Consider the following 115343-nt stretch of genomic DNA (forward strand, 5'->3'; position numbering starts at 1 on the left):
CGGTCAACCAGAAAAGATCAGACATGTTCACCGCTCGGTTTTCAGCCGTGAATCATGCCGCTCGCTGAAAATCAATGGGTCCTGACCCTAGTAAGAAAGGAGTGCCGATAGAAGAAGTCGCGCGGATTATGGATGAGGTCATAACGAACAACTACTATGTCTCGGGAGTCGATTACCTTGGGGAGCCGACTGGAAGCACCTTGCTCGACCTGATTTATGATCTGACAGGCGCTGATCATCACGACGTAGCTACCGCACTCCAGAACGCAATAATCGACAATGAAACTTGGTGGCCCAGTGATGGCGGCGACCCCTTCTTCTCAGAAGAAAATGGTTATGACCGCATTACAGAAGTATTTGACGAACAACGTTCGCAAATGTGGGATAACTTTCGCCGTCAAATAGTTAGTAAACAGCGTTTCTTCAATGACAGTGCTCAGAAGATGTTGTCGGCAATATTTGATGGGTTGCAGCTCCTCAGAGATGATCGAAACGAGCCCGCCATCCGTACTCTTGAGCCCGGGAAGTTGACGATCTTTCGAGCCCGACGTGCCAATACTCTGAGATCACAGGAAGCCATTTCGTCCAACGTTGCTCAAGAACTCGGGCCCCCGCCTCCTAGTCTACGAATGCCCGGAAGGATGAACCCATCCGGGATACCTTCTTTCTATGGAGCTTTCGATTTGGAGACCGCATTAGCGGAGTTGAGGCCAGCGGTCGGAGAGACAGTTATGGCAGCACAGTTTGATTTGGTGAGACCAGTGGTCGTGCTGGATACAACAAAGTTTGAACGCCCACCAAAAGCACTCAACATTTTTGCGAAAACTTACAACAAGCGCCTTAGCCTTTGGGGTTTCATGGCTGAGTTTATGAATGAAATTTCTCAACCATGTCTGCCAGGCGACGAGCACTTAGATTACATTCCGACACAGGTGGTGGCTGAGTATTTGGTTCACCTGCATCGCTTCAAACACAACGAACAAGAGAGAACGGTAGAGGGAATTATCTTCCGCTCAGCGCAAAACAGTGAAGGAAAAAATATTGTCCTGTTTGGTGATGCGACCAAAGTCAAAGCGGACCAGTCGACCCCGACCGGACGCGCCCGCCGTAAAAACCGACGACCTCATACACTTGAGGTAGTCGAGAATAGCCTAACAACCCAGATCATTGACAGTGTGCAGGTAAGCACTTCTAGTGTTTATACTGGAGTGGGTGAAGTTGAAGAGTTTTAATTGTCGATGGTGTTGCGTCACCACGCTGTCGTCCAGCGCAAGAGACAACCTCGGCAAGCAAGTAGTCCCAAAACCTATCAACCCTCACAACACGCCCTGAAATTCGCTGAGGTTCCAAGTGGGTTTTCCGATTGGCTAGCGATTGTTAGCTCCGGCTACTATTGATCGCCTCTCTCGGCATCAATTCTGGTGAGATTTCTGGGTACACTTTCAATCTCGCACTAGCAAAGAACAAGGCGCCGGTGACCAAAATTCCGGCGCCTTTTTTCCTGCAAAACCGAAGAGTTACGAATTGTGGGCGCTAATGACCTTGTGTATGGGCGCTAAAATCGTCGAAATGGGTTCGTGTTGCCTTGCGGTTCAACATCAAATGTAGCGCTCCATTTGACATCACCTACCCACATCCGAAAAACACTTTTGTTTCAATGCAGTCTTATCACGTAGATGCAATATACTGACCAAAAACTTCACAATGAATGATCTTAACTGCTGTGATCAGCAAATGCATCCCCAGCATCCACGAAAAGCAAATTTTCACCCGTTTGATTCTGGCTGTCTCAGGGATCTGACCCGATATGACGAAATGAGTGCGTTGTTAACAATCAAGCCAGCTACCGTTCGCCGAAATACTCCTGAAAGTGAGCAGTGCGGACATACTGTTGAAAAACTAGAAAATCTTACGGCTGCGTTTTTGACTCAGAATCCGTTACAGAGACAAAAATGAAACTTAGCGCCCAGCAGAGCGTTTGAGAGCCTTAGACATTGCCAACGCCGTTCTTAGGCTCAGCCAGCGCTCTTGCCGCTACTATTTTGTTCTCAGTATGCCAACGAGTCTGAAGCCTATTTTGACGTCCTGAACTTAGCCTCGCAATCTATATTTTCTATTATATATCAACAAGTTAATTGTTTATGATATTTTTTGTTGCATTGTGAAGGGAACCCATGAACACTGTTTATGGCGCTGTTTGGTGCCGGATAATTTCAAATTTTTGAACACATCGCTTTGAGTTTGAGTATCTGAATATCGTGGATGGAAGACGACTTTAGCACAGAGAATTTAGCAGCTGAAACTGCTAAGAGTTGGAGATTGACGCGGCGACGGTTTCTGCAAGCCAGTGCAGCCGTGCCGATAACGGCCGCCGCTGTGGATGCGCGCAATGCAAGCCAGAAAATCCAGGACGGACATGAACGCGATCTTGCCTTTCAGTTCCTCGAAGGGCAGCGCAAAGTTCGGGTTATCGTGCTGTTTGACACCCCCGGCGATCAATCCCAAACACTAACGGCGACAGACGAGCCAATCCAATGGACGATTGACGCGCGCCGGTTCGGACCTCAAGCCTATTTCACCCTCAGGGAACTGACCGAAAGCGGCAGTCGAAAAAGATACGAGTTGCGCATCAGGAACGGCCAATTCGGCGCGTTGCAGCAGGCCAACCTTGTCTGGGATCTTGAGCAACGCAAAGACCCGGAGTCGGGAAAGCTGCGGTTTTCCATCGTAGCTGAAACAGATTTCTTTCGCCGCTCGAACGAAAGGTTGGGGTTCTTCCTTGAAGACTATGGCAATCCTTTCAAAGTTAGAAGAACCCAAGGTCTTTTTGCCCGTCTATTCGAAAGAAGAAGTCCCAGACCCAGACCTGGTCGGTTCCGTGATTTCGCGCGGGGACAATCCCGCCTGCACCAGATCGTAAATGCCAATGTCGTGCCACAGACCTTTGCGGGCATGTTCAACGGCCTGATCAAGTACAACAACCGATCGGGTTCGATACGAGAGATCGACATATCCATTGGGACGGATCTTTTTTGGGACTTAGAAAACAGGAACTTCCCAAAACAAGATCAGGTCTACATCGCGTCCATTCGCCTTGCACTCAAGTCCCTGCGCTTTGGTTGGATGTCTTTAGACACTGCTAGGTCGGGCGATGCCAAAGACGCAGACGACCCCACAAAATACCAGTTGTTTGCGCGGGCGGTAAGGGACGACAATACCCGTTTTGGCCTGTTTGGCGGTACAGGGCCAACGATCTCGTTCGAGCAGACCGGCGGCCCCAAAGGCAAAAAGGATGACAGTCCCGGGGTGTTCCTTTTGCGTCGAGACGATACGCGGGCGGATGGGGAATCGCGCGCCGAAGCTGCATTGCCGGGATATTTTAATTTCGACATCGCGGACAAAGACGAGCCCGAGACTATGGCTGGCCCTTTCCACGATATCGTCGGGCGCATCCTATTGCGTGCCGATCGCTCGGCCACAAGGAACACCGTTGATTTCAGCCTGAGTTTTGACGGCGATTTCGCAACCACCAAGGCGCGCAGAATCGAAACGCCCATCGGCCCTCTTGTCGTGCGCGGCCCCACATTGTCGCCAGAAGCCGAGGCAGAAACACCCGAAGCCCGCCGTCAGCGTATCTTTCTCGACCCATTTGCGGCGCGATGGGATCAGGGGGTGTCGCTTATCTGGTCCGAAGCCCAGAGTTCGAAGCGCGAGCTGGATTGGGCCGAGATTAATGTTCTGCTGCTGGAACATGCCGCCGCGCTTTCAGACAGCCATTTCTCGCGGCTCACCTTTGACCCCACAGACCTGCGCATTCTCTGGGCGCCGACAGAGGCCACTGATGACAGTGCCAGTCTGGTCAGCCTGCTGCGTCTTGGACCGCGCAGCAGCATTCCCGGCAGCCGGATAGACCTGAGCCGGGCAACGTTAAGGGCGGCACGCACCAATGATCTGCTGTCACTGCAATTCCGTTTCTCTGGATTGTGGCTGGCTTATGGCGCGACCGGAGCGCCGGAGCTTGTGAAAGACAGCCCCGCCTGCTCGCTGCCTTTAGCCAACGGAAAAACCGGGGACGATCCACGCCCCGTCATAGCAGTGGATTTTCCGGGTCAACATCTGTTTGAAGAAGCACTGTTCATTCCCAAATCAGAACCCTTGCCCGACGCCAAGCTTGAAGAAGAACGCGGGGTTGTCAGCAAGGCCAACGGTAAGCTGAATACTCAGGCAGATGACCCGCCTGCGGTTTTGCAAGAGACCGAGACCGAGTTCATCCTGAAAATCAACGACGCGGCACAAGTTGACGAAGTCCTGCGCAGACTGCCGACAACTGCGATGCGCAAAACGTTTCGCGAGGCTTTGCAGATCAGAAAAAGTGCCGCTGATGCAAAATTTCAAACGTTTCAGCAAGCATACCGGGCGGCCGCCGAAAATCATGGCAAACGCGTTTCGCTCCCCCCGGATCAAAAAATATACATCGGCAATTTCGGACTTGACGTGGATGCCCGGGCGTTGGCGCGACAAGTCCAGAATGAGCAACGCAGACAGAAGGCAGCTGAGTTTTATTCTAATCTAATTGCGCGCCTAAAAACCACTTACGACGAAATACTCAAAGACGCGCGCTCAGGCGGAAACACCTCTCCGGAAGCAATCGCGCTGACGGATATCGACACATCGATATCTTCGGCGCTGGTGATGGAAGGATTGCTTGAACAATCCATACCGGCCTACCAATTACTGCGCGAATTCTATCGCGACGTGATGATCGGAACACATCTTGAGGACGGTCTTGCGCAAAACCCGGATGCAGAGTTCTGGCCCAAAGACACAAAGGCCGAAGAAACCGAGGCCATCTTTGCGATACTCGGCGAGGCCAGCCCGACCTTGCCCGGATGGGCATCCGCCGCCGGGCTGAAGCTGGATCACCTAGTTCAACGGCGCGATGCCGTGAAAGAGGCCTTTACCGAGGCCATTCTGAAACAAGATGAACAAGACCAGATCAACCGCCAAACCCGCAACGGGCTGGTCGAGGGGCGATTGGCCAACCCGTCGCGTCTGGCGTTTCGGGTTGCCTGTGCGGATTGGACCGAGGTTTTGCGTGCAAGCAAAACGCATCTTGATCAACCAGACGATGCGCAGGCGCGATTGCCGCGCAAAACACTGCCTTTTACCTTGCAAGGCCTGACGAATTTCGCCGATTTCGAACTGGCCGTCACCCGGCGCGCTCAGCGCATTTATTCTGCCGACGAGGCAGGACGCCGGGATCGGCTCAGCCGACGCACGCTTAATGTCAGCCCGGGTGCCATGTTGGATCATCTCGGCTTTCATGACGGACCGTTCGTCAACTCTTCGACGCGGCTGGCCGACATCCAAAGTGCATTGCGCGCGCCCCCCGGCCCGTTTGAAACTGCAATCGAGATACCCGCACGCCTCATTCTGTCGCCACATCAGGATGCCGTGGTCATCGGCCGGAACACAGGCGACGTTCCTGACAGCGTTTTTGCGCAGGATGAGCGTAAGCAACCCGATGTGTCCGCTTTGTGGAGCGCCGATTTCCTGATCGAAGCCGAGGACCCGGGGGTGCGCGCCGTGCATTCCCCCGATTTGCGCAGCGATTTTCTGTGGGGCCATGCCTATAGCAACAAGGCACTTCCCGGAGCGCAGCGCATCCCTGCCACTCCACCACCTCGGGGGCCAACGGCCCCTTGGCATCATGGACAGGGCGCGCAACCCATCGGACGCGCCGATCTAACGCTGGTTGGCCCTGGGGATCACAGCATAGCGGACCTCAATGACACCGAAGACCCTTTGCGGCGATGGAACCTTGTCATCCACCCGCAGAAAAAACAGACCTTCGGCGATCGGCTTGCCCAGATATGCAAGGCCTTTGCGGATCAGAAAAAGGCAGGTGACCCGGAAAAACCAGAGCAATTCCGGGGCCCGACTGATGCGTTCATTCGCCACGAGTTGGTTTTGCTGACCTCGGGCTGGGGCTTGCCGGTTCTGGGACGTCGCGCGCCGACGGGTAACTTGATGCAGGGCTCATCTCAGGTCGAGCCCGAGCCGCGCCACCGACTGTTCGACCTTCAGCGGGGAAGCGCCCTCTATCAACCGCGTGCATTGGAAGTGACCGAGCTTTCTCTGAGCAGCCTAGGAGGTTCGCTGCGCCATGACAGCAGCTTTGAGCCGCCCGCTGCCGCGCTGAGCCAATATGAAGGTCAGTCCGGCCTGTTTGATGCGCTGTCGATCGAGCGTTGGCAACAATGGACTGTTCTGTCGCGCGATGTGTTCTGTGAGGTCACGTTCAAGGGCTTTCTTTTCCCCTTGGGCCACCGCGCAGCACTTGTCCAAGTCACGGAACGCGAATTCCTCAGGGCACCGGATGGCACGGTGCGCGCCTATCTGCGCCAAAGGATGTTCATTCGCCTGGGCAAACCCGAGAAACGTTTCCCCGCAATCGCCCAACCGTTTGAGGGGCGTTTGTTTCCGGTCGAACGGCTGCGAATCCTGACCACACAAACGCCCGATATTGTCGATCCGGCGACACTTGTTTCGACGTCCCCGCCGGACGGGGACGGCCCCGTCCCCACCGATTCGTATGGCCGCCTGAATTTGCCGAAGAAAAGCGCACTGGCCTTCTGGCCACGCACGGCCCCCCTGTCAGAGGCGAATATTCGCTTTGAAATCGAAATCGACGGGGCAAAGACCGATATTCCTTTGATCTTCGTCGACAATATCGCCGCCAATGATCCGGCGAGTCTGGCCAGAATTGTCGCGACCTATAACGCCATGCCGTCCCCGGATGACACAGCGGCTGAAATTACTGAGGACAACAGCATTGACCCTGTCGTCCATGTGCGCACGATGCAGTTCCGGGGTGAAAAACGTCGCTATGCGCCCGAATTAAAGGCCGGTTCCACCAGCCTTGAAACCGACCACTGGACCCTTGCGGCAGGAGGACGCCGAAGCGGGGCAGCGCAGATCGCCACAAGCTCGGGCCTGACCGGCAAACCCATCAAAGCTTTTGTGCCGACTCTTGCCGGGTTTTCAAGTGACCCGATCCTGCAAGGTGCTGATCAGCCCCCATTCTTCCCTCAGGTAGATGTGGCGCGTCTACGGTTGCGTCAGGCTGAGCGGTTGGTCGGCCGAACCTACGGCCCGGTCAGGGCGCGGTTCGATTTCGCTTACCTTCAGAAAGGCTTTCCCGAACGCCCGCCTGGTGAGGTGATCGAAAGCAATGCCGGGGAAATTTTTCTGACGCTGGTAGAGCCTGATCAGAAACTGCAATCCATGGGCAAAAAGGGTGACCAATCCGGCGGGGTGTTCCGCCCATCCGGGCGGATGGTCGCTGTTTCACGCGCCAAAGGGGTGGTCAGCAATACCGGTCGATTGGCCGTGCCGATCACTGGTGGCTTTGCCGAAGTAGCCGAAGTGTTCAACCACGGCCCCATGCCCCCTCCGCCACCCGCACAAACCGGCGCAGCTGCCGCACCGCAACCGGCTGAGCAGAAGGCAAAAGCCCAAGAGGCTCTGCGGCGCGCGCGGGAAATCTATGCCAACCTTTTTGATTCCAAAGCCAAGATTTTGGGATTGGTCAGCCTCAAGGATTTGATGTCCTTCCTGGATGATCTGGAAAACCCAAATACGGGCATGCCGGAACTCGACGAGCAAATCCGGTATGGCGCCGGGCAGATGCAGGGCGCGCTGGATGAGCTGAAACAGCAGGCGACTGACGCAGGCGAAGAGGTCGAGAACCAGATCAACGAAACCGTCGACAATCTGACCGGCGAAGTTCGTCAGCAAGCGTCTGATGCAGCCGATCTGGTCCAGGTACAGGTTGTCAAACCGTTGTCTGTTGCGGTCAGAGACATCCGCAAAGGCTGGGACGCGCTAGAGGCGCAATTAGCCGAAGAACAGCGCATCGTTGCACCGGCTCAGATCCGCGCCATCACTATCCGCGAGATTTTCCCAGAGCTCGACAGCAGCTTGAAAGCGCTTGATTTCGCGTTGACCGACAGTGCCAACCAAAGCGATCAGATCGCATTTGCGCTGTCTTTGGGCGCAGTTTACGAGGCCGGGCGGCGTTTCATCGACGCGCTGCAACGATCGTTGTCGAACCCGGCAGCCCGGATCGAGGACGCGTTCCGCAGTCGGTTTGATGCCCTTCGTGAGGTTTTCGACGGGGTAGCCCAGGGCCTTCCGGGTATCGTCCGTGCACTGGCGGCCGATGTTCTTGCGGCGAAGCGTAGAGAGCTGGCTGAAAAGCTTGCGCTTCGTCTTGTGCCGGTTTCAACCCCTACGGCCTTTCTGTTTCCTGCAGTACGGGTCCCGGATATCGACCTATTGGCGGAAATCGGGGTTAATGAAGCCCTGATAACCGAAGTGCGCGCTGCTTTGTCGTTGGAGCCGCAGAACGCCCGGGCACTGATCGGAAACTTCATCGACTTCGCGCTCGACCCCAAAAACTTTGCCCAGCTTCCGGCAGACGGCGAACCTGCTGCCCAATTGCTCCGGTTGTTCCTGCGTCAGGACACTTATAGGAACGTTTTGGGGTTTAGCATCTCACCAATTCTTCGACGACCACACGGGCAGCAGATCAGCAATCTGATCAATTCGCGTGAGGCCCGCCTTCGGGCAGCGGTCGAACAAGTGTCCGCCGCGCTTGAGAAAAAAGTCCTAGATCTTGAAGCCGATTTGCAAAATGCAACGGATGAAACTCGCGCTGCTATCGAAGCCGAGCTTGCCCGTGTCCGCCCCGAGGCCGAGGCGCGTGCCGCCGAACTGCGCGTGATCCTGCATACTTTGGTCGGGCAAGAGATCGATGCGCTGATTGAGACGATTTCCCGAGAATTCGCCGAAGAAATAGCGGTGATCACCGAAGTCGTCACGAAGACTGAGAAATTCGTACGCGCGGTTAAATCCGGAGCACCGCGACCGATCCTGGATGCTTCGCTTGAATTGGTCGCTGTATTTGCCGGACCGCTCGACTTTGAAACGGAAGATGTTTGCGTTGCCGCGAACCGGTTCGCAGAACCTCTGCGCCGCGCCCTGCTTTATTTCAACCCCGAAGAACTGATCCTGTCTGATCCAAAGGCAATCGGCGTGCCTGTTGTGTTGACCCGCGAAGACCTGCCTTTACCCACGTCATCTGGGGCGACCCAAGACGTCCCTGTGCGACGAGCGCCGAAGCTTGAGATGCTTACGGAGTCCACCTTGGGGACACGGCTGCACGATGCCCATCACGATATCCATGCTGCGTTGTTGAAAGGGGCTAGTGGCCTTGATGATGCTGTGACGGATCTATTGGCGGCGAAAGAAAAGGCACCCAAAGCCGCAGACCAGATTGATACGGTTGTCGCCAAGCTTCGCAGTCTTGTTGGCCCTGCCCTTCGGCAAGTGGCTCGCGTCAATGACGCCTTGGCGCGAAGCTATCGCGATCTGGTCAATGCCGATCGCGCGGCAGTCATCCTCAGGGCGCGTTTGAAATCTACCAGTGAAATTGACTTATGTGGTCCCAACATTGCAACGCAGCTTGATGCGGCGGCCCGCCTGCCACGGGATTTGCAAGCGTTCATCGACGTTTACGACACCCTGGTCAAAACTCTGGTCGAGGCGGTGGGCGACATCGGAAAGGCAACAGAAAACCTGTTGCGCAGCGATTTGTCTTACGTTGTGCTGACCGGACTTCTGGCTGATCAACTCGATAAAAAGACGGGCGTATTCCAAACCATCAAGGACGAGGCCGGCGAGGTTGCCAAGACCGCGCAAAGCTATGCCCGGCAACTTCAGCGGCTAGAATATAAAACAACCGTCTATCTAGCGGGCGTGCTACGCACTGTCGTCGCGCAGATTGAAAAACAGGTCGCAAGCGCGCGGGCCTTGGTCAAACACATCAATGAGCTGAGCGAAGACGACCTCGTCCGGGAATTTGTCGATGTTTCCGGCATTGAGCAGAACCTTGCCCAGATAGACAAGGCGCTCGTCTACCTTGGTGAATTGAATACCGAGCTAACCCGTATCGCCGCAATCAAAATCCCAGATTATGATGACCAACTGGCTGACGATGCGCAGCCGCAACCTGGCGGCCCGCGCCTGACCGAGTTGCAAAAGGCGATTGGCGACGGCCCACCAGCGCTGGATTTTGTGTCGCCAGAGGTTGCACCAAATGAACAGAACCAGACACTCGGACAGCTCAGGGAGCTACAATCGCAGATTGAGGCTCAACTGCGCGACATAACGGCCAAACTGCGCCAGCGTCTGCACCGCGCCGAAAGCGACGTTCTGAAACAGGTCGAAGGGCTGGCAAAGCAAATTCTGAACGCGCCGGTTCCATTTGGGGACAACACTGTGTCCCTGCCCCAATTCTACAAGAATGCGGTCGAAGAGCGGGATAACCTTATTGCCAAGACGCCAAAAATCCTGGCGGACTCGTTAAAGACCAACATCGTGTCAGACCCTCGAAAACATCACGCCAAATTGGAAATCCCGGCGGCCCTCCCCGCAGCTGATCCGCCGCTGGTGCCATATGAACCCGCGCCAGAGGGCGATTTGGCCACTCCCGCCAATGACGCGCTTGCCGGAGATCGTGCCTGGCTAGCTTATGTGTCTCAGGGCGCGCCGCTAAGCGATCCGGTCCAACGGCGTTACCTGATCGCATTCCTGAATGAATGGTCGCGTGAAGACTCGGCGCCGATCATCATTGGCAACCAGATCGTGTCGGTCATATCCGACATATTGCGCGGCGATATCATGCGGCTGATCGACCTCAACGCGATCCGCGATCAGATCGAAGACTACCTGCTGTCGCTGGTGCCCTCTGAAATCCAGATGCGGTATGGGTATGGCGTTGTTCTGGGGGATCCGGTCCGAAAGGCCACCGGCGGGATATTCGCGCCTGCCAGCGGTTCGCGGTTGGACGTTCGGACCGGGATCGTCATTCGACTGAACCAGTTCCAGCCAGAGATCGCTTTCTCATCGGTCGGTACGTTGGGGGCGTTTGATGTAAAGCTTGTGGGCGATGCTTTCGATGCCCTGACGCTGCGATTCAAGGGTGCGCGCTTCGAAACCAAGGGCGGATCCAAGCCGCGGTTCGATATCTCTTATGATGACTATATCATCGGGCCGCAATTGCAGTTCCTGCAACAGTTGCAGTCAATCCTATCACCCTCAGAGGGGTCCGGCGCTTTCATTCTACCGCGCTTTGGCCTGCCCGGGATCGAAGCCGGGTACAGTATGAACTTGGGCGTTTTCTCAATCGGCGCGGCGTCTTTCTTCAACATAGCGCTTCGCACATCGGCGATTTTGCCCTTTGGTGACGGCGACGCACGGTTCCGCGCGGCACTGTCCAGCCGCACCAATCCGTTCACGATATCCTATCTTCCATTTGGCGGCTCGGGCTTCTTTGCCATTGAGGCGAATGCCAACGGCATCTTGGGATTTGAGGCGTCGTTTGAATTCGGTGGTGCGGCGGCCTTTGGGTTTGGACCATTGACCGGGCAAGGGCGATTGATGTCGGGCGTCTATGTCCGCCAGACCACCTTGTCGCAAAATCGCAAGCTGACCGAGATCACTGGCACGTTCTACGTTGGGGGATCTGCCCGCATCTGGATATTCGGGTTTGGCGCGTCGCTTTATGTGCGTTTGGGCATGGTGAATGGCGACATGTCCGGCGAGGCCGTCTTTACCTATTCCTTCTCGATCGGGATCAAGGATTTCGACTTTTCCGTACAAGTGTGGAAACAAGAGGCCGAAGGGTTCAACGGTCAGTCCACGTCCATCGGGGCGCAGGGCAAAACGCGGTTTGCCCAATTGGGTGACAAGAGTACGGCGCGGATTCAGGACCGTAACGCAGCCCTGGTCCAGACAAAGACAAGTTCACCGGACACGAATTACAGAGCGTATCGCAACACCTATTTCAAAAAACCTCTGAAGGGCGAGGATTTCTTCTGATGGCCAAGCACAACGGTAAGGCCGACACGGCCAGTGACACCAAACGACAGCTGGTCGAAGAAGAGTTATACGTGCTGGCAGCGGGAATTTGGCCGGACTCAGCCACAGCGCGGCTTACATTACAGGTCGAGCCGAAACCAACAGGCCAGACCACGGATGACGAGCAAGCCATGACGTTGGAGAACTGGCCTGCCAGCATCGCAGCGCGGCTGAACGCGGGCATAACTCTCACCTTTCTGCCCCTGGAAGGCTCCAATCCGGACCAAGCGCCCAGACCTTCTCGGACCGTCAAAGACCCGATCGTACTGCGTGCCACCTCGCTGGGGCTTGCGGAAAAGGACGCCCGGGCGGCCGCTTCTTTGTGGAGGGCCATGCTGGGCGAGGCAGACAGTTATCCGGATTTCAAAAATCCGAAAGACGGGCAGGTTGAAGTCACCCGTGGTACATGGGTCGATCTCGTGAATTCCCTGAAACTGTCACAGGCAAATGTGGGTGCCGCCGGTGGGCCCGGCCTGCACAACGGTACCGGCGATGTCGATCCGCTGAATGATGACGGGGTCGGGGCCGAAGGGCAAATACGGCCAAGCCCTGCAAGCGATCAGTCCCGCATTGCCGGTATTCTGCCTGTCCCTCACAGCGATTTGGCTTTGGCGCTGGATCAGCAGCGGGCCGAGGAACTGTGCCTGTCTCTGGGCGAACTGCTTGGTCAATCCGGCCTGCACGACAAGGCCGAAGGCAATCGTCGCCAAAAGCTCAAACAGGACCCGATTTTTCCCAAGCTCAGCGCGTTGCTGGAAGCTGCCGAGCCTCCAAACCAAGAACAACTGACCGAGGTATTAGGTAAGGTCATTGATATCACGCCGCTATGGCCAGAGTTTGCGTCGGCCGAAAACACTCCCGAGCAAGCCCTGCGTCGCCTGCGGAAATGCCTGAAACAAGCCGAACGCGCCCGTCTTTCCAAGGCGTTAAGAAACAGCCGCGCAACAACCGCCAAAGCATATTGTTCCGAACAAAAGCGTTTGCAGGAAGGCAGTTGTGATATCAAAGATATCGACACACCGGCAAGGTTCTGCGGGGCCGAAGCCCACGACGAGGCAACACGGGAAAAAGTCATGGCTCAGGCCTGCGCGGCCCATCACTACGCCAGCTGGCCGCAGTATGTGGCCGATGGCGAAGACCCACCGGAACCTCCGAAGCCGGATCAGAAGCCCCTGACCGAAACAGCGATCGTTCAGCGCTATGCCGCGTTGAAATCCGATCCCGTGCTGTCGCGGGTCTTTGGGTTAAGCGTGGATTTGGAGCTTGCAACTGAGGATTTTCAAGATCTGAAAGACGGGTTTTACCTTGTGGCAGTATCACTTGGGACCAGCCCGCCCGTTACAGAAGGCCTGGGGGCCACCTGGACATTGCTTGAGGTCAAGGATCAGGGCGGCGCGGTCAAGTTCTGGCCTGCGACCGAACGGGCCGCATATGTTAGCCTAAGCGGCAAGTCTGACACCGGTTTTCCCCGACAGTCCCACGGGCTGATGACCCTGTCCGGCGCGCCCTGTAGTGCCGACGCCGAAGCCCCGCGATTTGACCTGACCAGCATCGAGCTGCGCACGGCAACCGAGGCCGAGATGCAGCGCCGGTTGTCGCGCCAGTCGAATATCGACACCGATGCCACGGTCGACGCCCAAAATCCCGAGAGCGATCCAACCCCCACGAACCCGCCCCCGGAAGCCGACAACCTGAGCCTTGGCGGCAAGTACCTGACCGGCGGTTTGACCTTGCTGATACGCTCGGCCGGAACGGATACGGCGGTTCGTCTGGCGCGGCGTGATGAGCGGTTGGTGAACGATCAGGATGTTGTTCTGGATGCCGATGACCTGACAACCGGAGTACGGCCATTTGTCGGTATCCCCGAGGGCAGCGGAACGCGCTGGTCGCAACTGACGGCCCGCAACATCGACTACGGGACGTCGGGTCTTCAGACGAATGAGATCAGGGCTTTGGTGGGCAAGCTGTTCCCCCGAAACAACAACAAACTGTTCGCCTGGAGGCGCGCGCTGGAAGCTGGGTTTCTGACAACACCGTCGCGCCTGTTGCCCACGGGCACGGAAGATCAGGAAGCCGTTGTCGAAGAAGCATTCACCACATGGGACGGAAGCCCCATGGGTGTGGACATAACATCCCAGAGCAACGCGTCTCGTGATGTGCAAGTGTTCGGGCGCACGCTGACGCTGCCGAAAAGCAGCCTTGACACTTTGCGATTTGGGGTTCCGTACCGCTTTGCGCTGGCGGCGGTGTATTCCGGCGGTGTTTCGCGTCAGGCGGCAGGCCTGCCCTCGGACACCGAGGGAGACCCGGCCTTCTACCCGGTGATCTCAAACCATGAAGAAAAAAAGGGCGCGCGTCCGTTCTTCCGCTTTCTGCGTCAGGAATCGATCGCAGCCCCGCAATTTGCGCTGCCTTTGGGACACGCGCTGCGCAGCGAGGGCGAGAAGCGCAGGACCGGAACCAAGGGCAGTGCAGATCCGCTGCCATATGTCCATGCGGGGCCGATGGGCTTCGACACCGGACCGCGCATGGTGGTCAGAAGCCTTGGCCCCAAGATCACCGAGGACGACAAGGACTATGGGTCGCGCATGACGGCCCGAGCCGCCCCCAATATTTGTCATCGGGTGGTTTTGGCACCAAATATGGTCTTTGACTGTGCGGAATGGCACGGCGCCTTCGACAGCAGCACAGAGAAGCGTCCGACTGGGGCTTACGACAATTTTGCTGGTGCGCGGGCCACGGTTGGTGACAGAAACGACCGCGAAAACTTGATTGTGGCCCGCACTCATCTGCTACGCGGTCTCGACAATCGCGGTTTTTTGGACAAACGAACCTACACGGACTGGCCAAATCCGGGGATGGCCTCAGACACCGCGACACTGGGGGATGCCCTGATCAAGCGCCCCAAGTGGCTGGGCAATAAAAGACCAACAAATTTGTCTAACGAAAATCGCCTGAATCGTTTCTACGAAGATCCCTTGGCCCGAAACCTTGCATTCGGCATCCGCCTGAAAGGCGAAAGCACCTATCTAGAAGGCGGGCCACTGATTTATGACGTTTCGGACACAAAGGTGAAGCTGTCTTCAGGCCACAAAGTGTATTCAAGGTTGCCCGTCGTCGTGACGTCTGTAATCGGCAACGGCCCGGCCCGGCCAGCGCCCAGTCGTATTCAGGATGTTGTAACTGTCGACAATAAGACCGCTTACAGATGGTTCGATGCCGACACGGAAGACGACGGATTTACCAGCTCTAACCGCTACATGCCTGCGTTCGAACTGCGGCTTGAATTGCGACCCGGTGAAGAGATCGAAATTGATATCTGGGCGCTTCCTTCCGAAGGCAGTCTGGCCCGAGACCATGCTTTGGTTCAGGCTTTTGGGATCAAGCTGTGCGCTTCGGGCAAGGCCACTGGACTGTCATCAGCGGACGCCATGTTGGCGGGGGCAAAATCCGTTCTTCCGCAACAGTTTTCGGACCGGCTTGAAACAGAGTTGGCGAAACAGGGCGCGGACAATCGACGGTATGTTGCACCCGGCGGCATCTTCGCCCCGACAAATGCCGCGTTAAAGGCTTTGGGCAATACAATCACGCATATGCTGAAGCTTGGCCCGCTGCCAGAATTCGCGGGCGTCACCACCCTTGAGGCGGTGCATGCCACCAATCGGATGCCGACCCGCCCCACCGCACTTAAGCCAGCCGTTCCGCAAGACCCGATGTTGTCCGAACTGCCGCCAGTTGACGAAAACACACCCGAGCCTCGGCCAGTTAGTGCGACCCGACCAGCAAGCGTCGAAGAGAATCCATTTGGGCCATTGGCCGTCAGCGCGCCGGGGTCAACGCATCTGGTGCTGGATGGCACAGTGCCGTTCGATACCAACACAAATGATGTGATCGAGATCGAGGCCCAGGTGACTTTGCCGGGCAGCTCAAACTTTGATGATCGCAATCGAGGGCGATCTTTGGCTCATCGCCGGAAGGGAACCTGGCCTCCGTTGCGGACGCTGGATGGTTCGACGCGCAAAGACAAAGACGATCAACTGCTTTATCGCAACGCCGAAGACCTGTTTGGCTTTGACGTAGGCCGCGACGGTACAGTCAGCTTCCAGCCTGCCAAGGTGACGCTTTTGCGGGTTGAGGGTCTGCCAAGGCGGCTTCCGGGTGGGCAACTTGATCTACGGTCGCTCTTTCTCAATACCCTTCCAGATGGGGCGCGTGTCGCCCATCGCCATGTATTCCCGGACGGCAAAGCCCGGCGTATGCATGTCCGCGTCAATGCCCTGTCGCGTACGATGGATGACCTGCGTACCTGTGCCCGGGTCGCACGCCCGGGTGACCCCTGGACAACCCCGAAAGAGGGGCGTCTCTATGGTACTGGTGAGCATGTCCCCGCGGAACCCGTGCCTGCCAGGCATCAGCTGAACCCATCTGATCCCGTTGAGATCATTCTGCCGGCGACCGTGCGCCCCGCCAAACCGGATGCCCGCGCACCGCAGCCGCTTCTGGAATTTGAATCCGGGCAATCCAAGGCCAACGAACCACCCTGGCTCTGGCACAACAGAACCGCCTCAATACGCATCCCATTGGGGCGCGAGTGGTTTTCCAGCGGCGAGGATGAAATGGTCGGGTTGGTACTCTGGCCACCCATTGGCGAAGAAGAAGAAACCCGGACTGGTGGCAAGGTCAGCATCCCAGGGCGGTATCCCGGCGATCCTGACCGCCGTTTGGACTTGGACAAGTTGGACGGTGACGTGTTGACATTCAGCGATGATGACCTCGGCCCTGGCGGGCGATTTATCTCGCGCCGTGGCAGCGATCCGGTCCGTGGTGGGTCCGAGACTGAGCCCGTTCTGCGACCTATCGCGATTGCTGATCTGTTCCGGGATCAAAAGGATGCACGTCGGGCGAAAATGGTCGAAAACGTGCTTATGCCGCTGGATGACGAAAGCAGCACAGTGGGCAACCAAAAACAAAGCAGTACCCCGCCGATGCGCGTGGCGCTCGCGCTTTATCAACCGCGCTTTGATGTGGAGCGAGAGGAATGGTTCATTGACGTCACGCTTAAGGCACCGCTGGCACCCGATGGCTTTGTCCGCCTTGGTCTTGTGCGGTACCAGCCCCATGCGGTGCCAGAACTGCGCTGCTCCCGACCGGTGGTTCAGTGGGCGCAACCGTTAAGCGCGCGCGCGCTGCGCGCCCGTCGTGATGCTCCAGGTCGAATTTTCATCGAGCTTGAAGGTCCGGCCCCGAAAGAACGCGCTCTGCCCAACAGCATTACCTGCGACAAAACCCCAGAGCTTGGCGTCGACCGCGCCGCGCTTTTTTGCCAACCCGCCATGCGGCTGACGCTTTTCCGGCAAAAAGAAGAGAACGGTCAGACAAGGCGCGTGATGCTCAGGCGTCGCACAAAAGAAGTGGTTCGCCTGACCGCCAATGCAGACGAAGACAACGAGAAGGATGTGCCAGCGCCGCAGGCTGACGCTATTCTGGTAACACCAGAGCGCTTGGCGGATTCCATGGCGCGTTGGCGGCATGTGCTGAACCTGTCGGATTACGAAGACAGCCCTAATGACGGCCAACTTCAGCTTTTGGTGGAAGAAATCGAACATTTCCGACCCGCGAGCTATGCAGATGAGCCTGTCGCCGCTGCGATAGACGCGGCCTGGCGCACCGAATTTCAGGAAGCTGGACCACGTTTCTCAGCACTGCTGGAGTTGAAAGCTTTTGAGTGATCAGCCCCAATTACATTTCACAACATCATAGTACTTGGAAGGATCAGAGACATGACATTCAAACTGCATCTCACAGTCGCTACGGCCCTCTCGCTGTTGTTGAGCCCGGCCGCTCAAGCGTTGGACCTCTATCAAGGGGCTAAACCACAGGCACAGTCCAACACCTGCCAAAGCTACGCCTCCGTTCTTGCGTTGGCTGCAGCTCAGGACCCGGCATTCCCAATCGAAACATTCGAAGAACTACGCACGCTAGAAGCCGACTTTCGCCAGATTCTTGAAAGCATGGACAATGCAAACCCTTACCTGCATTCCAATTGGCCCAAGGCAATGGAGCAACTGACCGGAGGCGTCTACACGTTCGAACTAAAATACGAACCCGATCTGTTGCAATGGATGGCGGATGTACGGCAGAATACGACGCTCAGCAACGATCTGGGCAACTTGATAGCAACGGCAACAGGTGGGGCGATCAACACTGTTTTGACCAGCGTCTCCTCTATGAACGGCTCGAATTATTCATCCGGTCATATCGTTACAGTTATGGGGCTGCATGGCACCGGGATAGACTCCAACACGCAACTCATCGCCTTTAATTCCGCTATCAAGGGACAAGGTGGGTCGGTAAACCAGTGCGCCGCAGGAAATCAACCAGGCGACATGCGTTACACAGCTGGAGTCGTCGAGACAGACAACTTCCTTCTGCGCAACTTCCCGAACGGGATGCTCGTTATGCAGCTAAAAAAGAAGTGAGTTCGACGCAAGTTTCCGGTCGTTGTAGTGGCATAGTATCCTTTGGATTGCGGTGGCCCGGTGAGCACCATCAGCGATCTACCTTCACTGGAGGTCAAGATACAATAATTCAGGCGGCTGGGGAAATCTAGAAGCGTAATAGTTGCGCACTTAAGCATGGATAACATCTGGGATACCAGGCTTCGTGCTTAACGTGTAAAACTTCAGACTTGATCTGACGGACACCTCAGCTTTCTGTGCTGAGAATGGCTGGGTGGCTGTCCGATGGCCCGGCGTTTTCTGCGCTTGCTTCTAATAGAAGAGCGAAATCAACACTACCATGATGACGTCATCGCGCTTTGTTGACCAAAAACACAATGCATCACCTTTTTTTACAGCAGCGGACCGTCATTTTAGCCACCAATGATCCGCCCTACGCCTTCTACGTCGGCACTATCTGCGCCTGTCCGCCCGCATCCGCAGAATACCAGACCTCGCTTCTCGCCTTTCGGCACATCAACACAGAGTGTGTGCCAACTAACCACGACCTCCGAACAATGAGGGCAAGTCGCTTTGAATGGGGACGAAGGAAGTGGATGACGGCGGTGCCGTGATGCAAGGAGTGCCTTTGCAAACTCATACTCTTCCTGATCCATTGCGGCCCAATCATCATCAGTCGCCACGACCTCGTAAAGCAAAATGACATTATAAGAGTCGAGGGTACGATCAGGTGTCGTACGAGCAGATATTTTTTCGAGCACGGGCCATTCTGAAAGGGTGTATTCTTTGTCTGATTGCATTTTGTATTAGCTCCAAACTTGAATTGATAAGGGCTTTGGCACGCTAGCGCTTGGCCTGTCTGCCTGCGAATAAAACGCAAACCAACCGGCCACGTGATCTGTTACGGCTCCGCGACCCTACCGAAACCCAAATAGGTTGCGGGCACCTTGTCAGTGAGCCAAACACCGTTGTCGGCGCGGAAAAACTCAAACCCATCCTTGAACATGCGCTGTGCTTCGACACGTAAAACAACCGGCTTGCCGTGTCGTTGCCCGACGCGTTCAGCTGTATCGGGATCAAGCGAAAGGTGGACCTGCTTACGGCGTCCGGGGTTCAACCCATCGGAAAATATCGCGTCCAAATTTGCGCTGGCCGTGCCATGGTACAGCTCGTCAGGTGGGCGTTGGGGTTCCAGGCCCAGATTCACATCAATTGAGTGCCCTTGAGCTGCCCTAATGCGCTGACCATCATCAGACAGGGTGAAGCGTTTCTTATCGTTGCTCTCAACAAGCTGAATGAGTTCGTCGCGGCTTAGCTTGCGGTTGGCTTTCTTCAGCTTCCGCAGCAGGTCTTCAACGCGAACCCAGCCATGCCTGTCGAGCTGAAGACCAATCTCTTCAGGTTTGTGCCGAAGCACCAAACTCAGGAATTTGCTTTCTCTGCTCATCTCAACACCTTCACAACTCCGGCCAGGCAATTTCATCATGCGAGAGCGGGAGGCGATTGGCCAGTTCTTCCACGCCGGAGGTCACCTCACTCCGCCTGAATATGCGTCCACCACACTCTTCCGGCATTTGGATAAACGGAACCCGCTCCCTTATGAGCTGGTCGCCGACTTTCCGGGTGCTGCTCCCCAAAAACTCCGCATAGTGCTTTGCAGGAATATAGCGCTCCAGAAACCGGTCTACAGAGCTATACGGCACCACCTGTACCGACTTGCGGGACACCGGATGACGCGCCCGAACCAGTTTGAGATGACCTGTGTCCACCAGATGGCGGAGGGCAGATGCGTTGACACCGAGGAACCCCGCCAGGGTCGATCGCAGATATCCTTCCGGTTTGATCAGGCGCAACGCCTCAGCGACTTCCGCCGGATCCAGAAGCACCGATAGATACCCATCTTGTTCGGCATCCCTGACCACAGTCTTCAGTTCGCCATTCTGGATCAGTCGCACCACATCGACTGCACCAGCAACAGCTTTGCGGCAGACGGACTGAATACCGACTAGCCCATCCGCTTTTGCCACCGGTGTGCGTGGCACAATACAGGCAAGGAACACATCGAGTTGCCCTTCATCGTAGTATGGTCTCCCGACAGGGGAGCCTGCGATGGGTCTGATGATCCCACCTGCAACCAGAGCACCAAACTGCGCCCTCGGCGCATTGATCTTTTTCTGAGCCGCCACCTGACATATTGCCCCGGCAAAACTTTTGACCAGTGGTGCCAATGCCTGTGCATCGAAGACAACACCTTTCGCTGGGTTCCCTGCTTGACCCTCCGGCTTTAGAAACCCGTTTGCACCAAGCAGTTCAATTGTCTGACGACGCCCCAGCACCAGATCCCGACGCAACGTTTCAACGCTGTGGACACGTCGGCTTGTGCAGGCTTTACCAAGCACCAGCTCGCCTTTTCCAATGGGATAAGTCTCGACGAAGAACCTCCTGACAAGATCCCGCAAGGGCTCGTATTGCTCCGCATGGGATTGCTCCAGCCAGTTGAACAGGCAGCCGTAGTTTCTGCGCGAAAGTGATATGGGGGAACCGGCCTCACGATGCAGTCGCCTCAGCAGGCGAAACAGCCCTTCCTCGCCTTCGGACAGGAGCTCAAAACCCCGCGCACCTGCACGACGCTTCTCATTATCGGATAAGTGCTTCAGCTTTGCATCGACACCAAACAGATCGACAACTCCGAAGATCTCGGCGCCAAGCGCAACCGCACCAAACCCGATATTGTCGAGCCATGTGCCCTGTTTTTCACCCGCTAACCGGCGGGTGAGATAGTCTTCCAGACCTGTTGGGACCTGCCATGCACCCAGCTCTCTCACCTGATCCGCCCCCAGATTGAGATCTCGGATACGCCCGGCAAAATCATGGGGTCCTCGGCTATGTGAATAACTGTCGTCTTCATACAGCCTGACCTGGTGGTGGTGGCATGTTCGGATCGAAGGCACATGCCAGGCACATCGTTGCGCAGCACCACCACCAGTGTCTGTCATGATGTCGTCCGCGACACACTCAGGACAGAGCCGCAGACGCCTGCGCGTGATCCAGCGTTTCTCGATAAGTTGCCCGGCCAGCCGGTACTGCCCGGTCGACACTTTGCGAACAACACCACGCATCAGTTGAGCAAGTTCCACTTTGCCGAGCTGGGCGAGGATCGAAAGGGCCCGTTCATCGCCGTCAGCGATGGCCTGAAGCGTAAAGCCTTGATCGGTGCAGAACTCCGAGGCAAAGGAAATACCATTCGCCCAGGCCAGGCGGGATGCGAAGGATGCCGGGGTCTCCCCCGACATCAATGGGATGAGGATCGGCAATACCTGCATTATGCAGCCCCCCTCTTGGTTGCGCCTGACGCTTCAAGCTCTGCGCCGCTGAGGAGCTGACCCGTCTTAATGGAGCGGAAATTCTCAGCAATGAATGGGTTCAATGCATCAACACAGCGCTTCTGTTTCCGATAGGCACCCGCGAAGTGACTTTGTTCAAGGGTTTGGTTCCCGTCGCGCAATGCTAGTTTGATAGCCGATATGATCAGCCCAATTTTCGACCCGAACTCGTAGCGGGCCGCATGCAGCAGTCGTCGCGCGAATGCCGATGTCTCAAGCGTTTTGCCGCGCGACAGTTTTGCCGCATCGAGATAGGCACCCAGCACGCCTATCACCTCATGCCCATGGGCGGCATAGCTCATGGGCGCAAAATGCACGGGCTCAAACCGCCGGCTGAGCTGTTCATCCCGGTTGATCAGATCCAGCAGTTCGCAGGTGCCACTGAGGATTAGGCTAACCGGCCACTCAGCGTATTCCAGGCACGATTTCCAGACCAGCATCACCTGATCAAACTCAGATTTCGACTTGGTCCTCAGGATATGCTGCGCTTCGTCAAAATGCAGAAAAAGCGTCTTATGGGAGCGCGCCTGATGCATCACCTGCCGCCAGATCGAATGCCCTGTCCGCGATCCCTTGCTCTCATATCCATATGCTTTGAGCGTATCGAGACCGACACCTTTTATCGTCGCTTCTGACGCCAGACGCACAGTCAACGCCTGTTGATATGGTTTTCCATAAGCCAAATGCGGATGCTTCTGCAGAAGATGTTCAATGCCAAAACTCTTGCCAGCACCTGCATTGCCAATGACAACAATGCCGCGCTGCGCTGTCACCCGGCCAGCAGCTGTATGCGCTTTGCGCCGAAAGAGAATATCATCAACCTGATCCCGAAGTTCCAGATAAGTGTCATGGGCGATAAAGCGGTGTTCAAGGTCAGCCACGATGTGGCTGACCTCCTCACGGGACATATGTGTCATTGCCCGTTCTCCATACGCCAGCGCGGACGTGAGATCGGCATGATCTTCTCCTCGTCATCTTCCCTAGGAGGGATCTCCGGCAGCTGCGGTGGCGCCAACTCAGCCTTAGCGATCACACCGTCAAGGAGACCTCGTTTTTTCCTGGAAACTGTGGGGGTGATGCCCGCCACGACATCCAGTCCAAGCCAGAGATGCTCCCGATTGAGCTCAACATCGGCTTTTGTCGGAGCAAGCGCTGAGAGCCCGAGCCGTTGAGAGGCAGCGCGATCCTCCTCCGAGAAGTCTGCGAATGCCTGATCAATGACATCCTGCGTCAGTTCTGCCTCCGCCTCAAAACGGCGGCGCAGATTGCTGCAGGCCTCGGTCCACAGATCCAGCGACAGACCATCAAACCCTTTTGCCAGGGGGCGGGCGACAACCCAGACACCATCGAGATTGACCTCAATAAGGCCAAGGTCCTGATGATCCACCCGGATTTCAACCTCGAGATCGGGACTGGCCAGGAAATGGTGCCGGACCATCTCACAGGTGTAGAAGATGCCCGCAAAGCGAACCCCACGCCCGGAAATGCTCCGGGTATATTTCCGACCGAAGGCGCCGAGGCGCTCAACCCGGCTCGGAGGGCGGGGCTTGCCAACGGTCGAGCACAATTCCCGCCAGCAGTTCAGCGGGGTCTGTCCACCGATGCCCCCGTGCGGCTTGTTGTTGTAAACATCGACAACAAAGCGAACCAGGATCCGGGTCAACTCGTCATCAGCAAGCGCAGCATAATCTTCAGGCACAAAATCACCTTTTTCGACGATGTTCGAATAGGTGCGTGCGCTCAAACACTCCATCAGCTCCACGCCGAAGGTCCTGAAGCAGCGCTCAATGTGCCCACGGAGCTTAGGCACACCTGCTGGCGGGAACATGACCGTTCCCCGAAGGTCCGTCACAGCACCTCTGAAGTCAAAGTTCGCAAAGGCCGCCCCTTGATCTGAGGCGACGGTTTCAAAACCAGTGCCCGGCCAGTCTGGAAGCGCGCAGCCGAAAAGACGGGCAAGATCACTCTTATCCCGGGTTGCCAGGTCCAGTGCCGCGATCGCATCTTCGGTATTCGGGGTCGCGCAAACCTTCACCGAGAGGATCAGTCGCGTTCGCACATCGATCACGACATAGATCCAGCGTCGCCCTTTGGGCAACACTTTGATCTGCTCCTCTGTCAGATGACCGAAGACGCCAGCCTCGGCAAAGAAGGTGATCAGATCGACCTTCCACTCATCGATTTCCAACCTCTCTCCGGGCCGCAGGACGTTCAGACCCTCACCGATGATTGCAAAGTGTCGGTTGGCCGCTTCCAGCCCCTGGCGCTGGCACATCACATGATAGGGCTCAAGACGACATATCTCCCTGTAGATTGTACTTTCTGCGGGAACGGCCAAAGGCGGCAGGCCACGATCGATCCGGTACGCATTCGCCAGCCGGAATGCTCGTTTTGTCTGGCGAATAACGCTCTTCTTCGACGGGCGCTTGAAGCTCGCATATCGATCCGCGCATTTGCGAAGCAGGGCAGCGCTCTCGGGACCAAATTTGACCTTCGTCCGTCCCGCCAGATAGCGCTTGTCTATGAGCGCTAGAACGCACCGACCACTGGCCTCATAAGCGCGGACCCAACGCAGCAAGGCGGAAGAGCCTGGCGAGTCAATTTCAGCTCGCGATCGTTTTTTGCCTCCGTATTTACGCCTCCCGGCAGAACTTTGGGTCTGTGGTATCTGCTTCGCAACTGCCACCGCTGCATTGGCTATCCAGATCTCGACATCCTCCCAATGTCGACCTATCTCTCCTCGGGCCTCTGCATCCAGGAAAAGATCGCACCAAGCTTGGCGAAAGAAGACCGTTGCGCGCAGTTTTGCCGGCAGATGGGTGACAATCTGATCCGCAAACCGCACGCGCTGACGGGCAGCCTCTTCACTGTGATAGCCATCACGAATGGTGATGTTACCGGTCTTCAGACCTTCATTGATCTCATCATAGGTAAGCTCGTCAAAGACAATTTCTCCTTCACTCCAGCGACTGAGAATAACCCCTAGGGGGCCTTGCTCTAGCAAGAGGCTTGGGACGCCGCCTTGCTGAATCTGCGAATAGGGCTCGAGACGAATGATATCAGTCATTGCACGCCTCCCTCGACCAGCATGTCGAGATCGATAACCCCGTCCTGTATCGGTCGCAGGACACCGGCGTAGATTGCCTTGAATATTTCCGGCCAGGCTCTGCCGCCAATAGCAGCTCTCGCAACCAACTCGCGGATCGTGACCGGCAGATCGATCTCAGGCGCAAGCTCTGCGATTATTGCAGCCGCCTCCGGGTCATCCTCACGCCGGTAGGCAAATAGGCGCCGTGCATTCAGCGCCTCCCACTGGTCGTAGTTTTCCTCTGTGATCAGCACCAGATAATCAGCAAAATCGTCTGGCATTGCCGCCGCCACATAACCTAGTTTCTCTTCAAGGTTCTGAGCTCTGGCGCGTTCTGCCGACTTAATCTCGGCGGCGATTCTGGTTCCGTCCTTTAGCGTGTAGACTTGGTCGATTACCTTCCGACGCCTGCGACCATCAGCATCGACGTAGTCAATGGCAGATGGCTGCTCAACCATGTCAGCCACGGGGTATAGAGCTGTTGTCGTGGTGAAGGTGTCAAACTCACGAAGGCTGTCGAACACGACTTTCTGACTTTCACCCCCATTGGGACGAAATGCGCCGGTCTCCACGAAAGTACGCTCACGCGAGCGCTCTGACATATTGCGTGATGCACGATTGGCCCGAGGGGCCAAGAAGAATTCTTTTTCCATGTGTTTTGATGCTGTGCGGGATCGCTCCCTGACCAATTGGGTCAAGGTGAACCGCACCACTCCTCTTGTCGAATGATGGAAGGCGGCCGAGCTCGACCAGTCGGGTCAAAAGACCCGGCCGCCAGACTTGACATTTGAGGGGAATCAAGAGACCTTCTGAGTGTCAGTTTCCAAATGACGTGAAGGCCCTCGAGAGTCCGCTCTCGGGGCTTTTCTATTTTCTAGATCATCGCTTCACCTCACCCTTCTTTCCAGAGTCGGCCGCCGGCCACAGGTCTTCGACACGAAATCCTGTGCGATCGGCTACGGCTGCTTCGATCTCCGCCGACCGCCTGCGCCCGACAAGCACGTTCGACACCGCCGAACGACTATACCCGATGCTCTCGGCGAGCTCGGTGATCGTGGTCTGAGCCATCCCGAGATGCAGTTTCACAATCTGCTGACGCATTTTGTTGGCATCCATGGCTCGTGGCCTCCCTACGGGACTGGCGTTTATGCTGATGCTGAAACGAACGTTCCAACGACCCCGAATCTACGGGCATCTCCGCCGGGTAATCAAGAGGCAATCCGACCCCAAACGCCCCGTAAACACATGATTTTCAAGGTTAGTTTTGATTATTAACTTACGTTAGGAGCGCACTGCGTGAATGTTCAATTCTGCTATTAACTTAAGTGGTGAAACAGACGCTTCCGGGAGAGGGAAATGCCTTGCGGCGGTTACGCCCTCGCCGCGTTGTAAGCTCAGACGACCACAACACAGGGCTACCGCGCTGAACTGTCTCTGCGACCACGAGAGGTGCCGAGAAAGAGGAGTGGTAGCACCTGATCTACATTTGGAAGCCGGTGTAGACATGTCGGCTCCAGGAAGGCGCGGCTTAATCTTTCAACCGGAAGAGGTCCGCGACATCAAGATTCAGAGCGTCGGCGATTTTGATGACGGTTTTGAGACCGGGATTTCTCTCCCCGCGCTCAATTCCACCAATATATGTCCGGTCCAGCTCCACTGCATGGGCAAAGCTCTCCTGCGAGTAGCCAATGTGGATGCTTTGGACTTGACGGAAGGCGGCGCCGCAGGCGCCAAACAGAAAAAGATTGTTAGCCTGTCAGGGCTGGTATTTTACGCACAAGGGATTGACGCCGGATCGCCGAGACCGCCGCAGGCTGGCTCGGTTCACAACAGCCCCATCCGTCCATGACGGAAGCGCCATGACATAGTATACTCAAAAAAAATTGATGAGATGAAATGAACATATTTGGAAAGAAAATCGGGCCAAAGACTCGCATTTACAGGATTTTCCCACGCAATAGGTTTTTTGAATTATATCAGGAAAATCAGAATGCGCTCGTGCTTCCGACAATGTGGGACGACCCGTTTGAGAATGTAATTCTCAGATCAGAAGTTCGGAGTTCGAACGGCGAACGTGGGACTTTCGGATTTCACGGGGATGTTTATGGACAGTGCTGGACACTTGAAACGGCATCGGATGCCATGTGGCAAATCTACTCGCGCAACAGCGATGCCGTACGTGTGCGAACAACTGTTGGCCGTCTGATCGAGAGTTTGAGTGCGTCACAAGGCGACTGGGCGCACGTATCCTGTTTCATCGGGCGCGTGGAGTACATGGGCGAGAAGCGGCTGTGGGAATTAGGAAGCACTGTGTTCAAGGACGGGATCACATCGGATTCCGTGGCACGATCCTTGCTTGCAAAACGCCGCGCATACAAGCATGAGAACGAAGTCAGACTAATCTACTTCGAACGAGGCGATACCAAGCACCCGAAAGGTGTGTTCAAGTATGCACTCGATCCGCGCAAGGTGATCGACCAGGTGATGGTCGATGGACGTGTGTCCTATGACGACTTCCAGCCGTTCAAGAAAGAGGTCATGGAACTGACCGGCCTATCGAACCGCCAGGTCAAGCGATCGCTTCTTTACAGCCAGCCCAAGAACTTCGTCGTTAAGCTCCCGAATGATGGCCCACCCTCATTTTGATCTGAGGGTGAGCCAAAGATCAGTCACTTTCGCGATGAATAACACCGTGCTCTTGGTGAGCGTCCAACAACATCTGGACATAGTCCCGCGTGCTGGTTGTCGCATGCCCCAAGCTTGGCCAAGCAAAGGGAAAGGTCATGCAGGTAGCATTCAGGTCCAGTTCCACGCCTAGCACATCGGCCACGGCGATTGCAGCTTCGGGGTCTTTGGATTCAGGCCATAAGTCTTCATCTAGAACAATACAGGCGTCACCGTCTTCATCGACATAAATCTCGGCGAGTTGAGCACCGATCCGCTCTGCGGGCGTCACGGCATCCTCAAGTAGCGCTGTGCGCAGAAACAATGAGATATTGTCTTCACCCAAGGTCAGTGTCGGTCTTGAATCCACCACTTTAACCTCGGGCTCAGGCCGCTGCTGTGTCGATGGACTCTTAACAGGCTTGGGTTCCACATCGGAGCCATCCAGCCACGCTGGCTCGGAAGAGATGTTGATGGGCGATGCGCCGCAACCAGGACAGTGCCAGAGATTTTCTGCGAGCCGTGCGCCTGTAATCTTACCGTCGCAATGTAGGCAATACCATTCGGAGGACTTCCCCCCGAATAACGGATGAACCACGACACCTTCGGCATCGGGTTTTGTAGAACGTCTCGGCCAGTCCGAAGAAATCCCCGCGCGAACCTTCGCCGCTTCTTCATCGGCAATTACTAATGCTGCGTCCAGAAAGGCGCCTTTGCGCACTGGGCTTGTGTCGGCATGCGGTTTTTCGATTTCGACGACTGGCTGGGAAAATTGCGCTTCGCCGACAAGAATGCGCCATCCGTCACCTTCCATGCGTAGGTCACCGAAGGATTCAAAGACCCGATAGGCGTGATCACCGATCTTACCTTCCCTAACCGGTTCATCAACCGGACGGGCGAAGCTCCTGTCGATGAAGCTTTCTTTTTCATCTGCGCCTGGATGAGATTGGAGGACAAACGCCTCGGCCTGCGCCATTTGTTCGTCGCTCGGCATCCAACCCTGTTTCGCCTTGCTTGCAAGTCCCGTCCAATGCGTAAAATTTAACGCGGTAGCAATCGCGTTGAGCGCTTCGTACTGGGGAATGCGGTTTGCCCGCGCATATCGTTTTGCGAGCGTCTTGAGTGTGATGATTTCGTTTTTCATTGTCATGATCCATTTCCAATTCGGGATCCGACTAGGTGTCCGCTACTAACCAGACCCCACAACTGGGCTGGAACTTTCATGTTTTAAGGAAAGTGCTGCGAAGCTTTGCGTGGCGGACACACCGGCATGCACTGAAGGCCGACATCAATCTGCTGGATGCGCCCGGTTTCGTCAAGCACTTGTGTCGAAGCATTATCAACTTATGACTGAAGAGACTTGTGAGTATTGTTCTGGAAAGGCTTACCAAAACCTGCGGATGCCTCAACTTCTGAGGTTCGTTGGCTCTATATTATGCGGTAGCTCAACAATGATCGCCAATATATTGTGAAAAATAGAGAATTTGGAGAATCAAAGAATACCGTGACCAAAGTAAAAAAGAATATTGATACTGTAAGAGCATCACGCGCAGGACACACCTTCCACGAGCGGTGGGCGGCTAGGCGAGCGCTTCAGTTGGTTTTTCCCAAAGACGATCTTTTTGCCATTGTCGTTGAAGGGCTTTCGCCGACCGAAAGCTTAAACCTGGGCTCAGAAGCAGAAGATATCGCCGACCTCATCTTGTACTATGGCGGTGGTGACAACTTTGAAACATGCTCCTCACAACAAATATTGCAGTTTAAATACAAAGAAGCAGCTGAGCCGGTCACTTCATCTTATCTGAAAAAAACAATCAAAAAGTTTTCCGCTACACTGCGAAGCTTTAAGGCAAAGGTGGATACGCAAGAAGTTGCTCAGAAGTTATCGTTCGGCTTTGTGACAAATGCTGAGTTTTCAGACGATCTCTGGCAAGCTATCCGCTGTCTGAAGACTGGAGAACCAACTTCGACTAAAGGCGCAAAGAGCCAGCTTCAATTTTTGGAAACCTGGTGCAAAGAAGAACAAACAGATGCGGAAGACATATTTCCGCTGATCGAGTTTCGAGCCGGGACGAATGACCTACCTACCCAAAATCGTTCCCTAAGACGGACTGTTAGCGACTGGTCCGCCAACTCGACCGGGCAAGCCGCAAAACGGCTTTTTGCACTTGTAGAATTGGTTCGGGAAAAATCTCAAATTGAGGGACAAGCAAACAACTCGATTAGGCGCGAAGATGTCCTGAATGCACTTGAATGCGACGAAGATCAACTGTTCCCAGCAGATACTAGATTTGCTGATGTGGGCGAAGTCGTTGCTCGTGATGCTCTAGGTGATGTGAAAGACAAAGTACTTAACTGTGACTTACCAGTCTTTCTGCACGCGGAAGGAGGCGTAGGAAAGACAGTCTTTATACAGAGTTTTGCAGCTTATCTAACGGGCGTACTCGAGGTAGTGGTATTCGACTGCTTCGGGGGCGGCGCTTATCGATCTGAGGCACAGGCCCGCCATCTACCACGCATCGGCCTACTACAAATTGTCAACGAACTGGCCAGTCGTGGACTATGTGATCCGTTGCTACCTACAGACAGTGATCAGTACGGCTTAATCGAACTTGCCAGAAAACGCCTTAGCCAAGCAGCCGAAACTATTAAAAGCCAGTCTTCTTTGCAGGGAATTCTGATAGTCCTAGATGCCGCCGACAACGCCCAGATGGAGGCTGACATTCGTGGTGAGGCATCTTTTCCCAAGCTGTTGCTAGCTTCACTGAGTTCAGAACCTATTGACGGCGTTAAACTAATGCTAACTGCGCGCCCGCATCGTATGGATAGTGTTGTCGGCAATAGTCGCGTCAAGCGCGTCGAGCTTGCGCCATTTTCAAAAATTGAAGCGAAGAGATTTCTTGAGTCAAGGCGTGAAGCAATCACTTCCGCCGAGTTTGCGATAGCGTTCTCAAGGTCGAGAGGAAATGCGCGTGTTCTTGAGTATCTTGTTGAGAGTTGGGATAAAAACGTTTCCGACAACGCGCCCGAAACGGAAATTTTAGTTGAAGAGCTGATCGCGCAAAAGTGCGACAAAATTTTCCGAGACCTACACACAGCAGGTTGGAACGACCTAGAGGTTTGTGAGTTCTTCGCGGCATTGTCGCTTCTGCCTCCACCGATCCCGCTTGATGAACTCGCAGCAGCCCTTGGTTGGTCTGTGTCCCAAGTCAACAGCGCCGCTTCTGACCTTGCGCCAATGCTCGAGTTGGTCAAACACGGTGCCATTTTTCGAGATGAACCGACAGAAACACACATCAAGGACCACTACGCAAGCGAGTACACAGCTCAACAGTCCATTGCTGAAAGGCTTCAAGGACGACAGAACGACTCAATCTATGCTGCGGAGTCATTGCCGCACTTCCTTGTGGTGATCGGTGACAGCGAAAGGGCCTACCAACTCTCGGGGTCAAATGTGTTTCCCGATTCTGTTGAGACGGAATATGGACGCCGAATTCTAAAACTGGCCCGCCTTTACGCAGCTTATTCACTTGCAACTAGAGACAACAATCTAGACCGGGTTTTGAAACTCACTGTGCAGCTTTCTCAGGTTGCCTCAGCGAATGCACGAGGCGACCAGTTTATTCGGCGATCTCCGTCTTTGGCTATGTTTCTAGGAGATACAGATGCATCTCGACGGCTATTCAATGATCGGGCTGGTTGGCGGGGTGCAAGAGATGCCCGATTGACCCTTGCCTACAGTTTTATAGAAGACTTTGACGAGGCACGTATCCATCAAAACCGGGCGATTGGGTGGATAAACTGGCATCTACACAACGACGATGAGACAACCCGGTTCCAAAGGACCGGATTTGACGCGTTTGATATTGCCGCTGTCATGTTTTTGAGTGTGCTCAGAAATGAGCTGTCTTCATTAAATAGGAATATTCAAATTTGGAACTTCAGGTTTGCTATTTCAGTAGTTGAGAAGCTGATTGCGCTATGTAGTCAGCATAAAAATGCATTGGGCAGCAACGCTTTGGCGGTGCTCGCCGATTTTGCCGCATCTAAACGATGCTTGTCACTTCCATTGCAAATTGGGTTGCTTAAGCAAGATTGCGGCCTCACGGTAGACGAACAAAGAGCTATTTCTCGTGCGGCCAGCGCCCTTGTACTTCGCTACAAGAAGAAACTACCAGAAGATCAATATGATCATGAAAAGGAACTCCAGGGCGCAATTTCAAGCGCTGCACTAACAGCCTTGATCGTCAATTCGAGGCAATCAGCAAAGCGCCTACTCAGTTTGCATCAACATAAAAGGCCATCAAGCTACGATTATGGAGAGCGACATGGTTTGAACAGGGTATGGATGCCTGTCCAATCCTCGTGTTTGGCGGCTTGGTCTTCCGGCAAACAATTGTCATTTCACAACTTTATGCCGGACGAATTAAAGATAGGGCGGAAGACTAGGTCAATTGGTTCGGATGCAGAATTGAGAGAATATCTTGATGGCCTTGTCACCACAAAGACCCACGAGAGAGGTCGAAAATTAAAACAGCCCGAAAAACGCAAAAAATTTTCAAGCCAAGAGCGAGACGAGATCGTAAAAGGTGTTTCGTATGTTTTGAAGTTGGTCAAACCAATTGAAAATTGCGTTCTCAGCAAAAAACCGATTTCCAACGATGTCTTGATGGAGTTTTTGGCTACTTGGAAGCCTACGTTGAGACCCAATGTGCACTGGAGAACTGAAACAGGTCGGGACAATGTCGCGCGCCACGTCGGCATCGGTCTTGCAAAGACCATTTTGCGCCATTGCGAATTCGTCAAAGAGAATGAAGCAAAAGAGCTAATTGAAATCATCGAATCCAATAGGTTTTCAGTGAGTGACAAGCTGAGTGTTCTGACACTTTTGGCACGGAAAACTAACTTATCCGACATCGTCGGAAGTTACGCTGCCAAGCTTGCAGGCGAAATTGTATCGGATGACAATATCGAACAACGGGGCGAGTCATATCGCGAGTTAGCCATCTCATTGCTTTCGTTGAGCGTTGATGAAGCAAAGTCTTACTATGCTCAAGGTCTGGCTCAACTCGATCAGATGGGCGGCGACGATCATGATCTGATTTACTCGGCTATGCGCTTTGCCGAAAAGCAGCACGGAGGTTTCGTCAAGCCTGAACTCTCACATCGGTTCATGGGGCTCTGCCAAACTATTTTCCAGCATGAACCTTCCAAGTTTGGATGGGCATTGTTTGGGAGAGCCGCTTCTACTTCTATTGGCTTTCCTGCGTTCTATAAATTGATGCGCTGGAATGATCAGGACGTTGTGGACTATTCGTACGGTTTGCCACAATTTGCCTGCTATCTTGCCAAAGCTGGTCAATTAGACCCGCGCCGAGCTGCAATAATGCTTGCAGTTTGCGAAGATCACGGCTGGCACGAATGGGAAGTCGGCCAAGGGCTTGATGACTTGCTTTCGGCAGCAGCCCCCGAAGATAAGAGAGCAATATTCACTGCAATAATAGAGAAATTGGAGCGCGAACACAGCTTCGGCGGTTGGGAAGGTCTTTGGAAAAGTCTTGTTGAATGCGTGGATGCTCACAAAGAGGTCAACGACGATGCATTGCGGGATCGCTTGGTAGATTTGCGTAATGCAGCGCGCAAAAGGCAAGACACCGAGAATGCACAAAGAAACAGTTCCTATCGATCGAGCTCTAACCGTGGCCTTCAAGAATCGGGCAAGAAAAAAGATGAAGCCGTTAGAGAAATCGCCATTTCTGAAATTTGTGCAGATTGCAATTTTGCTTCGCCTGCGTCTCTAGACGAGGCTTTTCAAAAAGTTCAATCCTTCGAAGGGTTTCCATACGACAACAAATACCGACTATTTCAAAAAATAGTCGAGACCTGCCCTTACGGCGAACGAAAAGGATTCCTCGAAGCCCTTTGCGAAACTACTGAACTCGAATTCGATAACACTCTCGACTTGATGATTGAATGCGTAGAGGCGTGGAGAAGTAGTTCGGCACACGTACAGAACGGTATCAGAAAGTTAATAGAGACCCTATTTGCCTTCAAAGGATCCGAGTTGTTTGATCTGCGATATACGGGCATCTCTAGGCAAATCCATCGCCTTTCGACGTTGTGTGGTGATTCAAAATTTGTTTTGCAAATAGTCTTGGAAACCGTAGCGAAAGAACGCCTCGAGCTTAGTGGTGACGAGTGGCTTCAGATTGCAACCAACTTGTCTAGCCACACCGAAGCAAAGACTGCACTAGCAGCCTTAGAAGAGTTGCTTTCAGGCTCCGCAGCCAATGTAGGAGATGAAATCGGTGAAGGCGCTTTTCGTCCTGCATTCGCAGGAAAAGATGATGAAATCGATGTAGCCGTTGATCTCATTTGGCACTTACTGGGTGATAGTGATGCCTATGTTCGCTGGAACGCTTCAAGAAGCATAAAGACCATGCTTGATGTAGGATTAGTTGAAGATATTGAGCGCTTGTTGGATCGCTTCGATGTCGACCAAAACGCATCGTTAGCCTCCAATGAGCACTATTTCGCATTTATGAATGCGCAACAATGGCTGCTAATGGGACTGTCACGCGCAGCACCTCATCACGCGGGTCTACTTAGACCGCTCAAGGCGCGTCTTTTGACGCTAGCGCAGCGAGACGATTTACATGTGATCAACAAGCTTCATCTTGCGCGTTGTATCCAACACGTCGAAGGCCTTGGCACCAAAAGTTCCGAGTTGTCAGACCTTTGGAAGGAAATCCAAGTGCCACCACACGGTTTCATTGAGCGTACCGATTGGCCCGAGCAAATTGACCGTAGGATTGAGTTTGGTTTTGACTACGATTTTATGGACCACAAAGTTTCCAAGGTGGCTCGGCTTTTTAATCTTTCGAACGGTGAAGCCAACGATGCAATCGCCACTGAGATCATCAAACGTTGGCCAAAAACTAAAAACATGTCCGAATTTCCTGGTCATGCTCGCTATCGAGGCGATGAGCGGTATGAAACTTATCGGGAGCACATTCAGAGACACGCACAACTCCACGCTGTAACCACTCTAGCCAGAATGAAACCCGTGATCCGACAGAGTTACGATTGGGAAGAGAGTGACCCTTGGAAAGAATTTCTGAAAAACCGAGACGTTTCATTCGAAGATGGTTCTTGGTTATCTGACCATAAAGATCGGGTTCCTAGCCAGGCATTGGAACGATTTTTAGGCGACCGCATCGGAGACCAAGAAACTCTGCAAGACAGGGAAACACTGTTCCACAAAATAGGTTTAGGTTGTGAAACTGAAAGTTCGTTTCTGCCGATCTACGGTCGTTGGACCTCTCCAGATGGAGTTTGTGTTAGCTTGTCTTCTGCGCTGGTCAAAACGAGAGGGGCCGTGGGTCAGTGTGCTAAGTTTTCCAAATCCGATTATCACGATCTTTGGCTGCCTATGTTCGGGTCAGATGGGTATTTTGATCGCCACAGGATGAATAAGCCATTCTCTCCGCTTATCTGCGATCCTGAATACTGGAGTATAGGCATAGATGATCATGATGAGTATGCTGCTCGGGGAGCAATAGCCCGCCCAAAGTTAGGGCGAAATCTCAACAAGTTTCTAGAATTGAAACCAGATGATGATAAGCGAGAATGGCATAGCCGAGAAGGCGCACTAGCAATCAAGAGCGAAGTCTGGGGTGAGTGGGTGCGGGACCCCGACAATCATCGCAGCAGGTATCAGAACGAAGGAAGCACCTTATGGGCGGAAAGCAATTGGCTTAACGAAGCATTGGCGTCCTGCAAATGCAGTATCGCGTTCAAAATTGATTTCACGAAGTACAAATCTAGCAAAAGCTACGATGAGTCTTCTGGTGTGAAAGCGATATTTATCGGATTAAAACGTAGCGGGCAGGACCCACGCTTTTGGTTTGCCAAAAAAGCTTCGCAAACCATGTACTAGGCGGCAAATCTGATTTGCTGTCTTCACCATTGAGGCCGTCCAGCACGAACCTGACCTTCTGTTCCGCAGAGTAAAGTTTGCGCGTCGCGCGACGAATGTCTTTTACGACTTTCTCGCCGTGGCTCTGCTTGGTTCCGGGTTTCTGTCTCATCTCTACTTCTTGGTAGCCACGATGTACCAGCGGCGCTATCGCCATTCATCAACTCCGCTAGACAGGAGAAAGGCCCCGGAAGAAATCCGAGGCCGTTTTCTCATATCACGGGCCTAAAATGACCTATTGAAACGTTTAGGTCATGTCACGTGAAACGCCACATCAAAGCACCCACCCCCAGCGTCAACCACATTTCGAATGCCCGCAGCTGCGGCAGGTCATGCAGCCCTCAATCATCACCATGTCATACTGGCCGCAGGACGGGCAGGCCCTGCCGCGGGGGGCGTCCATGTTGACCACCTGCGCCTGCGGGTCGGATTTCAGCCCCATCCCTTCGCCTTCGAGGAACCCGATCGCGATCATGTGCTGCTCGATCACGCCGCCGATTGCCGCCAGGATCGAGGGGATGTATTTGCCCTGCACCCAAGCCCCACCGCGCGGGTCGAAGACGGCCTTCAGTTCCTCGACCACGAAAGACACGTCACCACCGCGCCGGAACACGGCCGAGATCATCCTGGTCAGGGCCAGCGTCCAGGCGTAATGCTCCATGTTCTTCGAGTTGATGAAAACCTCGAACGGACGGCGGCGGCCACCGATGACGATGTCGTTGATGGTCAAATAGATCGCGTGCTCGCTGTCGGGCCATTTCAGCTTGTAGGTCGAACCCTCAAGCGATTGCGGCCGATCCAGCGGTTCGGACATGTAGATGACATCGCCGCCATCCACCTCGTGCGGGGCATCCGCGCTTTCACCCGGCACCTTGTCGTCGTTTTCCGAGACGGTCAGAACCGAGCCGGTCACGTCGTTCGGGCGATAGGTGGTGCAGCCCTTGCAGCCCTGATCCCAGGCCTGCATATACACGTCCTTGAAGGCGTCGAACGAGATGTCCTCGGGGCAGTTGATCGTCTTCGAGATCGAGCTGTCGATCCATTTCTGTGCCGCGGCCTGCATCTTGACGTGCTCGGCCGGGGTCAAGGTCTGGGCGTTCACGAAAAAGTCGGGCAGCTCGACATCGCCGAACTTGTCGCGCCACATCTGAACGGCATAGTCCACCACCTCTTCCTCGGTCCGCGAGCCATCCTTCTGCAAAACCTTGCGGGTGTAGGCATAGGCAAAAACAGGCTCGATCCCCGACGACACGTTCCCCGCGTACAGAGAGATCGTCCCAGTGGGCGCGATCGAGGTCAGCAGCGCGTTGCGGATACCGTGTTCACGGATGGCTTCGCGGACATCGTCATCCATCTGCTGCATCGTGCCGCTGGCCAGGTATTTCTCGGCATCGAACAGGGGGAACGCCCCTTTTTCCTTGGCCAAGTCGACCGACGCCAGATACGCGGCGCGGGCGATCGCGTGCAACCAGCGCTCGGTCTGACGCGCCGCCTCGTCGGACCCATAACGCAGGCCCAGCATCAACAGCGCATCCGCCAGTCCGGTCACGCCCAGCCCGATGCGGCGTTTGTCCTGCGCTTCAGCCTCTTGTTCGGCCAGTGGGAATTTTGACACATCAACGACATTGTCCATCATCCGGACAGCCGTGGCGACAAGTTCTTGCAGGGCCTTTTCATTCAAACGGGCTTTTGCCTCAAACGGTTCAACCACCAAACGCGCCAGATTGATCGAACCCAACAGGCAGGCGCCATAGGGCGGCAATGGCTGTTCGCCGCACGGGTTCGTGGCCGCGATGGTTTCAACATAGCTCAGGTTGTTGGCCTGGTTGATCCGGTCGATGAAGATCACGCCCGGTTCGGCATAGTCATAGGTGGCCTGCATGATCTTGTTCCACAGATCACGCGCCTGAACCGTGTGATAGACCTTGCCGTCAAAGATCAGATCCCATGAGGCATCGGCCTTGACCGCTTCCATGAACGGATCGGTCACCAGAACCGACATGTTGAACATGCGCAGGCGGGCCGGGTCGGATTTGGCGGTGATGAACTGTTCTATGTCCGGGTGGTCACAGCGCATGGTCGCCATCATAGCGCCCCGGCGCGAGCCCGCCGACATGATCGTGCGGCACATGGCGTCCCAGACGTCCATAAAGCTCAACGGCCCCGACGCATCCGCCGCGACGCCTTTCACGTCAGCGCCACGCGGGCGGATGGTCGAGAAATCATAGCCGATCCCCCCGCCCTGCTGCATGGTCAGCGCGGCCTCTTTCAGCATGTCGAAAATGCCGCCCATGCTGTCGGGCACCGTACCCATGACAAAACAGTTGAACAGGGTCACCTGACGCGCGGTGCCGGCACCTGCTGTGATCCGCCCGGCAGGCAGGTATTTGAAATCTTCCAGCGCCTCATAGAATTTCTCTTCCCAGTGCCCCGGGTCGTTTTCCACCCGCGCCAGATCACGGGCGATGCGCCGCCAACTGTCTTCAACCGTTTGATCGATGGGGGTGCCATCCGCCTGTTTAAAGCGGTACTTCATATCCCAGATCTGCTCGGCGATGGGGGCGGCAAAGCGGCTCATTGGTGATTCCCTGTGCTGAAAGAGGTATCCAGACTACCTCAAATCACATGCGCACCACAACACCTTGATGACATCTGGAACCAAGCTACAATATAAAGATGATCCTAGGGACGACTCTGTGGGAAAGCTGTGGATAATTACGTAAACCTCATAAAACTGTCCGTTGGTTCGGAAAGCGTCGACACGCTGATGGCCTGGCAGGACAGCTATCGCCAGCGGTTCGCAGATGGCCTGCCACGCCACGTCACCCGCATGTGGCCCAAGCGCGAAGCCGAAATTCTGAACGGCGGATCGATCTATTGGGTCATCAAGGGCGTAATCCAGTGTCGCCAACGGATCCTGCGGCTGGATGAAGTGATCGGAGACGATGGTATCCGCCGCTGTGCCATTGTGCTGGACCCCAAGCTGCACCGCACACAGAACGCCCTGAAACGCCCGTTTCAGGGATGGCGTTATCTCAAGCCTGAAGATACCCCTGCCGATTTGCCGAAAAACCGCGAGCAGGACGATGCCCTACCCGATGATCTGAACCGCGCCCTGGCGGAAATCGGGGTTCTATAAAGGCCGGCACCAGACCATCCGCAATGTGATGCTTTGAGGATGCCAACAAAATCGCATAGAATGTTTACTTGATTTTATTAAGTTAACGAGGGCAATCTATGATGATTGGACAATTTCGAACAATCGTATTGGCGGCTGTATTTGTAGCAGGTGGAACAAGCGTTCTCGCCGCCCCAAAGGATGGAACCTATAGCCTGACCGTGCCGTCCCAAAATCCGTTCCCGGTGTCGGTTACAATTACCGGCGGCAACATTGCAGGCATCACATCCTCAACGCTGCAAAATATCAACGGCGCCAGCGTTTCGGGGAACAGCAAAAAGCAATCCATCAGTTTCAACTTCGACAGCGCGAACTGCGGAGGCGGCAACACCGGCACCATGACATTCGACCTGAGAAAGAATGTCGTGTTCAAAAAATGGAAAGGGACGTGCAGGTCAAAACGTTTTGACATCAGCAAATCAGTGACCGCTGCCCCTGATTAAGTTTTGCTCACCCGGTCCATTACTTCCGCAAGCACCCGCTTGTCATCAGGCAAATAACTGGCCACCCGACTACGCCACAGCGTGGCCTGCGATTGCAGGATCAGACCGTCCGAGAGGATCTTCAGGTGGTTCGCGCGCAGGGTCTCTCCGGTCGAGGTGATGTCGGCAATTGCTTCAGCGGTTTCATTCATCACCGTGCCTTCAGTCGCGCCCTGACTGTCGACCAGCGTGTAATCGGCCACGCCCGCTTCTGTCAGGAATTCCCGAACCAGACGGTGGTACTTGGTGGCAATCCGCAGCCGGTGGCCATGGGTTTTGCGAAACGCGGCTGCTGCCGCGTCCAGATCATCAAGCGTATCGACATCGACCCAACATGCCGGGATTGCGACGATCAGATCAGCCTTGCCGAATCCAAGCTGCGAAACCTCTTCAACCTGCTGTTCCCAGCGCGGCAGTTTCTCGTGCACCAGATCGATCCCGGTGACGCCCAGATGAATCCGCCCCGCCGCCAGTTCACGCGGGATTTCCCCCGCCGACAGCAGGATCAGAGAGACCCCGTCGATCCCTTCGACCTTGCCCGCATATTCCCGGTCCGACCCGCTGCGTGACAAGGTGATGCCGCGTTTTTCGAACCACGAGAAGGTCTTTTCCATCAACCGGCCCTTCGAGGGCACACCCAGTTTCAGGCTCATACAGCACCCTCCTCGATCTCCAGCATCAGGTCGGGGCGCAACACGCCGCCGACAGCCGGGATTTCGTCTCCACGGCCCAATTGCCGTGTCAGCGCGTCATAGCGCCCGCCCGTGGCGATCGGAGGCAAATCAGGCCGACCTTCCGCGTAAAACCCAAAAACGAAACCATCGTAATATTCCATTGATGTCCGACCATAGGCGGCCTCGAAATCCAACCGCTCGACATCGACTCCACGTGCTTGCAGTGCAGCCACACGCGCCTCCAGCCGGTCCAGGGCGGGCGTGACCTGCGGCAGATCCACCGCCACGTCGCGCAGCTGTTCCAGCGCAAATGGCATGGTCTCGCGCACATTCAGCAACGTTTCCAGCCCGGCCAGCTCATTGTCGGAAATCGGCGGCGTATCACGGTCTTCGCGCAGGGCTTCAATGCGCGCTGCGATTTCGGCCTTGCGGCGCTTGCCGATCATAGGGGCATCAAAGGCCATCGGATCGGCAGCGTCCAGCAGCGCGGTTCGCCCTTCCGAGGGCGCCTTGCGACCTGCAAACCGATCCAGCAAGATACGGAATCGGCGCGGTCTCCACAGGTGCCGCATAAGAGCGGCCTTGCGGCGCTCGGTCGTACGCAGCCCTTCGACCGCGGCGGTGAGGATACCGATATCCCCGGTTGCCGCACGCAAGGGCAGCCCGCGCAGTTGCAGCGCCATCAGCGAAAACACTTCGGCATCGGCACCAGCGGGATCTTCGCGGTCAAACACCTCATACCCCACCTGAATATACTCGTTCGAGCGGTCCGGGTCGTGTTCCTGACGGCGGAACACCTCACCGGAATAGGTATAGCGTGCAGGCTCGGCCCCGTCTCGCATGTGCATCTGAACAACAGGCAGGGTGAAGTCCGGGCGCAGCATCTGCTCGCCCCGCAGCGCGTCCGAGGTGACGTAGGCACGGGCGCGGATATCCTCGCCATAAAGGTCCAGCAACACTTCAGCGGGTTGCAACAGAGGCGTATCCACCACCTGCGCGCCCGCAGCCTCGAACCGAACACGCATCATCGCGGCACGGGCCTGTATCTGGGAACGGTTGGGCATGGGTCAGTCCTGACTGTCCAGAATTTCACGCACTTTCGCGACCAGATCAGCGCGCGATACTTCGAACTGGCTGGGGCGTTCTTTCCATTCCTCCAGCGTGGCGCTTTCGGCGATTTTGGTTCCAAGGATCAGGTCCTTGATCTGCACGATGCCTTTTGCCTTTTCGTCCCCGCCTTCGATCACCGCAACCGGAGAGTTGCGCTTGTCCGCGTATTTCAACTGATTGCCGAAATTCTTGGGATTGCCCAGATAGACCTCGGCCCGGATGCCCGCGTTGCGCAGCTCGGCCACCATCGCCTGATAATCGGCCATCCTGTCGCGATCCATGACGGTGACGACCACAGGGCCTTTGGCCTGGGCGCTGATCCGACCCTTTTCGCGCAGGGCCGCCAGCAGGCGGTCAACACCGATGGAAACGCCGGTCGCGGGCACTTCCTGTCCGGTGAAACGCTTCACCAGATCGTCATAGCGCCCGCCGCCCGATACGGACCCGAACTGCCGCTTGCGGCCTTTCTCGTCAAAGATCTCAAAGGTCAGTTCGGCCTCATAGACCGGCCCGGTATAATAACCCAGACCGCGCACGACCGAGGGATCGATCTGGATGCGATCAGCGCCATAGCCGCCCGCGGCCAGCAACTCGCCGATCTGTTCCAATTCCGAAATGCCTTCGGCGCCGATTTTGCTGTCACCCACGGCCGCTCGCAGGTTGGCCAGCGTTCCAGCGGCATCATCGGCTTTGGAGGTCAGGAAGGCGATCACCGGCTCGGCCTGATCGTCGGACAGGCCCACACCGTCGATGAACGCGCCCGAGGCATCCAGCCGGCCCTTGGTCAGCAACTCGCGCACGCCCTGCCCGCCAACTTTGTCGAATTTGTCGATGGTGCGCAGAACGTCGTCGCGCGCTGCCGCGTCTTCACCCAAACCCATCGCTTCGAGCACGCCGTTCAAAACCTTGCGGTTGTTGACCCGGACCAGATAATCGCCGCGTGGAATGCCCACGGTTTCCAGCGTATCCGACAGCATGGCGCAGATTTCGGCGTCCGCAGCCATGCTGGCCGTCCCCACCGTATCCGCATCACACTGATAGAATTGGCGATACCGCCCTGGCCCCGGCTTTTCGTTGCGCCAGACCGGACCCATCGCATAGCGGCGATAGGGCGTGGGCAAATCGTTGCGGTGCTGGGCATAGACCCGGGCCAAAGGTGCTGTCAGATCATAGCGCAGCGCCATCCAATCGCCGTTGCCGCCCTCGTCAAACTCCTGCCACGCAAAGACGCCCTCGTTCGGGCGGTCCACGTCGGGCAGGAACTTGCCCAGCGCCTCGACGGTCTCGACCGCACTGCTTTCAAGTGCGTCGAACCCGTAACGATGATACACGCCCGCAATCGTCCGCAGCATCTCGGTGCGCTGCGTGACTTCCTCGCCGAAATAGTCACGGAACCCTTTCGGCGTGACGGCCTTGGGGCGGGGCTGTTTCTTGGGCTTGGCCATGTGGGGCGTCCTTGGGAGTGTCCTTGTTCCGCGCGCGGTCTATCCCATGGTCCGCATCGGGGCAAGGCGCGCTTTCTCTGGCCTTGGGCCGACTGTGTCGCTATGACCAGCGCAAGACAGGAGTTCCCCATGCAGCATCTGGAAGAAGAGATCGCCCATCTGACCCGTACCGTGGACGAGCTGAACACGGTCGTCACCAGACAACAGTCGGAAATCGACCGGCTGACCCAACGGGTTGAAATGCTGTTGCAGCGCGAAGCAGAACGGGCGCAGGAAGGATCAGGCGGCGTTGTCTTTGGTGACGAACGCCCGCCGCATTATTGAGTGGCCGGGAGGCCGTTTCTTCCGTTTTGTACAGGCGCTTGGGGCGTGGTAGTCCGTTTTGTACGAAACGTCTCAGGGCCGAACCGTCACACTCGGACAGAAACCGCGTTGGGTAACGGCGCCGGGTATGGGTCAGTTGTCAGTAGTGCGGACAAACCCGCCGCCCGGCCCAATGGCGTCAATTGGCGCTTCCGGCGCTTAATTGCTATTTCCATGGACATCCATGAACGGCAGCTTTCTGCATTAAAACCTTCCGAACAGTCTGCTTGGGACAACCAAATAGACCCTGCGGTTCACGTGAAGACCGAACTTATGCTGCTCCAACCGTGCCAAAGCACAGATGCAGAAACAGCCGCGGTTATCATTGCGGGGATTCCGTCTTTCCAGGAGTCAAATATCAGGTGACAGAAGATGGCTCCGACGGATGTTGCCAAAAGTGCTGCTGCTCCGAGCGGACCCAGCCAGGACTGTTGGAACCAGATTGTGACGGCTCCGAACAATTCAATGAGACCCACCAAGAACATGGCCTGCCGATTGAGGCCATAGCTTTCGAACATTGCGAGCTGTGTTTCGAAGATCTTCCTTTGCCAACCCGAAAGTTTGATTGAGCTCGCGAGCAGGAAGAACGCTGACAGGAGCGCAATGACTATCGTTAAGGTCATTCTTCTGGTTCCGTGTAAGAGCGCTTGAAAGCCTGTGGGGACTGACCAGTCCACCTCCGGAACGCCCGTGAGAATGCAGTCGGGTCGGAAAACCCGAGTTGCTGAGCGGTGTCAGTGACCGAGCAGGATTTCACACCCAACAGTTCAATCGCTTTCTCTCGTTTCATGCGTGCAATGACCTTGGATGTTGTCTCGCCACGTTCCGACAGACGCGCATTCAGGGTATTTGGATGCAAACCGACCGTGCGCGCGGCCTCTACCGCTGTAAACGCCGGATCAGCCAGTCGAGACCGGACGATGTCTTCGAACCCGGCCAAAAAATCGAGCGGGGCCGCAAGTTCCATGACTGATGGGTGATACTCGGGGTTGTTCTCCATCATGTCCTCTGAGAGGCGATGGTTCAGCCAGATGGATGGGAAGCGTATCGAAAACCCTCGATCGTCGCAGGGAATGCCAGTGACCCCGTAAAACTGTTTGGGCAAAACGTTAGGGTTGGCCAGTTGCAGTACGATCTCACGCGGATCCCAACGGAAATCGATCACTCGGTGCAGCAAAGAAATCCAGATCCCGATCATGAAGCCATCGGCTTGGGCAGGTGACACTGACGAGCGAAAATGCCGTCGGGCCGCAAAGTAAGCATATTCGTCTTCTACGACTAAGGACTGAGTGACTGCATTTGACTCCTTCGAAACAATCTGGGTGAAACGTGTGAACAAGTCACCCAGCGTATAGGCCTTTGCAAGCTCCTGCCCTTTTGGAAGGAAGCGCTTGAGATCAACAGACTGGCCAACCCGAGTGCAAAAATCTGCTCCTTCGGCTTCAGATGCGGCATTGAAGGCTGCATATACGGTTTCATGTGACAGAAATTGCTCAGGTGCGATCATAGTTGCCGCGTCAAAACTCAGATGTGCGAAGACATCATCAGCATCCTGCCCCCGCGCGCGTAACGCCGCGACGACCGGCGCCAGTACTGTTGCCCGCACCAATGGCAGATCAGAGTCTTTTGGTGTTTTGCGATTCCCGAACATATTTGCTCCCTCTACTGGGACTCGTGCCTGCGCCACGGCGTGCTTTCCAGAAAAAAGTTCAATAACCTGACCAAATTCTAACCGAAAAATCTCTAACCTTAGGATACGGTCAAGCATTTTCCAAATGAAGGTGTCATATTCATAAAATGAAATGAACTAGTCGACATCGATCACGCAACTAGGGATTTGACATGGCAAGATATTGCAAAAGAGTTTTCGCTGCCTTGACATTTGTAACGCTGACGCTGTCCACCTCGACTGCATTTGCTCAGCAGGAAGCGCCATCAGTCACCTTGTTCAAAAACGTGAAAGTTTTTGATGGGAACACCGATGGTCTTCTGGACCTGGATGTTCTTGTTGTCGGAAACAAGATCCACAAGGTCGCTGAAGACATTCCAGAGACCGGAACATGGGAAGTGCAAGCTGGTCCGAGTGGGCCATTGTATTCAGAAATTCATAGCGGCAGCAGTGGCTACACCTTCATCATCGAGGGCGAAGAAGGGACGCAGACAGTCGAACTGTCGCCCAACGTCATCGACGGCGGGGGACGCACCTTGATGCCGGGCATGATTGATAGCCATACGCATTTTAACCTTTCTATGGACGGCGGGCGTCCGGGCATGGAAATAGCCCGGTGGGACTATATGGCGGGGCATGCCTCGTCTGCTGCATTGGAGTGGTTCTACGATGGCTTCACGACAGTGCGTGATATGGGGGGCATGGCCGACGGATTGCGACGTGTCATCGACAACGGCCTAATGGAAGGACCTCGCATCTACAGCGCTGCCGGGATGATCAGCCAAAGCGCTGGTCACGGTGATCTCTTGTTTGAAAGCCAGACAAGTCCCCAGCAGAGTAGCACCTGGCGCAATGGCATATATCACATTGCAAACAGCCCTGATGAAGTTCGAGCAGCCGTTCGCAGGAACTTTAATGCGGGCGCCACCCATATGAAAATCATGATGGCCGGTGGTGTTGCCAGCAACAAAGGTCCCTTTGAGGCCTCTCAATACACCGACGCTGAAATTATCGCCGCAGTAGAAGAAGCTGCAACGCGTGGAACCTATGTTGCAGCGCACCTTTATCTTGATGAAGCCATTCGCCGTGCGCTCGATTTGGGTGTCATGTCGATTGAACATGGACAGTTCCTACAGGAAGACACGGCCATGTTGATGAAGGAAAAAGGTGCCTTCATTTCTCCTTACATTGCAGCCGTCATGAGCGAAGACATCCTGACCCATCCGGTCTATGGCAATCCTTCAACATTTGAGTACGCCAGAACACTTATGATGAAAGAGGGAACAAAAAACTTCGCTGAAGTCATCAAAAAGGTGAAGCCGAACATTGTGTTCTCAATCGACATCGTGAGTACCAATGGCATGGCCGCAAGACACCACCGGGACCATGAGAAATGGATATTCGCAGATACATTTGGCAACTATGAAACACTGAAAGCAATGACGTCCACTGGCGGCAAGCTTGCCGCCTTGACCGGTGGCAGTAACCCTTACCCCGCACCTCTTGGTGTCATCGAGGAAGGCGCATACGCCGACATTCTGCTTGTCGATGGAAATCCGCTTGAGGACATCACTGTTCTGGGCGGAAACCCTTCATGGTTTAACGCAGAACCGCGTCCGCGTGGCATCAAGACCATCAACCTCATCATGAAGGATGGCGTGATCTACAAGAACACTCTGCAATAATCCCTCGGGAGGCGGGGCTTCGGCCCTGCCTTCCATTGTTAAGAGAAAGAGTTGTGATGAAGATCAAAACAATGACTTCCCTGAGAGCAGTACTGGCCTTGTCGCTGACCTGCTCTGCCGCTCTTGCGCAGGACGACGCGCCGCCACGGACCCTGTTCACCAATGTTCATGTCTTTGACGGCATGAACGAGGCGCGGATCGAGAATGCCAGCGTTCTGGTCGAGGCCAACCTTATCAAGCAGGTCTCGGCAGAGACCATCGACGCGCCGGATGCTACGGTTATTGACGGTGGCGGGCGCACACTGATGCCAGGTATGTTGGATATGCACGTTCATATCTCGACCTTCGGGCCCGTGCAAACGCAATCGCGCGACGGGCTGCATCCCTACGCTCATGGTGCGTTGGCCGCAGATCGTGCCGAAGGGATGCTGATGAACGGATTTACCACAGTACGGGATCTGGGTGGTCCGTCAAATTTCATGCGTCTAATCATCGACGAGGGCGTCATGGTGGGGCCTCGCATCTATCCCACGGAAAACTGGATCACCACAACATCCGGTCATGGCGATTTCCGTGAATTGAATGACTCCCACCCGAATATCGCTGGCGGACGGCAACATTTCTACGAAGATTATGTTACGATTATCGCTGACGGGCGGGCGGAAACCCTGCGCGCGGCGCGTGAAGCATTCCGTCGCGGTGCGGTACAGCTCAAACTGTTCACCGGAGGCGGTGTAACAAGTTTGTTTGATCCACTTCATTCGGGCCCTCTTGATGAAGAGGTCCAAGCAGTCGTTGAGGTGGCGGAGCGCTGGGATACCTATGTCGCGTCTCATGCACACACCGCTGCTGCGCTTCAGCAGGCTATCGACAATGGCGTGATGTCGATTGAGCACGCACCCTATCTGACCGATGAGCAGGCCAAGACGATGATTGAAAACGGCATGTTTCTGTCCACTGCGTTTTCGCCAGTGTTTTCAATCTCAGTGGAACAAGCTGAAAAGGCTTATCCACCAGAAAGCTTTGCAAAGTGGAGCGTTATTCGGGACGCATCGGCAAACTTGCTGGAAGTCATGAAAAACAACCCTGACCTGAAAGTGGTTCTTGCATCAGATCATATTCCCCAATGGAATACTGGTCGCGAATATGATGATCGCGCGCTAGATGAGTTCGAGTTTTTCTCAGAAGCTATTGGCAACTTCCGGACACTAAAGTCGTTTACCTCGACAGCCGGAGAACTGAATGCTCTGACCGGCCAGATGAATCCATACCCAGAAGGCCCGTTGGGCGTCATTCAAGAAGGCGCCTATGCAGACCTATTGCTGGTCGATGGCAATCCTCTGGAAAACATCGAGATCATGAAGGATCCGGACACAAATCTAAAAATCATCATGAAGGACGGCGTGATCTACAAGAACACGCTGAACTGAGCGATGGGCGGGATGGTTCACCTCGTCCATCCCGCCCGTTTGTAAAAACCATTAGAGGAACCAAAAAACGGACATAGGAGAAAGAGACCCGTGGCAAGAAAGCTTTTGCAAGCCACACTGATCACAACCTTGCTTTGCGCGGCCGTAGTGAACGCACAGAGCAGTGGTCCGGGGGTTTTCAGTGCGGAAGGAGAAGGAGTGGTTGTGCCAGCCAAAAGCTGGGATGTGTCGGCAGCCGCCGAAAACCAGATCGACACTGTCCACTTTATTGAAGGTCAATTCGTCAAAGAAGGTGATCTACTGGTGACTTTCGACCAGGTCTTCAAGCAATGGGATGCCAAAATCGGTGAGTTGGCTCACCAGCAGGCCGTGGCTGAACTGGAGTTGGCCCAGGCTGACCTGTCCAGAAAGAAGCGGTTGGGCACCAATTCTGTGTCTGAAGTTGAGATTGCGCAAGCTGAAGCGCGCGTCAAAATCGCAGAAGCGACCGTTGAGACAAAGAGGCTCAATGCGGAAAAGGCCAAGGCAATCTCAGATCTCCAGCTCATCCACGCACCGTTCGACGGCCAGATGAGTGCGCCGCGGTTTCGCGATAATGCAAACGTCGTCGCCGACTCGCCCGAAATCGGAACCCTGTATCAACTGGATCCGATCCACGTTCGCGTGGAGGGAACGTACGAGAAGCATCAGGAACGCATCCTCGCGGGCGAAAGCCACGACAGTGTAATGGGCAGCCTGACTCTGGTGCTGGAACTGCCGGGAGGGAGTGAATTTCCACATCACGGACGCCTTATCTCAACGCCGTTTGAATTCGATCCGGAGACAGGGATTGGCTACAGCATCGCCGAATTCCCCAATCCTGAATTCCTATTGCGCCCCGGCATGAAGGTATTGGTCACGTCTTATGAAAACTCGAAATGATCCAAAGAAAGGGATATCAAATGAAAACTTGGACATCTCCGTTTCTGGCTTCAGCTGCATTGGCGGGACTTGCTACGGTTGCCGCTTCTGAAGCAGCAGACCACGGATCGCACTGGAATTTGATGTCTGACGCTTATGCTCGCGTCGGCGAGATTCTGAAATCTGAGGAAGGCACCACTGCCGTCGAGCGCTTGAACGAAGAATTGTCCGCGCTGAAAGAGGCGTGCGATAAGTTGGAAGTGAAAAGTCAGAACGCGCCATGTCACGAAGATGTACGGCGTCTTCTTTCCATTGCGACCTTCAACGCTGACCCCAATGATCCAAATCGAAACAAGACATTTCCAACGCATATTCCCGATTTTGTTAGTCCGGAGATGCGTGAGGTGATGGTTAACTGGACGCCCAATTGGCTCACCAGCAGTTGGGAAGGCTATCCAGACCCAACGGACTACGGTGCATGGCAGTCGTTGCACGATGAATTGATCGATCCAATGGAGGCCGCCGGCAAACAACTTTTAAAGACTTACAACTTGTCGACCGAGGAACGTGAGATAGGTGGTGTTAGAACGGTTATTATCAGTCCGAGCGAAAACCGCCATCCGGGAAAAATACTCATTCATGCACATGGTGGTGCCTTTTACGGAAACACTCCGGAAACAACGTTTGACCGGACAGCACCACTTGCCAATCATATGGGCATCGACATTGCCTCCGTCGATTACAAATTGATGCCAGCCCCCGACTGGGACATTTTGGACCAGCGGGATCAGGTGATCGCCGTTTTTGATGCACTGACCGGAGAGGGCGGTGGCTATAAACCAGAGAACGTCGGAATTTACGGTTGTTCCGCGGGCGGCGGATTGGTGGCGATGGCGACAAATGCCATGTCGCATCGCGGAGGAGCGCTGCCTGGTGCGGCCGTAATGCAAAGCCCGCAGACTGATTTCTCATTCAACAGCGATTCGACATGGACGCTGCGGTACGACGATCCACGCACTAACGTAGATCACTTGATCGACTCAGTCTGGCCGATGCTGGGAATTACTGAAGAGAAAGCACAAGATCCGCGCTACTCTACTGTGTACGACAATTTCGAGGGGCGAGATTTCCCTCCGACGATGGTACAGACTGGGTCTAAGGAAATTCAGATGAGCGACGGCATACGCATGTACGGAGTCCTGCGTAGTGCGGGCCACGAGGCAATTCTGGATGTTCACGACGCCATGCAACACTGCTTCCACGGTCATTCCGAGACACCGGAATCCGCTGAAGCCGTTCGCCGCGTCGCTGTGTTCCTAGAAGAGCATCTTGGTTCGGAATGAGAAAAATGGATCGCTGAAAGGAGGGGGCGAGTGGCTTGGAGAGACGCTTTGAAGCCGCTCGCCCCATATTGAAAAACGTAAGAAAATGGACGTTGTCAAGTCTCAGCGGATCGAGGCCCTTTTCCGCATTCGGGACCTATGATCCGAGCGCCGTGAACGGCCGATGTCCGCCCTTCGCGCTGATGCTGCACAAAATACGCATGCGCACAATGGGCTCATAGCTGCCATCCCGGCGATTGAAGGCAAAGCCCCCGCTTCTCGCTACGGATCCTCGACCGACTACACCCGGTCCAGCTCGATTCCCGAATTCATTCCAACCGGAACATCAGCTGCTGAAGCCACGGCCTCTCCACACCGGTTGCCTGATACATCGCGTGAAGAAAGTTGTGCGCTGACACCGGGTCGCTCATGAAGGGCGAAGAGCGGATTTCGCCCTTCTTCACCTCGTCGCGCGCCTCGTAGATCACCGTGTCTTCCTTGATCGTCGCCATGATCCTGACGGCGTCCAGCGTCTCGGGGTCGATGGCGGTGGGATCTTCGGAGAGGAGCACGAAATCGGCAAGCTTGCCCGCCTCGATCGACCCCTTGTCGTTTTCCTCGAAATGCTGCCAGGCGGGCCAGATCGTCAGCGCCTTGAGCGCGGTCGCGACGTCGACCCGGTGACGGGGGCCAAGAATGTCACCCGATCTCGTGCGCCGGGTCACGGTGGCATCCAGTATGCGCATGCTGTCAGGCAAGGCGACCGGCGCGTCGTGATGCGAGCCGAATATCATGCCCCGCTCGAGCAGCCAACCAGTGGGCGAAATGTTCTCGGCATTGACCGGGCCTACGGTGTGGTCGCGGTGCCAGTCGCCCCAATAGAAGGTGTGCATCGGGAAAAGGGACATGAACACGCCCAGCCGCTTGTAGGCGTCGACCTGGTCCTCGCGCAGGAACTGGCCGTGTATCAGTGCGGGGCGGTTGCCCGGATCGCCATACGTGTCCTGCGCAGCCTGAAGCGCAGCAATGAGCATGTCCGACGCGCCTTCGCCATTGGAATGGGTGATGATCTGGATGCCATTCTCGTAACACCAGTTCACGGCATCCTGCACCTGCTCGATTGTCACCGCCGAGTACCCCTTGTAGCCTGCGGGATAGTCGCCAACCGGGTCATAGTAGGGACGGTCGCGGAGCGCGGTAAAGCCTTGCGGCGAGCCGTCGATCGTCAACTTGCAACCGCCCACGCGAATACCGTTTTCATATTCTTTCGAAACATTGTCGCCAATATAATCCCTCGCTTCCAACACATCGGGATAGGCCACGACGTCAATCGGTATCCTGCCGTCGGCCGCCATGGCCTTCAGCGACTCGACGGCAAACCCCGAGGACCGGCCGTCCTGCCCCGTGGTGTAGCCAAAACGCGCCCAGAGTTTGGACCCGGCAACCGCGAATTCCGCGAAGGCGTCCGGACCGAGTTGCTTCAGGACGGGGACGAGCGTCCCGAAAAACGCGTATTCCTCAAGAACCCCGTTCGGCGCGCCATCGGCTTCCCGCCGAATCTTGCCACCGGCCGGGTCCTGCGTCGATGCATCGTAGCCGACAATCTCAAGCGTCTTCGAGTTCGCCACGCCGAGATGGCCGGACTGGTGGACAATCACGATGGGAAGCTCCTGAGAGATCGCGTCAAGGTCTTCGCGGGTCGGGTGGCGCTTCTCGGCTAGCTGGGCGTTGTCATAGCCGAAGCCGATGATCACTCCGGCCTTCTCGACCGCATCCCTGTTTGCATCGATCCAGTCGCGCAGCGCCTGTTGCAGGCTGGCAATGTCCGTGACCCCGCCGTCCGGCGGCGAAAGAAGGTTCGCCGACAAGGCTTGCAGGCCACCGAAAACCACGTGCCCGTGACTGTCGACAAAGCCCGGCAGCATCGCCCGGCCGTCAAGATCGAACAATTCCGTCGCGTCGCCCCGGTGCGCCATGATTTCCGCAAGCGCGCCGACGGCGAGGATACGCCCGTTCTTAACCGCGACGGCCTCGGCGGTCGGCTGAGCATCGTTGATCGTGAGGATCGGTCCGCCAGTATAGATCGTGTCGGCGGCCTCCTGCGCGGTCGCGGCGCTGGTTGACATGGCAAAACCCGCCAGCCAGACAAGATTCAGCAAACGTGGCATCAGGAATACCCTCTCAAATACATCGGAAGACAAACGACTGAATAATGGTCGTGTCTATCGTGGCTAAATCGTATTGCCCGACAGACACGCATTGCAAGATTTTTCGGCCAGCCAGAGGTGTCCGCAAGCCGCCATCCCGGCGACTGAAAGCGAAGCCCCGGCTTCCTGCTACAGTTCCTCGACCGACAGCACCCCGTCCAGCGACTTGATCGCGCCCTTGATCTGCGGGTTGATCGGAAAGTCCTGGCCCAGATCCATCTCGACATCGCCCGGCAACCCCGGCGCCATCAGGCAGAGCTGGATCGGCCCCTTCGAGGCCCCGCGCGCCGCCCCGGCGGCGTCCTCGAGCACCTTGGCGACCGTTGGTACGACCTGCGCTTCGTCAACAAAGATGCGCAACCCGGTTGCTCCGGCTTCGGCCACAAGGGAATCCGCAGGGCCAACCGAGCGGCCCAGCAGCTTGAGCTGATCGGCTTCCATCGTCGCCTCGGCGGTCAGAACCACCTGCGCGCCGGTTTCCAGAAACTCGCGGCACTTCTCCAACGTGTCCGAAAACAGCGTGACCTCATAGGCGCCGGTGGGATCAGACATTTGAACGAAAGCAAAGCGGTTGCCCTTGGCCGATTTCCGCTCCTGCCGCCCGGCGACAACCCCGGCCATCTTGGCGATGAACGGACCAGACCGGGCCTTTTCCGTCACCTCGTCCAGCGTCATCACCTGTTTGCGCTTCAGCGCGGGCATGTAATCGTCCAGCGGATGCCCCGAGAGATAGAAGCCGATGGCCTTGAATTCTTCGCTGAGGCGTTCGGCCGGCAGCCAGTCCGGCGTCGGCGACAGGCGCGGTTCGGGCAGGTCGTCGCCTGCCTCGCCGAACAGAGACACCTGATTGGAGTTTTTCTGTTCATGGATCGCCGCCGAATACTGCACCAGACGGTCAAGGCTTTCGAACACGCGGCGACGGTTCTTGTCGAGCTCATCAAAAGCGCCGGCACGCGCCAGCATTTCCAGCGGACGTTTGCCGACCTTCTTCAGGTCGACCCGGCGGGCGAAGTCAAAGAGGTTGACGAACGGTTTGTCTCCCCTGCCCTGCACCACCAGATTCATCGCCTCGACGCCCACGTTTTTCAGCGCGCCGAGCGCATAGACCAGTTGGCCATCCACCACGTCGAAGGTCGCTAGCGAGCGGTTCACGCAGGGCGGCACGTAGGGCAGGCCCAGCCCCTTGCGGACCTCTTCGAAATACACCGCCAGCTTGTCGGTCAGGTGGATATCGCAGTTCATGACCCCGGCCATGAACTCGACCGGGTGGTTCGCCTTGAGCCAGCCGGTCTGATAGCTGACCACCGCATAGGCCGCCGCGTGGGACTTGTTGAAGCCGTAGTTGGCGAATTTCTCCAAGAGGTCGAACACCTCGGAGGCCTTCTTGGCGTCCACGCCGTTCTTGGCCGCGCCGGCCTCGAATTTCGGGCGTTCGGCATCCATCGCCTCTTTGATCTTCTTGCCCATCGCGCGGCGCAGCAGGTCGGCGCCGCCAAGGCTGTATCCCGCCATGACCTGCGCGATCTGCATCACCTGCTCCTGGTAGACGATGATGCCCTGCGTTTCCTCGAGGATATGGTCGATCAGCGCGTGGACCGAGGTGATCTCGCGCTGGCCGTTCTTGACCTCGCAATAGGTGGGGATGTTCTCCATCGGGCCAGGACGGTAGAGCGCCACAAGCGCCACGATGTCCTCGATGCAGGTGGGTTTCATGCGCTTGAGCGCGTCCATCATGCCCGAGCTTTCCACCTGGAACACCGCCACGGTCTTGGCCGCGGAATAGAGCTTGTACGTCGCCTCATCATCCAGCGGGATGGCGTTGATCTGGTTTTCAGCCCCCTCGGCGGGCTCATAAAGTTCAGTGCCATCGGCGGCGATGTGCAATGGGCGCCCGGATTTGAAAATCAGGTCCATCGCGTTCTGGATAACGGTCAGGGTCTTCAGACCCAGAAAGTCGAACTTTACCAGCCCGGCCTGTTCCACCCATTTCATGTTGAACTGGGTCGCGGGCATGTCCGAACGCGGGTCCTGATAGATCGGCACCAGCGCATCCAGAGGACGGTCGCCGATCACCACGCCTGCCGCGTGGGTCGAAGCATTCCGCAACAGCCCCTCGACCTGCTGGCCATAGGTCAGCAGGCGGTCGACCACCTCTTCCTCGTGCGCGGCCTCGCGCAGGCGGGGTTCGTCTTTCAGCGCCTTTTCGATGGAAACAGGTTTCACCCCCTCAACCGGGATCATCTTGGACAGGCGGTCCACCTGCCCATATGGCATTTGAAGCACCCGCCCGATGTCGCGCACTGCGGCCTTGGACAAGAGCGCGCCGAAGGTGATGATCTGACCCACTTTGTCGCGGCCGTATTTCTGCTGCACGTAACGGATCACCTCTTCGCGGCGATCCATGCAGAAGTCGATGTCGAAGTCGGGCATCGAGACCCGTTCGGGGTTCAGGAAGCGTTCGAACAGCAGGCTGTAGCGCAGCGGGTCAAGGTCGGTGATCGTCAGCGCATAGGCCACCAGCGAGCCCGCGCCCGAGCCCCGCCCCGGCCCGACCGGAATGTCGTGATCCTTGGCCCATTGGATGAAATCCGCGACGATCAGAAAGTAGCCGGGGAAACCCATGCTTTCGATGATGCCCAGTTCGAAATCCAGACGTTCCTGGTATTCCTCGGGCGTCACCGCATGCGGGATCACGGCCAGACGTTTCTGCAAGCCCTCATTGGCGATGCGCCGCAGCTCGGCCACCTCGTCATCCGCGAATTTCGGCAGGATCGGGTCGCGTCGATAGGCCATGAACGCGCAGCGTCTGGCGATCTCGACGGTGTTTTCGATGGCCTCGGGCAAGTCGGCGAACAGGGTCGCCATCTCTTGTTGTGACTTGAAGTAGTGCTGCGCCGTCAGACGACGGCGGCCTTCCTGCTGGTCGACATAGGCCCCTTCCGATATGCAGATCAGCGCGTCATGCGCTTCGTACATGTCCGGCGTCGGGAAATAGACGTCATTCGTGGCGACCAGCGGCAGGTTCTTGGCATAGGCCATCTCGACATGGCCGCGTTCTGTCAGGCGTTCGGCCTCGGGTTGGCCATCTTCACCCGGATGGCGCTGAAGCTCGATATAAAACCGGTTGGGGAACATTGCCGCCAGCCGATCGACCAACGCTTCGGCCGCCGGGCGCTGACCCTGTTGCAGCAGCATCCCGACCGGGCCGTCAGGTCCACCGGACAGGCAGATCAACCCTTCAGATCGGTCGGCCAGTTCTTCCAAAGTGACCTGAGGCAGTTGCCCGCCCTTGTCCACATAGAGACACGTGCTGAGTTTCATCAGGTTTTCGTACCCGGTCTCGGACTGCGCCAGTAGCACCAGAGGCGCCGGCGTTTTTGGCTTCTCGCCCGGCTGGGCCTGGACATAGGTCAGATCGACCTGGCACCCCATGATCGGCTGTACCCCGGCGCCGCTTGCGGTGACCGCGAATTCCAGCGCCGAAAACATCGAATTGGTATCCGTCACGGCGACCGCCGGCATTTCCATCTTCTCGCACAGGCCCGGCAGCTTTTTCAGCCGCACGGCGCCTTCCAGAAGGGAATATTCAGTGTGAACGCGGAGGTGGATGAATCGTGGAGAACTGCTCATGACGCCCAAGCTACCCCAGCCGGCTGCGCGGCAAAAGACTGAACCGCGTTGCGTTTGCCGCAAAAAAAATCGCCATTGATTATTCGGCTTTTTCAGAAGGTGCTTCGGGATTGACTGGGCGTCGCAATCAAAAACCGCTTTATTTACAAGTGGCTGCCCATTAATCAGAAAAGGCGGTCTCAGGCCGTATACGTCTAATGGTGTATAACAGAGGCGGTTTTTCTTGCCAGACAAGCCGCGCTGTTTCTAACATCTCATGGCAAGCAATTCGCCCGCCACTCTTTCTACGTCGCATCGAAGGAGGGCCACAAGGGCGCAACCGGGTAAGGCGACGGGTTTCTCGAATGAACATCACGTTTCTTCTGAACGGAGAGACAGTGGAGTTGGCTGATATCGATCCGACAGCCACCCTGCTGGATTGGCTGCGCGAAGATCGCGGCCTGACCGGCACAAAGGAAGGCTGCAACGAAGGCGATTGCGGGGCTTGCACCGTGATGGTGACGGATGACGAAGGCGCCAAGGCACTGAACTCGTGCATTCTGTTTCTGCCGCAGCTGCACGGCAAAGCGGTGCGCACGGTTGAAGGCGCCAGCGGCCCGAATGGCGAAGCGCACCCGGTTCAGCAGGCAATGGTTGATCTGCACGGTTCGCAATGCGGCTTCTGCACACCCGGTTTCGTCATGTCGATGGTGGCCGGGCACACGAACGGTGCAACGGACCATGACACTTTGCTAGCAGGCAACCTGTGCCGCTGCACCGGCTATGCGCCGATCATTCGCGCAGCGAAAGCGGCCGAGGAACAGCCCGTTCCGGTTTGGGTCAAAGATAAACCACCTGCAACGATTGCCGCTGCGCGCATACTGCCAACCTCATCCGACGAGTTGGCCGCCGTATATGCCGAGAACCCGAATGCGACACTGGTCGCTGGTGCGACCGATGTGGGCCTTTGGGTTACCAAGCAACTGCGCGAACTGGACCCGGTGATCTTCCTCAACCGCTGTAATGATTTGAAGAAGATCACGCTCAGCGGTGAAGAAGTCCGCTTTGGCGCAATGGTCGACATGAATCGCATGAGCGCGGCGATGGCCGATCTGCATCCGTCCTATGCCGAGATGATCCGCCGCTATGCCAGCGTGCAAGTGCGCCATGCGGCCACCGTGGGCGGCAATATCGCAAACGGTTCGCCCATCGGGGACAACCCGCCCGCGCTGATCGCGCTGGGGGCGACGCTGCATCTGCGCAAGGGCGACGAGCGGCGGTCGATCCCGCTGGAAGAGTTCTTCATCGACTACGGCAAACAGGATCGGGTTCCGGGCGAGTTTGTGGAAGCCGTCAGCTTCCCCCGCCAGCCAGATCGCCTGAAGGCTTACAAGCTCAGCAAACGGTTCGATCAGGATATTTCGGCCGTCTGCGGCTGTTTCAACATAACCGTTTCGGAGGGCAGCGTCACACAGGCGCGCATCGCCTATGGTGGCATGGCTGCTATTCCGAAACGGGCAACCCATGTCGAGGCCGCTTTGGTCGGCAAACCGTGGACGCGCAAGACCGTTGACGCCGCGCTGCCATCGTTTGCCGACGACTTTTCGCCACTCACGGATATGCGCGCCTCGGCTCTGTATCGACTGGAAACCGCCAAGGCGATGCTGCAACGGTATTTCCTGGAAGATCAGGGCGAGATCACCAATGTGCTGGAGGTGTCAGCATGAGTGTGACGCAAGCCCTGCCCCACGACGCCGCCCCTTTGCACGTTTCGGGCGCGGCGCGGTACGTGGATGACATCCCGACACCCAAGGGCACGCTGCACCTGGCCTTTGGCCTGAGCCCGATCGCCAAGGGCAAGATCACCGCAATGGATCTGTCGGCTGTCAAAAACGCCGAGGGTGTCGTGATGGTTATGACGGCAGAGGACCTGCCTTTCGCCAACGATGTCTCGCCCTCGATCCACGATGAGCCGCTGCTGTCGGACGGCACGGTGCACTATATAGGCCAGCCCGTGTTCCTGGTTGTCGCCACCAGCCATCTGGCCGCCCGCAAAGCGGCGCGATTGGGCAAGGTCGACTATGCCGAGGAAACGCCGATCCTGACGATCGCGGACGCCTTGGCCGCCGACAGCCGGTTTGAAGACGGTCCACGCATCTATGCCAAGGGTGATGCGGATGCGGCCATTGCCAGTGCGCCGCATGTGATCGAAGGTTCGTTCGAATTGGGCGGGCAGGAGCATTTCTATCTGGAAGGTCAGGCCGCGCTGGCCGTTCCGAATGAAGGTGCGGATATGCTGGTGCATTCCTCGACCCAGCACCCGACCGAGATTCAGCACAAGGTGGCCGACGCACTGGGTGTTCCGATGCACGCCGTCCGGGTCGAGACCCGCCGCATGGGCGGAGGGTTTGGCGGCAAGGAAAGTCAGGGCAACGCTTTGGCAGTGGCCTGCGCCGTGGCCGCCCGCGCAACCGGCAAGGCCTGCAAGATGCGCTATGACCGTGACGATGACATGATCATCACCGGCAAGCGCCACGCTTTCCGCATTTCGTACAAGGCCGGGTTCGATGAGCATGGCCATATTCAGGGCGTCTCATTCCACCACTATGCGATCTGCGGCTGGGCGCAGGACCTGTCGTTGCCCGTGGCCGACCGGGCGATGCTGCACTCGGACAACGCCTACCTTTTGCCGAACGCCCGGATCGAAAGCCACCGCTTGAAGACCAACACCCAATCTGCCACCGCCTATCGCGGGTTCGGCGGCCCGCAAGGCATGGTCGGCATCGAACGGATCATGGACCATGCCGCGCATACGCTGGGTTTGGATCCCGTCGAACTGCGCCGCCGGAATTACTATGCACCCGCGCACGCCGTGGCCGAGAGCACACCGACAGAAAAACCACTGGGGCATCCCGATCCGCACGAAGACCTGACCAGCCGCGGCGCCGTTGAAATGGGTGACGCACCGGTGCGTCCTCTGCCTGCCGGCGGCAACACCACACCCTATGGGATGGAGGTCAGCGATTTCGAACTGCACGGCATGACCGAGGCGTTGCTGAAATCCAGCGACTATGCCGCGCGCAAGGCCGCTGTCGCGAAATGGAATGCCGAGAACAGTGTAATCAAAAAGGGCATCGCCTTTTCCCCGGTCAAGTTTGGTATCTCGTTCACGCTGACCCACCTCAATCAGGCGGGTGCGCTGGTGCATGTCTATCAGGACGGATCAGTCCACCTGAATCACGGTGGCACCGAGATGGGCCAGGGCCTGTTCCAGAAGGTCGCACAGGTCGCAGCGTCGCGCTTTGGCATACCGTTGGAGATGGTGAAAATCACCGCAACCGACACGGCGAAAGTACCGAACACGTCTGCGACGGCGGCATCTTCGGGAAGTGACCTGAACGGTATGGCGGTGAAGGCCGCATGCGACACGATCCGTGATCGGATGGCCGCCTATATTGCGGAACGTCATCAGGCCGATCCATCAACGGTCACGTTCTCGGATGGGCATGTCTCGGTCTCAGAAGAACGCTACACCTTCGCCGAAGCCGCCGCACTGGCCTATCAAGGGCGCGTCAGCCTGTCGGCGACCGGGTTCTACAAGACGCCCAAGATCGAGTGGGACCGGATCGCCGGGCGCGGTCGCCCTTTCTTTTACTTTGCCTACGGCGCTTCCGTTACCGAGGTGGCGGTGGACACTCTGACCGGTGAAAACCGAATTCTGCGAACGGATATCCTGCATGACGCGGGCGCGTCGCTGAATCCGGCTTTGGACATAGGTCAGGTTGAGGGCGGCTATGTACAGGGTGCAGGGTGGCTGACGACCGAAGAGCTGGTCTGGGATGACACGGGCAACCTGCGCACGCACGCGCCTTCGACCTACAAGATTCCGGCCTGCTCGGACCGGCCGGACATCTTCAACGTCAGGCTTTGGGATGGCGAAAACCGCGAGGACACCATCTATCGTTCGAAAGCTGTGGGCGAGCCGCCTTTCATGCTGGGGATCTCGGCCTGGCTGGCGCTGTCGAACGCGGTTGCCGCCTGCGGAGACAGATACCCGGCCCTGAACGCTCCGACCACGGCCGAAGAGGTTTGGCGCGGGGTCCAGAGGATGAAGGGAGGCACCTGATGGGATTTGACCTTAAGGCTTTGAGGGAGGCGGTCAAAACCCACGGGAAAGTGGTTCGGGTGGTCATCGCCGGGATCAAAGGGTCGTCCCCGCGCGAGGTGGGTGCTGCGATGCTGGTCTGGACGGACGGGCAAAGCGGAACCATCGGTGGTGGTACGCTGGAATACCAGGCCGCAGAGGCCGCACGATCGCAAACAGTCGCCACGCGCCTGACGCATCACACGCTGGGACCGGACATGGGCCAATGTTGCGGCGGAGCGGTCTCGTTGTTCAGCGAAGTCTATGATCTCAAGAAGGTTGAAACGCTGGATGATACGATCATTGCACGATCAGCATCCGGTGGTGCCGTGCCTCTTTCGGTCAAGCGAGTGCTGGCGGCAGCACGCAGTCAGGGTATTGCACCCGAAACACGCCTGATCGACGGCTGGATGATCGAACCGGTGCATAAACCGGCACGAAACCTGTGGATCTGGGGCGCAGGTCACGTCGGACGGGCGCTGGTGGATGTTCTGTCCCCCCTGCCCGATCTTGCGATCACTTGGGTCGATACCGGCCCCGAGCGCTTTCCGGACGTGATTCCTGCAGGCGTGACCGATCTGCCAGCGACGAAACCGGTCGAACTTGTGCGACATGCACCGCCCAATGCCGAGCACCTTGTGCTGACTTATTCACACAATCTGGATTTAGAGTTGTGCAACAGGCTGCTTTTGCACGATTTCCGCTTTGCGGGACTGATCGGCTCGGCTACCAAATGGGCGCGGTTCAGATCGCGGCTGGCGGCTCTTGGGCATCCGCCCGACCGGATAAGCCGGATTACCTGCCCGATTGGTGACCCGTCGCTGGGCAAACACCCGCAGATGATCGCCGTGGGCGTCGCAGCGCAACTGCTGCGCCCGGCCCGGCAGAATGAGTTGAAGAAGGACCTGAGCGCGTGACCACTCCATTGCTGAGCCTGCAAGGGTTGACCAAAGCCTATCCCGGTGTCGTGGCCAATGACCAGGTGTCCTTTGATATCGGTGAGGGCGAAGTTCACGCCTTGTTGGGGGAAAACGGGGCCGGGAAATCCACGTTGGTCAAGATGATCTATGGGCTGGTGAAACCTGACAGTGGCACCATGCTGTTACGCGGTCAGCCCTTTGCGCCGCCTGAACCCCGCGCCGCGCGGGCTGACGGAATTGCGATGGTGTTCCAGCATTTTTCGCTGTTTGACGCGCTGAACGTGGCCGAGAACATCGCCTTGGGGATGGAAAATCCGCCGGCCATGGGTGATCTGGCCTCGCGCATCCGCGAAGTGTCCGAAACCTATGGCCTGCCGCTGGATCCGTTCCGCACTGTCGGCGATCTGTCCGCCGGGGAACGCCAGCGTGTTGAAATTATCCGTTGCCTCCTGCAAGACCCGAAACTGCTGATCATGGACGAACCGACCTCGGTGTTGACCCCGCAGGAGGTCGAGATCCTGTTCGAGACGCTGAACAAGTTGCGGTCCGAGGGCACATCGATCCTGTATATCTCGCACAAGCTGGAAGAGATACGGACCCTGTGTGATCACGCCACGATCCTGCGTCTGGGCAAGAATGTGGGCGAGTGTGTCCCCTCTGAGACCTCGGCCCGCGACATGGCCGAGCTGATGGTGGGAACGGCCCTGCAAACCCCGGAACGTTCGGAGCGTGAATTTGGCGCAGTGACGCTGGATGTCAGCGGGCTGTCGGTGCCTTCTCCGTCAGAATTCGGCACCGCATTGCGTAACGTGCATTTGACCGTCCGCAAGGGCGAGGTTCTGGGCATTGGCGGCGTTGCGGGCAACGGGCAGGATGAATTGCTGGGCGTTCTGTCCGGCGAAATCCTGACATCTGCCGACGCGATCAAGTTCAACGGTCAGGCGATCGGCAAGCTGGGTCCGACTGCGCGACGCAAACTTGGCGTGTTGACCGCGCCCGAAGAGCGGCTGGGCCATGCCGCCGCCCCGAACATGAGCCTGACCGAAAACGCCCTGTTGACCGGGTCGGTTCGAGAGGGTCTGGAAAGCAACGGCTTTCTGAAATGGGCCGAGACCAAGAGCTTTGCGGAGAAGATCATCGAGATTTTTGACGTCCGGACACCCGGCCCGGACAACGCGGCGCGGTCCTTGTCCGGGGGGAACCTACAGAAATTCGTGATCGGACGCGAAGTGCTGCAAAACCCGGATGTGCTGGTGGTGAACCAGCCAACCTGGGGCGTGGATGCCGCAGCGGCGGCGGCCATCCGGCAAGCCATTCTCGACCTGGCGGCAAAGGGAACGGCGGTTGTCTGCATCTCTCAGGATCTGGATGAGTTGATGGAAATCTCGGACAGCTTTGCTGCGCTGAACGAGGGCCGCCTGAGTGCACCACGTCCGACAACCGGACTGACAGTAGACGAAATCGGGCTGATGATGGGCGGTGCCCACGGAATGGAGGTGGCGCATGTGTGATCTGTTGGGCCGCCTTCGGCGAGAGTATTTGAGAAAAGATGAAGAAGTCAGGGGAACGAGCTGATGATTGTGCTGGAGAAACGTCCTCAGCCTTCCAGGGTCTGGTCTTATGCGACGCCGTTGATTGCAGTTTTGGCGACGATGTTTTTTGGCGGAGTACTGTTCGCCATACTGGGCAAGAATCCGGTTGAAGCCATCGGCACCATCTTCTGGGAACCTCTTTTTGGTGAATTTGCCTTTTATTACCGCCCGCAGCTGCTGGTGAAAGGCGCTCCGCTGGTGCTTATCGCCATCGGTCTGTCGCTGGGCTTTCGTGCAGGCATCTGGAACATCGGGGCCGAGGGACAGTATATCATGGGCGCCATCTTCGGGGCGGGTGCCGGGCTGGCCTTTTACCCTTTGGACGCCTTCTATATCTTTCCGATCATGGTGATTGCCGGCGCCTTCGGCGGCTGGTTGTGGGCGATGATCCCCGCCTTCCTGAAGGTGCGTTTCGGCACCAACGAAATTCTCGTCTCGTTGATGCTGGTCTACGTGGCCGAGCAGATGCTGGCCTCGGTTTCTCTGGGTTTGCTGAAGAACCCCGAAGGGTTCGGCTTTCCGGGGTCCCGCAATCTGCAATCCTATGACAGTGCGCACAATGCAGAACTGATCGCTGGATCCGGCATGCACTGGGGTGTTGTGACCGCGTTGATCGCAGTGATCTTTGCCTATGTCCTGCTGAACCGGCACATGCTGGGCTTTCACATCCGCCTGACCGGCGAAGCACCGCGCGCCGCGAAATTTGCGGGTGTGAACCCGGCCCGGTTGATCCTGTTCTGTCTGGGTTTGTCCGGCGCGCTTGCAGGACTTGCAGGCATGTTCGAGGTTTCCGGCCCTTCAGGCGTGGTCAGCATCGATTTCAACGTGGGCTACGGTTTCACTGCTATCATCGTGGCCTTTTTGGGCCGTCTGCACCCTGTGGGCATTCTGCTGGCCGGTGGACTGATGGCGCTGACCTATATCGGTGGTGAAATCGCGCAGTCTCAGCTGGGCCTGCCTGCCGCTGCCATTCAGGTGTTCCAGGGCATGCTGCTGTTCTTCCTGCTGGCCTTCGACCTATTGACCAACTACCGCATCCGTGCGGCCCGTAACGAGGTGGCGTGACCCATGGACCTTGGTGAAATCAATCCCGTACTTCTGGTCGCTTCACTGATGGTGGCCGCGACCCCCTTGCTGCTTGCTGCGATCGGAGAGCTGGTCGTTGAGAAAGCAGGCGTTCTGAACCTCGGCGTCGAAGGCATGATGATTGTCGGTGCGATCAGTGGCTTCGCGATTTCGGTCGAGACGGGCTCGCCCTGGCTGGGCTTTGTTGCTGCTGCGATCGGCGGCGCTGTTCTATCGCTGCTGTTCGTCTTGCTCACGCAGTTTGCGCTGGCCAATCAGGTGGCCAGTGGTCTGGCACTGACCCTGTTTGGTCTGGGGTTCAGCGCGTTGATGGGGCAAAGCTATGTGGGGATCAAACCCCCCAGTATGGGCGACATCCATATTCCGCTGATCAGCGATATTCCGGTTGTCGGTCCGATCCTGTTTCAACATGACCCGATCCTGTACGTGGGCATCGCAATCACGGCAGCCGTCTGGGCGGTGCTTAAATACACCCGTCTTGGCCTGATCCTGCGGGCAGTCGGTGAAAACCACGATGCCGCGCATGCGCTGGGCTACAAGGTGATCAAGATCCGCATTCTGGCCATCATGTTTGGCGGCGCCTGCGCTGGTCTGGGCGGGGCCTATATCAGCCTGATCCGCGTGCCGCAGTGGACCGAGGGCATGACCGCCGGTGTCGGCTGGATCGCATTGGCCCTTGTTGTCTTTGCAAGCTGGAAGCCGTGGCGTGTCCTGCTGGGTGCCTATTTGTTCGGCGGCATTACCGTGTTGCAGCTTAATTTGCAGGCGGCAGGCGTTGCCATTCCCGTCGAGTATCTGGCAATGTCGCCCTATATCATCACGATCCTTGTGCTTGTGATCCTTTCGGCCGACAAGAGCAGCGCACCTGCCTCGCTGGGCCGGACCTTCCATGCCTCACACTAGGGGCCAACAGTACCAACTTGGGGAGTAACACATGAAATTCACTGCACTTCTGACGAGCGCCGCCATGGCGCTGGGTCTGGCCTCGGGGGCCATGGCCGAAGACAAGACCAAGGTCGGTTTCGTCTATGTCGGCCCGGTCGGCGATGGCGGCTGGACCTATGAACATGACAAGGGCCGGCAGGCCGTTGAAAAAGAGTTCGGCGACAAGGTTGAAACCGTATTCGTTGAATCCGTTCCCGAAGGCCCGGATGCCGAGCGTGTGATGACCCAGATGGCGCTGGAAGGCGCGGATCTGATCTTTACCACCTCGTTTGGCTACATGGACCCGACCATCAACGTGGCCAAGAAATTCCCGGACGTGAAGTTCGAGCACGCAACCGGCTATAAAACCGCCGACAACGTCTCGGTCTACTCGGCCCGTTTCTACGAAGGTCGCGCGGTTCAGGGCCACATCGCCGGTAAAATGACCAAGTCGAACATCATCGGCTATATCGGCTCCTACCCGATCCCCGAGGTGATCCGCGGCATCAACTCGGCCTATATCCACGCCAAGAAGGTGAACCCGGATGTCGAGTTCAAGATCGTCTGGGCCTACACATGGTTCGACCCGGCGAAAGAAGCTGACGCCGCCACTGTTTTGATCGAACAGGGCGCGGACGTAATCCTGCAACACACCGATTCGACAGCGCCGCAGGCAGCAGCGCAAGAAGCCGGCAATGTGATCACCTTCGGTCAGGCGTCGGACATGAGCGAGTACGCACCGCTTCCGCGTGTGTCATCGATCATCGACAACTGGGCCCCCTATTACATCGCGCGGACAAAAGCGGTAATGGACGGGACCTGGACGTCTTCCAACACCTGGGACGGTATCGGAGCAGGAATGGTTGAAATCGGTGAGATTTCGGACGCGGTTCCCGCAGATGTCAAGGAAGAGGCGCTGGCCCTGAAGGCGGCGCTTGCAGATGGCAGCTATCACGCGTTCACCGGTCCGCTGAAGAAGCAGGACGGCAGCGACTGGCTGGCTGAAGGCGAAACCGCTGACGACGGCACGCTGGCAGGCATGAACTTCTATGTCGAAGGGCTGGAAGGCGAAATTCCGCAGTAAGCTGTATCGTTAAGGAACGGAAAGGGCCCGCAATCCGTGTGCGGGCCCTTTTTTGTGCTGTGCGCACCTGAAGTGCCGAACAACGAATGAGTTTACCTCGTCAGCGCAATCGAGCTCAGATCCATCACGCCCTGCCCTGCCTTCGCCACCCCACCACGCTGAGACAGGCAAACAAGACTGCGGCGACGCAGACAATCGATGGCCCCGCCGGAGTATCGAACACATAAGCTGCCCGTAACCCCGCAACTGAGGAAATCGCGCCTATTGCTGCCGCTATCAACGCCATTGATTCGGGCGATCGGGCCAGATTTCGTGCCGCTCCCGCGGGAATGATCAGCATCGCCGCAATCAGCAATACCCCCACGACCTTGATCGCAACAGCCACGGTTACCGCCAGAGACAGAGTCAGAATCAACTGTTCCCGCCTCGGGTCGAACCCACTGGCATAGGCCAGTTCCTCATTCAATGTGGCCGTCAAAAGCTGAGCCCATCGCCAAGCGATCAGCGCCACGACAAGCGCCGCGCCGCCCCAGATCACAAGCAGATCCGAACGGGATACCGCAAGAATATCGCCGAACAGATATGCCATCAAATCAATGCGGACGCCGGACAAAAACGAAACGGCGACCAGACCGAAAGCCAAGGCGGAATGCGCCATAACCCCCAGCAGCGTGTCCATCGCATAGCCACGACCCGCCAACAAAGTGACCGTCAGCGCCATAATCAACGCAACAGCCAGCGCACCGGTGAAGATCGACATCTGAAAGGTCAGTGACAGGGCCACGCCCAGAATCGCGGCATGTGCGGTTGCATCACCGAAATACGCCATGCGGCGCCACACTACGAAACATCCAAGAGGTGCCGCCGCAAACGCAACGCCAATACCTGCAAGCGTTGCACGCATCATGAAATCGTCAAGCATCATTCCGCCGCTTCCTGAGGATCTGCATCATGGTCGTGGTGGTGATCATGCTCGTGCCGGTACAGGGCAAGCGCACCGCCTGTTCCCGTTCCGAACAAGGCCCGGTATTCGGGTGCCGAAGCGACCACCGCCGGCGATCCTTCACAGCACACATGGCCGTTCAGACAAATCACCCGGTCTGAGGCGCTCATGACCACGTGCAATTCGTGACTGATCATCAGGATTGCACATCCGGTTTCGCGGCGCACGGCCTCAATCTGCTGATAGAAACTCGCCGATCCGCGCTGGTCCAGCCCCTGGGTTGCCTCATCCAGCAGAAGGAGGTCAGGCTGGTTGATCAACGCCCGCGCCAGCAACACACGCTGAAACTGCCCGCCGGACAGTTGCGACATCTGACGTTTCAACAGATCCGGGACGCCCGCTTTTTCCAATGCCTCGACGCACTGACGGCCGGAGACACGGTCGGTCAGTCGCATGAATCTCTCGACCGAGATTGGCAACGTGGGATCCACGTGCAGTTTCTGCGGCACGTACCCGATCTTCAATCCGGGTTTCAGCGATACATGCCCGGCACTTGGCCTGGTCGCACCGATGATGGCGCGCAACAGGCTGGTTTTGCCCGACCCGTTCGGCCCGACGATGGTGACGATCTCGCCGGGTTCGACAGCCATGTCCACATGGCTGAGAACAGTGTTTGAACCATAGCGAACACTGAGATTCTCGACTGAGACGAGCGTCATTTTCAGGCCTTTTCGGTGCAGTCGGGGCAAAGTCCCTCGGCTTCTACAACCGTTCGCTCGATCTCGAAACCCGCTGCGCGCGCAGCGGCACCCAGAACACCTTTGGCCGGCGTGGACTGCGCCTCGGCAACAGCATCGCATTTTCTGCAAATCATGAATGCCGGCGAATGCGACGCGCCGGGATGAGAGCAGGCAACAAATGCATTCAGCCGCTCGATCTTGTGAACGAACCCGTTTTGAACAAGGAAATCAAGCGCCCGATAGGCGACCGGAGGTTGAGACCCGAACCCTTCCTCTCGCAGGCGGTCAAGAATTGCATAGGCACCAAGGGCCCGATGCTCTTGCAGCAGCATTTCCAAGACCTTGCGGCGAACCGGCGTCAGGCGCAGCCCCTCGCCCTTGCAGCGCGCCTCGGCGGATACCAACGCAGTTTTGACGCAACTCTGATGGTCATGTTCCTGAAACCCGACCGGGGCCGCCTCATCGACAGAGACAGGATTCGTATCGCTTGTCATGTTATTTCATATCATGTATTGCCACTCGTAACGTTATAAAATCACACAGAGGGTCTGATGTCCAGAAAGCTTCTTCCAGTTTCGATCACGGTTGCATTGATGGGAGGAACGGCCATCGCGGACGTTCCGAACGTCGCGGTTGATATCGCACCGATCCACTCGCTCGTTTCCCGGGTTATGGACGGCGTCGGAACACCGGCCCTGATCGTCGCACCCGGTGCCTCGCCTCATGAATACAACCTGCGCCCGTCCGAGGCGGCCGCATTGCAGGATGCCGATCTGGTGTTCTGGGTAGGAGAAGACCTGACACCTTGGATGGAAAGTGCCATCGAAACCCTTGCCGACAGTGCGACGGTCACGTCCCTTCTTAACGCGGATGGTACGGTTCTTCTGGAGTTCCGCGAAAGCGCTGTTTTCGAGGCACACGATCATGGCAGCGAAGACGAACATGATCATGATGATGAGCACATCGAAGACGACGGGCACGATCACGATGATCATGAACATGGTCACGACGACCATGCAAAGGATGATGACCACGAGCATGATCACGACGACCACGCCAAGGATGATGATCACGGTCACGAAGAACATGCAGATCACGAAAAGCACGATGAGCATCATGATCACGCGCATGGCGCGCACGACCCACATGCGTGGCTTTCACCGACGAATGCAGAAACCTGGCTGAACCTGATCGCCGCGCAGCTGTCGTCTGCCGACCCGGACAATGCTGGTGCATATTTTTCCAATGCCACAGCCGCGCGCGCTGAAATGGCCGCGCTGTCTGAACAAGTGGCCGAGACGCTTGGACCGGTTCGCGGAGGAAGCTTCGTCGTATTCCACGACGCCTACCAGTATTTCGAGGATGCATTTGACTTTCCGGCCGCAGGTGCGATTTCCATCGCCGACGCCGCGGACCCGAGCCCGGCTCGTATCGCCGAGATTCAAAGCCGTATCCGCGAAGAAGGTATCAAATGCGTTCTCGCCGAGCCGCAGTTCAACCCCGGCATCGTCAAAACCGTGCTGGACGGGACCGAGGCCAAAACGGGCGTAATCGATCCGCTGGGCTCTGATCTGGAACCCGGAGCCGATCTCTACCCGCAAGTCATTCTCAACATGGCGAGAACCTTGGCCGAGTGTCTCTAGCCCTGTTGCAAACCCGGCTTAGGTTGAGAAACTGGCCGGGTTCAACCTTTCAGGAGACGGGGCGGATCAACTCGGCGACCGAAAAAAACGGCAACCTCTTCATACTCTACGGCGGTGCCAAGGAAACCGGGCACTGCCGCCTCTCCGACCAAGCGTGTTGCAACCAAACAAACCTTCAGGAACACGTCGCAATCACCAACGTGCTTGTCGGATCGCCTCGGAAACTGATTGGTCTCGCGCCTTGAGAAGTTCTTTCAGGAAGGTGATTTCAAACCCAACCTTTTCAGGGCTGCCTCCGCGGCCCGCGTCCACCGTTCCCGTAGGGCAGCGTTGGTGCTGTGGCGCAGGCCAAGTGATCTCAGATGCTCAAATCGTTTCGGGTCATCCTTCCCGAAAGACACCGCTACGCGTGGCCACCAATAGTCCACTGCGTCTTGCATGTCTTGCGACTCTCCGTTTTCAACCAGCTTCACGGCGCCTTCCAACGCCAGTTCGCCGTGATGTGCCTCGATCGGTGCGATCTGCCGGAAAGCCTCGGCCAGTGGCTGGTAAGAGACGGTCGAGAACTCGGCCAGTTGCTCAGCCACGGCACGGCTCATCAGCAGGTTCATGACGACGGCATCAGTCCAACCGGAAATCGGATAATTGAACACCGCAAGCCGCATGTCATGTTCGCTGCGGGTTGCGCCGATATCCGCTTTTCGATCCAACCGGGCAGTCCACGGGTGATGCGTGGCATAACGATCCGTGTCGGCGCCGAACTCACCCATGATTTTCAGAACCCGGTCCGCATGGTCCGTCTTTTCCAGCACGATCTTCGCCGCCGCGATGCGTTCCTTTATGCCGGGGCCCTGGTTGATGACATCAGCAAAGCCTGCGGCACCTGCGAGTTCGCTGTCCACAAACGTAGCCATCAGTTTCATCAGCTCGGCGCGGTAACGCGGGGGTACGTTGGTCGGATTGGTCAGCACTCCGCCTGCGGCCAGATAGCTGTCAAGTGTCATGGCGTCGGTCATTGATCCTCTCCCTTTACTGGTCGTAGTCCACGACCACGCGGTCGGTCACCGGGTAAGCCTGACAACTCAGCACGTAACCTTTTTCGACCTCGTAATCTTCCAGCGCGTGGTTGGCGAGCATCTCGACTTCGCCCTCAAGAACACGGCAGCGGCAGGTTGAACAGACCCCGGCCTTGCAGGCGTAAGGTGCGTCCATGGCATTTTCCAGGGCGGCATCCAGAATGGACTGATCCTTCGGCAAGGTGACGGTCTGCGTCGCGCCGTCCAGTGTGATCGAAGCACTGGTCTGGTTTGCCTGCGTGCCTGCGTCGGCCGCGTCTGCCCTGCGTCTGGCCCGACCCGGCTGGGCGCTGGCGAAGAGTTCGAACTTGATCTGGCTGTCCTCAAGACCGTGTTCCCGCAGAGCGGCGGCAATACCCAGCATCATCGGCTCTGGTCCGCAGATGAATGCGGTGTCTGCATTCTTGACATCGATCCAGTGCTTGAACAGCTCGCGGCATTTTTCCTGCGTCACCAGACCGGTGAACAGATCAATCTCCTGCGCGTCGGTTTCCAGAATGTGGATGACGTTCAGCCGGCCCATATAGAGGTTTTTCAGATCCTCCAGTTCCTCGCGGAACATGATCGTGTTGATGCCCTTGTTGGCATAGATCAGCGTAAATCGGGATTTGGGTTCGCGTGCCAACGTGGTTTTGAGGATCGACAAAACAGGCGTGATCCCCGATCCGCCGGCGAAGCCAACGTATTGTTTTTCCGCATCCGCATCGATGGGCACGTGAAAATTGCCCATGGGCGGCATTGCCTGCACGACGTCACCTATGTTGAGCTCTTCATTTGCCCAGCTTGAGAACGCGCCACCCTCGACGCGTTTTATGCCAACCTGAAGAACACCGTCATCCTTGCCGGCACAGATGGAGTAGGAGCGGCGCAGTTCTTCACCGTCGAATTCGCGCCGGAACGTCAGGTACTGGCCGGCGGCGAAGTCGAACTGTTCCGCTGCGCCGTTAACAGGTTCAAGCGTAACGACAACCGCATCGCGGATGGTTTTGTGGATGTCGGTGACTTTCAAGTCGTGAAAACGTGCCATCCGGTGCTCCTCCTCAGATGCACTTGAAATAGTCAAAGGGTTCCAGACAGTCCGCGCAGCGCCAATGGGCCTTGCACGGGGTCGAGCCGAACTGGCTGACCTTTTCGACTGCTTTACTGCCGCAATGGGGGCAGCGATCCGGGCCGCCCGCGGGTTGCGGCGGCGCAATTCCATAATCTTCCAGCTTGGCGCGGCCTTTTTCGCTGAGCCAATCGGTGGTCCAGGCGGGTGAAATGCTGGTTTCTATGCGCAGATCCCCGATGCCGTGATCGCGCAAGGCGGTTTCGATATCCATACTGATGATGGATGTCGCCGGGCAACCGGAATACGTTGGCGTGACGGTTACGACCAGCGTATCAGCGTCCCAGCGCACATCGCGCACAATGCCCAAATCCACGACGGAAATCACCGGGATTTCGGGATCGGGCACGGCATCCAGCCAGCTCCATATCTGGTCAGTCGAGACCCGCATCCGCTTTTACCACTTTGCTCCGGGATAGGCGCGTTGCAGCCATTGCATCTGCGTCAGCAGATGGCCCAGATGTTCGGTATGCATGCGCCCGTTGCGGCCGCCTTTATGGGCAAAACGGCTTTCCGGAATGGTCAGCGTCGCCTGATTGAGGACCCGCTCAACCAGAGCGTCGTATTCCTCTCGCAAATCCGCCGGGTTCGGCGCGATCCCTGCGGCGACCATCTGGGCGTCCACCTCGTCGCTGGCAAACATCTCGCCCACATAGGGCCACAGGTAATCCAGTGCGTCCTGCATCCGTGCATGACTTTCCTCGGTTCCGTCGCCAAGCCCGACAACCGTGTCGCCCGAACGTTCCAGATGGTAGGTCACTTCCTTGCTGGCCTTGGCGGCGATTGCCGCGACCCGCTCGTCCGAGGAAGCCATCAGCCGCCCCAGCATGATCGAGTGCCACGCATCGAACAGGAATTGACGCATCAGCGTACGGCCGAAATCGCCGTTCGGCACCTCGACCAGCAACACGTTGCGGAAATCCCAGGCGTCGCGCAGGAAGGCCAGATCGTCGGCGCTTTTGCCACCATCGGCCTCTCCGGCAAGGCCCAGCCACATCTGGGTCTGACCAATCAGGTCCAGCGCGGTGTTGGCCAGCGCTATGTCTTCTTCCAGAACCGGCGCATGGCCGCACCACTCACTGACACGATGGCCGAGGATCAGGGTGTTGTCCCCAATCCGCAGCAGGAATTGCAGAAATGCCTCGTCCCGGGTCATCACATTGCCCCCACTTCATCGGGAATGTCGAAGAAAGTCGGGTGGCGGTACACTTTGCTTTGGCTTGGTTCGTACAGCGGGCCTTTGTCGCTGGGCGACGAAGCCGAGATGTTGTTGGCTTCGACCACCCAGATCGAGACGCCTTCGTTACGGCGGGTGTAAACATCGCGCGCGTTCTTGATTGCCATTTCCGCGTCAGGGGCATGTAGCGAACCGACATGTCGGTGGCTCATCCCATGCTGACCGCGGATGAAGATTTCCCACAGGGGCCATTCGGTATTCATCGGGTATCCTCCTCAGGGTAAGCTTATTCAGCAGCCAGATTGCCGGCCTGTTTCTTGCGGGCGTGGGCCAACAGCCCGTCACGGACCCACTTGCCGTCGTCCCATGCCTTGTTGCGCGCGGCCAGCCGATCCACGTTGCACGGGCCGTTGCCCTTGATCACGTCAAAGAATTCCGACCAGTCGGGTTCCGTAAAGTCGTAATGCCCCCGCTCTTCGTTCCACTTCAGATCCGGATCAGGGATTGTTAGACCCAGATATTCAGCCTGCGGCACGGTCTGGTCGACGAATTTCTGGCGCAGCTCGTCATTGGTGTTGATCTTGATCTTCCACGCCATCGACTGGGCCGAATGCACCGAGTCCTTGTCGGACGGACCGAACATCATCAGTGACGGGTACCAGAAGCGGTTCATCGCATCCTGCGCCATCTTGCGTTGCTCGGGCGTACCTTCGGCCATCTTGCGAATGGCATCGTAACCCTGACGCTGGTGAAAGCTCTCTTCCTTGCAGATGCGGATCATAGCTCGCGAATACGGCCCGTAGGACGTTCTTTGCAGCGGCACCTGGTTCATGATCGCCGCCCCGTCAACCAGCCACCCGACGGCACCGATATCGGCCCAGTTCAAGGTCGGGTAATTGAAAATCGACGAATATTTCATGCGGCCATCCAGCAGCATCTCGGTCAGTTCATCGCGGCTGACACCCAACGTTTCGGCGGCACAATACAGGTAAAGACCGTGCCCGGCCTCGTCCTGCACCTTGGCGAGAAGGATCGCCTTCCGCTCCAGCGTCGGCGCGCGCGTGATCCAGTTGCCTTCCGGCAATTGGCCCACAATCTCGGAATGAGCGTGCTGTCCAATCTGACGGATCAGCGTCTTGCGATACCCGTGCGGCATCCAGTCCTTTGGCTCGATCTTGATGTCCGCGTCGATCCGCGCCTGGAATTCAGCAAGCTTGTCCGGATCTTCATTCGACGCTTCGGATTCTACCATCTGAGCATACATGTCCCGTCTCCTCCGTTACACGCGTTCAAGTATAAGGGCCGCACCCTGCCCGACACCCACACACATGGTGCACAGGGCATAGCGCCCGCCGGTACGTTTCAATTGATAGGCCGCGGTCAGCACAAGACGCGCACCGCTCATGCCAAGGGGATGGCCCAGCGCTATTGCGCCACCGTTGGGGTTCACGTGGGGCGCGTCGTCGGGAAGACCCAGCTCGCGCAAGGTGGCAAGGCCCTGTGACGCAAACGCCTCGTTCAGTTCGATCACGTCCATCTGATCCACGCTCAGTCCTGCGCGGGCCAACACCTTGCGGCTGGCCGGCACCGGGCCGATGCCCATCACACGTGGTGCAACACCCGCAACCGACATGCCAACCACACGGGCCATCGGGGTCAGGCCGTTCTTGGCTGCTGCGGCCTCATTCGCCATCAGGATCGCCGCCGCGCCATCATTCACACCGGACGCATTTCCCGCCGTCACGGTTTTGTCGGGCCCGTTCACACCTTTCAGACCCGCGAGTTTTTCTGCCGTAGTTCCCGGGCGCGGGTGCTCGTCCGTATCAACGACAATCGGATCACCCTTGCGCTGGGGAACCGAAACCGGGGTGATTTCGTCCTTGAACACCCCAGCCGCATGCGCGGCGGCCCAGCGGGACTGGCTGCGCGCGGCAAAGGCATCCTGGTCTTCCCGGCTGATACCATAATCTTCGGCGACATTGTCGGCCGTTTGCGGCATGGAATCGACGCCGTATGCCTGCTTCATCTTCGGGTTCACGAAACGCCATCCGATCGTGGTATCGTACACCGCGTTGCTGCGGGTGAACGCCGAACTTGCCTTGGGCATCACGAACGGCGCACGGGACATGCTCTCCACGCCACCCGCAATGGCCAAATCATAGTCGCCCGCCTTGATGCCGCGCGCCGCCATTCCCACGGCATCCATGCCACTGGCACACAGACGGTTCACCGTCGTTCCCGGCACTTCAATCGGCAAACCCGCCAACAGCGCCGCCATACGCGCAACGTTTCGGTTGCTCTCGCCCGCCTGATTGGCATCGCCATAGATCACGTCGTCAACACTGGCCCAGTCGACCTGAGGGTTGCGCGCCTTCAATGCCGCCAACGGCAAAGCAGCCAGATCATCTGTGCGGACCGTCGAAAGCGCTCCTCCGTAGCGCCCGATCGGAGTGCGCGTCGCGTCACAAATGAAAGCGTCCATCTTAGAGTACTCCTGTTCCCATGGAACAATATCTACCGTCTGGTCGGTTAATAAATCTTCCCCTGATTCGATGCAAGTCTTATGTTACTCAATCTTCTTATGTGCCGTACATCTTGTAACATTAAATGTGACTACTGACCAAAGAGGTTTTCTTGACTGCAAAAAAGACGACGCAGCCCTTCTTAACAATGGCAGGACATCCGGCAGCTCACCCGAACTTTGCCCCGCTGTGGGTCAGTCCATCAGCTCGGCTTCCAAGCTCGATAGCGAGGGGCGCGGTAGCCTGTCCAACAAGTGCGAGACAGCTTCTCTGCATGCGGCGCCTTTCCAGTCGTCCGGCAGGAAAACCGGTGGCAGGCTTGGGTGGCGCAGAACGATACGTCGCCAGGCATGCACCACCAGTACGCGCAGAACCGCCGACCGCATCGGGTCGCCCGCCCCCTCTGCGGGCAAAAGCCGCTCAACAACCTGAATGGCATCCCAGAATTGATCATAGGCGGTTTTCAATGGCTCCGGCCCGCACAGGTCGCGAAGCCAGTTCGGGACGGACATCGTGTCGCTCTCGAAACCCAGAAGCTCTTCAAGATCATCCGGCATCGGCCCGGGCGCCATGGCCGTGGACGCATTCAGCGAGAAGTAATCCCCCGTCAGCATCAGGTCCGACAATTCCTTTCGGGAACTTTCCGAGTTGCTGGCGATGAGGACATGCCAGATATCCGGCATGTTCGGGTCGCGGGAATAGATACGCGGTGCGGCTGCAACGCTTTGACGGCGGCCAAAGCTGGTCAGCCTGTGCACACTGTTCCGACCAACCCGCGTGCTTTCAATCCAGCCTTCCTTGCGCAACCGATGCAGGGCAACACGCGTGGCCTCGGCCCTGATCCCCGCCAGACGCGTAAGCGCCGTGATGAGTGATCCACTGATCTGATCTGATCCATCCTGCGCCAGATCGCCGAAAATCGTGACCAGAACAGACCACACACGCTGGGTGCTTGTCGTGGTCAGCCGGCTGACACAGGTTTCAAACCAATCTGGAGCGGTATCTTTCATTTGGGCAGTATAATCAGGCCCGAGGGAATTGCCATCCGGCCCCGCGCGCCCGGTTTCGTACAGGGCCAGGATTTCGGCAACGGGATCGGTTCAGTCAAGCGTTATCGGGCAAGATAAATGATCGGCCGAGGCAGCGCCAGCTGCGCGCGGCCCGCGTTGCGTGCCGCTCTATTTGAAATGCATGTCACGTTTGCGGTTGCGAGTCCGTTTCGTGGCCTCGTCCGAGCCATCATGATAGGTTCCGAACCACTTGTCCCAGGGCATTTCTGCGTTGCCGTAATTGCATTCGTAATACCGGTGATGCAACTGGTGGAAAAACGCCCCGATCAACAACGCCTGACGGTCTCGCGCCCAGATGGCCTCGTACCCGGAATGAGACGAGGCGGCGCCCAACATCAGCCAATACCCCAGAAAGATCATGTGCACCGGGTTGCTGGGCAGTACCAGCACGATCAGGATGGCACTGAGATACCCCAAGGCCTCGACCGGATGCATCGACATGCCCGACCATGGGCCGGTGTTGACGTTGCGGTGATGTACGGCGTGAACATGTCTGTAGATGAAAGGCTGGTGCAGAAACAGATGCACGACGTAGAAATGAAAGCTCTGCCAGATCGCCAGGATCGGAAACAGCAGCACGAACCAGACCGGATGCGCCGTGAAGCTGAGCGTGGCGATATAATTGTTGGCGTACATCCAGCGCAGAAAACACTCCAGCATCGACAGGAACGTCGCGCCAAAGACCATCGAATGGTAGATGTTGTCCCAGGTCTGATAGCCGAACTTATACAAAGCATTCTTGCGCTTCATGTAAGGCCGCGGGTCGTATTTCAGCAGCTTTCCCTGCCCGTCAACCCCGTAGAACCACATGTGCAGACCACCGGCGACGATCAACAGCAGCACCCAGTTCCGAATGAACACCCATGACATCCAGCCCGGGGCAAACGAAGCCTGCCCGGCATCTACGGGTTGTACCAAGAAGGCCACAAGGAAGGCCAAGGCCAGAAAGATCGAGCGGTCCGAGAACTGAAGCCAGTTCTGCCAAACCCATTTCGCCAGGACGCCGATTTTCGGCGGCCAGTTCCAGTACGGGGCGTATTTCACCGGCAAGTCCGGGTGCCAATGCCATTCGCGGCTCATGGGGCCGGGCTCGGGCGGTGCGTTGGTGGTGTCCTGAGGGTTCGCGTCTTGAATCGTCACGTGATTGTCCTTTCCTGAATAAAGTCACCTTTTTCAGGACCAAGCCGGAGGCGGCTCGTAAGGATATTTGCGGGACGGCCGGCGATACATGATGTGACCTATTCGAGGAACGGGCGGCGGTTATCGTGCACATTGCGCGACCTGCCCCGCCGATCTGGTTTCTTGGGGGCACGAAAAACGGCCAGACGTTTCAGCCGATTTGCTTCAGGCGTGATGCAGGATCCGCCCATGTCGGCGAACGTATCGGCACAAGATTGATGATCCGCCATGACATAGATCCGTTTCCTGCCCGCCGCGCACCGCCCTATTCGGCGGCCTTCAGGTCAGATCCTTGCGGGATCACTTCGTAACCGGGCTCTTCGGGTTCATCGTCCAGCATTTCCGATGGGAACCCCGGCGCGCGGATATCCAGCCCGGTTTTGTCTTCGAGCCGGCGGATGATGTTGGGGGAAAACTCACGAGGGCCATATTTCTCGATCCCGTCCTTGAAAATCTCGATCATCAGCGGATTGATCTCCAGCGGCACCCCGGCGCGATCCGCCACCTCCTGAAACAGGCCGATATCCTTCAACACCAGGTCCATCGTGAACGAGATATCACGAGATCCGTTTAGGATGACCTGACTTTCGGTTTCATGCACGAAGGATGTTCCCGAACTGATCTTCATTGCCTCATACGCCGTATTCAAATCCATTCCGGCGGCCTTGGCGACCACAAGCGCCTCTGAACAGGTGATCAGGTTTGCAGTGGCCAGATAGTTGGTCAGCACTTTCAGTACCGAAGCAGATCCCAGTTCACCGGTATGAAGGATGCGACGCCCCATCGTGGTCAGAAAGGGCAGAATACGTTCGAACGTGGCGCGATCACATCCGGCAAAAATCGAAATGTTGCCGGTATCCGCCCGATGACACCCGCCCGAGACCGGACAATCGACGGCAGCGCCACCGCGTTCCTTCACCATCGCACCTAGACGCTTGACCTCAGCTTCATCCGTGGTGGACATCTCCATCCAGATTTTGCCCTCGGTCACTTCGGGCAGCATGTCCTGCATCACAGCGTCCGAAGCCGCCGGAGAAGGCAGGCAGGTGATCACCGCATCACAATCCCGCATCAGTTGTGCCGGATTCTCGGCGGCCTTTGCCCCGCGGTCGACGAAACCTGACACCAGGTCAGAGTTCAGATCATGTACGGTCAGATCAACGCCATTGCGCAGCAAACTGCCGCTGAGTTTCCCGCCGACATTTCCAAGGCCGATAAATCCAACTTTCATACCTGCGTTCCCTTTCCGGTAGCCAATCAGAGGACCAGCGCTGTTTCTCCCTGATGAAATCTACGGGCGTTGAATGCAGCGTGTAAAACGAATAAATATCCCCGGTATCCATAAAATTTTTTGGTGCTGGAAATGTCAAAATCGCCCAATCTGGTCTGGCTGCGGTCTTTTGACTGTGCCGCACGGCATATGAGCTTTACTGCTGCGGCAGAAGAGCTTGGCATCACCCAGACGGCCTTGAGCCTGCACGTCCGCTCATTGGAAGCACAGCTGGGCTGCCCTTTGTTCTTTCGTGCCGCGCGCAACCTCAGCCTGACAGAGGTCGGGCAGGCGTATGCGTTTTCAGTTCGGCGCGCCTTGGGCGATATCGACCTGTCAACCGCAAGCCTGTTTGGCTCCAGCCACAAGCATGAGCTGGTCGTGCGTGTGCCGATTTCCACGGCCAGCTTGTTCCTTGCCGGCAGATTGCCTGAGTTTTCACGCGCACACCCGGGTGTATCGATCAGGTTGGTTTCAAATATCTGGGCAGAATCCGCGGGCAGGGAAAACGTCGATGTCGAGCTGCGTTTGGGAAACGGGGAATGGAACGACGGGCCGTTCAGCAAGATCTCGGACGAACGTATCGTTCCGGTTGCAGCCGGATCACGAGATCGGAAATGGCCTTCGACGGAACAACTGCTGGTCAAACCCCAGATACAGATTTTGGGATTTCAGGACATGTGGCACCGGTATTTTTCCGCTTTCGGCACAGAGTATTCTCCTGCGGCGTCTTGCTTCACCGTGGACACGACAATTGCCGCCGTGGACATCGTGGCGGAAGGTGGAGGTTACGCGGTAATCCTTGAGCGCTTTGCCAGAACCGCAATCAAGGCCGGAAGGTCCATCGCGATAGTCGGGGACGCCATTCCAATCGAACAAAGCCATTTCCTTGTCGATGGCCAGGGATCGAACGCGAACTCTGCTGCCAAACAGATGTTTGAAACCTGGCTCAAACAGATTTTCGCCTGAGATGTGCCTGTGGGCGATGAATTCGATCTTCTGTATTTGACCAGTTACGCGCGTGCCCGCGTCTGCTTGCTGATCCAGTTTGCAAAAACTTGAACGGCGTCGTTCTTCTGACCTGTTGGCGTCGCGATGTAATAGGCGCTGTTCGACGTGTTGGCGATCTGGCCGATTTCGGTCAGAACGCCGGACGCCAGCTCTTCTTCAATCAAATACGAGGGCAGAATGGCGGCACCCAAACCGACGACGGCGGCCTCGATCAGCATCGAGAACTGGTCAAACCGCATCCCCGGAAAAACCGCCCCCGGATCCAGCCCGAGTTGAGAGTGATAGGTAGACCACAGCTCGGGGCGCGAGGTCAGATGCAAAAGCGGCAGTTCAAAGGTTTGCGCACGGGTGTCCAGCCTGTGACGTCTCAGCAGCGCGGGTGCTGCCGTGACCACCAGATGCTCGGGGAACAACCTGCGCAATTGCGCGCCCGGCCAATCCTCCTGCCCGAAATGGATGGCCAGATCCATACGTCGTTCTTCAAGGCTGAAAGGCGTCGTGTAAGAGTGCAGATCCAGTTCGATTCCGGGATGGCGCGTTTTGAAATCCGGCAGGCGCGGCACCAGCCACCGTGTCGCAAAGGTGGGCAGGACGGCCAATGTCAAAAGCGACGCACCGTCTCCGGCTGCAATCGCACGGCTGATCGTGCCACTGAGACGTTCAAGATCACCTGCCAGCTCGTCCCGCAAGGCCCGCCCCGCTTTGGAAAGGCGCACTGCGCGTCCAACCCGCCGAAACAACGTAACGCCAATCGCGGCCTCAAGCTCTCGGACCTGACGGCTGATCGCGCTTTGCGTCACGCCAAGCTCTTCGGCCGCCATGGTATAGCTTTCATGGCGCGCGGCGGCTTCGAAACTGCGCATTAGGGCCAGAGATGGCAGTGAGTTGATCCGGGGCATGGAACTCATGAGTTTTAGTCACTGAAAAGATACTCCTTGGCGTATTTTTCTCAAGTAACTTTGTGGCTAAAACCGAACTTGATTGCAGAGGAAGGTTCATGGTGTTCCAGCGCGCTGACCGGTTGAACGGTATCGAATTGTCGGAAATCGTCCAGATCTCAGAGGCCGCCGCCCGCCTGCGCGCCCAAGGGCGTAATATTCTGGCGCTGTCAACCGGCGAACCGGACCTGCCGACGCCGCCCCGTGTGGTCGAAGCTGCGCATTCAGCGGCACTGGAGGGCAAAACCAAGTACCCGCCCACTGCCGGTGTGCCTGAACTACGCGCGGAAATTGCCCGACAAGCAGGTGCCGAGATGACCCAGGTCATCGTATCAACAGGCGCGAAACAGGTGATCGCAAATGCGATGCTGGCCAGCCTGAACCCCGGCGACGAGGTCATCATGCCCGCCCCCTATTGGACCAGCTATTCCGATATTGTCCGGATGGCAGGTGGGGTGCCGGTTGTTCTGCCCTGCCCGATGGAACAGGGCTTCAAACTGCTGCCTGAACAATTGCAGGCCGCCATCACACCGCGCACGCGCTGGCTGATGCTGAATTCACCCTCGAACCCGTCGGGCGCGATTTACGCTAAGGCAGAACTTGCGGGGCTGGCAGAAGTGCTGGAGCGCCACCCGCAGGTCTGGGTTCTGGCCGATGAGATTTATCGCCATCTCAGCTTTGCACCTTTCACGTCCGCGGCCGAGGCCGCCCCGGCGCTGACCCATCGCATGTTGATCGTCAACGGTGTGGCCAAGGCGTGGTCGATGACCGGATGGCGCATCGGCTGGGGGATCGGACCGTCCGATCTGATAAGCGCCATGGTCGCTGTTCAGGGTCAGGTCACATCGGGGGCATGCTCGATCTCGCAATGGGCGTCGCTGGCCGCGATCACTTGCGACCCCGAGTTGCTGGAGGAGCGTCGCGCCCTCTTTGCCGCGCGCCGCGATCTGGTCGTCCACTGGTTGAACGCAGTACCCGGGCTGCACTGTTCCACCCCGGACGGGGCGTTTTATGCCTTTCCGTCCTGCACTGGCCTGCTGAAAGAACAAGGCGGGCCATTTGACAGTGACGCGGAATTCTGCACGTGGTTGCTGGAAGATGCCGGCGTTGCCCTGGTGCCCGGCCGTGCCTTTGGGATGCCGGGCCATCTTCGCCTGTCGTTCGCTTATGCTGAAGATACAATTGCAGCGGGCCTTGCGCGTCTCAAAACCGCTGTGGAAAGGAAACTTGCATGAAACCTCAATCCGCCCCGCACCTTGGCCCCTTCACCTGGGACGATCCGTTCCTGCTGGAAGACCAGCTGGCCGAAGACGAACGCATGGTTCGTGATGCCGCACATGCCTACGCGCAGGACAAACTGCTGTCTCGGGTAACTGCCGCGTTTGCCAATGAAGAAACCGACCCGGCCATCTTTTGCGAGATGGGTGAGATGGGTTTGCTGGGAACAACCATTCCCGAGGAATACGGCGGTATTGGGTCCAGCTATGTGACCTATGGTCTTGTCGCGCGCGAGGTCGAGCGTGTGGACAGCGGCTATCGTTCGATGATGTCGGTGCAGTCCAGCCTGGTGATGTATCCGATCTACGCATACGGCACCGAAGAGCAGCGCCAGAAATACCTGCCCAAACTGGCAACCGGCGAATTTATCGGCTGCTTCGGGCTGACGGAACCCGATGCCGGTTCGGACCCCGGCTCGATGAAGACTGTCGCGAAGAAAACCGAGGGCGGCTACGTGCTGAACGGGTCGAAAATGTGGATCTCGAACGCCCCGATCGCCGATGTGTTCGTCGTTTGGGCCAAATCCGAAGCGCATGGCGGCAAGATCAAGGGCTTTGTCCTGGACAAGGGAACGGCTGGACTGTCGGCCCCCAAGATCGAAGGCAAGCTGTCTCTGCGCGCCTCGATCACCGGTGAGATCGTGATGAACAATGTCGAGGTCGGCGAGGACGCCCTGCTGCCCAATGTCGAAGGTTTGAAAGGCCCGTTCGGCTGTCTGAACCGTGCGCGTTACGGCATTGCCTGGGGATCGATGGGCGCCGCCGAGGCGTGCTGGCACGCGGCCCGGCAATATGGGCTGGACCGCAAACAGTTTGGTCGTCCGCTGGCGCAGACACAACTGTTCCAGCTGAAGCTTGCCAACATGCAGACCGAAATCACGCTGGGCCTGCAAGCCGCGCTGCGCGTGGGTCGCCTGATGGACGAAGCCCGCGCCGCGCCCGAGATGGTCAGCCTGATCAAACGGAACAATTGCGGCAAGGCGCTTGAGATCGCCCGCCATGCCCGCGACATGCATGGTGGCAACGGGATCAGTCAGGACTTCCACGTGATCCGGCACATGGTGAACCTTGAAACCGTCAACACCTATGAAGGCACCCATGATGTGCATGCCCTGATCCTGGGCCGTGCGCAGACAGGCCTGCAAGCCTTCGCCTAAGGACATCTGACATGGATCGCGCCGCAATCGTGCATGACAATTTCCTGCGCCGTGTTGCGGCGCGGGACTTTCCCGAAGGGCCCGCACCGGCCGGACCGCTGAGCGGTCATGAAGCCGTCGCACTTTACAGGGCGCAATGCCAGAGCCGGGCGCTGGACCGGCAAAGCCGCGCGATGCAGAAGGCGGGTCAGGGGTTCTATACGATCGGGTCATCCGGGCATGAGGGCATGGCGGCCGTTGCCGCGGCCCTGCGCCCGACCGATCCGGCGTTTCTGCACTACCGCGATGCGGCCTTTCAGATTGCCCGCTCGGATCAGGTGCCGGGCCAAAGCACGACATGGGATATTCTGCTGTCCTTTGCCTCGTCTTCCGAGGACCCGATCAGTGGCGGGCGTCACAAGGTTCTGGGATCGAAAGCGCTGTGCATTCCGCCGCAGACCTCGACCATCGCCAGCCATCTGCCGAAGGCGGTCGGCGCGGCATATGCCGTCGCCGCTGCACGGCGTCATCGCCCTGAACATGCAGACATGCCCGAGGATGCCATCGTCTATTGCTCGTTCGGGGATGCCTCGGCCAACCATTCCACCGCACAGGGCGCTTTCAACACGGCGCAGTGGACGTCCTTTCAATCTGTGCCTCTGCCCCTTCTGTTCTGCTGCGAAGACAACGGGATCGGTATCTCGACCAAAACGCCGAAAGGCTGGATCGCGGCCACTTTCGCCAACCGTCCGGGCCTGAAGTATTTCTCGTGCGACGGGTTGGATCTGTTCGACACCTATCGCGTTGCGCAACAGGCGGCCGACTATGTGCGCAGCCGCAAGAAACCTGCTTTCCTACATGTTCGGACTGTTCGCCTGTACGGTCACGCCGGGGCCGATATGCCAACCACCTATATGCCAAAAGCCGAGGTTGAGGCCGAAGAAGCCAACGACCCGCTGCTGCATTCCGTGCGCCTGTTGGATCAGTGCGGCGCGATGAGCCCGGAACATGCGCTGAGCGTCTACAATGATACCTGCGCCCGGGTCGCCCGCGTGGCCGAACAGGCCATCACGCGCCCTCGCCTGCAAAACGCAACAGAGGTGATGGCCAGCCTGATCCCGCCCGCACGCCCCTGCGCGCCGACCAATGGCCCAACACCCGAGCGTCGGGCCGAGATTTTCGGCGGCGATCTCAAGGCCCATTCCGAACCGCAGATCATGTCGCGATTGATCAACTGGGCACTGACCGATCTGATGCTGGAACACGGCGAGATCGTCATGATGGGCGAAGATGTCGGGCGCAAAGGTGGCGTTTACGGCGTGACCCAAAAGCTGCAAACACGGTTTGGCCCTGACCGGATGATCGACACGTTGCTGGACGAACAGTCGATCCTGGGCCTGGCGATCGGCATGGCCCAGAACGGGTTCACGCCAATGCCGGAAATCCAGTTTCTGGCATATCTTCACAATGCCGAGGACCAGCTGCGAGGTGAGGCCGCCACCCTGCCCTTTTTCTCGAACGGTCAATACACCAACCCGATGGTCGTGCGCATTGCCGGACTGGGGTATCAAAAAGGGTTTGGCGGACACTTCCACAATGACAACTCGGTTGCTGTATTGCGCGACATTCCGGGCCTAATCCTGGCCTGCCCGTCGAACGGTGCCGACGCCGCGCGGATGCTGCGTGAATGCGTGCGCCTCGCGCGTGAAGAACAGCGGCTGGTCGTTTTCCTCGAACCCATCGCCCTCTACCCGATGCGGGACCTGCACGAGGCCGGAGACGGCGGCTGGATGCAAACCTATCCCGACCCTTCTGAAAAGATCGGCTTCGGTGAGGTGGGCGTGGACGGTGACGGTGACGGCGACGATCTGGCCATCGTCACCTTTGGAAATGGCGTCTATCTCAGCCATCAGGCGCGCACGGCCTTGCAGGCCGACGGGATCAAGACACGGATCATCGATATGCGCTGGTTGTCCCCTTTGCCCAAAGCGGCACTGACACAGGCCGTGACCGGGGCCAAACGCATCCTGATCGTCGACGAAACCCGCCACCATGGCGGCGTGGCCGAAGCTCTGATGGCGCATTTTCATGAAACATGCGATGTGCCGCTGGCCCGTATCACCGCAGAAGACAGCTTTATCGCCACGGGCCCGGCCTATGCTGCGACCATGCCATCGAAGGACAGTATCGAAGCCGCCGCGCGATCCTTGATGGAGGCCGGCACATGAGTTCCGCCAAACAGACTGCCGTCGTCATCTGCCCTGGCCGCGGTACTTACAACAAACCCGAACTGGGTGTCCTGGGCCGGCAATTCAGCGACAAGACCGTGTTGCGACGCTTTGATGACATGCGGCGCGCGCAGGGGCAAGAAACGCTCAGCGAACTGGACGGTGCGGCCCGATATTCCATTGCCAAGCACACCCGCGGCGACAATGCATCTGCTTTGATCTATGCAGCGACTTTGGGTGATTTCCGCGCCATCAATCCTGACAAAATCGAAGTGGTTGCGGTGACGGGAAATTCGATGGGCTGGTATTCGGCGCTGGCCTGCGGCGGTGCGCTGTCCGCCGAAGGAGGGTTCGAGGTGGTCAACACCATGGGCACTCTGATGCAGGAAAACATGATCGGTGGACAACTGATCTATCCTTTCATGGATTCCGACTGGCATCCTGACCAGACCCGCAAGGCAGAGCTGCTTGCCTTGGTGGATGACATTGACCGAACCGATGCAACGTTGACCCTGTCGATTGATCTGGGTGGCATGTTGGTGCTTGCAGGCGACGACGCCGGTTTGGCCGCGTTCGAAAAGGCAGTACCGGTGGTTCAGGAACGTTTTCCCATGCGATTGGCCAACCATGCCGGGTTCCATTCGCATCTTCAGGCTCCGGTCTCGGCGCAGGGCCGCACGAAACTGAGCGCTGGCCTGTTTCGACAACCGGACCTGCCCCTGATCGACGGGCGTGGCCGGATATGGTGGCCCGGAGCTTGCGACCCGAATGCACTTTGGGATTACACTCTGGGCCATCAAGTGACCGAAACTTATGATTTCACCCATGCCATCGCACAGGCCGCGCATGAGTTCGCACCGGATCTTTTCATTGTTACGGGTCCTGGCACCACGCTGGGCGGTGCCGTCGCGCAAAGCCTGATTCTGACCAATTGGTCCGGGCTGTCGGACAAGTCGACATTTCAGTCTCGCCACGGAAACAGCCCGATTCTGTGTTCGATGGGAATGGTTGATCAAAGGAAACAGGTGACATGAACCTGTGGGCCCACCGGTCAGCCTCAGAGCCGGCGCGCCGAGGCTGCCAAGCCGTTTCAGAAAACCGGTGCAGGTAGTCCGGTTTGTCGTGTCCGGCGCTATTCAATGCGATAGAAACGTTCTGACGTGCCGCGAAAGACGTCGTCCAGCATCGACCCCGGGATGAGCGACGCATGCCGGGAAACGGTTTCCTTGTAGGTCGAGGTAAGGCTGTCGACCGGGAAATTCGATCCGAACATGCAGCGATCGGCACCAAATTGGGACAGGCAGGTTGAAACGATCGGCGAGACGCTTTCAGCATTCCAATCGTGGTCGAACATTCCCAGGCCGGAGAGTTTGCAAAAGACATGTGGCAGGTTTGACAAGGCCGTCAATTCATCTGCCCACCGTCGCAACCCTTGCGGGGTCCGGTCGTATGGCGAACCTGCGTGGCAAAGAGCGATCCGGGTCTCCGGCGCCTGTGCAAGGACATTCGCTGCTTGCCCCATCAGCTCTGGCAGCAGCTGAAGATCAAAGGAAAGACCACGCGCGCCCAGTTGCTTCAGACCAGCCAAGAACTTTGGGTCTTCAAGTAACGCGTTCGTGCCAGTTGAGGCGTCTTCACCCGGAGCGCGGCCAATAATCTGGCGAACGCCGCGAACCGAAGGCAGGGTTTGAAGACGGTCGAGCTGTGCATCCAGATCATCCGAGGTCAGATCGCAGAATGCCACCTGCACCAACGGCCAGTCAGGGAACTGGTCGGCAACGGAGTGTACCCACCGCGCCTCGGCCCAGGGGTCAGCGGCGCCGACCTGAATGTGAACCGAAGCGCCGAACCCCATGGCTTCGGCGTCCGCGCGAAACTCCGGGAGCAAATAGTCCCGCTGGATGGAAGACGGATCGCCGAAAAACCGAACGATACCTTTCTCTGTAAGCCAGGGGTAGTGCACGGCCGAAAGGTCCCACAGGTGGTGATGCGCATCTATCCTCATGATGCTTCAATCCCGGTGGTGCGCGCCAGAATATCCACACCCTGTCCTTTCCAGAAATGCAGCAAGTCGATGAAGATCCAGTTTTCGGCCAGCTTGTCTTCGACGCGGCGATAGATATCGATCACCCTGAATTCGCCGGGTTTTCCGGTGGCTGGCATCCCCAAAAAACCACCTGTGGGCGTGGCAGTAAAGTTGGGCCATCCAAAGAAGCCACCGTAATGCCCTTCGGCCAGACGGCAGACATGATTGGTCTTTGACCGGTCCGTGAAGGCAGCGCGAAACGGTCCGGAGTGTTGCCTGGCATAACGTTCGATCGTGTAGGTCGCGCCAATTCCTTCGGGGCCCCACCAGATCATGTCCTGGTGCCACGTGCGCGCCAATTCTTCTTCCAGCGACAGCCCGCTGTCCCAACGGCCCAGATCCGCGATCATCGCATTGATGACCGCCAGCGTTTTTTCGCCTTCGTGTGCGGGCTGCTCATCATGCAGCAATCCATCATGAGACCTTGGTCCGGGCTGCACCAGATGTGCCGCAGTCTGCGGGGGGAACGGATTCTGGCCAGCCTGAACCATCAGGTGCGGGATGTCGAAATACATCGCCGTTTCGACAATTCTGTCACCGGCCACCTTGTAGAACGCGCAATATCGCAGGAACGCCATCTTGCCGGTCGGGCGAATACCCAACCACGGTCGGTCGAACAGCCCCATCAGATGGCCCATGGCGACAACCCAAACGTCGGTTTCTTTCTGCAACGCGTTTTGCCCCGCAAACAGAATATCCACTCGGTTCTGCAAATGAGCAAGGCTGCCCTTCAGCGGCTGCCAGAATTGCCGGGCAACCTGTTCGGCGCCGTTGATTTCGTTGAACGGATGAAAGCCGCGCCACCTCGAATCCGAAGCGCAGAATTGGCTCATCACCTTCGGAGTTTCCGTCACTGCGGCGGAGTCCAATGCGGTGTGAAACGCAGAGACCAGTTTTTTTTCTGTCTGAAAGTTCACGGTATTTACCATTGTAGTCAAAGTTTTGCGAGCGGCGCGAAGCCAGGTTGAGTCGGATTTCTCCGCAATTTTTGCATACGTATGCAAAAAAGTCTTGCCTGATTTGATACATGCGAATTACAGTTTTGCAAACGTATGCAAAACGATTCCTTGCAGGGGGCACCATGGCGGAAATTCAATTGCGGAACGTCGGCAAGCGATGGGGCTCATTCGTTGGGGTTCACAATTTTGACCTGACGATTGCAGATCGTGAGTTTCTGGTGCTGCTCGGCCCATCAGGCTGCGGCAAGACAACCACCATGCGCATGATCGCCGGCCTCGAAGACGTGACGGAAGGCGAAATCCTTGTCGACGGCAAAGTGGTCAATGATCTGGAACCCAAGGACCGCGACGTGGCGATGGTGTTCCAGAGCTACGCTCTGTATCCCAACATGAACGTTTACGAGAACATCCGCTTTCCGCTGAAAGTGCGTGGTATCGACCCGGCGACGCACGACGAAAAGGTGCGCCGCGCCAGCGCCATGGTGGAACTGGACGATTTCCTGCATCGCAAGCCAGCCGAGTTGTCGGGTGGTCAGAGACAGCGTGTGGCACTGGCACGTGCCATCGTGCGCGAACCCAACGTGTTCCTGATGGACGAGCCGTTGTCCAATCTTGACGCCAAGCTGCGGGTTTCCACCCGGGCCCAGATCAAGAACCTGAGCCATGAGCTGGCTGTCACCACCATTTACGTCACCCACGACCAGATCGAGGCCATGACCCTTGCCGACCGCGTCGTCGTGATGAAACAGGGCGTGGTTCAGCAGGTCGGAAGCCCGACCGAAATCTATGACCGTCCCGCGAATACTTTTGTCGCCAGTTTCATCGGTTCACCTGCCATGAATTTGATGGACGGCGACGTGGCGGGCGGAATATTCCGCGCCGAACATGTCGAAATTGCGGTGGATGCACCGGATGGCCCAATGACACTGGGTTTCAGGGCCGAAGATGCCAGCCTTGCCGATGGCAAAGGTCAGATCACCGCTCCGATCTATACGCTGGAACTACTGGGCGACGCGACCATGATCTCGGTTCGGGTCGGCGGAGCTCTGGTTTCGGTGAAAGCAGACAAAGCATTCCGCGCCGAGATTGGCGAAATGGTCTCGTTCTCGGTGCCGACGGAAATCTGTCACCTCTTCGAAGCTGGAAGCGGTGCGCGGATCGGGGGCTAACCCCACAAACGGCCCGCAAGGGCATAACACCGGTCCGGACGTCGACGACGGACCGATCCTGACAGGGAGAAACCTATGAAACTCAAGACGATCCTCATGGCCGGTGCCATGTCCATCGCCGCCACCGGCGCGTGGGCAGATTGCGCCTTTGAAAACGAAGTGCCGCTAAAATCGCTGTCCGCCGGTTTTGAAGCCTGGAAGGCGGTCACCGATGCGATGGCAGAATGCGGCAATTTCAGCGCATCGCTGGATCAGGAATTCCGCGAAAAGCAGCCCGAAGCATTTGCTGCGGATCCCGCGCTTTATCAGATCGGCGGTGTTTCAAACGCGACCCTGGTGCCGTTGCTGAACGCAGGCACGATCCGTCCGCTGGATGATCTGGTCGAAAAATACGGCCAGGACCTGCTGCCCAACCAGTTGATCAAGGTTGATGGCAAGACCATGGCCATTGCGATGATGGTGAATGCGCAGCACCTGATGTATCGCGATGATGTTCTGGCTGAACTGGGCATCGAAGAACCAAAAACCTATGATGACGTCCTGGCCGCAGCTGCCAAGATCAAAGAAGCCGGTGTCATGGATTATCCGATCGGGGGAACGTTCAAGACCGGTTGGAACCTCGGCCAGGAATTCGTCAACATGTACCTTGGCGAAGGCGGCTCGTTCTTTGGCGACGGCAACGTTCCAACGATCAACAACGAGCAGGGCGTCGCTGCGCTGGAAACACTGAAAGCCATGACCGATTACATGGATCCGGAATATCTGGTTTCCGACTCGACATACGTTCAGCAACAATTCCAGCAGGGCAAGATCGCCATGGCAAACCTTTGGGCCAGCCGTGCCGCCGCGATGAATGATGAGGCCGAAAGCCAGGTCGTCGGCAAAGTCACCATGGCAGCCGCTCCTATGGGTTCGGCAGCACCGGCAACCACTATCTGGTGGGATGGCATCGTTCTTGCTTCGAACATGAGCGACGAAGAGGCCGACGCCGCATTCCGCGTCGCGCTTGAGGGCATGGACGGCGAAATGGTCAGCGCAAACAACGACGTCGCTGTTTGGCTGAGCCCTGCCTATTCAGCGGGTGCTTTGGCGGCAGGAGCAGCCGCTTCGGCTGAAGCGGGCGCAAAGGCGTACCCGGCATCTGGTCCGATGGGCATCATGCACACCGCCCTGGGCAACGGTCTGGCCGACTACCTGACCGGCGCCAAGGATGCTCAGACGACGCTGGCGGATATCGAGGCAGATTACATCACTGCCGCGAAAGAAGCCGGTCTGATCAGCAACTGATCCTCCCGTGGGAGGGCTACGGCCCTCCCGCCCCTTCCCCTCGAGAGTCATGAGAAAGGCAGAGCCATGAATTTCCGGACATTTGCCGCATTTGTCGGCCCCTCTGTCTTTATGATGCTTCTCTTTATCGCGTTTCCTCTGGTCAGCGTGTTCAAGCAGAGTTTTTACGTGACACAGCCGATCTATGAGACGGTCGAAAAGGAAACCTGCACGCCCGGTTTCCTGACGCAGACCTGCGTGACCGAGATGGTTTCGCAGCCAAAGCTCGACGAACATGGCGAGGTCATTACCCAAACCCAATATGTCGGCTTGCAAAGCTATCGCAACGTATTGGAGCCTGAACGCGCATGGCGCGCCATAAGCGACGGCAGTTGGCATGTGCTGTCTACGATCAACTTCTGGAAGGCGCTTCGGTTCACCCTGACCTTCACATTGATCACTCTGCCGCTTGTGGTCGGGTGCGGGCTTGGGATCGCAATACTGATCAACAACGCGGCGCGGTCCATCCGCGGCCCGGTGATCTTTGTGTCCCTGCTGCCCTTCATCATCACACCGGTGATCGGAGTACTGTCGATCAACTGGCTGTTCCGGGGCGACGGCATCCTGACCGCAATGATGGAATGGTGGCTGAACCGGGACATCGCCCTGTTCGCCCAAGCCTGGACCATCGAAATACTGATGATGCTCTACCGCGTCTGGCACGTGGCACCCTTTGCCGCAATCGTCTTCTACGCCGGGCTGCAAACGGTCAATCAAGACAGTCTTGAAAGTGCCGTGATTGACGGTGCGACCCGTTGGCAGCGCCTGAAATACATCGTCATTCCACACCTGATGCCGCTGATCATTTTCGTGTCGATGATCCACCTGATGGACAGCTACCGCGTGTTCGAAGAGATCGTTGGTTTTTCGAGCCAGGGCTACGTCATCTCGCTACAGTGGCTGACCTTCGATTATCTGACGCCTGATCAGGCCGGCAACCGGTCGATCAGCCGGGCGTCCGCCAACTCGATGCTGACCATGATCGGTGTCGTCATCCTGCTTATCCTGCCGCTGCGCCGTACGTGGCGCGACCATAAAGGAGGTCACTGACATGTCCTCGCGTGCGCTTCGCCAGCCCTTCAGCCTGCGGTTGACCTCGAACATCTTCCTTGCGCTCTGGTGCCTGATCGCGGCCTTTCCGATCTTCTGGATCGTGGTCATGAGCTTCAAGTCACCCGTCGATGCGTTCGACAGCAACGCGCTGAACGTGATCTTCGGGCCGGCCACGCTGAGCGTCGGAAAGGGCTTGTCGCTGCTAGATATCATTCTGGGCATCGCGGTTATCTGGGGCACGATCTTCGCTGCCACCAAAACACTGCCATCGATGATAAAGTCCTACACCAAGCCCGGTCAGGAATGGTTCGGCTGGCTGATCGGTGTTCTGGTCTTGCTGGTGGGTTTCCTGCTGGTGTTCTTCGTGGTCCTGCCTGCAATCCTGAACGTGTTGAACCCGCTGTTTGGCCCACTGGGACGGGATGTGCTTGGTCTGACGACCGAGCATTACAAAACCGTCTGGATCGACCGGGGCTTTTCAAACAACTTCAAGAACTCGCTGATCGTAACGACGGGCGTGGTGACGGTGTCGCTGACCGTGGGCACATTGGCGGGCTACGGTCTGGCGCGGTCAGGATCAACTTTGGCCTTCTGGATCCTGATCGTCGCACTGGTGTTTCGGGCATTGCCCCATTCGGTTCTGGTAGCAGGCTATCTGCCGGTGTTCATCAACTCGGCCGAATGGCTCAGCCCAATCTTGGGTGAGAACGCACCAACCTTGTACGGCAAGCCTTTTGCGGTGATCGCTGTTCTGGTTGCGATCAATCAACCCTTCACGATCTGGATGTTGCGCTCGTTCTTCCAGAACATCCCGGCCGAGCTGGATGAGGCCGCCCGCGTGGATGGGTGTAGCCACTTTCAGGCCTTCCGCCGTGTCATCATGCCGGTGATGTGGCCAGGTGTGATCACTACGGGGCTGTTCAGCTTCTTGCTGGCGTACAACGATTTTCTGGTCACCGCGCTGCTGCTTGATGCGCAGAACCAGACCATGGTTCCCGCCATCGTCGGCATGTTCAATCGCGAGACGACGACAACCGATCAGGTCGTTGCGGTTGCCGCTGCCGTGTCGATCACCGCGCCTCTGATCTTCCTTGTGCTGATTTTCCAGCGCCAGATTGTCAGCGGTCTGACAGCCGGGGCAGTGAAAGGCTGATGAGCAAGAACGCCCGACATAACGCCATGTCGCGCCACCCGGCGCTGAACAGGATGCCGAGGGACTTTCTGAGCATTGGGGCCGCACGTCCCAATCCCTCCCTTCGGCAACCTCAAAGGATAGAAAAATGAAAGGTTCCCGTCCCGAACAAGCGGTTCTGACCCGCGAAACGGACATGAGCAAGACGGAAGACACGCGCCGCGTGATCGAAACGATGGTTGATGGTCTGAATGATCACCGCATTGATGACATCGGTGAATTCTTCGCCGAAGGTTTTCGCTGGATGGGCAATCAGGGCTGCGGCACCAAGACCGGCCTGCAGGAATTTCAGGATAACTGGCAGCGCCCGTTTCAAGCCGCGTTTTCGGATAAGGTCTGCGTTGACGAAGCGCGCCTTTACATGGGTGAATGGGCCGCCGCCTTCGGCCGCCAGGAAGCCACGCATTCCGGCGAATTTCTGGGCATTGCCCCCACAGGCAAGCGTGTCGAAATCAGGTACATGGACTTCTGGAAAGTGGTCGACGGCAAAATTGTCGACAACTGGGTGAATGTCGACTTTGCCCACGTTGCGGCTCAGCTGGGCGTGGACCTGTTCAACGGCGAAGGCTGGGAAGCATTTGACCGCGGCGAGAAGACTCCGCCACGGCCGGAAAACTGAGGATTGGAAAGATGGCAATCGAGTATCTTAAACGCGGCAAATCCGATGCGGATCGGGCGGAAGATGATGCCAAGACCCGCGCCGTGGTTGAAGCGACGCTGAAAGACATCGAAACCCGTGGGGATGCCGCGGTGCGAGAGTTGAGTGAGAAGTTCGACAACTACTCACCTGCCTCGTTCCGCCTGAGCCAGCAGGAAATTGATGACCTGATCGGGCAATTGTCCGATCGTGAGCTGGCCGATATCAAATTCGCGCAGGAACAGGTGCGCAACTTTGCGCAGGCGCAGCGGGATTCAATGCTGGACATCGAGGTCGAAACCCTGCCCGGTGTCATCCTGGGGCATAAGAACATCCCGGTGCAATCCGTGGGTTGCTATGTTCCGGGCGGCAAATTCCCGATGGTCGCCTCGGCGCATATGTCGGTGGCGACCGCTTCGGTCGCCGGTGTTCCGCGCATCATCGCCTGCACGCCCCCGTTTCAGGGCAAACCCAATGCAGCGGTAATTGCCGCCATGCACTTGGGTGGCGCGCATGAGATCTATGTCATGGGCGGCATTCAGGCCATCGGGGCCATGGCATTGGGCACCGAAACAATCGATCCGGTTCACATGCTTGTTGGCCCCGGAAACGCCTTTGTCGCGGAAGCCAAACGTCAGTTGTTCGGTCGTGTCGGGATCGATCTTTTTGCAGGGCCGACCGAAACGATGGTCATTGCCGACGAGACCGCCGCAGATGCGGAGCTGTGCGCAACCGATCTGCTGGGGCAGGCCGAGCATGGATACAACAGCCCCTGCGTTCTGCTGACCAACTCACGCAATCTGGCCAATGACACCCTGGCCGAGGTCGACCGGCTGCTGGGCATCCTGCCAACCGCGGATACCGCGAAGGTGTCGTGGGACGAATATGGTGAGGTGATCGTTTGCGACACCTATGACGAGATGTTGCAGGTTGCCGATGACATTGCCTCGGAACATGTGCAGGTGATGACTGACCGCGACGACTGGTTCCTTGAGAACATGACCTGCTATGGGGCGTTGTTCCTTGGGCCGCGCACCAATGTTTCGAACGGGGACAAGGTGATTGGCACCAACCACACGCTGCCCACCAAGAAGGCCGGGCGTTACACGGGTGGTCTTTGGGTTGGTAAATACCTGAAGACGCACAGCTATCAAAAAGTTCTGACGGATGAGGCCGCGACGCTGATCGGCGAGTATGGCTCGCGCCTGTGCATGCTCGAAGGGTTCGTTGGCCACGCGGAACAGTGCAACGTTCGCGTGCGCCGATATGGCGGAATCAATGTGCCCTACGGTGCGCCCGCCCCTTACCGGGACGCTGCTGAATGAGTGACAAACACACACATCACAAGGCCCTGATCGAACCGCTCAGGGCTGCGATGTACGATTTCGATGAGGCCGGCGTACGCCGGGCTTTGGCGGAGGTCACGTCACCGGATGCCGTGTTCCGTCTGTGTCATCCCTTTGGGGACAGCGTCGGCAGTGATGATTTCTATGACACTGGCTACAAAGACTTGCTGGCGGCCTGGCCCGATCTTGAACGGCGGGACTATATCGTCATGGCCGGCCCGGACGAGTTTGGCGCAGATTGGGTCGGGTGTGGCGGCTATTACACCGGTGTTTTCACCGGCCCCTGGCTGGACATCCCGCCGACGGGTCATCAAGTCACGATGCGGTTTCATGAATTCTTCCGCATCGAAAACGGCAAGATCGTCGAGATGCAGGCCCTGTGGGACATCCCCGAAGTCATGATGCAGGCGAATGCCTGGCCGATGGCGCCAAGTCTGGGCCGTGAATGGCACGTCCCAGGCCCCGCCACCCAGGACGGGTTTGTCCCCGGCCCTTATGATGAAACCAAGGGAAAACAGACCTGCCAGCATATCATCGACATGCTTGATCATCTCAAGAAACACCCGTCTCAAGGCGGCCCCGAAGTGATGGAGATGGAACGGTTCTGGCACCCGCGCATGAACTGGTACGGTCCTTCGGGCATCGGCACCGGGCGCGGGTTTGCGGGGTTCCGCAACTGGCATCAGATCCCGTTCCTGAACGGTATGCCGGATCGCGGGCAGTTCGTGGACGACATCACCTATCACTTCTTCGGTGACGGGGAATATGCAGCTGTGACGGGCTGGCCCAACATGATCCAGACCGTCACAGACGATGGTTGGATGGGCATCGCTCCGTCAGGCAAGAAGATCACCATGCGCAGCCTCGATTTCTGGCGTTTGGAAAACGGCAGGATCCGGGAAAACTGGGTGCTCGTTGATTTGCTGGATGCGTACCGGCAGCTTGGCGTTGACGTCTTTGCCCGTCTGCGTGAATTCAATAAAGCCCGAAATATGGGTCGTATTGAAATACCGGATGGAATGAGCTGATGACTAAACTGCCGCGCACCCCTTCATTTTCTCTGAATGGAAAAACCGCCCTTGTGACCGGAGCCTCCTCTGGTATCGGGCAAGGATGCGCGGTAGCGCTGGCCGAGGCGGGTGCACATGTAGTTTGCGCGGCCAGAGGAGCGGATCGGTTGAATGAGACAGTTTCCGCTCTGAAAGAGAAGGGATGGTCAGCCGAAGCGCTTGTGATGGATCAGGGTGATTTGGACGCCCTGAAACAGCTTTTCGATCACCGCGCCTTCGATATCGTGGTGAATTCGGCGGGCGTGGCGCGCCACAGCCCGGCTATCGAGACAACACCCGATGACTTTGATGTTGTCACCAACGTCAATTTGCGTTCGGCCTACTTCTTGTCGGCCTACGCCGCCCGCGCTTTGATCAAGGCAGGAAAGCCGGGTTCGATCATCCATATATCCAGCCAGATGGGGCATGTTGGCGGGGTTGATCGGGCGCTGTATTGCGCGACCAAGCATGGGTTGGAAGGCATGGTCAAATCCATGGCCATCGAATGGGGCAAACAGGGCATTCGGATCAATACGGTCTGTCCGACTTTCATCCGAACGCCGTTGACCCAGTCCACATTCGACAATCCTGAACGTGCCGCGTGGATCATGGAGAAGATCAAACTGGATCGCGTGGGCGAAGTCGAAGACATCATGGGCGCGGTACGCTATCTCGCCTCGGACGCCTCGGCACTGGTTACCGGCACCTCAATGTTGATTGACGGAGGTTGGACGGCAGACTGATGGCTGAGAAAGTAACATCCCTCCAGGTTGCCCAATTGGCCGGCGTTAGCCAGTCTGCCGTTAGCCGCGTCTTCACGCCCGGTGCCTCGGTCAGCAAAAAGACCGAAGAAAAAGTGCGCAAGGCTGCGTCTGAACTGGGCTATCGCCCCAACGTGCTGGCACGCGCGATGGTGTCCGGCAAAAGCAGGATCATCGGTTTGGTGGTCGCCTATCTGGACAATTACTTCTACCCCGAGGCGCTCGAGAAACTGTCCAATGCCTTGCAGGAACAGGGCTATCACGTTCTGATTTTCATGGCCTCCAGAACCGCTGGAAACATAGACGACGTGATGGAGGAAATCCTTGATTATCAAGTCGATGGCGTCGTTCTGGCATCCGTTGCGATGTCTTCAGACATTGCCACCCGGTGCCAGCAGGCGGGTGTGCCGGTGGTTTTGTTCAACCGCAGCCAGGACCTCGACGGGATCACATCTGTTACTTCTGACAACTATGCCGGTGGTCGCAAAGTTGCGGAATTTCTGATCACCGCCGGGCACAGTCGTATCGCCTACATTGCCGGTTGGCCGGGTGCCTCAACCCAGCGGGACCGCGAGGCCGGATTCCGCGCCGCGCTCAACGATGCGGGCCAGGAATTGTATGCGCACGACATCGGAGATTTTCACACCGAGAAAGCGCGTTTAGCTGCCCGCCGGATGTTTGATGTCGAACCGCAGAAACGACCTGACGCCGTGTTTGTCGCCAATGATCACATGGCGCTTGCGGTCATGGACGTCATTCGGTTCGAGTTGGGATTGCGCGTGCCCGAAGACGTGTCTGTCGTTGGTTACGATGACGTCCCTCAGGCCGGATGGCTTGCCTACAACCTTACGACCATTCGCCAGCGGGCAAATTTGATGGTTGCTGAGACCGTTGATGCCCTGCTGGATCATATCGAAAACCCGACAGCTGCTTCGGCACGCAAAGTCGCCATTGATGGGCCGCTGGTCGTGCGCACATCGGCACGTCTGCCCAAAGGCTGGACACCTCAAAGGATGAATTCATGAAAGGTTTCGATCCCAAGTTCCGGGATTTCCCCGACTATATCATCGGTATCACCAAAGAGATCTGGGAAGATCGGGGTATCGCCACGCTGCATGAGTATTACAGCGAAGACATTGTGGTACGCTCACCCGGTTCGGTGGTGTTGGGCAATCAGAATGTGATCGGCGCTACCATGGCAACGCTGGCCGAGTTTCCGGACCGGCAGCTGCTAGGCGAAGACGTGATCTGGTCCGGCACACCGGAAGAGGGCATGTTGAGCTCTCATCGGATCATTTCAACGGCCACGCATTTGGCCGAGGGTGTCTATGGCAAGCCCACCGGCACCAAGCTGCGTTACCGGATTCTTGCGGATTGTCACGCCATCGACAATCAGATCAACGATGAATGGCTGATCCGCGATCAGGGCGCGATTGTGCGCCAGATGGGCTGGGACCCTAAGGAATACGCCGCTGATCTGATTGCCCGGGAAGGCGGCAAAGAGAACTGCGTCAAACCTCTGACACCCGAAATTGATCAGCCTGGACCATACAAAGGCCATGGGAATGACAATGAATGGGGGCAGCGCTACGCCGACATTCTGACGCGGATCATTAACGCAGATATGGGCGTGATCGGTTCAGAATATGACCGCGCTGTTCAGTCAGAATATGTGGGTGGTGTAACCGGGCATGGCTGGCAGGCCATCGACCGCTTCTGGATGGGACTGCGGGCGAGTTTTCCAAATGCGGAATTCAAGATCGAGCATCAGATCGGGCGAGATGACCCTGATATGCCTCCGCGTGCGGCAATTCGCTGGAGCCTTTGGGGCAAGCATGACGGCTGGGGCGTGTTTGGCGCGCCGACTGGTGCGCAGGTTTATGTCCTCGGGATCAGCCACGCTGAATTCGGCGCACTTGTTGCGGGGCAGCCGCAGTTGCGCCGTGAATACACCCTGTTCGATGAAACCTCGGTCTGGAAGCAGATCCTGTTGCAGCACGGCGAGGTCTGAGTGGGCCGCCCGGTCTCATATCGCATCCTGTCGGGCGGTCTGTCCGAGCCCCGGACCGTTCGGCTTTTCCATATGTACCGTCAAAGCCTGAGGGCGCGGCGACTGAACCTGCGCCCGCCCGGAAAGTAAGGGCCTGTCCTACTTGGGCACACGAGCTTTCTTTCCAAAAACGCTGAATCGGATCGTACGTCATGACAAAATCATCCATCCCTTCCCGCATCGTCCGCTATGGCGAGCTTCAACCCTGTAAAACCGCTTTTATCGATGCCCATACTCCCGGCAGCGATCAGAAAGAGAACTTCACGATAATCGGCGGCGGCGTCTCGGAATCTCCGGACCAGCATGTCCACATCACGGACAAGATCGGCTTCAACATCGGAGCGGCAGGGCAGCCGCCGAAATGCCGCAACTCACTGCACAGCCACACCACCGCCGAGGTCTTTTTCGTTGCCAAGGGTCGTTGGCGGTTTTTCTGGGGCCGCTATGGTACGGCCGGGGAATTCATCGCCGAGGAAGGAGACATCTTCAACATTCCAACGGGTATTTTCCGGGGCTTTGAGAATGTCGGCCAGGATTACGGAATGATCATGTCGATCCTGGGCGGAGACGATGCGGGTGGCGGCGTCACCTGGGCGCCTCAAGTGATCGAAGATGCGCAGGCACACGGTCTGATGCTGGGCGACAATGGCGTTCTGTACGACTCCAAACTGGGCCAGGAACTGCCCCACAATGTCCGCCCGATGCCTGTGCTGACCGAAGAACAGCTGAAAAGCTATCCCGAAGTTCCAATCGAGGATGTGGTGGGCAGATACGTTGCGCGGTATTGGGATCTGATGGCGTTGTCGGCCAATAAGCCCGCAAAGGTGATTGGCGAAAACGCGTTGATCAAGGACAAACCCGGATTCGAGGTCGATTTTCTGGGGCGCGGATCCGCAGTGACCCAACCGATCGCTGCCGAGAAACCAGTGGTTCTGATGCCGGCCAGCGGTCACTGGCGTGTTTCGATCGACGGGTACGAGACCACGATCTCGGTAGGCGACACGGCCTTGGTTCTTCCTGGCGAAACCTATGGTGTTCAGCCTTCGATGACCGGACAGGCGGGCCTGTACCGGATCACCGCAACCGATGACCCGGCAGGAGCGACCTGGACAGGATGAACGCGGACCCGAATGACACCCACGCCGTTTATGAACGGCAGGCGACCGAGTATGACAGGCGCCGTTCCAAGGCCCTGTTCGAAGCGCGCTGGTTGGCGCGCTTCACGGCCAGCCTGAAGCCGGGTGACCGCGTATTGGACCTGGGCTGTGGCTCGGGCGACCCGATTGCCCGTTGGTTCATGGCCGAAGGGTTTGACGTCACGGGTATCGATTTTTCCGACGCCATGCTTGCCATAGCCCGCGACCGTTGGCCCGATGGCGACTGGCGCAACGCGGATATGCGGAATTTTGAACTGGATCAGCAGTTCGACGGCATCATTGCCTGGAACAGCTTTTTCCACCTTACGGCGGACGAGCAGAAAGACTGTATCGCCCGGATGGCGCGCCATTTGCAACCCAACGGAATGCTCATGCTGACCGTCGGACCTCGTGCCGGAGAGGTCAGCGGCACAGTGGGATCAGAGCTTGTCTACCACGCGTCGCTGTCCCCGGCCGGTTACGCCGGGTGTCTTGAGAAAAACGGGCTGCAAATGACCGGATACCTGGCCGAAGACCCAGAAGCCCAAAGCCACACGATCCTGATGGCACGAAAAATTTAAGGAGGTCCCCATGACCGTAAAAACAACACATGTTGGCTCTCTGCCCCGAACGCAGGACGTCGTGGATTTTATTTTTGCCCGCGAAAACGGCGAACCTTATGACACAGGCGCCTTTGATACCTGCATGGCCAACGCCGTGGCCGAAACGGTGCGCAAACAGGTCGAAGCCGGTGTTGATATCGTCAGCGACGGCGAAACTTCGAAAATCTCCTATGCGACCTATGTCAAAGATCGCTACACCGGGTTTTCGGGCGACAGCCCTCGTAACGCGCCGGCAGACTTGAAGATGTTCCCCGGCTTTCTGCAAAGACTGGCCGATGACGGCGGTACGCCACAATACGCAAGGCCGATGTGCACGGGTGAGGTGCGATCAAAAGGGCAAGGCGAGTTGCAAAAGGACATCGCCAATCTCAAGGCGGCCATGGCTCGACACGGGGCCGAGCGCGGCTTCATGAATGCCGCGTCTCCCGGAGTGATCTCGTTGTTTTTGCAGAATGATTTCTACCCTACGCGTGAGGCTTATCTGGCAGCGTTGGCCGACGCGATGAAGGACGAATACGAAACCATCGTCGCCGCCGGGTTGGACCTGCAACTGGATTGCCCCGATCTTGCCTTGTCGCGCCACATGCTGTTCACCGACCTGTCGGATGAGGCGTTCATCAAGATTGCCGACATGCATGTCGAGGCCCTGAACCACGCGCTTCAGAACGTCCCGCAGGATCGGGTACGGGTACATATTTGCTGGGGCAACTACGAAGGCCCTCATTGCTGCGACATCGCCATGGACAAGGTCTTCAGTACCCTGATGGCGACCAAGTCGCGCTATGTCCTGTTCGAAACGTCCAATCCGCGGCATGCCCATGAATGGACTGTCTTCCGGGACCGCAAGGCCGAGATTCCCGATGACAAGGTTCTGGTGCCCGGCGTGGTCGATACCACGACCAATTTCGTCGAACATCCCGAACTTGTGGCCCAACGGATTGACCGGTTCACGGAAATCGTGGGACCGGACCGGGTGATCGCGGGCAGCGATTGCGGCTTTGGCACTTTTGCGGGTTTTGGCGCCGTCGATCCCCAGATCGCCTATGCCAAACTGGCGGCGTTGTCCGAAGGGGCAAAGCTGGCTTCGGCATGAAACCTCTGATCTTGTTGCCGGGCATGATGTGTGATGCCCGGCTTTTTGGCCCCCAGATCAATGCTCTGTCGGGCAGAATGCCCGTAATGACCTTTCCGTTGTCTCATCACGACAGCATAGAGGCCATGGCCCAGGATATCCTTGGAAATGCGCCGCCGGTCTTCGCGCTGGCCGGGCTGTCCATGGGGGGTATCGTGGCGATGGAGGTCACGCGCCAAGCCCCCGAACGTGTTTCGCGTCTGGCCTTGCTTGACACTAATCCACTAGCGGAAAAGCCAGAGGTAAAAGCGCGTCGTACGCCGCAGATGTCCGCCGTTCGCAAGGGTCAGCTGAGGACCGTGATGCGTGACGAGATGAAGCCCGGGTATCTGGCTGACGGACCGAACCGGGGGGCGATCCTGGATCTGTGCATGGCAATGGCCACCGACCTGGGCCCAGACGTTTTCATACGTCAGTCCAAGGCACTTATGAACCGACCGGACCAAAGCGAGACACTGACGGCCTATGCCGGAAGGGCTCTGGTTTTGTGCGGGCATGAAGACCGGCTTTGCCCAGTTGAACGCCACCGACTTATGCATGACCTGTTGCCACGAAGCGCGCTTGAGATCATCGGCGACGCGGGCCATCTCCCGACATTGGAACAACCTGAAAAAACAACAGCGGCGCTGTCCCGCTGGCTGGAGGACACATGACACCGTCCCTTTTGTCTTCGCTTCGCAAAGTCGATACGCCAACTGTCTGCAATGCCATCGAGGTGGCACAGGGCAGGCGCGGGTTCGACAGGTTCACACGTGGCACCATGCTAAGCTCGGCCCCCGAAGGGCGTGCCATCGTCGGCTATGCGCGCACCGCCAAAATTGCTGCGGTCAATCCCCCGACCGAGCCGCCCGAAGTCATCAAAGCCCGACGTATGGCCTATTACAGGTACATGGCCGAGGCACCCGGCCCTTCAATCGCCGTGATCGAGGATCTGGATTATCCCGATTGCATCGGCGCATATTGGGGTGAGATCAATACGACGGTTCACAAGGGTTTCGGCATGTCTGGCGCTCTGACCAACGGTGTCATGCGGGATCTCGGGGATTTGCCTTCAGGGTTCCCGGTTGTCGCTGGTTCCATCGGCCCGAGCCATGGTTTCGTCCACGTCCGCGAGATTGACACTCAGGTTTCGATTTTTGGTCTGACAGTTGACCCCGGTGATCTGGTTCACGCCGATCGTCATGGTGCATTGGTCATACCGAATGATGTCGTTGATCAATTGGAAGGTGCCATCCAAAAACTTTTGGCGACAGAACGTATTGTTCTGGACGCAGCCCGCGAGCCCGCGTTTGATTTCGAAGCATTCGAAACCGCCTGGGCCGCCTTTGAAAAAGCAAGGGTCTGATCGCAGGGGTCGGAAACAATGAAAGCCGGCTGGGTGAAAAGCACTTACAAGTCCCTTGCTCGTCAACCCAGAGCAAGACGGCCTCTGCCAACGCAATGCCCGTGACGAAGTGTTACCCACATCCGTCTGTCCGGTGGCCGCGTCGCGCCGCTGCTGGTGACGCCCGAACGCAAACCGGACCGTTTCAGATAGAAGTCCATTACACCGGAGTGTAAGGGGGTTCAGATCCGTTCAGCCCCGTGTACAATCCGCGTTTCCAGACAGGTTCCGGAAAGAACAATCAAACCTTGTGAAAAGCGGCGCCCTGCGCATCCCTTCGCTGTTCTCCGATCACGTTCAGCATGGCATCTACATCTGCACGTACGGCTTGTGTTGCCGCTTCGCGCACCGGGCCAAAACCGCGGATATCCAGCGGGGCTGACAGGATTTTCAGGCAGGTTTCCGCCTCCAGCTCGGGGCTGACTTTTTCAATGCGATCCAAGACAGCCAGAAACCAGGCCAGGGTTTCGTTTTCAAGCTTGCGGTCCCTTGAAAACCGGAATGGATCAAGCCAGCCGCCGCGAAGCCTGCGTGCACGCGAAAGGAGCCTCAGAACGGGGGTCATCCAACCACCAAAGCTTCGCTTGCGCGGTCGCCCGCGTTCATCCTTGCGACCGCTCAGAACCGGTGGCGCGAGGTGGTATTTGATCCGAAAATCCCCTTCGAACTCGGACCGCAGTTGTTTCTCGAATTGTTGCGATGTCAGCAACCGAGCAACCTCGTATTCGTCCTTGATTGCCATGAGGCGAAACAGGGATTTTGCCGCAAGCGAAAGCGCTTCCTCGCGTATCTGGTCAGGCAGTGCTGCGGACAGACGGGCCAGGCGATCCCGGTACTTTTGCGCATAACCGTCATCGTGATAGGTCACCAATTCATCGGACCGGTAATCGATTATCTGCTGCGATGTTTCTTGCGAAAAGCTCTTTTCCCTCGCATTCAGCATCTGCGGGTTTGCAGCGATCACCCGCCCCAGATCAAAGGCCATTATGTTGGCCTCGATCGCGGTTCCATTGAGCTTGATCGCCTGTTTGATTGCAACCTCACTGATTGGAATGTTCCCCAGCTGCCACGCGACACCAAACAGCAAGGTATTGGCAAAGACCGAATCCCCCAGCAAATCCACAGCCAACTGGTTTGCATCCAACGCGAAGACATTTTCTGCGCCGACGGTCCGGCGTATCAATGCTTCTCTTTCGTCGACCTTGAGCTGGGCATCGCGGTGCAAAACAAGGTCGCCTGTTGGCATTTCCGCACGGTTCAGTACGACCTTTGTGCCCTTGCGATAGTGAACCGAGGCTTTGGGCGCCGAAGACACGACCACGTCACACCCGATGACGGCGTCGGCGCTATTGGCCTCAATTCGGACCTGATTGATTTCTTCGGGCGTGCGGGCAATGCGAACATAGCCGACAACCGTACCGAATTTCTGGGCGAACCCGGTGAAATCCAGCACGCTGGCGCCTTTGCCTTCCAAATGCGCCGCCATCGTCAGAACGGCGCCCACCGTTACGACACCGGTGCCGCCGACCCCACCGACCAAAAGATCGTACGGCGCGTGCAGGTCAGGAAGCTGCGGGTCGGGAACCTTGGCAAGAAGCGACGGGATATCCAGTTTCTGCCTGGGTTCCTTTCGCCGCACCGCCCCTTCCACCGTAATGAAACTGGGGCAAAACCCGTTCAGGCAGGAAAAGTCCTTGTTGCACGAGTTCAGGTTGACCTTTCGCTTGCGGCCCAATGGGGTTTCCAATGGTTCAATACTCAGACAGTTGCTTTCGACCGAGCAATCGCCGCAGCCTTCGCACACCGCGGGGTTGATGAAAGCAAACCGCTTGGGGTCTTCTGTTTTGCCACGCTTGCGGCGACGACGTTTCTCGGTGGCGCAGGTCTGCTCGTAGATTAAAACCGTCACACCTTGGATGTCACGCAACTCACGCTGCACCGCATCCATCTCTTCCCGGGGGTGAAAGCTCGTTCGTGCCGGAAAATCGCTGGAATTGAATTTCGTAATGTCGTCTGAAACCAACGCGATCCGGTCCACACCTTCTGCGCGACAGGACTGGGCGATCCCGGAAACGCTGATAGGGCCATCAACAGGCTGCCCCCCCGTCATTGCCACTGCGTCATTGTAAAGGATCTTGTAGGTGATGTTCGTACCCGCCGCCACGGCCTGGCGAATGGCAAGCGACCCGGAATGATACCAAGTGCCCTCGCCAAGGTTTTGAAAGATATGTTTGTTGCCATTGAATTTCGAGGCAACAACATGCGGCACACCTTCCCCACCCATCTGCGCATAACCGACCGTGTTGCGGTTCATCCAACTTGCCATCACGTGACAGCCGATGCCTGACGCAGCCATGCTTCCATCGGGGACTTTGGTGGATGTGTTGTGGGGACAACCCGAGCAAAAATACGGAGCCCTGACCGCACCCGGAACATTCAGAACGGATGGCGGTTCGTCCGTCAGCGCCTTCGCCTTTTCAAGGAAACCCTCTTCCGGGAAAAAACGGTCGAGTCGCTCTGCAACGACTGGGATCAGGTTCAACGGGCTCAACTCTCCGGTCCAGGGAATCAACGGATCGCCCGCTGCGCGGTGTTTTCCGACCATCTTTTCGGGTTTGTCCCCCGGCCAGTCATAGAAATATTCCTTGAACTGGCTTTCGATGATCCCGCGTTTTTCCTCGACGACCAGCACCTCTTTTTTACCACGGACGAAAGACAGCGCATCGCGCCGCGCCAAAGGCCAAACCATCCCGACCTTGTAGATGTCGATGCCCAAACGGCGGCATCCGCTTTCGTCGAGCCCCAGAAGGCGCAGCACTTCCATCAGGTCCAGATGGCTTTTGCCCGTTGTGACAATCCCGAATGGGGCATCCTTGATGTCATAGATGCGCCGGTCGATCGGGTTCGCCTCGACAAAAGCCTCGACTGCCCGCAACTTGTGTTCGATCCGCGTCTCGATGGCCGGGCTTGGCAAATCGGCGCTGCGCACGTGCAAGCCGCCCGGCGGCAGATCTATTTCCGGCAAGGTAAACGTACGGTCCGGCTTCAACCGCACGGATTGCCCGCTTTCCACGGTTTCCGAAATCGCCTTGAACCCGACCCAGGTGCCCGAGTATCGGCTCAGCGCGATCCCGTATTCACCGAACTCCAGGTATTCAGCTACGTTGGCCGGGTTCAGCGTTGGCATGAACCAGGTCATGAAGGCGACGTCGGACTGATGCGGCATTGAAGAAGACACGCAGCCATGATCGTCACCCGCGACAACCAGTACCCCGCCCTTCGGCGACGAGCCATAGGCATTGCCATGGCGCAACGCGTCCCCTGAACGGTCAACTCCGGGGCCCTTCCCGTACCACATCGAAAACACGCCCTCGACCTCACAATCGGGATCAAGCGAGGCCTGCTGGGCACCAAGAACCGCTGTTGCGCCGAGGTCTTCGTTTACGGCCGGCATGAATGTGATCCTGGCCGCCTCGGTTTCCTCTTTCGCTCGCCACAGCTCCAGATCCAACCCACCAAGAGGAGACCCCCGATATCCGGAAATGAACCCGGCCGTGTTGTTTCCTGCTGCTGCGTCCCTACGGGCCTGGTCTAACATGATGCGCACCAGAGCTTGCGTTCCCGTCAGGAAAACACGACCCTTTGAGGCTTTGTATCGGTCCGACAGGGCGTAAGTATCGAATTTCAGGGACTGGTCAGTCATGAACACCTCGCCTTTTTTTTGGATATTTTACCGGAAATTTTTGAAGGATCTGTTCTATCTTCCCGACGTTTCCTAGCATTCTTGAAAAATCATCTCTTCTTTTGTCGCGATTTGGGGTATTTTTCTCGAATGCTTCTCGACTCACGTGACTGCCAACTTCTCGCGCTGCTTCAAAAGGACTGTCGCATCTCAAACGCTGACCTTGCTGAACGGGTGGGCATGTCATCCTCTGCTTGCTGGCGTCGTGTCCGTGTGTTTGAAGAGGCCGGCCTGATTTCGCAGTACCGTGCCGAATTGTCGCCTGAACACGCCGGGCTTTCGTTTCAGGCCCTGGTGCATGTTCATCTGACCCGGCACAATCCGGAACATCTCGAACGGTTCATTGCAGCGATCGAGAAGCGCCCGGAAGTCATGGAATGCTACGCAACGACCGGGCAGGCAGATTACCACATGCGGGTGATCTGCAAGGATATCGGGGCTTACAACGTTTTTCTTGAAGAATTCCTGTTTCGCCTGCCGGCGGTGGAAAGCGCGCAAACAAATGTCGTTCTGCGCGAAATCAAACGCAGCAACGCCCTGCCCATTCCTTCCTGTTGAGATCGGTTCCCGGGTGGGGCTTTCCGGCTGGTATCGGCTTTGTTGCAAAGCTTTGAACGCACCAAGCGAAAGATCCACTCGAACCCGTTCCCAAGCTACGATTTGGCCCGCCAAACTCCACGGAATTGATGTTCATAGAATTTTTCACGCATCAGGTCTGGGAGCGCCCCCAAAAACCGTCGCGCAATTCAGCTTCAAGGCAGGTAAAACGTGGTTGCCTTTTCGACCGCAACCTTTTGGATTCCGCCTTCTGCGCCGCCCTCTGGGCGGAAGCTTCCATCGACGCCGAACAGCCGCAAAACCGAATTTCGAAACTGAAGCCATTTTTTTGCTTCGCGTTTCGATTTTCCTGTTTTCTTTTCCCGTGCTTGCATCGAGTCCGGCTCCTGTTCGCTGCCGTCATCCCGAGTGTAGCATCGTTCCTTTGCTTTTTCAGATTTTTATCAGAGAACCTTACGACTATTTCGCAATTTCGTCGATCAGCCGCGTCTCGAGGAGCTGGCCATTCTGGTACAGCACCGGGTAAGCAATAGATGCGATATGGCTGTTGAACTCCCGGAACGCCCGCAACGTCTCAAGATGAATATCACTGGTTTCGAAGCTTTCCCGTGACCCGTGCTGCAATCGGCGCAGATGTCGTTTTCGGCTTTCACGTTCCACCCGCTTGATTTCGGTCTTCTCAAGGCTCAGCAGGCGCGCGCTTTCCAGATCGTCTGAAATAAGCACGTTTGATGCCAGCTTCATGTTGGCCAGAATGCCCTCGTGCATCTGAACGAGTTCCGACCAGCCTTCCTGCGAGAAACTCGAGCCTTTGGCCCGCATTTCACCCGCCAACACGGTCAAACGCTTGGCCACGACATCACCGGCCGTCTCCAGCCGGATAGCGAACTCCATCAGGTCGCGTGCGGATTTTTCATCTTTTTTTTCATATACATCCGGTGGAATCGCCGAAACGAATGCCCTGATCCCGGACAGGCAATTGTTCACGTCCTCGTCGATGGCCTGTACCGCTCGAATCTGTTGTTTGTCGCCACTGCGATACAATTCTAGGCAAGGCCGGAACATGGTTTCGACAAGGTCGCTCATCCGCAGCAGCTCACGTTTGAGGCTTGGTAGGGCCTGGCTGGGATTTGCCACATTGCCTATGTCCAATGCGCTGGCCGGTCGTGCCGGTTGCGGAACCAGTTCCTTCTTCTGATCCGGCAAAAACCTTTCGAACAGAACTTTCAATCTCCCACAAAATGGCAAGGCCAGAAGCAGCAGTGACAGGTTGAACAAAACATGCACATTGACCAGCATCTGCCCGCCTTGCGGGTCTCCTAACAACCCGGTCCGCAAAGCCATGTTGGCGGCAAACAAACTCACCAAAGCCCAACTGCCACGCAATGCCAGGTTGGCATATGGAATGCGCCGGGCCTGGACTGGCATGGCGCGGGTGAGCCAGACCGGAATGAAGGCAGAGCCGAAATTCGCGCCAAACACCAAAGACATCCCGGCGGCGAACGGGATCGCTCCGATCTGCACAAGGGTGACACACATGAGGATGGCCGCCACCGAAGAATGCATGATGAAAGCCAAGGCGCCCCCGACCAGAAACGCGGTGATATAATCGCGCGCCAGATAATCCGCCACCGCGGGCAGAAACGCGCTGTCCCGAATGGGATCCATTGCCTCGCGAAGGAACCGAAGCGAGATCAGGATAAAGGCCACGCCCATCAGGATGCGCCCCATTTGCCGGGTTTTTTTGGCGTCGGTCTTTACGAACAGATACCCCCCAACCGCCAACAGCATCGGAACAAGCCAGTCCAGCCGGAACGAAAGAATCTGGATGATCAGCGCCGACCCCAGATCGCCGCCAAGTACAATCGCAAGGCCGGCAGGAAAACTGAGCATTCCACTGGCCGCAAACCCCGAGGTCAACAGAGCAACAGCCGCCGAACTTTGCAGCACGACCGCCATCGTCAGCCCAACCACCGAGGCCTGAAGGTAGCTGCGTTGTTGGGTCATTACCCGCTGGAAAGACGCCCCATAGCTGCGCTCGATCCCGGTTCGCACCATACGAACCGCGTAAAGCAGCAGCATCGTCGCCCCGGCAAGGCTGATAAGGAAGCTGACAATTGCCATACTCTACCCCGTTATTCTTTTTGGCCCAGCTTGTCGCGGCGCATTGTATTATTCATGTTACCGGCCGCGATCGGGAAGGGATACATCCCATTTTGGCCTACAAGGCGTAAACTCCTGTGAGCTTCACCGCAAGCACTTGACCGCGCTTTGACGGAACATCCGTCACTTATGAACTTGGCCAAGGGCCCCCGGAAGGGCGCGGCCCCTGATCCTATTGTGACACGAGATCGGTAAGGGGCGTCAACTCTCGGCCTTGATTGCAGCAATTACGATGTCGATTGCGCGGTCCAGCTCCAAACGCGAGATGGTCAGCGGCGGTGACAGTGTCAGAACGCACCCCTGGCTGATCTTATAGCTCAGACCGGCCTCGAGACAGGCATAATAGATCCGTTCGGCGCACGCGTTCCCCGGTGTTTTGTCGGCGCGATCATCGACGATTTCGATCCCGAACATCAGGCCCCTTCCCCGGATGTCTCCGACAATCGGAACGTTCTGAAGTTCATCCATCAAGCGACCAATGGCATGTTCACCCAGTTCGGCTGACCGGCGAACCAGGCCTTCGTCTTCGATGATCTGAATTGTCGTCAAAGCGGCACGGGCGGTGACCGGGTTTTTTTCGTGCGTGTAATGCCCGATGGCAAAATCTCCGCAGACATCTAGTTGCTTACGGGCGACACAGGCGGCAATAGGCAGGATGCCGCCGCCAAGCGCCTTCCCAAGTGTCACGATGTCCGGGATGATCTCGTCATGTTCAAAGGCGAACATCCTGCCCGTCTTGCCAAGACCCGTCGGGATTTCATCCATGATCAACAGCGCCCCGTGACGGTTGCATGCCTCGCGCACCGTCTTCCAGAACCCCGGCGGCGGGACATAGGGCACGGCACGCATCGGTTCCGCAATGACCGCCGCCACATCTCCTTCGCGCTCGAGGACATATTCGACCATTTTCGCACAAGCCAGCCCGCAGGTTTCGGGGCCCGCATGATTGTACGGGCATCGATAGCAGGCAAAAGGGGCGACATGTTCGGTACCGGACAAAAGGGGCCCCGCAATGTGACTGCGAAAGGTCGCCTCTCCGCCGACACTTGCGGCGCCGAAACCCGCGCCATGGAAGGCATCCCAGAAGCTGATTGTTTTGAAACGACCGGTGGCGGCACGCGCGATCCTGAGGGCAACCTCGTTGGCGTCGGATCCGCCAGTGGTAAAGAGCATTTTGCCCAGATCACCAGGCACGATCTCTGCCAGTTTTTCAGCCAGCTCCACCGCCGGATCATTGGTAAAGCGGCGGGGCGCAAAGGGCAGATCGTCAAGCTGTGCCTTTATGGCGGCTACCAAGCGGGGATGGCCATACCCGATGTGGTGTACCGAGTTGCCGTGGAAATCCATGTACCGGCGGCCCTCGATATCTTCGATCCAGAGCCCTTCGGCCTTTGCAATGGTGCTGACGCAGGGTGAGGACAGAGATTGATGCAGGAAAACGTTCGCATCGCGTTTGAGCAATGGCGATGATTTCGGCCCCGTCGATTTTTGCAGCCACGCCTTGCGCGCCTCGGACGTGTTTGATTCCCCTTCAGTGTGGACAATTTGTGGCATCGCCGCTCCTCTTTGCCGTCATCAAAAGATGCGGACCCCGCAAGGCCCGCCAGTACCAGGGAGGAACTGTGTTGCCCTTTCCGCAAAAGGAGTAAGGGCAACAGACTCAGTTAGGCCACGGCAGCGAATAGGTTTTGACGTTGGTGAAAAACTTCATCGCTTCGATGACGCCTTCCTTCACCCCGTTTCCACTGTCCTTGATGCCGCCAAAGGGCGACATTTCAATGCGGTAACCCGGCTGTTCCCAGATGTTGCAGGTGCCGACGTTCAACCCGTTGATGAAGGCAATCGCCCGGTTCAGATCATTGGTGCAGACACCCGAAGACAGGCCGAACTCGGTTCCGTTTGAAATTGCCATCACCTCTTCGTCGTTGTCCGGCACACGAACGATCGGCACGATGGGACCAAAGGTTTCCTCCATCACCAGCTCGCTGTCATGGGGAACCTTGTCGACGACGATTGGCGGCAGCAGCGCCCCCTGACGACCGGGGTGGTACAGAATTTCAGCACCCTCTTTTTCCGCCTGAAAAACGCGGTTTTCAAAAATTTCGGCGGCCTTGTCATGGATCACGCATCCCAATTCGGTTTCCGGGTCTTGCGGATCGCCGAACTTGATCTTCTTGGCCTTTTCAAGAACCAGCGGCACGAATGTATCGGCCACACTTTCCTGCACGAGAATGCGCTTGACCGCCGTGCAACGCTGGCCGGAATTTCCGGTAGCCCCCGCCACCGCAATGGCTGCCGCCTTGTCCAGATCGGCCTCACTCAGGTCATTCAGAACGATCAGAGGGTCGTTGCCGCCAAGTTCCAGCGCCTGACGCTTGTAGACGCCCTTTTCGGCGATCATCTTGCCGACGGGCACACCGCCGGTGAAGGTGATGATATCGATGTGCTCATTGGTGATCATTTCGTCGCCAATGTCGGCGGGCCAACCTGTCACGACCTGGAACATCTCGGGCGGCAAGCCGGCCTCGTAGAGAATGTCCGCCAGTGTCAATGCAGTCAGCGGCGTCAGCTCGGTCGGTTTGCAAACCATGCAATTGTTGGTGGCAATCGACGGCGCGATCTTGTGGCTGACCATGTTCAGCGGGTGGTTGAACGGCGTGATCGCGCTGATTGCTTTCACCGGTTCTCGGGTGGTGAAAATCTTGCGGGCCTTGCCATTGTGGGTCAGGTCGCAGGAGAAGATCTCACCATCATCCTTCAGTGCCTCGGCCGCCGCGAATTGATACACGTCCTGCGCGCGCTTGGTTTCGTAGATCGCATGCTGGTGACAGATCCCCAACTCCAGCGTCAGCCATTTCGCAAGATAGTCGCGCTTTTCGCCGATCAGCTCGCCTGCCCGTTGCAGGATCTGGCTGCGCTCGTATCGGGTCAGCTTGGGTTTGTAATTCGCCGCGATCTCAAACGCCCGGCGCGCATGTTCGGCTGTACCGGCTGGTACGTGACCCACAACCTCGTTTGTGTACGGGTAGAGAACGGGAACGGTGTCATCGGTAAAGACTATTTCGCCGCCGATCCGCATTCCCTCGTTGCGTACTTCGATTTTCGACATGGTCTGATCTTTCATAGCTTACTGTGCCGCCGCTGTTGTTGCGTAGAAGAAGGCATCGAAATTGCGCAGCACGGGTTGGTTTGGCAGGTCGATGACACGGTTCACGATGAAGGGAACTTCCTGCTCGGTCAAACCACCATGGCTGCGCAACGGCTCTTTGAGTGCTGCCAGATCGTGGCGATGCTCGGACGTGCCGATGCAGATGTTTTCACCGGAAACCATCACGATGTCGCCAATGCGGTCGCCCGGCAATTCGAATTGCTCGATCGCCTCGGCCTTGGTCAGCACATGAGTGATGCCGCTGGTCGCCTTGAGCTTGCTGATGATGTCGTCCTGGTCTGCTCCGTCAGGCAAATAAGCGGTTGCAAAAGACCCCAACGCGCCATGATGCACGACGTATGGATCGGTAATCGGAAGAATGACCCGCGCCGCATCCTTGCCCAGCCATTCGTCCATCAGGTCTTGCACGTACACCACCGAGGGGGATCCATCCGCCAAATGCTTTGGCTTCATGCCGTGATCCGCGGTCACCACGATGGCCGCACCCAACTCATCCAACTCGCCAAGATACCGGTCGAACATGGCATAGAAATCGAGTGCGCCTTTTTGATCGGGTGCAAACTTGTGCTGGATATAGTCGGTCGTCGACAAATACATCACGTCGGGCTTGAACTCTTTCAGCAGCTTGACGCCAGCGGCAAAGACAAATTCGGAAAGCTCTGCCGAGTAGACCTCGGGAACGTCCATGCCCAGCCATTCGCTGGCGTTGTCGATGCCATGTTCCGCCAGCGTCGTTTCACCCGACCGTTCGGAAGAAAACGCAACCGCCCTGCCCTCGTCAAATTTCAGCCCGGCCCCCAACAGCGCGCGCAGCTTGTCCTTGGCGGTTACCATCGCCACGCGGAAACCTGCGTCGTAGAATTGGGAAAAAATGGTCGGCGCACGCAGGAAGCGGACATCATTCATCATCACTTCCTCACCGCTGTCGGGGTCGATGAGGTAGTTGCCGCAGATGCCATGCACGATCGGAGGGCGCCCGGTGGCAATCGAAAGATTGTTGGGGTTGGTGAAGGACGGGATAACGGAATGGGCCAGTCGGTCCGTGCCCTCTTCGCGTATCCGCTTGAGATTGGGCATCAGCCCTTTCGCAATCGCGACATCAAGATATTCGGGCTCGCATCCATCAAGGCAGATGGCAATGGCAGGCACCTTCGGCGTCGGATAGACGCGCTCATTTGCTTCGACAGGGGTTTGAATGGTCATCTGTATTTTCCTTGATGTTTAAGCGGCCAGCTTGGCGCGTTCTTCCAGTGCCCGAAGAGGAGGAGCGGCGTTTGTCACGCCCATTTCTTCCAGGGATTCCTTTGCTGCGCGCACGACATTGCGCATGACGTCTTCGTCCATCTGACCGATGCATCCGACGCGGAAACTGTCGACGACGGTCAGCTTGCCCGGGTAGATAATGAACCCTTTGTCCTTCATCAGGTTGTAGAACTGATCGAATACGAATTTCTCATCGGCGGGGCAGAAGAACGTGACGATGATCGGGCTGAGCCAACGATTGTCCAGCAGCGTTTCGAAACCCAGTTCACGCATGCCCGCAACCATGACGTCCCGGTTGCGGGTGTAACGTGCGCCGCGGCCGGCAACACCGCCTTCAGCTGCATGCGCCCGAAGCGCTTCGATGAAGGCGGCGACCACGTGCGTCGGCGGGGTAAAGCGCCACTGACCGGTCTTGTTCATGTGCGCCCATTGGGCGTGCACATCCAGAGACAGGGAATGACTGTTACCCTTTGCGGCTTCCAGCTCGTTCTTGCGCGCCACAATGAAGCCAAAGCCAGGAACGCCCTCGATGCACTTGTTGGCCGAAGACACCATGGCTTCATAGCGAATATCCGAGGGCCTGAGCTCGATCGCGCCAAAGGCAGACATCGAGTCGATCAAAAGCTTGCGACCGGCTGCATATGTGGCCTCGGATATTTCCTCGACGGGGTTCAAGATACCCGAACTGGTTTCGCAGTGAATGGCAACAACATGCGTGATGGCCGGGTCATCCGCGAGAATGCGCGCAACCTCGTCGCCCCGTGGCGGCAGGTAATCGCCCTTGTCCAGCACGATATGGTCCCGGCCCAGATACTGTAGCGTCTGCGCAGAACGTTGCCCATAGGCGCCATTGGCCAGTACCAGCGCCTTTCCTTCCGGCGGAATAAAAGACGCCAGCATTGCTTCGACCGAGAAGGAGCCGCTGCCTTGCATTGGCACACAATCGAAGGCGTCGGCTCCTTCACCAAGCAGGTCCAGCAGGCTTGACCGCAGCTCTTTTGTCATGGCGCGAAAGTCGTCGTCCCAGCTGCCCCAGTCCTTCAGCATGGCCTCTTTCACGGCATAGGACGTTGTCAAAGGACCGGGTGTCAAAAGGTATGGTTCGCCGAGGCGCGGTTGCTCGATTTTTGGATGGGATGGCGTCATTACCGGGCTCCAGAACAGCGTTTTCACAAACACCATTGCAGCAACGGTTGCTATATGTGAAATTGCAAATATCAATCTAATTATAAGTGCAGCCTATGCACAAATCATTGGGGACCGGTGATGCGGCACAGCCAGCTCAAAGCCTTTCATTACGTGGCCAAACATGGCGGGTTTTCCCGCGCGGCCGAGGCGCTTTTTCTGACGCAGCCGGCAATTTCCGAACAGGTTCGAAAGCTGGAACAGGATCACGATCTGTTGTTGTTTCAGCGCGAACGAAAACGCGTGAACCTCACCCCCGAAGGCGAACAGCTTTACCGGTTCACAAAGCAGTATTTTGAGATCGAAGATCAGATCGAGGACTACCTTTCGGAAACCAAGGCCGCAATCGACGGGGAATTGCGGATCATCGCCGATTCAGCGCATCACATGACGTCTTTCCTGGGGTCGTTTCAAAAGAAGTACCCCAAAATCACCATCACCGTGCGGTCCGGAAACACCGAAGAAATTTTGGAAGAACTTCGGTCGTACAATGCCGAGATTGGTGTTGTCGGCAGCCTGTCCCCCGGCAAGGACATGGATGTGTTGAATCTTGGGTCCACTGAAATCGTGGCCTTTGCCGCCCAAGGCGTTCTTTTGGCATCCAAACCTTCGCTTTCTTTGGAAGAACTGGCCGATCTGCCGCTGGTTTTCAGAGAGCACGG

The 115343-nt window shown here is 57.1% G+C and carries 81 protein-coding genes and 1 pseudogene (1 of these 82 running past the window's edge); 44 read left to right on the forward strand and 38 right to left on the reverse strand.

Translation table 11 applies throughout. The annotated features are described in order from the left end of the window. Positions 1–74: 74 nt before the first annotated feature. From ACR0I0_RS07340 to ACR0I0_RS07355, 4 genes are all read left to right on the forward strand, one after another. Positions 75–1232, forward strand: a complete 1158-nt coding sequence (locus ACR0I0_RS07340) for an RES family NAD+ phosphorylase (RefSeq protein WP_480490778.1) — start codon at positions 75–77, stop codon at positions 1230–1232. Positions 1233–2319: 1087 nt separating this feature from the next. Further along, complete coding sequence (locus tag ACR0I0_RS07345; RefSeq protein WP_480490780.1) at positions 2320–11946, forward strand: CHASE3 domain-containing protein; 9627 nt, start codon at positions 2320–2322, stop codon at positions 11944–11946. After that, positions 11946–17714: a hypothetical protein gene (locus ACR0I0_RS07350; protein WP_480490782.1), complete on the forward strand. Its 5769-nt coding sequence runs from the start codon at positions 11946–11948 to the stop codon at positions 17712–17714. Before ACR0I0_RS07345 ends, ACR0I0_RS07350 begins: the two co-directional genes overlap by 1 nt. Before the next feature lie 51 nt (positions 17715–17765). After that, positions 17766–18464, forward strand: a complete 699-nt coding sequence (locus ACR0I0_RS07355; RefSeq protein WP_480490784.1) for a hypothetical protein — start codon at positions 17766–17768, stop codon at positions 18462–18464. Positions 18465–19344: 880 nt separating this feature from the next. Here ACR0I0_RS07355 and ACR0I0_RS07360 read toward each other — a convergent pair. The 6 genes from ACR0I0_RS07360 to ACR0I0_RS07385 all read right to left on the reverse strand — a co-directional run bounded on the left by ACR0I0_RS07360 (position 19345) and on the right by ACR0I0_RS07385 (position 26030). Further along, a complete protein-coding gene (locus ACR0I0_RS07360) occupies positions 19345–19890 on the reverse strand; it encodes an RNA 2'-phosphotransferase (protein WP_480490785.1) in 546 nt (181 codons plus the stop codon). 10 nt (positions 19891–19900) lie between these two features. Then, on the reverse strand, positions 19901–21766 hold the full coding sequence (locus ACR0I0_RS07365) for a TniQ family protein (protein ID WP_480490787.1): 1866 nt from the start codon (positions 21764–21766) through the stop codon (positions 19901–19903). Then, complete coding sequence (locus ACR0I0_RS07370; RefSeq protein ID WP_480490788.1) at positions 21766–22743, reverse strand: TniB family NTP-binding protein; 978 nt, start codon at positions 22741–22743, stop codon at positions 21766–21768. The genes ACR0I0_RS07365 and ACR0I0_RS07370 overlap by 1 nt, the downstream gene beginning before the upstream one ends. Next, positions 22740–24893, reverse strand: a complete 2154-nt coding sequence (locus tag ACR0I0_RS07375) for a hypothetical protein (RefSeq protein ID WP_480490789.1) — start codon at positions 24891–24893, stop codon at positions 22740–22742. Before ACR0I0_RS07375 ends, ACR0I0_RS07370 begins: the two co-directional genes overlap by 4 nt. Then, on the reverse strand, positions 24890–25567 hold the full coding sequence (locus tag ACR0I0_RS07380) for a hypothetical protein (RefSeq protein ID WP_480490790.1): 678 nt from the start codon (positions 25565–25567) through the stop codon (positions 24890–24892). The genes ACR0I0_RS07375 and ACR0I0_RS07380 overlap by 4 nt, the downstream gene beginning before the upstream one ends. Before the next feature lie 226 nt (positions 25568–25793). Next, positions 25794–26030 (reverse strand): helix-turn-helix domain-containing protein, encoded by a 237-nt coding sequence (locus ACR0I0_RS07385; RefSeq protein ID WP_480490792.1) that lies wholly within the window; start codon positions 26028–26030, stop codon positions 25794–25796. Between the two features lie 388 nt (positions 26031–26418). Between ACR0I0_RS07385 and ACR0I0_RS07390 the strand changes: the two genes are divergently transcribed. After that, a complete protein-coding gene (locus tag ACR0I0_RS07390; protein ID WP_480490793.1) occupies positions 26419–26763 on the forward strand; it encodes a hypothetical protein in 345 nt (114 codons plus the stop codon). A 47-nt stretch (positions 26764–26810) separates the two neighbouring features. After that, complete coding sequence (locus tag ACR0I0_RS07395) at positions 26811–27560, forward strand: hypothetical protein (protein ID WP_480490795.1); 750 nt, start codon at positions 26811–26813, stop codon at positions 27558–27560. A 19-nt stretch (positions 27561–27579) separates the two neighbouring features. On the opposite strand, the gene ACR0I0_RS07400 is transcribed toward ACR0I0_RS07395, so the two are convergent. After that, a complete protein-coding gene (locus ACR0I0_RS07400; protein WP_480490796.1) occupies positions 27580–28728 on the reverse strand; it encodes a hypothetical protein in 1149 nt (382 codons plus the stop codon). Between the two features lie 354 nt (positions 28729–29082). Here ACR0I0_RS07400 and ACR0I0_RS07405 point away from each other — a divergent pair, with 354 nt between their 5' ends. Next, on the forward strand, positions 29083–35517 hold the full coding sequence (locus ACR0I0_RS07405) for a hypothetical protein (protein WP_480490797.1): 6435 nt from the start codon (positions 29083–29085) through the stop codon (positions 35515–35517). A 4-nt stretch (positions 35518–35521) separates the two neighbouring features. Here the strand turns inward: ACR0I0_RS07405 and ACR0I0_RS07410 are convergent. After that, positions 35522–35668: pseudogene (locus tag ACR0I0_RS07410) on the reverse strand (IS3 family transposase); the annotation flags it as partial. Positions 35669–35851: 183 nt separating this feature from the next. Further along, entirely contained in the window at positions 35852–38134 is a 2283-nt protein-coding gene (locus tag ACR0I0_RS07415) for an adenosylcobalamin-dependent ribonucleoside-diphosphate reductase (protein WP_480490799.1), read from the reverse strand. 129 nt (positions 38135–38263) lie between these two features. On the opposite strand from ACR0I0_RS07415, the gene ACR0I0_RS07420 reads away from it, so the two are divergent. Together ACR0I0_RS07420 and ACR0I0_RS07425 are read left to right on the forward strand one after the other, a co-directional pair. Further along, positions 38264–38695, forward strand: a complete 432-nt coding sequence (locus tag ACR0I0_RS07420) for a DUF1489 family protein (protein WP_171119093.1) — start codon at positions 38264–38266, stop codon at positions 38693–38695. Positions 38696–38793: 98 nt separating this feature from the next. Then, positions 38794–39177 (forward strand): hypothetical protein, encoded by a 384-nt coding sequence (locus ACR0I0_RS07425; protein WP_480490800.1) that lies wholly within the window; start codon positions 38794–38796, stop codon positions 39175–39177. Here ACR0I0_RS07425 and hisG read toward each other — a convergent pair. From hisG to hisS, 3 genes are read right to left on the reverse strand one after another with little or no spacing between them, the layout of a single operon-like run. Continuing rightward, a complete protein-coding gene (gene hisG, locus ACR0I0_RS07430) occupies positions 39174–39869 on the reverse strand; it encodes an ATP phosphoribosyltransferase (RefSeq protein ID WP_171637052.1) in 696 nt (231 codons plus the stop codon). The genes ACR0I0_RS07425 and hisG overlap by 4 nt on opposite strands. Further along, positions 39866–40954, reverse strand: coding sequence for an ATP phosphoribosyltransferase regulatory subunit (locus ACR0I0_RS07435; RefSeq protein ID WP_480488438.1), 1089 nt, complete (start codon positions 40952–40954; stop codon positions 39866–39868). The genes hisG and ACR0I0_RS07435 overlap by 4 nt, the downstream gene beginning before the upstream one ends. Positions 40955–40957: 3 nt before the next feature. Continuing rightward, on the reverse strand, positions 40958–42445 hold the full coding sequence (gene hisS / locus ACR0I0_RS07440) for a histidine--tRNA ligase (protein ID WP_171723864.1): 1488 nt from the start codon (positions 42443–42445) through the stop codon (positions 40958–40960). A 129-nt stretch (positions 42446–42574) separates the two neighbouring features. Here hisS and ACR0I0_RS07445 point away from each other — a divergent pair, with 129 nt between their 5' ends. Continuing rightward, complete coding sequence (locus tag ACR0I0_RS07445) at positions 42575–42769, forward strand: SlyX family protein (protein WP_152460143.1); 195 nt, start codon at positions 42575–42577, stop codon at positions 42767–42769. 293 nt (positions 42770–43062) lie between these two features. On the opposite strand, the gene ACR0I0_RS07450 is transcribed toward ACR0I0_RS07445, so the two are convergent. Beyond that, positions 43063–43431, reverse strand: coding sequence for a DoxX family protein (locus ACR0I0_RS07450; RefSeq protein WP_480490803.1), 369 nt, complete (start codon positions 43429–43431; stop codon positions 43063–43065). Then, complete coding sequence (locus ACR0I0_RS07455; RefSeq protein WP_480490804.1) at positions 43428–44576, reverse strand: helix-turn-helix domain-containing protein; 1149 nt, start codon at positions 44574–44576, stop codon at positions 43428–43430. The genes ACR0I0_RS07450 and ACR0I0_RS07455 overlap by 4 nt, the downstream gene beginning before the upstream one ends. Before the next feature lie 74 nt (positions 44577–44650). Here ACR0I0_RS07455 and ACR0I0_RS07460 point away from each other — a divergent pair, with 74 nt between their 5' ends. From ACR0I0_RS07460 to ACR0I0_RS07475, 4 genes are all read left to right on the forward strand, one after another. Further along, positions 44651–46162, forward strand: coding sequence for a metal-dependent hydrolase family protein (locus tag ACR0I0_RS07460; RefSeq protein ID WP_480490806.1), 1512 nt, complete (start codon positions 44651–44653; stop codon positions 46160–46162). 71 nt (positions 46163–46233) lie between these two features. After that, the gene (locus ACR0I0_RS07465) at positions 46234–47592 is read left to right on the forward strand and encodes an amidohydrolase family protein (RefSeq protein WP_171637059.1); all 1359 of its coding nucleotides are present in this window, start codon (positions 46234–46236) and stop codon (positions 47590–47592) included. Positions 47593–47682: 90 nt separating this feature from the next. Then, the gene (locus ACR0I0_RS07470) at positions 47683–48513 is read left to right on the forward strand and encodes an efflux RND transporter periplasmic adaptor subunit (protein WP_171723869.1); all 831 of its coding nucleotides are present in this window, start codon (positions 47683–47685) and stop codon (positions 48511–48513) included. A 20-nt stretch (positions 48514–48533) separates the two neighbouring features. After that, the gene (locus ACR0I0_RS07475) at positions 48534–49835 is read left to right on the forward strand and encodes an alpha/beta hydrolase (RefSeq protein ID WP_209835359.1); all 1302 of its coding nucleotides are present in this window, start codon (positions 48534–48536) and stop codon (positions 49833–49835) included. A gap of 308 nt (positions 49836–50143) precedes the next feature. Here the strand turns inward: ACR0I0_RS07475 and ACR0I0_RS07480 are convergent, their stop codons facing one another. Then, the gene (locus tag ACR0I0_RS07480) at positions 50144–51982 is read right to left on the reverse strand and encodes an amidohydrolase (protein WP_480490807.1); all 1839 of its coding nucleotides are present in this window, start codon (positions 51980–51982) and stop codon (positions 50144–50146) included. 168 nt (positions 51983–52150) lie between these two features. Continuing rightward, entirely contained in the window at positions 52151–55651 is a 3501-nt protein-coding gene (gene dnaE / locus ACR0I0_RS07485; protein WP_480490808.1) for a DNA polymerase III subunit alpha, read from the reverse strand. A gap of 344 nt (positions 55652–55995) precedes the next feature. Between dnaE and xdhA the strand changes: the two genes are divergently transcribed. The 7 genes from xdhA (at position 55996) to ACR0I0_RS07520 (ending at position 65380) form a co-directional block, all read left to right on the forward strand. Further along, positions 55996–57357, forward strand: a complete 1362-nt coding sequence (gene xdhA, locus ACR0I0_RS07490) for a xanthine dehydrogenase small subunit (protein ID WP_480490810.1) — start codon at positions 55996–55998, stop codon at positions 57355–57357. Next, a complete protein-coding gene (gene xdhB / locus ACR0I0_RS07495; protein WP_480490812.1) occupies positions 57354–59756 on the forward strand; it encodes a xanthine dehydrogenase molybdopterin binding subunit in 2403 nt (800 codons plus the stop codon). The genes xdhA and xdhB overlap by 4 nt, the downstream gene beginning before the upstream one ends. Further along, a complete protein-coding gene (gene xdhC, locus ACR0I0_RS07500) occupies positions 59756–60691 on the forward strand; it encodes a xanthine dehydrogenase accessory protein XdhC (protein ID WP_480490814.1) in 936 nt (311 codons plus the stop codon). Before xdhB ends, xdhC begins: the two co-directional genes overlap by 1 nt. After that, the gene (locus ACR0I0_RS07505; protein ID WP_171723876.1) at positions 60688–62205 is read left to right on the forward strand and encodes an ATP-binding cassette domain-containing protein; all 1518 of its coding nucleotides are present in this window, start codon (positions 60688–60690) and stop codon (positions 62203–62205) included. The genes xdhC and ACR0I0_RS07505 overlap by 4 nt, the downstream gene beginning before the upstream one ends. A 63-nt stretch (positions 62206–62268) precedes the next feature. Beyond that, a complete protein-coding gene (locus ACR0I0_RS07510; RefSeq protein WP_171637078.1) occupies positions 62269–63351 on the forward strand; it encodes an ABC transporter permease in 1083 nt (360 codons plus the stop codon). A 3-nt stretch (positions 63352–63354) separates the two neighbouring features. After that, positions 63355–64275: an ABC transporter permease gene (locus ACR0I0_RS07515; RefSeq protein ID WP_171232333.1), complete on the forward strand. Its 921-nt coding sequence runs from the start codon at positions 63355–63357 to the stop codon at positions 64273–64275. Positions 64276–64306: 31 nt separating this feature from the next. Then, positions 64307–65380 carry a BMP family ABC transporter substrate-binding protein gene (locus ACR0I0_RS07520; protein ID WP_171637080.1) on the forward strand — a complete coding sequence of 358 codons (1074 nt, stop codon included), beginning with the start codon at positions 64307–64309 and terminating at the stop codon, positions 65378–65380. 124 nt (positions 65381–65504) lie between these two features. On the opposite strand, the gene ACR0I0_RS07525 is transcribed toward ACR0I0_RS07520, so the two are convergent. Genes ACR0I0_RS07525 through ACR0I0_RS07535 form a run of 3 tightly spaced genes read right to left on the reverse strand, consistent with a single transcriptional unit; the run spans position 65505 to position 67557 of the window. Next, a complete protein-coding gene (locus ACR0I0_RS07525; protein WP_171637225.1) occupies positions 65505–66302 on the reverse strand; it encodes a metal ABC transporter permease in 798 nt (265 codons plus the stop codon). Beyond that, positions 66302–67042 carry a metal ABC transporter ATP-binding protein gene (locus ACR0I0_RS07530; RefSeq protein WP_171723877.1) on the reverse strand — a complete coding sequence of 247 codons (741 nt, stop codon included), beginning with the start codon at positions 67040–67042 and terminating at the stop codon, positions 66302–66304. Before ACR0I0_RS07530 ends, ACR0I0_RS07525 begins: the two co-directional genes overlap by 1 nt. Before the next feature lie 2 nt (positions 67043–67044). Beyond that, positions 67045–67557 (reverse strand): Fur family transcriptional regulator, encoded by a 513-nt coding sequence (locus tag ACR0I0_RS07535; protein WP_171119062.1) that lies wholly within the window; start codon positions 67555–67557, stop codon positions 67045–67047. Positions 67558–67614: 57 nt separating this feature from the next. Here ACR0I0_RS07535 and ACR0I0_RS07540 point away from each other — a divergent pair, with 57 nt between their 5' ends. Continuing rightward, positions 67615–68706: a zinc ABC transporter substrate-binding protein gene (locus ACR0I0_RS07540; RefSeq protein WP_480490817.1), complete on the forward strand. Its 1092-nt coding sequence runs from the start codon at positions 67615–67617 to the stop codon at positions 68704–68706. A gap of 254 nt (positions 68707–68960) precedes the next feature. Here the strand turns inward: ACR0I0_RS07540 and ACR0I0_RS07545 are convergent, their stop codons facing one another. The 10 genes from ACR0I0_RS07545 to ACR0I0_RS07590 all read right to left on the reverse strand — a co-directional run bounded on the left by ACR0I0_RS07545 (position 68961) and on the right by ACR0I0_RS07590 (position 78069). Then, positions 68961–69722, reverse strand: coding sequence for a Phenylacetic acid catabolic protein (locus ACR0I0_RS07545; protein ID WP_480488456.1), 762 nt, complete (start codon positions 69720–69722; stop codon positions 68961–68963). Positions 69723–69735: 13 nt separating this feature from the next. Beyond that, positions 69736–70809 carry a 1,2-phenylacetyl-CoA epoxidase subunit PaaE gene (gene paaE, locus ACR0I0_RS07550; RefSeq protein WP_480490819.1) on the reverse strand — a complete coding sequence of 358 codons (1074 nt, stop codon included), beginning with the start codon at positions 70807–70809 and terminating at the stop codon, positions 69736–69738. A 13-nt stretch (positions 70810–70822) separates the two neighbouring features. Continuing rightward, positions 70823–71281: a 1,2-phenylacetyl-CoA epoxidase subunit PaaD gene (gene paaD, locus ACR0I0_RS07555; RefSeq protein ID WP_171118426.1), complete on the reverse strand. Its 459-nt coding sequence runs from the start codon at positions 71279–71281 to the stop codon at positions 70823–70825. A 6-nt stretch (positions 71282–71287) separates the two neighbouring features. Next, entirely contained in the window at positions 71288–72046 is a 759-nt protein-coding gene (paaC, locus tag ACR0I0_RS07560; RefSeq protein ID WP_480490821.1) for a 1,2-phenylacetyl-CoA epoxidase subunit PaaC, read from the reverse strand. After that, on the reverse strand, positions 72046–72330 hold the full coding sequence (paaB, locus tag ACR0I0_RS07565; RefSeq protein ID WP_171118424.1) for a 1,2-phenylacetyl-CoA epoxidase subunit PaaB: 285 nt from the start codon (positions 72328–72330) through the stop codon (positions 72046–72048). Before paaB ends, paaC begins: the two co-directional genes overlap by 1 nt. A 23-nt stretch (positions 72331–72353) precedes the next feature. Further along, complete coding sequence (paaA, locus tag ACR0I0_RS07570; RefSeq protein WP_171118422.1) at positions 72354–73331, reverse strand: 1,2-phenylacetyl-CoA epoxidase subunit PaaA; 978 nt, start codon at positions 73329–73331, stop codon at positions 72354–72356. A 15-nt stretch (positions 73332–73346) separates the two neighbouring features. Continuing rightward, positions 73347–74549 carry a 3-oxoadipyl-CoA thiolase gene (gene pcaF / locus ACR0I0_RS07575; RefSeq protein ID WP_480490823.1) on the reverse strand — a complete coding sequence of 401 codons (1203 nt, stop codon included), beginning with the start codon at positions 74547–74549 and terminating at the stop codon, positions 73347–73349. A gap of 234 nt (positions 74550–74783) precedes the next feature. Further along, on the reverse strand, positions 74784–75599 hold the full coding sequence (locus tag ACR0I0_RS07580) for a PaaX family transcriptional regulator C-terminal domain-containing protein (RefSeq protein ID WP_171232340.1): 816 nt from the start codon (positions 75597–75599) through the stop codon (positions 74784–74786). Between the two features lie 168 nt (positions 75600–75767). Further along, entirely contained in the window at positions 75768–76799 is a 1032-nt protein-coding gene (locus ACR0I0_RS07585) for a sterol desaturase family protein (RefSeq protein ID WP_480488465.1), read from the reverse strand. Between the two features lie 304 nt (positions 76800–77103). Further along, entirely contained in the window at positions 77104–78069 is a 966-nt protein-coding gene (locus tag ACR0I0_RS07590; RefSeq protein ID WP_171637095.1) for an NAD(P)-dependent oxidoreductase, read from the reverse strand. A gap of 132 nt (positions 78070–78201) precedes the next feature. Here ACR0I0_RS07590 and ACR0I0_RS07595 point away from each other — a divergent pair, with 132 nt between their 5' ends. Further along, positions 78202–79077 (forward strand): LysR family transcriptional regulator, encoded by an 876-nt coding sequence (locus ACR0I0_RS07595; RefSeq protein ID WP_480490824.1) that lies wholly within the window; start codon positions 78202–78204, stop codon positions 79075–79077. Positions 79078–79121: 44 nt separating this feature from the next. Here ACR0I0_RS07595 and ACR0I0_RS07600 read toward each other — a convergent pair whose 3' ends face one another. Further along, a complete protein-coding gene (locus ACR0I0_RS07600; protein WP_245223519.1) occupies positions 79122–80027 on the reverse strand; it encodes a LysR family transcriptional regulator in 906 nt (301 codons plus the stop codon). An 89-nt stretch (positions 80028–80116) separates the two neighbouring features. On the opposite strand from ACR0I0_RS07600, the gene ACR0I0_RS07605 reads away from it, so the two are divergent. Genes ACR0I0_RS07605 through ACR0I0_RS07620 form a run of 4 tightly spaced genes read left to right on the forward strand, consistent with a single transcriptional unit; the run spans position 80117 to position 85732 of the window. Further along, positions 80117–81292 carry a pyridoxal phosphate-dependent aminotransferase gene (locus ACR0I0_RS07605; protein ID WP_480490826.1) on the forward strand — a complete coding sequence of 392 codons (1176 nt, stop codon included), beginning with the start codon at positions 80117–80119 and terminating at the stop codon, positions 81290–81292. Continuing rightward, complete coding sequence (locus ACR0I0_RS07610; protein WP_480490828.1) at positions 81289–82491, forward strand: acyl-CoA dehydrogenase; 1203 nt, start codon at positions 81289–81291, stop codon at positions 82489–82491. The genes ACR0I0_RS07605 and ACR0I0_RS07610 overlap by 4 nt, the downstream gene beginning before the upstream one ends. A gap of 11 nt (positions 82492–82502) precedes the next feature. Beyond that, positions 82503–84698: a thiamine pyrophosphate-dependent enzyme gene (locus tag ACR0I0_RS07615; protein ID WP_480490830.1), complete on the forward strand. Its 2196-nt coding sequence runs from the start codon at positions 82503–82505 to the stop codon at positions 84696–84698. Then, positions 84695–85732, forward strand: a complete 1038-nt coding sequence (locus ACR0I0_RS07620) for an ACP S-malonyltransferase (RefSeq protein ID WP_480490832.1) — start codon at positions 84695–84697, stop codon at positions 85730–85732. Before ACR0I0_RS07615 ends, ACR0I0_RS07620 begins: the two co-directional genes overlap by 4 nt. Positions 85733–85830: 98 nt before the next feature. On the opposite strand, the gene ACR0I0_RS07625 is transcribed toward ACR0I0_RS07620, so the two are convergent. Together ACR0I0_RS07625 and ACR0I0_RS07630 are read right to left on the reverse strand one after the other, a co-directional pair. Further along, positions 85831–86703 carry an amidohydrolase family protein gene (locus ACR0I0_RS07625; protein WP_171723888.1) on the reverse strand — a complete coding sequence of 291 codons (873 nt, stop codon included), beginning with the start codon at positions 86701–86703 and terminating at the stop codon, positions 85831–85833. Further along, the gene (locus tag ACR0I0_RS07630) at positions 86700–87701 is read right to left on the reverse strand and encodes a nuclear transport factor 2 family protein (protein WP_480490833.1); all 1002 of its coding nucleotides are present in this window, start codon (positions 87699–87701) and stop codon (positions 86700–86702) included. The genes ACR0I0_RS07625 and ACR0I0_RS07630 overlap by 4 nt, the downstream gene beginning before the upstream one ends. 164 nt (positions 87702–87865) lie before the next feature. On the opposite strand from ACR0I0_RS07630, the gene ACR0I0_RS07635 reads away from it, so the two are divergent. From ACR0I0_RS07635 to ACR0I0_RS07705, 15 genes are all read left to right on the forward strand, one after another. Then, positions 87866–88912: an ABC transporter ATP-binding protein gene (locus ACR0I0_RS07635; RefSeq protein WP_480490834.1), complete on the forward strand. Its 1047-nt coding sequence runs from the start codon at positions 87866–87868 to the stop codon at positions 88910–88912. Between the two features lie 75 nt (positions 88913–88987). Next, positions 88988–90199 (forward strand): ABC transporter substrate-binding protein, encoded by a 1212-nt coding sequence (locus tag ACR0I0_RS07640; protein WP_171637111.1) that lies wholly within the window; start codon positions 88988–88990, stop codon positions 90197–90199. Positions 90200–90265: 66 nt separating this feature from the next. Next, entirely contained in the window at positions 90266–91288 is a 1023-nt protein-coding gene (locus ACR0I0_RS07645) for a carbohydrate ABC transporter permease (protein WP_152460108.1), read from the forward strand. Position 91289: 1 nt separating this feature from the next. Next, a complete protein-coding gene (locus tag ACR0I0_RS07650) occupies positions 91290–92444 on the forward strand; it encodes a carbohydrate ABC transporter permease (RefSeq protein ID WP_171637115.1) in 1155 nt (384 codons plus the stop codon). Positions 92445–92571: 127 nt separating this feature from the next. Then, the gene (locus ACR0I0_RS07655; RefSeq protein WP_171637117.1) at positions 92572–93102 is read left to right on the forward strand and encodes an ester cyclase; all 531 of its coding nucleotides are present in this window, start codon (positions 92572–92574) and stop codon (positions 93100–93102) included. 11 nt (positions 93103–93113) lie between these two features. Then, positions 93114–94445, forward strand: coding sequence for a histidinol dehydrogenase (hisD, locus tag ACR0I0_RS07660; RefSeq protein ID WP_171170235.1), 1332 nt, complete (start codon positions 93114–93116; stop codon positions 94443–94445). Continuing rightward, positions 94442–95494: an ester cyclase gene (locus ACR0I0_RS07665; protein ID WP_480490836.1), complete on the forward strand. Its 1053-nt coding sequence runs from the start codon at positions 94442–94444 to the stop codon at positions 95492–95494. Before hisD ends, ACR0I0_RS07665 begins: the two co-directional genes overlap by 4 nt. Next, positions 95494–96258, forward strand: a complete 765-nt coding sequence (locus ACR0I0_RS07670) for an SDR family NAD(P)-dependent oxidoreductase (RefSeq protein WP_171723893.1) — start codon at positions 95494–95496, stop codon at positions 96256–96258. The genes ACR0I0_RS07665 and ACR0I0_RS07670 overlap by 1 nt, the downstream gene beginning before the upstream one ends. Further along, on the forward strand, positions 96258–97301 hold the full coding sequence (locus tag ACR0I0_RS07675) for a LacI family DNA-binding transcriptional regulator (protein WP_480490837.1): 1044 nt from the start codon (positions 96258–96260) through the stop codon (positions 97299–97301). The genes ACR0I0_RS07670 and ACR0I0_RS07675 overlap by 1 nt, the downstream gene beginning before the upstream one ends. After that, the gene (locus ACR0I0_RS07680; protein WP_480490839.1) at positions 97298–98287 is read left to right on the forward strand and encodes a nuclear transport factor 2 family protein; all 990 of its coding nucleotides are present in this window, start codon (positions 97298–97300) and stop codon (positions 98285–98287) included. The genes ACR0I0_RS07675 and ACR0I0_RS07680 overlap by 4 nt, the downstream gene beginning before the upstream one ends. 191 nt (positions 98288–98478) lie before the next feature. Next, the gene (locus tag ACR0I0_RS07685) at positions 98479–99444 is read left to right on the forward strand and encodes a cupin domain-containing protein (protein ID WP_480490841.1); all 966 of its coding nucleotides are present in this window, start codon (positions 98479–98481) and stop codon (positions 99442–99444) included. Beyond that, positions 99441–100043: a class I SAM-dependent methyltransferase gene (locus tag ACR0I0_RS07690; RefSeq protein WP_480490843.1), complete on the forward strand. Its 603-nt coding sequence runs from the start codon at positions 99441–99443 to the stop codon at positions 100041–100043. The genes ACR0I0_RS07685 and ACR0I0_RS07690 overlap by 4 nt, the downstream gene beginning before the upstream one ends. 10 nt (positions 100044–100053) lie before the next feature. After that, positions 100054–101178 (forward strand): cobalamin-independent methionine synthase II family protein, encoded by a 1125-nt coding sequence (locus ACR0I0_RS07695; protein ID WP_171118384.1) that lies wholly within the window; start codon positions 100054–100056, stop codon positions 101176–101178. Beyond that, positions 101175–101870: an alpha/beta fold hydrolase gene (locus ACR0I0_RS07700; RefSeq protein ID WP_171637129.1), complete on the forward strand. Its 696-nt coding sequence runs from the start codon at positions 101175–101177 to the stop codon at positions 101868–101870. Before ACR0I0_RS07695 ends, ACR0I0_RS07700 begins: the two co-directional genes overlap by 4 nt. Beyond that, entirely contained in the window at positions 101867–102562 is a 696-nt protein-coding gene (locus ACR0I0_RS07705; protein WP_480490846.1) for an RraA family protein, read from the forward strand. Before ACR0I0_RS07700 ends, ACR0I0_RS07705 begins: the two co-directional genes overlap by 4 nt. Positions 102563–102842: 280 nt before the next feature. Here the strand turns inward: ACR0I0_RS07705 and ACR0I0_RS07710 are convergent, their stop codons facing one another. After that, on the reverse strand, positions 102843–106304 hold the full coding sequence (locus ACR0I0_RS07710) for an indolepyruvate ferredoxin oxidoreductase family protein (protein WP_480490847.1): 3462 nt from the start codon (positions 106302–106304) through the stop codon (positions 102843–102845). A gap of 129 nt (positions 106305–106433) precedes the next feature. Between ACR0I0_RS07710 and ACR0I0_RS07715 the strand changes: the two genes are divergently transcribed. Beyond that, positions 106434–106901, forward strand: coding sequence for an Lrp/AsnC family transcriptional regulator (locus ACR0I0_RS07715; RefSeq protein WP_171118486.1), 468 nt, complete (start codon positions 106434–106436; stop codon positions 106899–106901). Positions 106902–107360: 459 nt separating this feature from the next. Here the strand turns inward: ACR0I0_RS07715 and ACR0I0_RS07720 are convergent, their stop codons facing one another. The 5 genes from ACR0I0_RS07720 to ACR0I0_RS07740 form a co-directional block, all read right to left on the reverse strand. Next, a complete protein-coding gene (locus ACR0I0_RS07720) occupies positions 107361–109025 on the reverse strand; it encodes a Na/Pi cotransporter family protein (RefSeq protein WP_480490849.1) in 1665 nt (554 codons plus the stop codon). A gap of 240 nt (positions 109026–109265) precedes the next feature. Next, entirely contained in the window at positions 109266–110618 is a 1353-nt protein-coding gene (pbfA, locus tag ACR0I0_RS07725) for a (R)-1-hydroxy-2-aminoethylphosphonate ammonia-lyase (protein ID WP_171118375.1), read from the reverse strand. A 106-nt stretch (positions 110619–110724) separates the two neighbouring features. Next, positions 110725–112173: a phosphonoacetaldehyde dehydrogenase gene (gene phnY, locus ACR0I0_RS07730; RefSeq protein WP_171637141.1), complete on the reverse strand. Its 1449-nt coding sequence runs from the start codon at positions 112171–112173 to the stop codon at positions 110725–110727. Between the two features lie 18 nt (positions 112174–112191). After that, positions 112192–113436, reverse strand: a complete 1245-nt coding sequence (phnA, locus tag ACR0I0_RS07735; protein ID WP_171637143.1) for a phosphonoacetate hydrolase — start codon at positions 113434–113436, stop codon at positions 112192–112194. Positions 113437–113454: 18 nt separating this feature from the next. Next, on the reverse strand, positions 113455–114642 hold the full coding sequence (locus tag ACR0I0_RS07740; RefSeq protein ID WP_209835386.1) for a 2-aminoethylphosphonate--pyruvate transaminase: 1188 nt from the start codon (positions 114640–114642) through the stop codon (positions 113455–113457). 120 nt (positions 114643–114762) lie between these two features. On the opposite strand from ACR0I0_RS07740, the gene ACR0I0_RS07745 reads away from it, so the two are divergent. After that, positions 114763–115343, forward strand: partial view of a LysR substrate-binding domain-containing protein gene (locus ACR0I0_RS07745; RefSeq protein ID WP_171118368.1) — the 5' portion only. It continues 310 nt past the right edge of the window; only the first 581 of its 891 coding nucleotides appear in the window; the start codon lies at positions 114763–114765; its stop codon lies beyond the right edge, outside the window.

Source organism: Ruegeria sp. AG6, from assembly GCF_056541565.1.

Excerpts from the sequence above, each read along its gene's own strand:
- ACR0I0_RS07400 (WP_480490796.1), bottom strand. The coding sequence starts at position 28,728 with ATGACAATGAAAAACGAAATCATCACACTCAAGACGCTCGCAAAACGA.
- dnaE (WP_480490808.1), bottom strand. The coding sequence starts at position 55,651 with ATGAGCAGTTCTCCACGATTCATCCACCTCCGCGTTCACACTGAATAT.
- ACR0I0_RS07580 (WP_171232340.1), bottom strand. The coding sequence starts at position 75,599 with ATGAAAGATACCGCTCCAGATTGGTTTGAAACCTGTGTCAGCCGGCTG.
- ACR0I0_RS07595 (WP_480490824.1), top strand. The coding sequence starts at position 78,202 with ATGTCAAAATCGCCCAATCTGGTCTGGCTGCGGTCTTTTGACTGTGCC.
- ACR0I0_RS07610 (WP_480490828.1), top strand. The coding sequence starts at position 81,289 with ATGAAACCTCAATCCGCCCCGCACCTTGGCCCCTTCACCTGGGACGAT.
- xdhC (WP_480490814.1), top strand. The coding sequence starts at position 59,756 with ATGGGATTTGACCTTAAGGCTTTGAGGGAGGCGGTCAAAACCCACGGG.
- ACR0I0_RS07535 (WP_171119062.1), bottom strand. The coding sequence starts at position 67,557 with ATGACAAGCGATACGAATCCTGTCTCTGTCGATGAGGCGGCCCCGGTC.
- ACR0I0_RS07415 (WP_480490799.1), bottom strand. The coding sequence starts at position 38,134 with ATGAGCCGCTTTGCCGCCCCCATCGCCGAGCAGATCTGGGATATGAAG.
- xdhA (WP_480490810.1), top strand. The coding sequence starts at position 55,996 with ATGAACATCACGTTTCTTCTGAACGGAGAGACAGTGGAGTTGGCTGAT.
- paaD (WP_171118426.1), bottom strand. The coding sequence starts at position 71,281 with ATGCGGGTCTCGACTGACCAGATATGGAGCTGGCTGGATGCCGTGCCC.
- ACR0I0_RS07380 (WP_480490790.1), bottom strand. The coding sequence starts at position 25,567 with ATGGAAAAAGAATTCTTCTTGGCCCCTCGGGCCAATCGTGCATCACGC.
- ACR0I0_RS07475 (WP_209835359.1), top strand. The coding sequence starts at position 48,534 with ATGAAAACTTGGACATCTCCGTTTCTGGCTTCAGCTGCATTGGCGGGA.
- ACR0I0_RS07670 (WP_171723893.1), top strand. The coding sequence starts at position 95,494 with ATGACTAAACTGCCGCGCACCCCTTCATTTTCTCTGAATGGAAAAACC.
- ACR0I0_RS07435 (WP_480488438.1), bottom strand. The coding sequence starts at position 40,954 with ATGCCCAACCGTTCCCAGATACAGGCCCGTGCCGCGATGATGCGTGTT.
- paaE (WP_480490819.1), bottom strand. The coding sequence starts at position 70,809 with ATGGCACGTTTTCACGACTTGAAAGTCACCGACATCCACAAAACCATC.
- ACR0I0_RS07695 (WP_171118384.1), top strand. The coding sequence starts at position 100,054 with ATGACCGTAAAAACAACACATGTTGGCTCTCTGCCCCGAACGCAGGAC.
- ACR0I0_RS07395 (WP_480490795.1), top strand. The coding sequence starts at position 26,811 with ATGAACATATTTGGAAAGAAAATCGGGCCAAAGACTCGCATTTACAGG.
- pcaF (WP_480490823.1), bottom strand. The coding sequence starts at position 74,549 with ATGGACGCTTTCATTTGTGACGCGACGCGCACTCCGATCGGGCGCTAC.
- ACR0I0_RS07355 (WP_480490784.1), top strand. The coding sequence starts at position 17,766 with ATGACATTCAAACTGCATCTCACAGTCGCTACGGCCCTCTCGCTGTTG.
- ACR0I0_RS07375 (WP_480490789.1), bottom strand. The coding sequence starts at position 24,893 with ATGACTGATATCATTCGTCTCGAGCCCTATTCGCAGATTCAGCAAGGC.
- ACR0I0_RS07710 (WP_480490847.1), bottom strand. The coding sequence starts at position 106,304 with ATGACTGACCAGTCCCTGAAATTCGATACTTACGCCCTGTCGGACCGA.
- ACR0I0_RS07740 (WP_209835386.1), bottom strand. The coding sequence starts at position 114,642 with ATGACGCCATCCCATCCAAAAATCGAGCAACCGCGCCTCGGCGAACCA.
- ACR0I0_RS07445 (WP_152460143.1), top strand. The coding sequence starts at position 42,575 with ATGCAGCATCTGGAAGAAGAGATCGCCCATCTGACCCGTACCGTGGAC.
- ACR0I0_RS07715 (WP_171118486.1), top strand. The coding sequence starts at position 106,434 with ATGCTTCTCGACTCACGTGACTGCCAACTTCTCGCGCTGCTTCAAAAG.
- ACR0I0_RS07360 (WP_480490785.1), bottom strand. The coding sequence starts at position 19,890 with ATGAGCAGAGAAAGCAAATTCCTGAGTTTGGTGCTTCGGCACAAACCT.
- ACR0I0_RS07700 (WP_171637129.1), top strand. The coding sequence starts at position 101,175 with ATGAAACCTCTGATCTTGTTGCCGGGCATGATGTGTGATGCCCGGCTT.
- ACR0I0_RS07530 (WP_171723877.1), bottom strand. The coding sequence starts at position 67,042 with ATGACGCTCGTCTCAGTCGAGAATCTCAGTGTTCGCTATGGTTCAAAC.
- ACR0I0_RS07385 (WP_480490792.1), bottom strand. The coding sequence starts at position 26,030 with ATGGATGCCAACAAAATGCGTCAGCAGATTGTGAAACTGCATCTCGGG.
- ACR0I0_RS07640 (WP_171637111.1), top strand. The coding sequence starts at position 88,988 with ATGAAACTCAAGACGATCCTCATGGCCGGTGCCATGTCCATCGCCGCC.
- ACR0I0_RS07675 (WP_480490837.1), top strand. The coding sequence starts at position 96,258 with ATGGCTGAGAAAGTAACATCCCTCCAGGTTGCCCAATTGGCCGGCGTT.
- ACR0I0_RS07645 (WP_152460108.1), top strand. The coding sequence starts at position 90,266 with ATGAATTTCCGGACATTTGCCGCATTTGTCGGCCCCTCTGTCTTTATG.
- ACR0I0_RS07600 (WP_245223519.1), bottom strand. The coding sequence starts at position 80,027 with ATGAGTTCCATGCCCCGGATCAACTCACTGCCATCTCTGGCCCTAATG.
- ACR0I0_RS07720 (WP_480490849.1), bottom strand. The coding sequence starts at position 109,025 with ATGGCAATTGTCAGCTTCCTTATCAGCCTTGCCGGGGCGACGATGCTG.
- ACR0I0_RS07590 (WP_171637095.1), bottom strand. The coding sequence starts at position 78,069 with ATGAAAGTTGGATTTATCGGCCTTGGAAATGTCGGCGGGAAACTCAGC.
- ACR0I0_RS07350 (WP_480490782.1), top strand. The coding sequence starts at position 11,946 with ATGGCCAAGCACAACGGTAAGGCCGACACGGCCAGTGACACCAAACGA.
- ACR0I0_RS07365 (WP_480490787.1), bottom strand. The coding sequence starts at position 21,766 with ATGCAGGTATTGCCGATCCTCATCCCATTGATGTCGGGGGAGACCCCG.
- ACR0I0_RS07690 (WP_480490843.1), top strand. The coding sequence starts at position 99,441 with ATGAACGCGGACCCGAATGACACCCACGCCGTTTATGAACGGCAGGCG.
- ACR0I0_RS07615 (WP_480490830.1), top strand. The coding sequence starts at position 82,503 with ATGGATCGCGCCGCAATCGTGCATGACAATTTCCTGCGCCGTGTTGCG.
- ACR0I0_RS07520 (WP_171637080.1), top strand. The coding sequence starts at position 64,307 with ATGAAATTCACTGCACTTCTGACGAGCGCCGCCATGGCGCTGGGTCTG.
- hisG (WP_171637052.1), bottom strand. The coding sequence starts at position 39,869 with ATGAGCCTGAAACTGGGTGTGCCCTCGAAGGGCCGGTTGATGGAAAAG.
- ACR0I0_RS07460 (WP_480490806.1), top strand. The coding sequence starts at position 44,651 with ATGGCAAGATATTGCAAAAGAGTTTTCGCTGCCTTGACATTTGTAACG.
- ACR0I0_RS07635 (WP_480490834.1), top strand. The coding sequence starts at position 87,866 with ATGGCGGAAATTCAATTGCGGAACGTCGGCAAGCGATGGGGCTCATTC.
- ACR0I0_RS07425 (WP_480490800.1), top strand. The coding sequence starts at position 38,794 with ATGATGATTGGACAATTTCGAACAATCGTATTGGCGGCTGTATTTGTA.
- ACR0I0_RS07340 (WP_480490778.1), top strand. The coding sequence starts at position 75 with ATGGGTCCTGACCCTAGTAAGAAAGGAGTGCCGATAGAAGAAGTCGCG.
- ACR0I0_RS07515 (WP_171232333.1), top strand. The coding sequence starts at position 63,355 with ATGGACCTTGGTGAAATCAATCCCGTACTTCTGGTCGCTTCACTGATG.
- ACR0I0_RS07620 (WP_480490832.1), top strand. The coding sequence starts at position 84,695 with ATGAGTTCCGCCAAACAGACTGCCGTCGTCATCTGCCCTGGCCGCGGT.
- ACR0I0_RS07465 (WP_171637059.1), top strand. The coding sequence starts at position 46,234 with ATGACTTCCCTGAGAGCAGTACTGGCCTTGTCGCTGACCTGCTCTGCC.
- phnA (WP_171637143.1), bottom strand. The coding sequence starts at position 113,436 with ATGACCATTCAAACCCCTGTCGAAGCAAATGAGCGCGTCTATCCGACG.
- ACR0I0_RS07390 (WP_480490793.1), top strand. The coding sequence starts at position 26,419 with ATGTCGGCTCCAGGAAGGCGCGGCTTAATCTTTCAACCGGAAGAGGTC.
- xdhB (WP_480490812.1), top strand. The coding sequence starts at position 57,354 with ATGAGTGTGACGCAAGCCCTGCCCCACGACGCCGCCCCTTTGCACGTT.
- ACR0I0_RS07510 (WP_171637078.1), top strand. The coding sequence starts at position 62,269 with ATGATTGTGCTGGAGAAACGTCCTCAGCCTTCCAGGGTCTGGTCTTAT.
- paaC (WP_480490821.1), bottom strand. The coding sequence starts at position 72,046 with ATGACCCGGGACGAGGCATTTCTGCAATTCCTGCTGCGGATTGGGGAC.
- ACR0I0_RS07450 (WP_480490803.1), bottom strand. The coding sequence starts at position 43,431 with ATGACCTTAACGATAGTCATTGCGCTCCTGTCAGCGTTCTTCCTGCTC.
- ACR0I0_RS07650 (WP_171637115.1), top strand. The coding sequence starts at position 91,290 with ATGTCCTCGCGTGCGCTTCGCCAGCCCTTCAGCCTGCGGTTGACCTCG.
- ACR0I0_RS07545 (WP_480488456.1), bottom strand. The coding sequence starts at position 69,722 with ATGACCGACGCCATGACACTTGACAGCTATCTGGCCGCAGGCGGAGTG.
- ACR0I0_RS07455 (WP_480490804.1), bottom strand. The coding sequence starts at position 44,576 with ATGCTTGACCGTATCCTAAGGTTAGAGATTTTTCGGTTAGAATTTGGT.
- ACR0I0_RS07525 (WP_171637225.1), bottom strand. The coding sequence starts at position 66,302 with ATGCTTGACGATTTCATGATGCGTGCAACGCTTGCAGGTATTGGCGTT.
- pbfA (WP_171118375.1), bottom strand. The coding sequence starts at position 110,618 with ATGCCACAAATTGTCCACACTGAAGGGGAATCAAACACGTCCGAGGCG.
- ACR0I0_RS07665 (WP_480490836.1), top strand. The coding sequence starts at position 94,442 with ATGAGTGACAAACACACACATCACAAGGCCCTGATCGAACCGCTCAGG.
- hisS (WP_171723864.1), bottom strand. The coding sequence starts at position 42,445 with ATGGCCAAGCCCAAGAAACAGCCCCGCCCCAAGGCCGTCACGCCGAAA.
- paaB (WP_171118424.1), bottom strand. The coding sequence starts at position 72,330 with ATGAATACCGAATGGCCCCTGTGGGAAATCTTCATCCGCGGTCAGCAT.
- ACR0I0_RS07370 (WP_480490788.1), bottom strand. The coding sequence starts at position 22,743 with ATGACACATATGTCCCGTGAGGAGGTCAGCCACATCGTGGCTGACCTT.
- ACR0I0_RS07605 (WP_480490826.1), top strand. The coding sequence starts at position 80,117 with ATGGTGTTCCAGCGCGCTGACCGGTTGAACGGTATCGAATTGTCGGAA.
- ACR0I0_RS07625 (WP_171723888.1), bottom strand. The coding sequence starts at position 86,703 with ATGAGGATAGATGCGCATCACCACCTGTGGGACCTTTCGGCCGTGCAC.
- ACR0I0_RS07540 (WP_480490817.1), top strand. The coding sequence starts at position 67,615 with ATGTCCAGAAAGCTTCTTCCAGTTTCGATCACGGTTGCATTGATGGGA.
- ACR0I0_RS07680 (WP_480490839.1), top strand. The coding sequence starts at position 97,298 with ATGAAAGGTTTCGATCCCAAGTTCCGGGATTTCCCCGACTATATCATC.
- hisD (WP_171170235.1), top strand. The coding sequence starts at position 93,114 with ATGGCAATCGAGTATCTTAAACGCGGCAAATCCGATGCGGATCGGGCG.
- phnY (WP_171637141.1), bottom strand. The coding sequence starts at position 112,173 with ATGTCGAAAATCGAAGTACGCAACGAGGGAATGCGGATCGGCGGCGAA.
- paaA (WP_171118422.1), bottom strand. The coding sequence starts at position 73,331 with ATGTATGCTCAGATGGTAGAATCCGAAGCGTCGAATGAAGATCCGGAC.
- ACR0I0_RS07655 (WP_171637117.1), top strand. The coding sequence starts at position 92,572 with ATGAAAGGTTCCCGTCCCGAACAAGCGGTTCTGACCCGCGAAACGGAC.
- ACR0I0_RS07705 (WP_480490846.1), top strand. The coding sequence starts at position 101,867 with ATGACACCGTCCCTTTTGTCTTCGCTTCGCAAAGTCGATACGCCAACT.
- ACR0I0_RS07685 (WP_480490841.1), top strand. The coding sequence starts at position 98,479 with ATGACAAAATCATCCATCCCTTCCCGCATCGTCCGCTATGGCGAGCTT.
- ACR0I0_RS07480 (WP_480490807.1), bottom strand. The coding sequence starts at position 51,982 with ATGCCACGTTTGCTGAATCTTGTCTGGCTGGCGGGTTTTGCCATGTCA.